76 protein-coding genes and 3 pseudogenes are annotated in these 108,133 nt (G+C 72.0%); 36 read left to right on the top strand and 43 right to left on the bottom strand.

The features are described 5' to 3' along the window. The 3 genes from A3IC_RS57255 to argJ form a co-directional block, all read right to left on the bottom strand. Positions 1-9,483, bottom strand: a 9,483-nt coding sequence (locus tag A3IC_RS57255) for a non-ribosomal peptide synthetase (RefSeq protein WP_020553682.1), incomplete at its 3' end; no start/stop codon positions are given. A gap of 740 nt (positions 9,484-10,223) precedes the next feature. After that, positions 10,224-11,132 (bottom strand): acetylglutamate kinase, encoded by a 909-nt coding sequence (gene argB / locus A3IC_RS0129510; protein WP_020553680.1) that lies wholly within the window; start codon positions 11,130-11,132, stop codon positions 10,224-10,226. Then, entirely contained in the window at positions 11,129-12,280 is a 1,152-nt protein-coding gene (gene argJ, locus A3IC_RS0129505; protein WP_026218889.1) for a bifunctional glutamate N-acetyltransferase/amino-acid acetyltransferase ArgJ, read from the bottom strand. The genes argB and argJ overlap by 4 nt, the downstream gene beginning before the upstream one ends. A 254-nt stretch (positions 12,281-12,534) precedes the next feature. Here argJ and A3IC_RS0129500 point away from each other — a divergent pair, with 254 nt between their 5' ends. Next, entirely contained in the window at positions 12,535-12,750 is a 216-nt protein-coding gene (locus A3IC_RS0129500) for an MbtH family protein (RefSeq protein ID WP_020553678.1), read from the top strand. Positions 12,751-12,970: 220 nt separating this feature from the next. Here A3IC_RS0129500 and A3IC_RS0129495 read toward each other — a convergent pair whose 3' ends face one another. After that, positions 12,971-14,323, bottom strand: coding sequence for a lysine N(6)-hydroxylase/L-ornithine N(5)-oxygenase family protein (locus A3IC_RS0129495; protein WP_026218888.1), 1,353 nt, complete (start codon positions 14,321-14,323; stop codon positions 12,971-12,973). Positions 14,324-14,699: 376 nt separating this feature from the next. Between A3IC_RS0129495 and A3IC_RS0129490 the strand changes: the two genes are divergently transcribed. After that, the gene (locus A3IC_RS0129490) at positions 14,700-15,344 is read left to right on the top strand and encodes an FMN-binding negative transcriptional regulator (RefSeq protein ID WP_026218887.1); all 645 of its coding nucleotides are present in this window, start codon (positions 14,700-14,702) and stop codon (positions 15,342-15,344) included. Between the two features lie 356 nt (positions 15,345-15,700). After that, entirely contained in the window at positions 15,701-16,213 is a 513-nt protein-coding gene (locus A3IC_RS0129485; RefSeq protein WP_020553675.1) for a hypothetical protein, read from the top strand. A 26-nt stretch (positions 16,214-16,239) separates the two neighbouring features. Here the strand turns inward: A3IC_RS0129485 and A3IC_RS0129480 are convergent, their stop codons facing one another. The 9 genes from A3IC_RS0129480 to A3IC_RS57230 form a co-directional block, all read right to left on the bottom strand. After that, the gene (locus tag A3IC_RS0129480; RefSeq protein WP_020553674.1) at positions 16,240-17,085 is read right to left on the bottom strand and encodes a DUF4097 family beta strand repeat-containing protein; all 846 of its coding nucleotides are present in this window, start codon (positions 17,083-17,085) and stop codon (positions 16,240-16,242) included. Between the two features lie 334 nt (positions 17,086-17,419). Then, complete coding sequence (locus tag A3IC_RS0129475; RefSeq protein WP_020553673.1) at positions 17,420-18,322, bottom strand: ABC transporter permease; 903 nt, start codon at positions 18,320-18,322, stop codon at positions 17,420-17,422. Beyond that, the gene (locus A3IC_RS57250) at positions 18,319-19,344 is read right to left on the bottom strand and encodes an ATP-binding cassette domain-containing protein (RefSeq protein ID WP_020553672.1); all 1,026 of its coding nucleotides are present in this window, start codon (positions 19,342-19,344) and stop codon (positions 18,319-18,321) included. Before A3IC_RS57250 ends, A3IC_RS0129475 begins: the two co-directional genes overlap by 4 nt. Positions 19,345-19,403: 59 nt before the next feature. Continuing rightward, a complete protein-coding gene (locus tag A3IC_RS57245; RefSeq protein WP_020553671.1) occupies positions 19,404-20,171 on the bottom strand; it encodes a thioesterase II family protein in 768 nt (255 codons plus the stop codon). Beyond that, positions 20,168-21,835, bottom strand: a complete 1,668-nt coding sequence (locus tag A3IC_RS57240) for a lyase family protein (RefSeq protein ID WP_020553670.1) — start codon at positions 21,833-21,835, stop codon at positions 20,168-20,170. Before A3IC_RS57240 ends, A3IC_RS57245 begins: the two co-directional genes overlap by 4 nt. Further along, positions 21,832-23,064 carry an ATP-grasp domain-containing protein gene (locus tag A3IC_RS57235; RefSeq protein WP_020553669.1) on the bottom strand — a complete coding sequence of 411 codons (1,233 nt, stop codon included), beginning with the start codon at positions 23,062-23,064 and terminating at the stop codon, positions 21,832-21,834. The genes A3IC_RS57240 and A3IC_RS57235 overlap by 4 nt, the downstream gene beginning before the upstream one ends. After that, complete coding sequence (locus A3IC_RS0129450) at positions 23,061-24,266, bottom strand: cysteine synthase family protein (protein WP_020553668.1); 1,206 nt, start codon at positions 24,264-24,266, stop codon at positions 23,061-23,063. The genes A3IC_RS57235 and A3IC_RS0129450 overlap by 4 nt, the downstream gene beginning before the upstream one ends. Beyond that, positions 24,263-25,513: a cytochrome P450 gene (locus tag A3IC_RS0129445; protein ID WP_020553667.1), complete on the bottom strand. Its 1,251-nt coding sequence runs from the start codon at positions 25,511-25,513 to the stop codon at positions 24,263-24,265. Before A3IC_RS0129445 ends, A3IC_RS0129450 begins: the two co-directional genes overlap by 4 nt. Further along, entirely contained in the window at positions 25,513-27,345 is a 1,833-nt protein-coding gene (locus A3IC_RS57230; RefSeq protein WP_158696147.1) for a non-ribosomal peptide synthetase, read from the bottom strand. Before A3IC_RS57230 ends, A3IC_RS0129445 begins: the two co-directional genes overlap by 1 nt. A 292-nt stretch (positions 27,346-27,637) precedes the next feature. Here A3IC_RS57230 and A3IC_RS0129435 point away from each other — a divergent pair, with 292 nt between their 5' ends. The 4 genes from A3IC_RS0129435 (at position 27,638) to A3IC_RS57225 (ending at position 31,576) form a co-directional block, all read left to right on the top strand. Then, positions 27,638-28,438, top strand: a complete 801-nt coding sequence (locus A3IC_RS0129435; protein ID WP_063744895.1) for an SDR family NAD(P)-dependent oxidoreductase — start codon at positions 27,638-27,640, stop codon at positions 28,436-28,438. A 115-nt stretch (positions 28,439-28,553) separates the two neighbouring features. Beyond that, on the top strand, positions 28,554-29,435 hold the full coding sequence (locus tag A3IC_RS0129430) for a class I SAM-dependent methyltransferase (RefSeq protein WP_020553664.1): 882 nt from the start codon (positions 28,554-28,556) through the stop codon (positions 29,433-29,435). A 108-nt stretch (positions 29,436-29,543) separates the two neighbouring features. Next, on the top strand, positions 29,544-30,797 hold the full coding sequence (locus A3IC_RS0129425) for a pyridoxal phosphate-dependent aminotransferase (RefSeq protein WP_020553663.1): 1,254 nt from the start codon (positions 29,544-29,546) through the stop codon (positions 30,795-30,797). Further along, complete coding sequence (locus tag A3IC_RS57225; RefSeq protein ID WP_020553662.1) at positions 30,794-31,576, top strand: tryptophan 2,3-dioxygenase family protein; 783 nt, start codon at positions 30,794-30,796, stop codon at positions 31,574-31,576. Before A3IC_RS0129425 ends, A3IC_RS57225 begins: the two co-directional genes overlap by 4 nt. Here A3IC_RS57225 and A3IC_RS0129415 read toward each other — a convergent pair. The 3 genes from A3IC_RS0129415 to A3IC_RS0129405 form a co-directional block, all read right to left on the bottom strand. Next, complete coding sequence (locus A3IC_RS0129415) at positions 31,544-32,761, bottom strand: cytochrome P450 family protein (RefSeq protein ID WP_020553661.1); 1,218 nt, start codon at positions 32,759-32,761, stop codon at positions 31,544-31,546. The two genes, A3IC_RS57225 and A3IC_RS0129415, sit on opposite strands and share 33 nt — an antisense overlap. Positions 32,762-32,920: 159 nt before the next feature. After that, positions 32,921-34,462, bottom strand: coding sequence for an alpha/beta hydrolase (locus A3IC_RS0129410; RefSeq protein WP_158696146.1), 1,542 nt, complete (start codon positions 34,460-34,462; stop codon positions 32,921-32,923). A gap of 198 nt (positions 34,463-34,660) precedes the next feature. Next, positions 34,661-35,830 (bottom strand): winged helix DNA-binding domain-containing protein, encoded by a 1,170-nt coding sequence (locus A3IC_RS0129405; protein WP_020553659.1) that lies wholly within the window; start codon positions 35,828-35,830, stop codon positions 34,661-34,663. 227 nt (positions 35,831-36,057) lie between these two features. Between A3IC_RS0129405 and A3IC_RS62820 the strand changes: the two genes are divergently transcribed. After that, the gene (locus A3IC_RS62820; protein ID WP_158696145.1) at positions 36,058-39,162 is read left to right on the top strand and encodes a non-ribosomal peptide synthetase; all 3,105 of its coding nucleotides are present in this window, start codon (positions 36,058-36,060) and stop codon (positions 39,160-39,162) included. Positions 39,163-39,233: 71 nt separating this feature from the next. Here the strand turns inward: A3IC_RS62820 and A3IC_RS0129395 are convergent, their stop codons facing one another. The 6 genes from A3IC_RS0129395 to A3IC_RS0129370 are packed head-to-tail and all read right to left on the bottom strand — an operon-like array spanning position 39,234 to position 47,108. Continuing rightward, on the bottom strand, positions 39,234-39,971 hold the full coding sequence (locus A3IC_RS0129395) for a class I SAM-dependent DNA methyltransferase (RefSeq protein ID WP_026218883.1): 738 nt from the start codon (positions 39,969-39,971) through the stop codon (positions 39,234-39,236). A 17-nt stretch (positions 39,972-39,988) separates the two neighbouring features. Beyond that, positions 39,989-41,191, bottom strand: coding sequence for an SDR family oxidoreductase (locus A3IC_RS0129390; RefSeq protein WP_158696144.1), 1,203 nt, complete (start codon positions 41,189-41,191; stop codon positions 39,989-39,991). Next, positions 41,188-41,391, bottom strand: a complete 204-nt coding sequence (locus A3IC_RS0129385; protein ID WP_158696143.1) for a hypothetical protein — start codon at positions 41,389-41,391, stop codon at positions 41,188-41,190. Before A3IC_RS0129385 ends, A3IC_RS0129390 begins: the two co-directional genes overlap by 4 nt. Further along, complete coding sequence (locus A3IC_RS57215; protein ID WP_020553654.1) at positions 41,388-42,401, bottom strand: GHMP family kinase ATP-binding protein; 1,014 nt, start codon at positions 42,399-42,401, stop codon at positions 41,388-41,390. The genes A3IC_RS0129385 and A3IC_RS57215 overlap by 4 nt, the downstream gene beginning before the upstream one ends. Position 42,402: 1 nt before the next feature. Further along, positions 42,403-45,765 (bottom strand): condensation domain-containing protein, encoded by a 3,363-nt coding sequence (locus A3IC_RS0129375; RefSeq protein ID WP_020553653.1) that lies wholly within the window; start codon positions 45,763-45,765, stop codon positions 42,403-42,405. Continuing rightward, positions 45,762-47,108 (bottom strand): cytochrome P450, encoded by a 1,347-nt coding sequence (locus A3IC_RS0129370; RefSeq protein WP_211232316.1) that lies wholly within the window; start codon positions 47,106-47,108, stop codon positions 45,762-45,764. The genes A3IC_RS0129375 and A3IC_RS0129370 overlap by 4 nt, the downstream gene beginning before the upstream one ends. A gap of 155 nt (positions 47,109-47,263) precedes the next feature. Between A3IC_RS0129370 and A3IC_RS0129365 the strand changes: the two genes are divergently transcribed. Then, positions 47,264-48,028 carry a thioesterase II family protein gene (locus A3IC_RS0129365; RefSeq protein WP_063744894.1) on the top strand — a complete coding sequence of 255 codons (765 nt, stop codon included), beginning with the start codon at positions 47,264-47,266 and terminating at the stop codon, positions 48,026-48,028. Between the two features lie 131 nt (positions 48,029-48,159). Here the strand turns inward: A3IC_RS0129365 and A3IC_RS62815 are convergent, their stop codons facing one another. Together A3IC_RS62815 and A3IC_RS0129355 are read right to left on the bottom strand one after the other, a co-directional pair. Continuing rightward, positions 48,160-50,886, bottom strand: a complete 2,727-nt coding sequence (locus A3IC_RS62815; protein ID WP_020553650.1) for a non-ribosomal peptide synthetase — start codon at positions 50,884-50,886, stop codon at positions 48,160-48,162. Then, positions 50,886-51,092 carry an MbtH family protein gene (locus tag A3IC_RS0129355; RefSeq protein WP_020553649.1) on the bottom strand — a complete coding sequence of 69 codons (207 nt, stop codon included), beginning with the start codon at positions 51,090-51,092 and terminating at the stop codon, positions 50,886-50,888. Before A3IC_RS0129355 ends, A3IC_RS62815 begins: the two co-directional genes overlap by 1 nt. 302 nt (positions 51,093-51,394) lie before the next feature. Here A3IC_RS0129355 and A3IC_RS57205 point away from each other — a divergent pair, with 302 nt between their 5' ends. From A3IC_RS57205 to A3IC_RS0129330, 5 genes are read left to right on the top strand one after another with little or no spacing between them, the layout of a single operon-like run. Then, a complete protein-coding gene (locus tag A3IC_RS57205; RefSeq protein WP_020553648.1) occupies positions 51,395-52,450 on the top strand; it encodes a threonine aldolase family protein in 1,056 nt (351 codons plus the stop codon). After that, positions 52,447-53,853, top strand: a complete 1,407-nt coding sequence (locus tag A3IC_RS0129345) for a condensation domain-containing protein (RefSeq protein ID WP_020553647.1) — start codon at positions 52,447-52,449, stop codon at positions 53,851-53,853. Before A3IC_RS57205 ends, A3IC_RS0129345 begins: the two co-directional genes overlap by 4 nt. Continuing rightward, a complete protein-coding gene (locus A3IC_RS72660; RefSeq protein ID WP_020553646.1) occupies positions 53,850-57,269 on the top strand; it encodes a phosphopantetheine-binding protein in 3,420 nt (1,139 codons plus the stop codon). Before A3IC_RS0129345 ends, A3IC_RS72660 begins: the two co-directional genes overlap by 4 nt. A gap of 52 nt (positions 57,270-57,321) precedes the next feature. Beyond that, positions 57,322-60,408, top strand: coding sequence for a non-ribosomal peptide synthetase (locus A3IC_RS62810; RefSeq protein ID WP_052173866.1), 3,087 nt, complete (start codon positions 57,322-57,324; stop codon positions 60,406-60,408). Continuing rightward, positions 60,405-61,775, top strand: a complete 1,371-nt coding sequence (locus A3IC_RS0129330) for a condensation domain-containing protein (RefSeq protein WP_020553644.1) — start codon at positions 60,405-60,407, stop codon at positions 61,773-61,775. Before A3IC_RS62810 ends, A3IC_RS0129330 begins: the two co-directional genes overlap by 4 nt. A gap of 51 nt (positions 61,776-61,826) precedes the next feature. On the opposite strand, the gene A3IC_RS57195 is transcribed toward A3IC_RS0129330, so the two are convergent. The 3 genes from A3IC_RS57195 to A3IC_RS57190 form a co-directional block, all read right to left on the bottom strand. After that, the gene (locus A3IC_RS57195) at positions 61,827-62,309 is read right to left on the bottom strand and encodes a winged helix-turn-helix domain-containing protein (RefSeq protein ID WP_079026755.1); all 483 of its coding nucleotides are present in this window, start codon (positions 62,307-62,309) and stop codon (positions 61,827-61,829) included. Positions 62,310-63,159: 850 nt separating this feature from the next. Continuing rightward, positions 63,160-64,086 (bottom strand): hypothetical protein, encoded by a 927-nt coding sequence (locus A3IC_RS0129320; RefSeq protein ID WP_020553642.1) that lies wholly within the window; start codon positions 64,084-64,086, stop codon positions 63,160-63,162. An 11-nt stretch (positions 64,087-64,097) separates the two neighbouring features. Further along, a complete protein-coding gene (locus A3IC_RS57190; protein ID WP_020553641.1) occupies positions 64,098-64,778 on the bottom strand; it encodes a SigE family RNA polymerase sigma factor in 681 nt (226 codons plus the stop codon). Positions 64,779-64,958: 180 nt separating this feature from the next. Here A3IC_RS57190 and A3IC_RS0129310 point away from each other — a divergent pair, with 180 nt between their 5' ends. After that, entirely contained in the window at positions 64,959-65,420 is a 462-nt protein-coding gene (locus A3IC_RS0129310) for a hypothetical protein (RefSeq protein WP_020553640.1), read from the top strand. Positions 65,421-65,530: 110 nt separating this feature from the next. Here A3IC_RS0129310 and A3IC_RS57185 read toward each other — a convergent pair. Both A3IC_RS57185 and A3IC_RS0129300 read right to left on the bottom strand, forming a co-directional pair. Further along, positions 65,531-65,878, bottom strand: a pseudogene (locus A3IC_RS57185) (HAD family hydrolase); the annotation flags it as partial. A 131-nt stretch (positions 65,879-66,009) separates the two neighbouring features. Continuing rightward, positions 66,010-67,410: a M1 family metallopeptidase gene (locus A3IC_RS0129300; RefSeq protein WP_020553638.1), complete on the bottom strand. Its 1,401-nt coding sequence runs from the start codon at positions 67,408-67,410 to the stop codon at positions 66,010-66,012. A 578-nt stretch (positions 67,411-67,988) separates the two neighbouring features. Between A3IC_RS0129300 and A3IC_RS0129295 the strand changes: the two genes are divergently transcribed. Both A3IC_RS0129295 and A3IC_RS0129290 read left to right on the top strand, forming a co-directional pair. After that, positions 67,989-69,089 (top strand): saccharopine dehydrogenase NADP-binding domain-containing protein, encoded by a 1,101-nt coding sequence (locus A3IC_RS0129295; RefSeq protein ID WP_020553637.1) that lies wholly within the window; start codon positions 67,989-67,991, stop codon positions 69,087-69,089. A gap of 334 nt (positions 69,090-69,423) precedes the next feature. After that, entirely contained in the window at positions 69,424-70,548 is a 1,125-nt protein-coding gene (locus A3IC_RS0129290) for a glycerophosphodiester phosphodiesterase (protein ID WP_040877342.1), read from the top strand. 160 nt (positions 70,549-70,708) lie between these two features. Here A3IC_RS0129290 and A3IC_RS57180 read toward each other — a convergent pair whose 3' ends face one another. Both A3IC_RS57180 and A3IC_RS0129280 read right to left on the bottom strand, forming a co-directional pair. Then, positions 70,709-72,742: a S9 family peptidase gene (locus tag A3IC_RS57180; protein WP_245599633.1), complete on the bottom strand. Its 2,034-nt coding sequence runs from the start codon at positions 72,740-72,742 to the stop codon at positions 70,709-70,711. Between the two features lie 191 nt (positions 72,743-72,933). Beyond that, positions 72,934-74,232, bottom strand: coding sequence for an NAD(P)/FAD-dependent oxidoreductase (locus A3IC_RS0129280; protein ID WP_020553634.1), 1,299 nt, complete (start codon positions 74,230-74,232; stop codon positions 72,934-72,936). A gap of 368 nt (positions 74,233-74,600) precedes the next feature. Between A3IC_RS0129280 and A3IC_RS0129275 the strand changes: the two genes are divergently transcribed. Beyond that, positions 74,601-76,820, top strand: coding sequence for an NADP-dependent isocitrate dehydrogenase (locus A3IC_RS0129275; protein WP_020553633.1), 2,220 nt, complete (start codon positions 74,601-74,603; stop codon positions 76,818-76,820). 97 nt (positions 76,821-76,917) lie between these two features. Here the strand turns inward: A3IC_RS0129275 and thpR are convergent, their stop codons facing one another. Further along, entirely contained in the window at positions 76,918-77,508 is a 591-nt protein-coding gene (gene thpR, locus A3IC_RS0129270; protein ID WP_020553632.1) for an RNA 2',3'-cyclic phosphodiesterase, read from the bottom strand. A 517-nt stretch (positions 77,509-78,025) separates the two neighbouring features. Here thpR and A3IC_RS0129265 point away from each other — a divergent pair. After that, positions 78,026-78,943, top strand: a complete 918-nt coding sequence (locus tag A3IC_RS0129265) for an XRE family transcriptional regulator (protein ID WP_020553631.1) — start codon at positions 78,026-78,028, stop codon at positions 78,941-78,943. A 53-nt stretch (positions 78,944-78,996) separates the two neighbouring features. Here A3IC_RS0129265 and A3IC_RS0129260 read toward each other — a convergent pair whose 3' ends face one another. From A3IC_RS0129260 to snpA, 3 genes are all read right to left on the bottom strand, one after another. Next, positions 78,997-79,452, bottom strand: a complete 456-nt coding sequence (locus tag A3IC_RS0129260) for a hypothetical protein (RefSeq protein WP_020553630.1) — start codon at positions 79,450-79,452, stop codon at positions 78,997-78,999. Positions 79,453-79,585: 133 nt separating this feature from the next. Continuing rightward, positions 79,586-80,008, bottom strand: a complete 423-nt coding sequence (locus tag A3IC_RS0129255) for a hypothetical protein (RefSeq protein WP_020553629.1) — start codon at positions 80,006-80,008, stop codon at positions 79,586-79,588. Between the two features lie 310 nt (positions 80,009-80,318). Beyond that, positions 80,319-80,990: a snapalysin gene (gene snpA / locus A3IC_RS0129250; protein WP_020553628.1), complete on the bottom strand. Its 672-nt coding sequence runs from the start codon at positions 80,988-80,990 to the stop codon at positions 80,319-80,321. A 230-nt stretch (positions 80,991-81,220) separates the two neighbouring features. Here snpA and A3IC_RS0129245 point away from each other — a divergent pair, with 230 nt between their 5' ends. Together A3IC_RS0129245 and mtnB are read left to right on the top strand one after the other, a co-directional pair. Then, positions 81,221-82,204, top strand: a complete 984-nt coding sequence (locus A3IC_RS0129245) for a LysR family transcriptional regulator (RefSeq protein ID WP_020553627.1) — start codon at positions 81,221-81,223, stop codon at positions 82,202-82,204. 167 nt (positions 82,205-82,371) lie between these two features. Continuing rightward, entirely contained in the window at positions 82,372-83,019 is a 648-nt protein-coding gene (gene mtnB, locus A3IC_RS0129240; RefSeq protein WP_020553626.1) for a methylthioribulose 1-phosphate dehydratase, read from the top strand. Positions 83,020-83,091: 72 nt separating this feature from the next. Here mtnB and mtnA read toward each other — a convergent pair whose 3' ends face one another. After that, complete coding sequence (gene mtnA, locus A3IC_RS0129235) at positions 83,092-84,087, bottom strand: S-methyl-5-thioribose-1-phosphate isomerase (RefSeq protein WP_020553625.1); 996 nt, start codon at positions 84,085-84,087, stop codon at positions 83,092-83,094. A gap of 681 nt (positions 84,088-84,768) precedes the next feature. Here mtnA and A3IC_RS0129230 point away from each other — a divergent pair. The 8 genes from A3IC_RS0129230 (at position 84,769) to A3IC_RS0129195 (ending at position 93,512) form a co-directional block, all read left to right on the top strand. After that, positions 84,769-85,842 (top strand): BMP family ABC transporter substrate-binding protein, encoded by a 1,074-nt coding sequence (locus tag A3IC_RS0129230; RefSeq protein ID WP_020553624.1) that lies wholly within the window; start codon positions 84,769-84,771, stop codon positions 85,840-85,842. Between the two features lie 95 nt (positions 85,843-85,937). Beyond that, positions 85,938-87,560 (top strand): ABC transporter ATP-binding protein, encoded by a 1,623-nt coding sequence (locus A3IC_RS0129225; protein ID WP_020553623.1) that lies wholly within the window; start codon positions 85,938-85,940, stop codon positions 87,558-87,560. A gap of 13 nt (positions 87,561-87,573) precedes the next feature. After that, positions 87,574-88,818, top strand: a complete 1,245-nt coding sequence (locus A3IC_RS57175; RefSeq protein WP_020553622.1) for an ABC transporter permease — start codon at positions 87,574-87,576, stop codon at positions 88,816-88,818. A 2-nt stretch (positions 88,819-88,820) separates the two neighbouring features. Further along, positions 88,821-89,792 carry an ABC transporter permease gene (locus tag A3IC_RS0129215; protein WP_040877340.1) on the top strand — a complete coding sequence of 324 codons (972 nt, stop codon included), beginning with the start codon at positions 88,821-88,823 and terminating at the stop codon, positions 89,790-89,792. Further along, the gene (locus A3IC_RS0129210; RefSeq protein ID WP_020553620.1) at positions 89,789-90,577 is read left to right on the top strand and encodes a nucleoside phosphorylase; all 789 of its coding nucleotides are present in this window, start codon (positions 89,789-89,791) and stop codon (positions 90,575-90,577) included. Before A3IC_RS0129215 ends, A3IC_RS0129210 begins: the two co-directional genes overlap by 4 nt. After that, entirely contained in the window at positions 90,574-92,004 is a 1,431-nt protein-coding gene (locus tag A3IC_RS0129205) for an amidohydrolase family protein (RefSeq protein ID WP_020553619.1), read from the top strand. The genes A3IC_RS0129210 and A3IC_RS0129205 overlap by 4 nt, the downstream gene beginning before the upstream one ends. A gap of 100 nt (positions 92,005-92,104) precedes the next feature. After that, positions 92,105-92,719: a sulfite oxidase-like oxidoreductase gene (locus tag A3IC_RS0129200; protein ID WP_020553618.1), complete on the top strand. Its 615-nt coding sequence runs from the start codon at positions 92,105-92,107 to the stop codon at positions 92,717-92,719. Between the two features lie 7 nt (positions 92,720-92,726). Beyond that, on the top strand, positions 92,727-93,512 hold the full coding sequence (locus A3IC_RS0129195; protein ID WP_020553617.1) for a ferredoxin reductase: 786 nt from the start codon (positions 92,727-92,729) through the stop codon (positions 93,510-93,512). Between the two features lie 169 nt (positions 93,513-93,681). Here the strand turns inward: A3IC_RS0129195 and mtnC are convergent, their stop codons facing one another. The 3 genes from mtnC to A3IC_RS0129180 all read right to left on the bottom strand — a co-directional run bounded on the left by mtnC (position 93,682) and on the right by A3IC_RS0129180 (position 96,176). After that, the gene (gene mtnC, locus A3IC_RS0129190; RefSeq protein ID WP_020553616.1) at positions 93,682-94,431 is read right to left on the bottom strand and encodes an acireductone synthase; all 750 of its coding nucleotides are present in this window, start codon (positions 94,429-94,431) and stop codon (positions 93,682-93,684) included. After that, positions 94,428-95,009, bottom strand: coding sequence for a 1,2-dihydroxy-3-keto-5-methylthiopentene dioxygenase (locus A3IC_RS0129185; RefSeq protein ID WP_020553615.1), 582 nt, complete (start codon positions 95,007-95,009; stop codon positions 94,428-94,430). Before A3IC_RS0129185 ends, mtnC begins: the two co-directional genes overlap by 4 nt. A gap of 285 nt (positions 95,010-95,294) precedes the next feature. Continuing rightward, on the bottom strand, positions 95,295-96,176 hold the full coding sequence (locus A3IC_RS0129180; protein WP_020553614.1) for a LuxR C-terminal-related transcriptional regulator: 882 nt from the start codon (positions 96,174-96,176) through the stop codon (positions 95,295-95,297). A gap of 298 nt (positions 96,177-96,474) precedes the next feature. On the opposite strand from A3IC_RS0129180, the gene A3IC_RS0129175 reads away from it, so the two are divergent. After that, positions 96,475-98,157 (top strand): AMP-binding protein, encoded by a 1,683-nt coding sequence (locus A3IC_RS0129175; protein WP_020553613.1) that lies wholly within the window; start codon positions 96,475-96,477, stop codon positions 98,155-98,157. Between the two features lie 87 nt (positions 98,158-98,244). Here A3IC_RS0129175 and A3IC_RS57170 read toward each other — a convergent pair whose 3' ends face one another. After that, on the bottom strand, positions 98,245-99,351 hold the full coding sequence (locus A3IC_RS57170; protein ID WP_245599631.1) for a nucleotidyl transferase AbiEii/AbiGii toxin family protein: 1,107 nt from the start codon (positions 99,349-99,351) through the stop codon (positions 98,245-98,247). Between the two features lie 405 nt (positions 99,352-99,756). Next, complete coding sequence (locus A3IC_RS0129165) at positions 99,757-100,557, bottom strand: DUF5984 family protein (RefSeq protein WP_020553611.1); 801 nt, start codon at positions 100,555-100,557, stop codon at positions 99,757-99,759. A gap of 185 nt (positions 100,558-100,742) precedes the next feature. Here A3IC_RS0129165 and A3IC_RS0129160 point away from each other — a divergent pair, with 185 nt between their 5' ends. The 3 genes and pseudogenes from A3IC_RS0129160 to A3IC_RS0129150 all read left to right on the top strand — a co-directional run bounded on the left by A3IC_RS0129160 (position 100,743) and on the right by A3IC_RS0129150 (position 102,606). Beyond that, complete coding sequence (locus A3IC_RS0129160; protein ID WP_020553610.1) at positions 100,743-101,564, top strand: serine hydrolase; 822 nt, start codon at positions 100,743-100,745, stop codon at positions 101,562-101,564. A gap of 80 nt (positions 101,565-101,644) precedes the next feature. Further along, positions 101,645-101,899 (top strand): annotated as a pseudogene (locus A3IC_RS66905) (response regulator transcription factor); the annotation flags it as partial. A 110-nt stretch (positions 101,900-102,009) separates the two neighbouring features. After that, a complete protein-coding gene (locus tag A3IC_RS0129150; RefSeq protein WP_020553608.1) occupies positions 102,010-102,606 on the top strand; it encodes an HhH-GPD-type base excision DNA repair protein in 597 nt (198 codons plus the stop codon). A 118-nt stretch (positions 102,607-102,724) separates the two neighbouring features. Here the strand turns inward: A3IC_RS0129150 and A3IC_RS57160 are convergent, their stop codons facing one another. Beyond that, a complete protein-coding gene (locus A3IC_RS57160) occupies positions 102,725-104,239 on the bottom strand; it encodes an MFS transporter (RefSeq protein WP_020553607.1) in 1,515 nt (504 codons plus the stop codon). 110 nt (positions 104,240-104,349) lie between these two features. On the opposite strand from A3IC_RS57160, the gene A3IC_RS0129140 reads away from it, so the two are divergent. Continuing rightward, positions 104,350-104,844: a winged helix-turn-helix transcriptional regulator gene (locus tag A3IC_RS0129140; protein WP_040877339.1), complete on the top strand. Its 495-nt coding sequence runs from the start codon at positions 104,350-104,352 to the stop codon at positions 104,842-104,844. Between the two features lie 168 nt (positions 104,845-105,012). Here A3IC_RS0129140 and A3IC_RS57155 read toward each other — a convergent pair whose 3' ends face one another. Then, complete coding sequence (locus tag A3IC_RS57155) at positions 105,013-105,270, bottom strand: SCO5918 family protein (protein ID WP_020553605.1); 258 nt, start codon at positions 105,268-105,270, stop codon at positions 105,013-105,015. Between the two features lie 284 nt (positions 105,271-105,554). Between A3IC_RS57155 and A3IC_RS57150 the strand changes: the two genes are divergently transcribed. Together A3IC_RS57150 and A3IC_RS0129125 are read left to right on the top strand one after the other, a co-directional pair. Further along, positions 105,555-106,982 (top strand): helix-turn-helix domain-containing protein, encoded by a 1,428-nt coding sequence (locus A3IC_RS57150; RefSeq protein ID WP_245599629.1) that lies wholly within the window; start codon positions 105,555-105,557, stop codon positions 106,980-106,982. Positions 106,983-107,294: 312 nt separating this feature from the next. Continuing rightward, a pseudogene (locus A3IC_RS0129125) lies at positions 107,295-108,133 on the top strand (peptidase M28); the annotation flags it as partial.

Genomic DNA, 108,133 nt, shown 5'->3' with positions numbered 1-108,133 from the left:
CCCGGGGGCCTCGCCTTGGGCGTGGGCGCTGTAGGCGGTGGCCAGGTCCCGGGCCAGCGGCGCGGCCGACCAGCCGTCGGCGGCGATGTGGTGGACCACCAGCGCCAGCGCGTACTCGGTGGGCGCGGTACTGAACAACCATGCCTTCAGCGGCACTTCGCGGCCCAGGTCGAAGGTGTGACGGGCCGTCGCGACAATGGCGTCCCGCAGCGCTTCCTCGCCTCGAATCGGCCGCACGGCCAAGCTGATGCGGGCCTGCTCCGGGTCGAGGACGTCCTGGTACGGCCTGCCACCGATCTCCGGGTAGACGGTGCGCAGCGACTCGTGGCGGGCGATGACGTCGTTGACCGATGCCTCCAGCGCCGGCACGTCCAGCTCGCCGCTCATCCGCAGGATGATCGGCATGTTGTAGGTCGCCGACGGACCCTCGAACCTGTGCAGGAACCACAATCGTTGCTGCGCGAACGACAGCGGAAGCCGCTTCGGCCGCTCGACGGCTCGCACCAGGGGTGTCTGGACGCCGGCACTCCCGTCCAGGTGCGGGGCGATCTCGGCCACGGTCGGGTGGGCGAACAGGGTGCGCAGTTCGACCTCGGCACCCAGCTCGGAACGGATGCGGCTGATGAGCTTGGTGGCCAGCAGCGAATGCCCGCCCAGTACGAAGAAGTCGTCGTCGACGCCGACCCGTTCCAGGTCCAGCACCTCGGCGAACAGCTCGCACAGCAGTTCCTCCCGCACGGTGCGCGCGGCCCGTCCGGTGGCGGCCGGGGCGAAGTCCGGGGCGGGCAGCGCCCTGCGGTCCAGCTTGCCGTTGGCGGCCAGCGGCACCGCGGCGATCGCCACGACGGCGGCGGGCACCAGGTGCACGGGCAGCCGCTCCTGCAGATACCCGCGCAGCGAGCCGACCAACGCGCCGATCCGTCCGGCCGAGGCCGGGGCGTTGGCGAGCGTCCGGTCGGCGCGACCGGAGGGCAGGAAGGTGCCGGCGAACTCGCGTACCGCCAACGGACCGTCGGTGAAGACGATCGCGTCGAAGCACTCCGCCGACTGCGCCGACCAGGTCGTCAACACACCCCAGCCGCGTCCGGCGGCCCACTCGTACACGTCCTGCGGGTCCACCGCCGCACCCGTGAAGGCGGGGCCGTCGAGCACCCGGGCCTCCACCGCGAGGTGCAGTTCGCCGGCCAGCCGGGCGTTGGGGATGCCGGTGACCCGCACCGGGACACCCTTTTCGGCGCACCGTTGCACCAGGCCGGCCAGGGCGTCGGCGTCGGTCTCACCACTCCAGGGCACCGCCGGCACCTCGGCCAGGTCCACCGTGTCGGCCGGCTGCTTGTGCAGGACGACCTCGTAGCGGTGGCGGGTCAGTTCGTTGTGCGCCCGCCCCGGCTTGAGGCGGATGTCCGCCCCCGCCGCGCCGTGTCGCTCGGCCCACCGGGTGAACCACTCGGGGTCCAGCACCAGTTCCGGCTCGGTGAGCACCGCGCGGGCGATCGCCGCCCGCGCCGCCGACGGAGCGGCGTCGGGGTGCCGGGCGTACTGCACTCCGGTGCCGAACAGGGGCAGGGTGGCGGCATTGCGTACGTCACCGACGACGATCCGGCCTCCCGGTGCCAGGAGTTCGAAGACCTGGCCGAGGACCTGGTCGAGGTAGTCGGCGTGCGGGAAGTACTGGATCACCGAATTGAGGACCACCACGTCGAAGTGGCCGGCCGGAAGCCCGGTCACGTCCTCGGCCCGCTGGTGCCGCAGGGTGACCTTGTCGGCGTAACCGGCCTGCTCGGCCTCGCGGGTCAGGCGCGCGACGGCGGCCGACGACAGGTCGCTGGCCCAGTACTGCTCCACATGCGGCAGCACATGGGCCATCAACAGGCCCGAGCCGACTCCGAGTTCGAGGACGCGGCGAGGCCGGCGGCGGATGATCTGCTCGACCGCCGCGTCGCGCCAGTGCCGCATCTCGGCCGGCTCGATGGGCAGGCCGTCGTAGCTGGAGTTCCAGCCGAAGAAGTTCTCGCCCCACTCGGTGCTCTCGCCCGAGTAGACCTGGTCGTAGATCTTTTCCCACTCGTCGACCTGCTGCTCGGCCTGTTCCGTGTCGTCGATGCCATCCGGGTCCGGCACCACGTAGGCGACCAGTTGCTTGTCCCCCGCGCCCACGATGCCACGGGCCACGACCACGGATTGGGCCACGCCCGGGTGCGCGGCCAGGGCCCGCTCGACCTCGGCGGGCTCGACCCGCACACCGCGGATCTTGACCTGGTCGTCCTCGCGGCCGGCGTATTCGAGCTGCCCGTCGGCGTTCCAGCGAGCCAGGTCGCCGGTGCGGTACATGCGCGCACCGGCCGGGCCGTACGGGTCGGCCACGAACCGCTCGGCGGTCGGCCCGCAACGGCCCAGGTAGCCGCGGGCGATGTTGCCCGCGACGTACAACTCGCCCACCACGCCCGGCGGTACCGGCGCCAGGCCCGGGCCGAGGATGTAGGTGCGCATGTTTCCGAGCGGCGTTCCTATGGGGGTGTTGTCCGCGGCCCGGCACTCTTGGCCCGCCTGGACGGCGAACGTGGTGGCGTAGAAGGACTCGGTCTGCCCGTACGCGTTGACGATCCGCACGTCGGGCAGCGCCTCGCGGACGCGGTGCACGAGCGTGGCGGGCAGCGCCTCACCGGCGAAGACGACCGTCTCCAGAGCGGTCATCGTGGCCATGCGGTCACCGAGTCCGGCGAAGACGGACGGCACCGTGCTGATCACACTCGCCGACACCACCTCGCGCTCGGCGAGCACCAGTGCGTCCCGGACCACCTCGACGGTGCCGCCGTTGGCCAGCGTCGTGACGATCTCGAAGACCGAGACGTCGAAGTTGATCGACGTACCGGCGAGCATCCGCGTATCCGCGCTCACTCCCACCCGTTCGGCGAGCCGCGTCACCCCGTTGACCACGTTCGCGTGGCTGATCACGACACCCTTGGGGGTGCCGGTGGAGCCCGAGGTGTACATCACGTACGCTGCGTGCCCCGGCTGCGGTTCGATCGCCGACGCCTCGCCCGTACCGGCGGTTTCGAGGTCCACATCGCCCAGGAACAGGGTCGGGACGTCCGTCTCGGGGAGCACCCCGACGGTGGCGGCGTCGGTGAGGACCAACTGCGGGCGGGCGCTTTCCATGATGTGGTCCAGGCGCGTGCTGGGGTACTTCGGGTCGATCGGCAGATACGCGCCGCCCGCCTTCAGGATGCCGAGCATGCCGGTGACCAGGTCGGCCGAGCGCGGCAGCGCCAGAGCGACCACGGTCTCCGGGCCCACCCCGCGTCCGGTCAGCGCACCGGCGAGCCGGCCCACGCGTGCGGTCAACTCGGCGTAGGTGTAGGAGACTTCGCCGTACGTCACGGCGATCCTGTCCGGCGTGGCGGCCGCCTGGCGCTCGACCAGGCCGGGGATGGTCAGTTCGGGGGTATCGGCCGCGGTGTCGTTGACCTCGACGAGGATGCGCTCGCGCTCGGCGGGCCGCAGCAGATCCACTCCACCGATTGGGGTCTGCGGGTCCTCGGCCAACAGGTTGAGGACGTGCCCGAAGCGCGCGGCGATGTCGGCCGCCTGCTCTCGGTCGAGGAGGTGGTGCTGGTGCTGGAGGCTGACTTTCAAGTGCGGCTCGGCGAAGGCCATCACCACGAGCGGGTAATGGGTGCTGCTGAGCGGGCTGATCCCGGTCACCGAGATCCCGGCGGCCGAGTACGCCTCGCTCAGGGCGGCACTGTCGATCGGGTACGACTCGAAGACCACCATCGTGTCGAACAGCACGCGCAATCCGGTGGATCGGTGCGTTTCGAGGAGGCCGTGGTGCTGGTGGTCCAAGAGCACGCTCTGCCGCTCCTGCAGCCCGCCGAGGACGACGCCGAGCGATTGGCTCGGTGGGCAGTTCACCCGCACCGGCAGGGTGTTGACGAACATGCCGACCATCTCGTCCACGCCCGTGACCTGCGGCGGCCGGCCGGAGACGGTGGCGCCGAACACCACGTCCCGACGCCCGGTCAGGCCGGCGAGGAGGATGCCCCAGGCGCCCTGGACCAGGGTATTGAGGGTCAGGCCCAACTCGCTCGCGCGACGGGAGAGGGCCCGGGACTGGTCGAACGTGAGCGGCACATCCACCTGGCCGACCCCGGTCGCCTCGCTCTGCGGGGCGGAGCCTGCGGGCACCAGGAGCGTGGGCTCGTCGATGCCGTGCAATTCCTGTGCCCAGGCGCGACCCGCAGCCTGTTCGTCCTGGCGCGAGAGCCAGGCCAGGAAGTCGCGGTAGTTGCGCGCCTTGCCCAGTGCGGTGGCATCCCCGGCCGAGCCGTACAGACGCAGCAGGTCCTGCATGAGCAGGGGGATCGACCAGCCGTCGAACAGGACGTGGTGGGCGGTGAAGACCAGTTCCCACTTGTCGGCCGCCATCCTGATCAGCGACAGGCGCAGCAGCGGAGCCTGGGCCGGGTCGAAGTGCGTGCTGTGCTCCTCGGCCAGGAACCGCTTGAGTCGTTCCTCCCGCTCGTCCTCGGCGAGTGTGGTCAAGTCGGCCTCACGCCACGGCAGTTCGATGCCGTTGCGGACGATCTGGACGCGGTCGCCGGAGCTGTCGTCGACGAACGCGACCCGAAGGTTGGGGTAGCGGTCGAGCAGTGCCTGCCCGGCCGCCCGCAGCCGCTGCGGCTCGATCTCCCCGGCGAGGTGGAAGACGAACTGCATCTGGTAGGAGTCGAGGTCGCCACCGGCCAACTCGGCGTGAAAGAGCAGACCCTTTTGCATCGCGGTCAGCGGCCAGACGTCTGCCAGGCCCGCGTGACGCCTCTCCCATCGGTCCAGCTCGCCCTGGCTCACCTTCACCAGCGGCACGTCCGAAGGGGTGAGACCGCCCGCCTCCGGCTGGGTGGCATGTCGCGCGAGGGCCTCCAGTGCGGTGCGCCACAGCGCGGCCAGCTCCGCCACCTCGGCCTGCGTGAAGAGGGCGGAGGGGAAGTCGAGACGGGCGGCAAGGTGCGGGCCCTGCTCGGTGTCGGTCACGTACGCGCTGACGCTCAGCGCGGCCAGCGCGGGCATGTTCGCGTCCGGGTCCGCGACGAGCTCGGTGGTGCCCTCGACCTGGGTGAAGCCCGGCCCCTGCGGGGCTTCCGGCCGGCCGGCCGAACCGGCGTACCGGCCCAGGTAGTTGAAGGACACCTGACCGGTCGCGTGCCGCTTGAGGATCTCACCGGTCTGCGGGTTCAGGTAGCGCAGCAGGCCGTATCCGATGCCCTTGTCCGGCACGGCGAACAGTTGCTCCTTGACCGCCTTGACCGCGGCGCCGGCGGCCCTGCCGCCGTTCAGGGCGTCGTCGAGGTCGACGCCCGCCACGTCCAGGCGGACGGGGAACATGCTGGTGAACCAGCCCACCGTACGCGAGAGATCCGCGCCCGGCACGGCGCCCTCCTCCCGGCCGTGGCCCTCCAGGCGCAGCAGCAGCGAGGACTCGTCCACACCGCGCTGCTTGCGCCACTTGGCCACCGCGAGGGCGAGGGCGGCCAGCAGGCCGTCGTTGACGCCACCGCGGTAGGCGGCGGGCAGGGTGGTCAGCAGCGCCTCGGTGGCCGCCGTCGGCAGGTTCATGCGCACGTGCTCGACCGTGGAAATGGTGTCCAGGGTCGGGTCGAGCGGGCGGCTGCCGAGCACCGGATCCGGACCGGCGACGATCGTGCGCCACAGCGCCAGCTCACCGGCACGCTCGGCGGAACGGGCTTCCTGCGTCAACGCGTACGACCAGCGTCGGACGGAGGTACCCACCGGCGCCGGTTCCGGTGTGCGTCCGTCGCGGATCCGCGTCCACGCCTCGGCGAGGTCGGGCAGCAGGATGCGCCAGGACACGCCGTCGACAGCGAAGTGATGCAGGGCGATGATCAGCCGCCCGGCACTGCGGGCACCGGCGTCGAACCACACGAACCCCGCCATGCGCCCGGCCTCGGCGTCCAGGCGGTCGGTGGCGGCGTCCAGTTCGGCGGCGGCCCGCTCGCGCCAGCCGTCGGCCCAGCGGCCGTCGGTGCGCACCCGGTGGATCAGGGGCGCGATGTCGACCGTGCCGGGAGCGGCCACCTCGAGACCGGTCTCCCGGCCGACGATCAGGCGCGAGCGCAGCATGTCGTGCCGGTCGAAGACCGCCGTCAGGGTCGCGATCAGAGCGGCTTCGTCGATCCCGACGGGCAGTTCCACCGTCATCGACATGGTGAACCGGTTCAGACCGGTGCCCAGTTCCAGCAGATAGTGGCTCACCGGCAGGAGCGGCATGAAGCCCACGCCGCCGCCCTCCAGTTCGTCGAGGACCGGCCCGGACCGGCCGCCGCTGCCCGCCGTCTCGGCCAGCTCGGCCACCGTGCGCGACTCGAAGACCTGTCGCGGCGTGACCTCCACGCCCAGCGCCCGGGCCCGCGAGACCACCTGGATCGAGCGGATGCTGTCCCCGCCGATGGCGAAGAAGTCGTCGTCGATACCGACCCGGTCCAGGCCCAGGACCTCGGCGTACACCCCGGCGAGAATCTCCTCCACGGGGGTGCGCGGCGCCCGGTGGGTGCTGCCGGCGAACTCGGGCTCCGGCAGGGCGTTGCGGTCCAGCTTGCCGTTGGGGGCCAGCGGGAGCCGGTCCAGCATCACGAACACCGACGGCACCATGAACTCCGGCAGCCTGCCGGATACGAACTTGCGCAACTCGCGCGAGGAGACGGTGGCCGTCAGGTCGACCTGCAGGTCGCCCAGGCTCTCCACGGTGCCGAGCCCCGACTCCCCCGCGCCCCGCGGTATCACGTAGCCGACCAGCCGGGTGCTGCCGTGTCCCTGGTGGGTGACCACCACGGCCTGTGCCACGCCGGGGTGGGCGGTCAGCGCCGCCTCCACCTCCCCCGGCTCGATCCGGAAGCCGCGCACCTTGACCTGCGCGTCGTCCCGGCCCACGTAGGTGAGCCTGCCGTCGACCGTCCAGCGGGCCAGGTCGCCGGTGCGGTACATCCGCGCACCGGCGGGCCCGTACGGATCGGCGACGAAGCGCTCGGCGGTCGCCCGGGCACGCCCGAGGTAGCCACGCGCCACGTTGCCCGCGACATACAGCTCCCCCACGACCCCCGGGGCCACCGGTTGCAGGCCGGGGCCCAGGACGTAGGTGCGCATGTTGCCCAGTGGGGCGCCGATCGGTGCGCCGACCGTGCCGGTCCAGGTCCGGTCGGCGGTGAAGGTGGTGGCGTAGAACGACTCGGTCTGGCCGTAGGCGTTGACGACCCGCACGCCCGGGATGGCGTCCCGCACCCGCTCCACCAGCGAGGCGGGCAGCGCCTCACCGGCGAACACGACGGCGTCGGCCCGGATCTTCCCGCCCACCTGGTCCAGGAGTTCGGCGAAGACGGACGGCACGGTGCTGATCACCCCGCCGGTCCAGCCGCCGCGCTCACCGATCACCAGCACGTCGCGGACCACTTCGAGGGTGCCGCCGACGGCCAGCGTGGTGATGGTTTCGAAGACCGAGACGTCGAAGTTGACCGACGTGCCCGCCAGTACCCGCGTGCCCGCGTCGATCCCGACCGCGTCGGCAAGGCGCAGCACGCCGTTGACCACGTCGCGGTGCGTGATCGTCACGCCCTTCGGCGTGCCGGTGGAGCCCGAGGTGTACATCACGTACGCGGCGTTCGCGGGCCGGACCACGGCATGCCGCACATCCGGGCCCACCGCGGCGAAGTCGACGTCCTCGATGAACAGGGTCGGCACATCCGACGCGGGGAGCACGTCGACCGTGTCGGCGTTGGTCAGGATCAGCCGCGGACGCGCGTCGGACAGGATGTAGTCCAGCCGTGTGCTGGGGTACTTGGGGTCGATCGGCAGGTAGGCGGCGCCCGTCTTGAGGATGCCCAGCATGCCCACGATCAGGTCTGTCGAACGCGGCAGGGCCAGGCCGACGACGGTCTCCGGGCCCGCCCCGTGACTCGTCAGCTCACGGGCGAGGCGCTCCGCTCGCGCGTCGAGTTGCGCGTACGACAGTTCCTCGTCGTCGTGAATCAGGGCGGTCGCGTCCGGCGCCGCCGCCACCCGGCGCTCGAGCAGGGCCGGGATGCCGAGTTCGGGTGTCGTGGCCGCGGTGTCGTTGAAGGTCCGCAGCACCAACTCGCGCTCGCCCGCCTCCAGCACGTCCGCCTGCGCGACCGGGCGGGACGGCTCGGCGACCAACTGTTCGATGAGGCGCACGAAGCGGGCCATGACGGCCTCCGCCGTGGACCGGTCGAACAGCTCGGTCGCGTACTCCAGGAAGATCAACAGCCCCGCTTCGTCGGGATCGTCGAAGAAGTTGAACTCCAGGTCGAACTTGGCCGTGGGCGTCGGCAGCGGGCCGAAGTGCGCCTTGACGCCGGGCAGGTCGAACTCGATCCAGCCGCGGGTCGCCCAGGTGAACATGACTTGGAACAGCGGGTGGTACGCGGTGGAGCGCTCCGGGTTGAGGATCTCCACCAGGCGCTCGAATGGCGCGTCCTGGTTGTCGTACGCGGCCAGGGCCTTGTGTTGCACCCGAGCAAGGAGCTGCTCGAAGGACGGGGTGCCGGACAGATCGGTGCGGAGCACCCAGGTGTTGACGAAAAATCCGACCAGATCCGCGAGTTCGTCGTCCGTGCGACCCGCGATGGTGGAGCCGATGGCGATGTCCTCGCCCGCGCCGAGCTGCTGGAGCAAAACCGCGAGCGCGGCCTGGAGCACCATCGGCGTGGTCACGTCGGCGCGCTTGGCCAACTTCTCCACCTTGGCGCACAGTTCCCGGTCGAGCGTGAGGCCGATGCCGTCACCGTGGTGGCCGGCCACCGGAGGGCGCGGGCGGTCGGTGGACAACCGGATCGGCTGCGGTACGCCGGACAGCTCGTCGCGCCAGTAGCCGAGCTGGGTGGACAGGACGCTGTCCGGATCGTCTTCGTCGCCGAGGAGTTCACGCTGCCACAGCGTGTAGTCGATGTACTGGACCGGCAGTTCGGGCCAGTCCGGCTCACCGCCGCGGACGTGGGCGGTGTAGGCGGCGGCCAGGTCGCGCGCGAGCGGAGCCAGGGACTCGCCGTCGGTGGCGATGTGGTGGATCAGCAGCAGGAGCCGGTGGTCGCGGGCACCGGCGCGGAAGAGGGTGGCGCGGACCGGGATCTCCTCGGACAGCGTGATCACCCGGTTGGCGGCTTCGCGCACCGCGTCGTCCAACGCCTCCGGTTCCGCCTCGACCAGCGGGATGTGCAAACGGACCTGCTCGGCGGGGAGCACCTGCTGTGCGGGCACGCCCTCGGCGTTCTCCACGATCAGGGTGCGCAGGCTCTCGTGACGAGTCACCACGTCACGAACCGCCGCCGTGAGTGCCTCCACATCCAGTTCACCTGTGAGCCGGATGAGGAAGGGCACGTTGTATGTCGCGGACGGCCCCTCGAACTTGTCGATGAACCACAGACGTCGCTGCGCGAAGGACAACGGGATCATTACTGGGCACTCCTGTTCATCTTGCGCAGAGGGGCCGGCTTGCCGCCGATGCGTTCTTCGGCGGGCGCCGGTTCATCGATGTCGTTGGCGAACTCCGGCTCTCCGTCGGGGTCGGGCCACCACATCGCCGGGCGTGGGGCATCCACTTGCCCGGCTCGCCCGGCGAGCGGACCGGGAAGCGCTTGGCGATCGGAGCAGGCACCCCTGGGGACGACCGGCATACCGCCCATCAGGGACGGAACCGATGGTGCCGCCGTCGGGCGCGTCGGCGCACCGGCCCGGTGGCGACGGAATCACCGTCGGCCGAATCCGCGGCCGGCCTCGACGAGATTGAAATGCTTTCATCCGAGGCGAGCCGACCGTGGAAAAGCATGGCATGTCGACACGGGAAACTCACCGGAATTCCCCTGCGGAATCCGACGCGCTTTCGGACACGCTCGGTCGATACGCCGGAATCCATCCAGCCAGGGTGCGGCCGTCCTGTCAACGGGACGACGGGGCGTCGGACCCTGCCCCTGACCAGCCCTCTTCGACCGTGTCCCCCGCGGTGGTTCGGACGTACCATCGCTCACGAGAACACCGGGCGGTGGCGAGCGAGAGAAAGTCGGGCGGCTTTTATCACCTCCCGCAGGACACACGGCGGGGGCCGAATACACGAAAGCGGCCGGGAAAGCGACCGCTTGTCCCGGTGGCGCGGAGGGCGGGCGGGCCGGCGAGCCCGCTGTTCCCGGTCTCGTCCGTCACCCACCCTCCTCGATGATGTCCGGCATCACCAGGGTGCCGATCTCCTCCCGGGTGAACATCTCCAGCAGGACGGAGTGCTTGACCCGACCGTCGATCACCCGCGCGCTGCCGACGCCGTTGCGCACCGCGTGCAGGCAACCGGCCATCTTGGGAACCATGCCGTCGGCCAACTCGGGCAGCAGCTTCTCCAGTTCGCTTGCGGCGAGCCGGCTGATCACCTCGTTGCTGTGCGGCCAGTCGGCGTACAGTCCCTCGACGTCCGTGAGTACGACCAGCGCGTGCGCGTCGAGTGCGGCGGCGACCGCGGCGGCGGCGGTGTCGGCGTTGACGTTGTAGACGTAGTCGTCCTCGGCGCTGCGGGCGATGGAGGTGATCACCGGGATCCGCCCGCCGGCCAGGAGTGCCTCGATCGCGACCGGGTTCACCCGGACGATCTCGCCGACCCGGCCGATGTCCACGGGCTCGCCGTCGACCAGCGGCCGGTGCCTGGTCGCGATGATCGTGTCGGAGTCCTCACCGGTCATACCGACCGCCAGCGGAGCGAACTGGTTGATCAGACCCACCAGTTCGCGCTGGACCTGACCGGCGAGCACCATTCGCACCACCTCCATCGCCTCCGGTGGTGTAACCCGGAGGCCGGCCTTGAACTCGGTGCCCAGACCGTGTCGTTCGAGTTCGGCGCTGATCTGGGGTCCGCCGCCGTGCACGACGACCGGACGCAGCCCGGCGTGCCGAAGGAAGACGACATCCTGGGCGAAGGCGGCCTTCAGCTCGTCGTCGATCATGGCGTGCCCGCCGAACTTGATGACGCAGGTCACCTGCTGATGGCGGATCAGCCACGGCAGCGCCTCGATGACGGACCGGGCGTGGGCCAGCGCGGGATGCTCGCGCGTGCTCGTTCTCATGACGAGTACGCGCTGTTCTCGTGGACGTACGCGCCGGTGAGGTCGTTGGTCCAGATCGTCGCGCACTCGCCGCCCGCCGCGAGATCGGCCGTGACGACCACCTCGCGTCCCGTCATGTCGACCGCGTTCCTGTCCATGCCGATCGCTCCGTCCTTGCAGATCCACACGCCGTTCATGGCGACGTTCAGCCGGTCCGGGTCGAACACGGCCGAGGTGGTGCCGATGGCGGCGAGCACGCGGCCCCAGTTGGGGTCCTCGCCGTGGATCGCGCACTTGAGCAGGTTGTTGCGCGCGATGGAGCGGGCGACCAGGACCGCGTCGTCCTCCGAGTGCGCCCCGACCACATCGATCCTGATCTCCTTGGAGGCGCCCTCGGCGTCGGCGATGAGCTGCCGCGCGAGGTCGCCGCAGACGGTCCGTACCGCCTCGGCGAACTCCTGGTATCCCGGAACGACTTCCGAGGCTCCGGAGGCAAGCAGCAGCACGGTGTCGTTGGTGGACATGCAGCCGTCCGAGTCGATCCGGTCGAAGGTGACACGGGTCGCCGCGCGCAGGGCCCGGTCCAGCGTCGCCGCGTCGAGGTCCGCGTCGGTGGTGAGCACCACCAGCATGGTGGCGAGACCGGGGGCGAGCATGCCCGCGCCCTTGGCCATGCCGCCGACGGTCCATCCGGCGCGCCGGGCGACCGCGGTCTTGGGCACCGAGTCGGTGGTCATGATGGCGACGGCGGCCCTCTCACCGCCGTCCGGGGAGAGTTCGGCCGCCGCCTTCTCGATCCCCGTGAGCAGCCGCTCCATCGGGAGCCGGATGCCGATCAGGCCGGTGGAGGCGACCGCTGTCGTCTCCGCGCGGTGCCCATCGAGCACCGCGGCCGCCTTCTCGGCGGTGGCCCGGGTGTCCTGGAAGCCGTCGGGCCCCGTACAGGCGTTGGCGCCCCCGGAGTTGAGCACGACGGCGCCCACCTCGCCGTGTGCGAGGACCTGTTCGCACCAGACGACGGGCGCCGCCCGCACCCGGTTCGAGGTGAGGACGCCCGCGGCGGCGCGGCGCGGGCCCTGGTTGACGACCATGGCCAGATCCGGGCGGTCGGTTTTGATTCCTGCCCATATTCCCGCAGCCGAGAATCCCTGTGCTGCCGTGACGCTCATGGCACAACTCCTCCGACGCACAATCCAAAGGTCAGTGAAACGGAACCGTCCTGCGCCCAGGACCCTCGAAATCATCGCACCCCTCGGTGGTCACTTCCACAGCAGAAGGCATTCTCGACGACGCAGCGCGGAGAAGGGCTTACCGGAGCCCGCAGACTTTCTGTTCGATGGGTCGCCGCTCCCCACCGGCCGGAGAAAGGCGATACGCTTTCCGAAATGAACCACGCGGCAAGCAACCGGAATTGGAGTGGCCCATGAGCAGCAATCCGTTCGACGACGCGGACGGCCGGTTCTACGTCCTGGTGAACGACGAGGAGCAGCATTCCCTCTGGCCCTCGTTCGCCGAGGTCCCCGCCGGCTGGCGGGTCGTATTCGGTGAGGACGGACGCCAACAGTGCCTGGACTTCGTCGAGCAGAACTGGACCGATCTGCGGCCGAAGAGCCTGCGCGAGGCGATGGCGGCGGGCTAGTCGCCCGCTTCGACGAGCGATCCGAACGACCCCGGGGTGGGCCCGGTGCCGAAAGCGGCACCGGGCCCACCTTTTCTTGGTCGGGCGTCGCGCGCCCTTCGACCTAGACAGGACGTCTTCGTCGCGGACATACCGACGGCCCGCCGGTGGTGCCGGCGAGCCGTCGGGTGGGGCCTGCGGTCAGCGGGCGGGGTTTGCGGCCCGCAAGTGGGGTTTGCGGTCAGCGGGTCTCCCGCGCGACCTCCAGGGCGGCGTTCCGTTCGAGTTCGAGTTCGTGCTCGACGCGACGCCGGATGACGGAGTCGGCGATCTCGCCGCTGCGGATCGCGATGTTGGACAGCAGTGAGGACGTCAGCCCGTGGGTGTGCTCGGTGCCGCCTTGGAGGTAGATGCCACAGGACAGTTCGGGGCTGGTGACCAGGCGGTAGTCGCGCCCCACCCGGTGCCGCCCGGCCTCGTCGCGCAGGCAGTACCGGTCGAGGTCGCCGAGCAGGCCGGAGGGCTCCGGGGAGTCGTAGCCGGTGGCGAAGACCAGGGCGTCGACGTCGAGCTCGCGAACGCGATCGTCGAGCAGCGAGCGCAGGGACACCCGGGTCTCGTCCCCGGAGCGTTTGACCTGGTCGACCCGGGTGAGGTTGAGGAAGTTCAACCGCCGAACGCCGCGCACCTCCTCTTCGTACGAGCGCCGGTACAGATCCCTGATCACTTCGTCGTCGACCACCGAGTAGTTCGTGTTCTTGTGGTAGCGCCAGAACGCCTCCCGGGTGCGGTCGGACCCGAAGTAGTACTCGTCGACCGCTCCGGGATCGAACACCTGGTTGGCGAAGGGGGTGTCGTCGGCGACGGAGTACCCGTAGGCGGGCAGGATCGCCGAGACCCGGGCGTGCGGGAGGGTGTCGTACAGGAACCGGGTGATCTCGGCCGCGCTCTGACCGGCGCCGACGACCGCCACACTGCCCAGCCCGGCGGCATCCATCCGGCCGAACTTCTCCAGGAACTCCGAGCTGTGCCAGACGCGTTCGTCGCGCTCGATGCCCTGGGGCAGGCGCGGTACCAGGCCGGTCGAGACGGTCACGTTGCGCGCCTTGACCAGCCGAGTCGCGCCCGAGACGAGGTCTTCGACCTCGATCTCCAAGTGCTTGGCGTCCCGCGCCGCGATGCCCTGCGGTGGCCGGATCGAGGTGACGTCCGAGCCGTAGGAGACGCGGTCGGTGACGCTCGACTCGGCCCACTCCAGGTACTGGTGGAACTCCTGCCGGGTGGGGAAGAAGTCCTGGGCGTTCACGAACTGCGGCAGCCGCCCCGAGGCGTGCAGATACGAAATGAAGCCGAACCGCGACACCGGGTTGCGGAACGTGGCCAGATCCTTGAGGAACGAGATCTGCATGGTGGTCGACGGGAGCAGCATGTTCCGGTGCCAGCCGAACGCGGGCTGCCGCTCGAAGAACGCGGCGGTCACCGGTCGAGCCGACTCGTTGGCCTGGTGCTCCTCCAGGGCAATGGCGAGCGACAGATTCGACGGACCGAATCCGATGCCGACCACGTCGTGGATCTCGTGCCCGAACATACCCATAGAAAATTCTCCCGCTAGCGTCGCTGCGACAGGGACTTCCGCATTTTCAATGGGTCGGTTGCGGCAACCCAGAGGCCCGAATCGGGAACACGGTCAACTCACTACAGGTGTGCGGCCGATGGTCTCGAACATCTCGACCGGTCACCCGGGAGCGGCGTACCGAGTATTACTCTCGGGAACGCAGTAATGCCAAGCTAGAGGGACCGGGAGCCACCTTTCAAGGATCCCGGTGCACCGCGTACCCATGGCTGCCGTCCTGTCGACGGGACAGCATTGCCTCCCGGCTCCGAATTGCCGCAAGCGCTCGACGCATTGGTAGCGTCGGCGAGTCGGAGCCATACCGCGAGCCAGATCACAAAAAGGGTGTGAATTCCGGATGTTCGTTCCCCGCCACTATCGTGAACCGGACAGTTCGTGGATGGTAGACCTGATCCGCGCCAATCCGTTGGCCCTTGCGGTCATGAACGGCGACCCCAGCGCGGGCCCGTTCGCGACCCACCTGCCCGTCATCCCCGATCCGCAGATGACGCCTTCGTGGTCCGACGATCTGTCGGGCGCCACCCTGCTCGGGCACATGAACCGGGCGAATCCGCACTGGAAGGCGCTGGAGACGGGAACCGTCCTGCTGCTGACCTTCACCGGTCCGCACGGCTATGTGTCGCCCACCGTGTACGAAGTGACGCCGGCCGCTCCGACGTGGAACTTCACCTCGGTGCACGTACGCGGTGTCGTGGAGAGGATCGACTCGCTGGAGGAGACGCTGGGCGTGGTGCGAGCCACCGCGCTGGCCTTCGAGTCGGAGTTCGGTGCCGGCTGGGACCAGACCGAGTCGGTCGACTACTTCCGAAAGATCGTCCCCGGCGTGGGCGCCTTCCGGGTCACCGTCACGGGGGCGGAGGGCATGTTCAAACTCAGCCAGGAGCAACCGGCCGAGGTCCGCGAGCGGGTGCGGCAGTCGTTCAGCACGCGCGCGTGCAGCCTCCAGCGGGAGACGGCCGAACTCATGACCCGGTTGCCGTGACCGGAATCCGCCGTGCCGGCGGCCGGACACCCCGCCGGGTTCGAAACCTGACGGCCCTGGGGTGTTCGAACGGGCTCGGGGCCGGTATCTCTCGCGAGATACCGGCCCCGAGCCGTTCCGGGTAACCCACGCGGTACGCGGCGGTGGCGATGGCTCCCATGGCGTGACGATGGCGCCATGTGGATCGCCGATGGCGACGGGTCGGTCGAATCCACCCGCCTGCGGCGGGCCGCCGAGGTACGGATGTCCACCGTCGGGGCAATGGGAAATCGTCATATCCCCTGGGCGGAGGTGGCCACACGGGTGCCGGGCCGGCCAGGCGCCATACGGCGCAATCAGTGTGCCATGATAATTCCATGGAACTACGGGAGTACGTCGAGGCGCTGCGCGACGAGTTGGTGACAGCCGCTGCGGCCGGAGACGCCGAGGCCCGCGCCGTTGCCGAGCGCCTCGTCGCCCCGCTGGAGTCGGCCGTTCGACTCACGTTGCTCAAGGTTCTGTCGGCCGCGGCCGACGAGATCAGCCAAGAGCTGGCACCCGGCTCGGTGGACCTGCGCCTGCGGGGGATGGACCCCAGTTTCGTGGTGACCGCACCCACGGGCGACGACAGCGCCGCCGGCGACGCCGCGGACGAGACCGGTGACGCGGCGAGCGACTGGTTGGCCGGACCGCCCGGCGGCACCCGCAGCGGCGCCACGGCCAGGATCAACTTCCGACCTCCGCAGGAGATGAAGGAAGAGATCGAGAAGGCGGCGTCCATGCAGGGCGTCTCGGTGAACACGTGGATGGTCCGAGCCTCCGCCGCGGCACTGGCCAACAGCAGGCGAGCCCATCGCGGCAAGCAGCAGTTCAACGGCTGGGTGCAGTAGCCGTTTCGGGTGCGCAGAACCGTTCGTCAGGCGCGGTGGATGGTGATGTCGCCGTAGGAGGACTGCGCCTGCACCTCGACCGATTCCTCGGACGACTTGTCGGCGGGCTCCAGCGTGTTGTGCACGCGCCCGTATCCGGTGGTCAGGTCCAGCTTCGCCGGGCGGTCCGCGCCGATGCCGACCTCCAGGTCACCACACGCCGTCTTGAGCACGACCGTGCCGCGGGTCACTTCCCCGACGCGGATGCTGCCGTTGGAGGTCTTGGCGTCGGTCTTGAGACCCGAGGCGTGCTCGACGGTGATGTCGCCGTTGGCGGAGCGGACGTGGATGTCGCCGGTGACCCTGCCGATTTCGGTGTGGCCGTTGGAGTTCTTGGCCTTGACCGCACCGTCGATCTCGCCGATCCGAATCCGCCCGGTGGAGGTCTTGACCTCGGTGTCGCCGTCGACCCGGCGCACGGTGATGTGGCCTGCCGTATCCAGGCGCAACGAACCGACGTGGTCGAGTCGAACGTGCGCGGTGGACGTCTTGAACGTGCACTCACCGAGGCGTCCGGAACCGCGCAGGTCTCCCAAGGCCGCTTCGCCACGCACGTGCGAGCCGGCAGGCAGCGTGATCGACACATCCACCGAACGGGTCTTCCGGGAGAAGTTCATCGCCGGCACCGTGGGCTTCGGCGCCTTGATCACCAGTACGCCGTCGGCGTATTCGACACTCGTCTGCTCCGCGGCCTTCACGTCCGAGGCATCGCTCTCGTCGGTCGGTCGCACCTCGACGACGGTGTCGGTCCGGTCTTCGGCGGTGATCTGCACGTCGCCGACATAGATGTCGAGCGTGACGGAGATCGGCTCGGGAGTATCGAAAACAGGCACGGCTGTCCCTTCTCATCATTTTGGCGGGCGTCCCCCAAGGCGGGACGAGTGAGATATCGGTCCGGTCGGTTCGGCGCACCCGGGCGGTGGAGCGCCGCCCGCCCCGTCCGCCGCGCCGATCGACGGTACGGGAAGCGCGATCGTGCCGCTCCACGGCGGAGATTACCTGCTCCGGCCACGCGTCCACCGAATGCCCTTCGCAACCGTCGACTTCCTTGGTGACTGCCCCGATGACGCCATTATGGCGCAATCAATGCGCCATCTCAAGCCCAGGCGACTCGGCATGGCGCCATCACTCGGGTGCATCGCGACCGAAGAGCTCCGCCGGCCGTCCTCACTTGTTGCGGTAGCGGGCCACCGCGAGGGGGGCGCAGACGGTCGCGATGCCCACCGTCCAGGCCAGGGATTGCCAGGCGGCCGAGCCCGCGTCGGTGCCGCCCAGCCAGGCACGCAGGGTGTCCACCACCACCGTCACCGGACTGTGCTCGGCGTACGGCCGGAGCCAACCCGGCATCGAGGAGACGGGGACGAAGACCGAGCTGATGAAGGTGAACGGGAAGAGCCACGCGGTGCCACCGGCCTGGGCGGCCTCGGGGCCGCTGACGGCCATGCCGATCAGGGCGGCGAGCCAGGAGAAGGCATAGCCGAAGGCGAACAGGAGCAGGAACGCGCCCGCCATCGGCAGGGGGTCGCCGTCGAAGCGGAATCCGACCAGGAGCCCGACCACGATCATCACCACGACGGCCACGAGGGTGCGGGCCAGTTCGGAGAACGTCCGGCCGGCCAGTACGGCCGATCGACTCACCGGCATCGATCGGAACCGGTCCATGATGCCCTTGCTCATGTCGTCGGCAACCCCGACGGCGGTGCCCGCGACCGAGCCGAACAGGACCATCTGCACGAAGATGCCGGGCAGCAGGAACTGGCCGTAATCATCGCCCGGAACGTCGATCGCGCCGCCGAGCACGTAGCGGAACAGCAGGATGAACATCACCGGCTGGATGAGCGCGTACATCATCAGGTCCGGCGTGCGTCGCAGGTGCTTGAGGTTGCGCAGCGCCATTTCCCCGGCGTCGGAGAACCACCAGGCGATGCCGCCGCCGGGGTCCCGTTCGCGTGCGGCGGGCCCCGCCGGGGACACCGGCGTCGCCTTCGTGGTGCTCGTGGACTTCGTATCCGTGGTCGTCTTCACCGACTTGGTGGTCCTCGCCGTCTTCGCGGTCGGCGTGCGGCTCATCGCTGATCCGTCCTTCCGGCCGTCACCGCGGTGACGTGTTCGGCTTCCGGGGGTGCCGGCGCCGGGTCGGCGCCGGAAATCGAACCTTCGCCCGGCTCGGTCAGCGCGAAGAAGGCGTCGTCGAGGGTGGGTCGGCGTACCGCCAGATCCGCGACGACCACCTGCGCGGCGTGCAACTCCCGTGCCAACTCGGGCATCAGCATCGCCCCGCCGGCCACCGCCACGCTGATCCGCCCCTCGTCGTCATGACTGCACGGGCCGTCCCCGACGACCCCGCGGATCACCCGTTCGGCGCGCTCGTACTGGCCGGCGTCCTGCAACCGGACCTCCAGCCGCTCGCCGCCCACCCGGTCCTTGAGCTCCTGCGGGGTGCCCCGGCCGATCACCGTGCCGTGGTCCACGACCACGACCGTGTGGGCGAGCCGATCCGCCTCCTCCAGGTACTGCGTGGTCAGCAGCACGGTGGTACCGGCGGCGGAGAGGTCGGCGACCACCTTCCAGATCGCCGTCCTGCTTCGGGGGTCCAGGCCCGTGGTCGGCTCGTCCAGGAAGATCACCTCGGGGCGGGCGATCAGACCGGCCGCGAGATCGAGCCTGCGGCGCATGCCGCCCGAGTACGTGCGGACCAGCCGTCCGGCGGCGTCGGCGAGGCCGAATTCCGCCAGCAGTTCGTCGGCTCGGTCGCGGGATTCGGTCCGACCGCGCCGAGCGAGTCGGGCGAGCATGCGCAGGTTCTCGAAACCGGTCAGCTTTTCGTCGACCGCCGCGTACTGGCCGGTGAGTCCGATCAGGGGCCGCACTCGTTCGGGCTCGCGCAACGCGTCGACGCCGCACACGCGCACCGATCCGGAGTCGGGCCGCAGCAGCGTCGCGAGGATTCGCACGACGGTCGTCTTGCCGGCTCCGTTGGGACCCAACAGGCCCATCACCGCGCCCTGTTCGACGGTGAGATCGAGCCCGTCCAGGGCCTGCACGTCGCCGTATCTCTTGTGCAGCGCCTCGACGGCGATTGCGTCCGGCATGGCTCCACGGTCCTTTCCGAGCGCCGACGGCGTCGGCGGCCTCGATGGGTGCGGGCGGGTCAGGGGGAACCGGCAGCGGTCGCGGCGGCCAGGTCGGTGACCAACGTGGCCAGCAGGGTGCGGCGGGCGCTGTGCAGGAAGAAGTGGTCGCCGGGCAGTACGTGCAGCGCGAAGTCGGCGGCGGTCTGCGTCCGCCAGCCGGCCGCGGTCCGCGAATCGGCCTCCGGGTCGGCGTCGCCCACGAAGGCGCTGATCGGGTGGGCCAGCGGCGCCTGCGGCGTGTAGTCGTAGTCGTCGACCATGGTGAAGTCCGACCGCAGCACCGGGACGACCAGCTCGCGCAGTTCGGGATCGGCCAGCACCTCGGCGGGCAGTCCGCCCATGCCGTCCACGCGGGCGATGAACTCGTCGTCGGGCAGGTCCGAGTCGCGGATCGCCGCGGCTGGATGCTGCGGCGCCGGGCACCCGGAAGCGAACAGCCGCAGTGGGGTGGGGCAGCCCAGGGCGCGCAACCTGCGGCACAGCTCGAAGGCGAGCCGGCCGCCGATGCTGTGGCCGAAGACCGCGTAGGGCCGATCGATGCTCGCGGCGACCTCGGCGGCCATCGCGTCGATGTCGATGAACGGGTGTTCGTGCAGCCGGTTCTCCCGTCCCGGGTACTGGATCGGCGCGACCTCGAAGGACCCGAGCGCGGCGAGCGCTTCGGGCCAGTCGCGGAAGGCGGATGCGCCCGCGCCCGCGTACGGCAGGCAGTACAGCCGGGTCCCGGCGTCCGGGCACGGCTGGGGCGAAGTCACCCACAGACCGCGGCGTTCCTTGGTCCTCACGTGGTCCTCCCATCGGCCGAGGCCCGGGGGGTCGAGCCGTCGGCGCGCTCCGCGTCGTCGACGCGGTCGGATCGTCCGGCCCGGTCGGATCGTCCGGCCCGGTCGCTACGGCCGCCGCCGGCTGCCCGTTCGCCGCCGCTCCCGGTCGAGCCCGCGTCGCCGCCCGCGCGCCGCACCGCGGCCACCGCCGCGTCGAGGGCGGGTTCGTAGCCGTTCCAGCGCTGCCGCAGCGCGCGCAGCAGGACCAGTTGCTCGCCCAGCCGGCGTCGGGTCGTGCGCAGGCAGTCGTCGAGCGCTCGCGGCCCCGGCCCCCCGCCGTATTCGGCGGTCTCGGCAATGGTGCGTGCCGAGACCGTCAGGTCGGTCCGGCCGCCCGCCTCGGGCAGTCGGGCCAGCACGTCGGCCAGCGGCTCCCCGCCGTTCGCCAGCGATTCGCGCACCGCCCCCGCGACCGCGGCGTGCGCGGCCCGAAAGCCGAGGCCGGTGTCGAGCGCGAGCCGATTGGCGGCCTCGGTCGCCGCCGTGCAGCCCGCCTCCGCGCAGGCCGTCATGCGCTCGACAGCCGGCTGCGCGGCCCCCACCACGAGACGCAACAGCGTGGCGGCCTGGGCGAGTTGCCGCGCCGCGTCCTCGACCGGACGGATGCCCTCGGTGTGTACCGCGATGGCGTTGCTGAACGGAGTCTTGTGCATCGCGGTCGCGGCCGTCACGAACGCGCCCAGGGGCGCGGCCGCCTTGCCCGCGACATGTTCCAGGACGAAGACGTTGCGCTTTTGCGGCATCATCGAGCTGCCGCTGGTCAGGTTGTCGGGCACGGTCAACAGCCCGCTGTCCGAGCTGGTCCACACCGACAGGTCGGTGGCCACCCGGCCGAGCAGCACCCCCAGCACGGCGCCGGCGGCCGACAACCGCAACGCGGCGTCCCGGGCGGCGACCGCCTCGACCGAATTGGCGCGCGCCCCGGCGAAGCCGAGCAGCGCCGCGGTGCGACCCGCGTCGATGGGCACCGTGGTGCCGCCCACGCCGCCCGCGCCCAGCGGACTGCGGTCGAGGTCCTCCGCGACCCGGGCCAACGCCTCGATGTCGGCCGCCAGCGCCACCGCGACGCCGCTCAGGTAGTGGCCGTAGGTGATCGGTACGGCGGGCTGGTGGTGGGTGAACGCGGGCATCACGGTGCGGGCGTGCCGCCGGGCCGCGCGAGTGAGCGTGCCGAGCAGCCGCAGGGACTCCCACAGCAGGTCCAGGTACGGTCCGCGCAGCTTGAGTTGCTGGAGCGTCGCGGTGAGGTCGTTGCGCGAGCGTCCCAGTTGCAGTTGGCCGCCGACATCGGGGCCCAGCCGCTCGGTCAGGAACAGTTCGTACATCAGGTACCAGCCGCGCGGGGCCGGGCGTTCGCGCAGCGACGCGAAGTTCTCCGCGCGCAACGCGTCCACGGCGCCGAGCAGCCGGGCGGCGGCGGCCGTCGACAGGATGCCGCGCTCGGCGAGCATCACCACGTGCGCCCGGTCGATCTGCGTGGTAAGCGCGAGATCGCCGGCGAACGCCGCGTCCACGCCCGGCTGTTGGGTCAGCGCCCGGACCCGCGGATGCAGCGGGACCCGTCCGCCCGTATGCACCCGGTCGTCGCTCGTCGCCGCGGTGGCCGGCGTGCCTTCCCCGGTCACCCCGTCCTCCCCGGTGCGGTCGTGCGCACGGTGAGCGTGCGCAGCGCCCGGTCGGCCGCGGCCGCGGCCGTCGCCGTGTCCCGGGCAGTGGTCAGTACCGAGCCGATCCGGTCCCGGAAGTCGCCGTGCCGCCTCATCGGGGTGCCCGCCGCCACGCCGATCTCGACTCGTCGCACGCCGGGCAGCCGAGCCGCGTCCGCGGTCCCGTCGACGCCGGTGAGGACACCGCTCGCGGGCGCGAGGAGGAAGCGTACGGCCGCCGCGCCCGCGACCGACGCCGGACGCGGCGGCACCGGGCGGCCCAGGGCCGCGGCCAACAGGCCGTCGATCAGGTCCACGCCCCGGGCCGCGAGCACGAGTTCGGGAATGTGACCGCCCGCGAGGCGCGGGTTGACCTCGATCACCACCGGTCCGCTCGGTCCCACCCGCAGTTCGACATGCGCCGGCCGACCGGCCAGCCCCAGGGCCGCCACGGCCGCCACGGCCGCGGCCCGCAGCGCGTCGAGCAGGTCGGGGTCGGCGACGGCCGGGAAGTCGTGTCCGGTCTCCACGAAACGCGGCAGGTCGCCCAGGTGCTTGGCGGTGACGCCCACCACCCGGCCGCCGATCGACTCGACGGAGAACTCCGGGCCGGGCACGTACTCCTGAAACAACACGCCGGTCGGCACCACGAGTCCGCGTTCGTTGACCGCCTCGGCCAGGAGCGGGCCCGCGTGTCGGCGCGCCTCGTCCGCGTCGGCGCACAGTCGTACCCCCACGCTCCCGCTTCCGGTGACCGGTTTGACCAGGAACGCTCCCGGACCCAGCTGGCGCCGAGCGGCGCCGACGTGCGCGAGGTCGGTGACGGTGACGCTCCTGGGCACGGCCACCCCGGCCGCCGTCAGGGCGCGGCGCTGGCGGCCCTTGTCCCGGCACATCGCGACCGCCCGCGGGTCGGGTCCGGGCAGGCCGAGCCGGCCGGCGAGCGTGGCGGCCGCCTCGATGTAGTGGTCGGAGGTGCTCGCCACGCCCACCACCGGGTCGCGGAGCCGGCGCACGGCCCGCAACAGCGCGTCCGGTGAGCCGGTGTCGGTGACCACGACGGGGACGTCGTCCGCGCGGACGTAGTCGTAGTGGTCCGGGCGGGCGCACAGCAGCACCGGCCGCAGGCCCGCGCGGCGGGCGGCCCGTACCAGCGCTCGTCCGTTGCCGGTGGTGTTGCTCTCCACCAGGAGCAGGGTCGCGGTCATCGGGCACGCGTCCGCTCGTCGGCAAATCGGGCGAACTCGGGTGTGGGGCGCCGGTCCCACACCATGTGGTCCCAGTGGCCGCGCACTTGGCCGGGGTCGCTGACGGTGTGCGGTTCGGTGGGCAGCGCGGGCAGGTGCAGCCCGTGTGCGCGCCGCCAGTTCGGATCGCCCGAGGTGGACTGGTAGCGGTGTCCCTCGTCGGCGAACAGGGCCAGCACGGTGCGGTCGGGGTGGCGTCGGGCCTCCCACCGGGCCACCAGGAAGGCCGCGCCGCTGGTCGGGCCCATGAACAGGGCGTGTTCGCGGTGCAGCCGGTCGGTGGCGCCGAACGCCTCGGCGGCGCCGAGCCAGTGCACGTCGTCGAAGGTGTCGTGTTCGACGTTGGCCGGCATCAGGCTGTTGCCCAGCCCGCGCAGTGTCCTGGGGCCGTCCGGCAGTCCGAACAGCACGCTGTGGTGGGTGTCCACGGCCACCGCGCGGGTCCGCGGACGGTGCCGGCGCAGACCTTGCGCGGTGCCGCACATCGAGCCGCCGGAACCGACGCAACCCACCAGGGTGTCCACCGGACCGATCCGCCGGCGGACCAGCTCGGCGACACTCGCGTAGGCGGCGGGGTTGAGCGGGTTGTCGTATTGGGAGGGCACGAAGGCGGGTTCGCATTCCTTGCGGATCGTGTCGAGCCGGTCGAGGCGGGCGCGTTGGTGTCCGCCGACGGCCGCGGGTTCGGTGACGATCTCCACGCGTGCGCCCAGGTTCTCCAGCCTGGCCTTCAGCGGTGCGTCCAGGACCGGGTCGCTGACCAGGACCAGGGGGTATCCGCGCAGCGCGGTCACCATCGCCAGGCCCAGTCCGAACGTGCCCGAACTGGTCTCCACCACGGTCATTCCCGGGCGCAGTTCGCCGCGTCGGATGGCGGTGTCGAGGATGTAGCGGGCCGGAAGCAGCTTCATCACGGTGAAGCAGGCCGCGTAGAGGTTGTGGTCGAGCCTGACCAGGCGGGGCATCTCGGTGGCGGCCACCGCGTCACCGACGGCCTGCGTCCGGCAGCTCGCGGCCTGCCCGTTCACGGCCCGCCCGTTCGCCGCCTGCCCGGTCGTGGTCCGCTCGTTCATCGCCTTCCCGTCCGTCGCCTTCCCGTCCGTCGCGCGCCCGTTCGTCGCACGCCCGTTCGTCGCCGGCTCGTTCACCGCCCGCTCGTTCACCGGCTGCTCCGGCGGCGGTGGAATCGCATCGGCATGGACGTGATCCCGTTGATCCAGTTGGAGCGCAGGTGGGTGATCGGGCCGGCCGGTTCGACGCCTTCCAGGGCACTGCCGAGTTCGTCGAAGAGCATCCCGAGTGCCATCCGGCTCGACGGTGCGCCGATGCAGTAGTGCGGTCCGCCGCCGAAGGCCAGGTGCGGGTTGGGGGATCGGGTCGGATCGAAGGTGTAGGGATCGGGGAACACGCTCTCGTCCCGGTTCGCCGAGGCCACCCACGCACACACCCAGTCGCCCTTGCGCAGCGTGGTGCCGGCGATCTCGGTGTCCTCCCTGACCCGCCGCACCAGGTGGTTCGTCGGCGTCGTCCAGCGCGCGCCCTCCTCAACCAGAAGTGTGGTGCTGCTCGGGTCGGCCAGCGCGGCGTCCCACAGGTGTGGCCGTTCGGCGAGCGCGAGCAGGGTGTGCGAGGCGACGTGCGGCGTGGTGGAGTTGGCGCCGAGCAGGAAGCTGTAGCAGTTCAGCGCCACCCGCAGATCGTCCAGCGGGGCGCCCTCGGTCTCCAGCGTGATCAGCGCGCTGACCAGGTCCTCGCCCGGGTGGGCCCGCTTCGCGTCGATGATCCGGGCGAAGCAGGCGAAGAGTTCGTGGTGGGCTCGGCGCAGTGTCTGGTGGGTGCTTTCGCCGCTGACGTATTCGGGATCGTCGGGGGCGATGCTCGCGGTGGTGTAGTGGGCGATGGTCTCCCAGTATTCGTCGGGGATGCCCATGAGTTCGCCGATCACGACCATCGGGAGCAGTCGCATCAGCTTCGCGAAATCGTGTTCGCCGCCGGCCAGGCAGGGTTGCGCCAGGGTACGCACCCGCTCGCGGATGCCCGCGGCGCGTTTGCGCACGACCGAGTGGCCGAGCGTGCGCATGGTGGGTCGGCGGATGTCGCCGTGCAGTGGTGGGTCCATCAGTGTGATGGTCCGGCCGCCGGCACTGTCACCGACGCCGACGGAGGCCAGGATCGTGCCGTCCTCGGAGCCGAAGACCCGGTGGTCCTTGACGATGCGGTCGCATTCGGCGTACCGGGGGAAGCCCCAGAAGACCTCTCCCGTGGCGGGCTCGGTGTGCCTGGTGATCGCCGTGTCCGCGCGCATCGCCCGCCACCTGGCGTGTTGGCATTCCTCGTAGACGCCGGGGTCGGTGACGTCGACGTCGTCGTAGCGCACGGGCGGGCCGGCCGGCGGTGCGGTGATCTCCATCAGCTCGCGCCGTTTCGCTCGCCGCCGGTCGCCTCGGCCAGTTCGGCGATCGTCTGGTGTCGGAAGAACGCCCCGGCCGAGCAGTGGATCCCCAGCAGGCGCAGCCGCTCGATGGTGTCCACGCTGAGGATGGAGTCGCCGCCGAGTTCGTAGAAGTTGTCGTCGACGCCGACCCGGTCCAGGCCGAGCACCTCGGCCCAGACGTCGGCCATCAGTGACTGGGCCTCGCTCTGCGGTGCCCGGTATTCGGGCAGGTCGCCGAGTCGGCCCCGGCTGGACCACGGAGCGGTCAACGCGCCGCGATCCGGCTTGCCGTTGGGGTCGTGCGGCATCTCCTCCAGGACCAGGCACGTGCCCGGCACCATGTGCGCGGGCAGCCGCTCGCGCAGCCACGTGCGCATCGTCGAGGGGGTCACCCGGGCGTCGCCGGCCGCCACCGCGTAGCCGACCAGCCGCCTGTCGTCCGCCTCGGTGCCGAACACCGCGACCACGGCCTCGGCCACCTCGGGGCGGGCGTTGAGCACGGCCTCGATCTCGCCCGGTTCGATCCGGAAGCCGCGGATCTTGACCTGGCGATCGGTGCGACCGTGGAACTCGAAGGCGCCGTCCGGGCGGCGCCGTGCCAGGTCGCCGGTGCGATACATCCGACCGGCTCGGCCGGCTGCGAAGGGGTCGGGCAGGAAACGCTCCGCGGTGAGCGCGGAACGCCGCAGATAGCCTCGCGCGACCCCGGCACCGCCGAGGTACAACTCGCCGCTCTCGCCGGGCGCGACCTCGCGCAGGTCCTCGTCGAGGACGTACATCGTGCGGCCGCGCAGCGGGGTACCGATCGGCACCCGGTCGCACGGCTCGTCCGGATCGACGGCGTGCAACGACGCGAACGTGGTGGCCTCCGTGGGGCCGTAGGCCGCCAGTACCCGAAGTCCGGCTACCGCGGCGGCCGTTCGCACATGCTGCGGGGAGAGCACGTCGCCCCCGGTGATCAGCGTGCCGACCGGTTCCAGCGCGTGCGGCGCGTGGTCGGCCAGGACGTGGAACAGTCCCGTGGTCAGGAAGAGCCAGTCCGGGCGCCGTTTGGCGAGCTCGGCGGACAGGTCCTCGACCGCGACGGGACCGCCGCGCAGGATCTCCACCCGGCCGCCTCGGCACAGCGCCGCCCAGATTTCGAACGTCGAGGCGTCGAAGGCCATCGGGGCGTATTGGGCCACCGACTGGCCGGGCCGCACCGCGATGCGCTCGTCGTCCAGCACGAGCGCCACCACTGCGGCGTGTTCGACCACGACGCCCTTGGGCACGCCGGTGGAGCCGGAGGTGTAGATCACGTAGGCGGCCTGGTCGGACGCCACGCGGCCGGCCGCGAGTTCCGCGAGCGGATCGCTTCCGGCGGGGTCGGCGTCGGCCTCGGCGTCGGCGAACAACACCGGGACACCGCCGTCCACGAAGTCGGGTATGCCACCGCGCTCGGCGACCACGGCGGCCACCCGGCAGTCGCGCACCATGAAGCGTTGTCGCTCCAGGGGGAAGTCCGGGTCGATCGGTACGTACGCGGCACCCGCGCCCAGGACGCCCAGGAAGGCCACGATCGCCGTCGGAGAGCGCGGCACGGTCACCGCGACGCGATCCTCGTGTCCTACCCCGGCCGCGCGCAGACGCGTCGTCAGGTCGCGTGCGCGAGTCAGGAGTTCGCCGTAGGTGAGGGTGTCCCCCTCGATCGAGACGACCGCGGTCGCGTGCGGGTCGCGCAGTGCCTGATCCTCGACCAGCTCGTGCAGTACGACCGATTCGCGCTCGATCGCGCTCGCCCGGGACACCGTCGTATTCGTCGTTGTCATCGCCTTCCGCTCCGCTCCGCCTCGCCGAACAGCCAAAGGAATGGCTTTTCGACAATCGACCGGATGCGGTGTCCGGTCAATGCCGGCGAAGGAATTCGGAAGGTAGTCGGGACGGTCGGAAGAAGGTTTCGCCCGGCGGGAAACATCCGGGAAAGAATCATGGCACCGCGGCATTTCACCGGCAAACATGACGGCACTGTGGACAGGTGGAGTGGATGCGACTCCTACGACTCCTACGACTCCAATGACTGCGACGACACCCGTGACACCCATGACACCTACGACACCGTGGATGGGCACTGTGGATTCGGCCGCGTGGGAAATCTCGAAGGCGCTGGCGGGCAGGGCGATCCTCGTCACGGGTGCCGGCTCCGGCATCGGCGCCGCAGTCGCGGTGCGGGCCGCGTGTGCCGGGGCGTCGGTCGCTCTCGTGGGCCGGCGTGTGGAGGCGTTGGAGGAGACCGCGGCACTGGTTCGGCGGGCCGTCGGCGAGCAGGCCGGCGTCGCCGTGCTGCCCTGGGACGTGCGTATCGACGCCGGTGCGGATGCCCTCGTCGGCGCCGCGATCGATCGGCTGGGCCGGATCGACGGTCTGGTCAACAACGCGGGCGTGGCCCGCTTCGCGCCGCTGGAGAGTGCCACGAGTGAGGATCTCGACGCCATGCTCGACACCCACGTGCGCGGTCCGGTCGCCCTGATCCGGGCCTGCCTGCCCGCGCTGCGCGCGCACCGCGGCAGCGTGGTCAACGTCTCCTCCGTGGGTGGTGCCCTGGCCATGCCGGGGCGCTCCCTGTACGGCGCGAGCAAGGCCGCGCTCAACAGCCTGACCCGTTCCCTGGCCCGGGAGTTGGCACCCGACGTGCGAGTGAACGCGGTGTTGCCCGGACCGGTGGAGACTCCGATGTACGACGATCTCGGCCTGGACGGGCCCGCGACGGCGGCGTTGCGCGCGGGCCTGCTCGCCGGCACACCCATGGGGCGCTTCGGTACGCCGGACGAGGTCGCGCACTGGGTGTGCGCGCTCCTGGACGCCGAGAGATCCGGATGGGTAACCGGCGTCCTGCTGCCGATCGACGGCGGCCGCACCGCATAGCGCGGGCCGAAACCGCGCGCCTGGGCCGGTGCTCGGCCCGCGGCGCCGAGCCCGGCGCACCCGACACCCACCGCACCACGGACCGCACCTCACCGACAGCGCAGGAGGACCGACCGTGACCACCACCGAAGACACCACGACCGTTTACGGGCGACCCGAGTTCGCCGACATCGACATCGGCGACACGATGCGCCACGGCCACCCCGACATCACCGACGGCGATCACCTGATCGTGGACCTGGTCGCCCGCCGGGCCCGGACCCTGGGCCGCCCGCTGACGGTGATGGACGTCGGCTCCGGCTCCGGCGTGGTCTCCGCGATGCTGGCCCACCACCTGCCGGAACACCGCGTGATCGCCAACGAGATCGAGCCCCGGTTGGTCGCCCAGGCCCGCTCCCGGCTCGCCGACTTCCCCAACGGCGAGGTCTTCGACCGGCCGTTCCAGGAATGGAAGGAGCCGCTGGACGTGGTCATCTCCTGGGGCTCGCACCACCACCTGCCGAACGCCTATCTCGATCATGTACGCACCCTGCTCGTCGACGACGGCGTGTTGATCATCGGCGACGAGTTCTGCCCGGAGTACTGCGACGACCGCGACGCGGCCCGGGTGACCACCGCCGAGGTGATCCACCTGGCCGACGGCCTGGTACTGACCACGAGGCGCGAGGTGGACGCCTATCGCGCGCAGGGCATCGTCCCGCAGTGGTCGCGCGACCTGGAGGCCAAGCGCCGCCGGGCGCTGTGGCACTGGTACAAGTTCGTCATCGACCACGCGATGGCCAAGGACAACTGGACCGTGGTGCTGGCCGAGTTGCAGATCACCCGCGACGACCTGACCACCTCGTTCGACGAGGAGCACAAGCTCTCGCCGCTGATCGTGCGCCGCGACCTCGAACTCAACGGGTTCCGACCGCTGTCGACGAACGTGATCGGCAACCGGTCGGCGGACCTACAGAGCTTCCACCTCTACGAGTTCGCACCCCGGCCGAGGTCCTGACCCGCTCCCGAGCCCGCCCCGATCGCACCCGCGCGATCCGGGCGGCACGTCCGACGAACTCGCCCGCATCGCCGTAGCCACAGCCGTATCGGCGGAAAGAGAGCCATCATGTCGACCTTCGAGATGAGCGCCGCGCCTGTGGCGCTCTCCCGCGCGGCGTCCATCCCGCCGTCGTGTCTGCACGACGTGTTTCGCTCCGCCCAGGCGTGGGAGCTGGTCCACCGTCGCGCCCCGATCCGACTGCACGTGGGCGAACCGGCGTTCGGGCCACCGGTCGAGGCGATCGAGGCGTTGGCCGCGGCGGCTCGCGAGGGGCGCTCCGCGTACACCTCGGCCGAGGGCATGGCCGAGCTGCGCGAGGCGTTGGCCGCGAAGCTGGCGAGCGAGAACGGCCACGACACCGGGCCCGACCGGGTGTTCGTCGCACCGGGCTCGTGTCAGGGCCTCGCGGCGTTGATGCAGTCGATGGCCGAACCCGGCGACGAGATCCTGCTGCCGGAGATCCACTGGCCCATCCACCTCCAGCAGGCCCTGCTGGCCGGGCTGCGGCCCAGGTTCTATCCCCTGGACCGCGACTTTCGACCGGATCCGGACTCGCTGGCCGACGCCGGCGGCGAGCGGACCCGGCTGATCCTGGTGAACTCGCCCGCCAATCCCGCCGGGGTGGTGCTCGACGAGCCCTTCCTGCGCGCGGTGCTGCACATCGCCCGACGGCGGGGCTGGCGGATCATCAGTGACGAGGCGTACGAGCACTTCGTGTTCGAGGGCGAGCACGTGTCCATGGCCTCGCTGGAGCGCGATGTGCCGGAGCGGGAACGGCTGGTGCATTCGGCGTTCAGCTTCTCCAAGAGTTACGCGATGACCGGCTACCGACTCGGCTATATCGCCGTCCCGGACGCACGGGCGGCGAGCGCGCTGCGCGTGGTCCAGGAGGCGAGCATCGTGGCGCCGCCGACACCCGTGCAGTACGCGGCACTTGCCGCACTGGGCGTGCCACAGGCGGCGCTGCGCAACCGGGAGAGCGTGCGCGCGAACCGGGATCGGTCGCTGCCGAGCCTGGTGGCGGCGGGGCTGTTGGGACGGGTGCCGCCGGGCGGCTGGTACGCGCTGCTCGACCTGGCCTCGGTGGGTCTGGACGCCGACGTGTTCGCGGCCGGGTTGCTCGCCGAGCACGGTACCGCGGTGGCGCCGGGCCGGGGCTTCGCGCTGCGGCCGACCGTCGACGCGCGGTGTCGGGTGACCGGCATCGAAGCGTCGCCCCGGTCGCACGGGCTGCTGCGGATCGCCTTCTGCGGCGATGGCGACCTGCTGGCGACCGGTGTCGAACGACTGCTGGCCGCGGCGTCCGGCGGCCGGGCGTGAACGGCTCCGCGGCCCGCACGTCGGCCCCGCACGAGAGCGCGGCCGACGGCGCCGCCGAGCCGACCTACGACGGATATCTGCGCCTGCCGACGATCCTGACCGCGCAGGCGCCGACCACGGCGCGGAGCGACCGGTGCACGCACGCCGCCGAGCACTTCTTCATCGTGGCGCACCAAAGCTGCGAGTTGTGGCTCAAACAGGCGCTCCTGGACCTGGGCCTGGCCACCGACGCGGTCCGCTCCCGGCCTCGCGACCTGGAACTGTGCCTGGAGCAGGTCCGGCGGGTGACGCACGTACTGGCCGTGATCGCCGAGCACTTCACCGTGCTGGAGCGGTTGACCGTCGCTTCTTTCGCCCGTTTTCGCGGCGCGCTCGGTCGGGCCAGTGGGGCCCAGTCCAAGCAGTTCCGCGCGCTCTACCGCGCGTTGGGCCTGTACGGCGCGGACAGCGAGCTGTTCCGGGGGTTCCTGAGCGCCCTGGCCGAGCGCGATCTGACCGTGACCGAGGTGTACCGGCGGGCCCCGCATTCCGGGCTGCCGTATCTGCTGGCCGAGGGCCTGGTCGATCTGTCACAGGCGGTTCGCCGCTGCCAGTTGGCGCACGTCGAGGTGGTGGTCCGGCAGATCGGCGCCCGACCGGGCACGGGTCGCACCACGGGCGCCGACTTCCTGGCCAAGCGCCTCGCGGTGCCCTTTCCCGAACTGTGGGAGGCGCGGGCGGCGTTGCACACCGCCGGCGCGGTCGACTCAGTCGGCGTCGGCGTCCAGTACGACCGGTAGGTCCACCAGGCCGCGGAAGAACGGCGCGGGCCGCCGGCGCAGCTCGTCCGCCGACACGGCCAACCGCATCCGGGGGAACCGGCCGAGGATCCCGCCCAGCGCCAGGCGCGCCTCCATGACGGCCAGTGGCGCGCCGATGCAGCGGTGGATGCCGTGGCCGAAGCCCAGATGCGAACGCTCGGTCCGGTCGATGCGGAACGTGTCGGGATCCGGGAACCGCTCCGGGTCCCGATTCGCCGCGTGCCACAGCGCTGCGGTGACCGCCCCGGCCGGCACCACGCCGCCGGGCAGTTCGACATCGCGCCGAGCCACCATGAACGCGATGCCGGCCGGCCCGTCGTAGCGCAGGATCTCGTCGATCGCCGCCGGCAACAGGGCGGGGTCGGCGGCCAGTCGGGCGCGCTCACCCGGGTGGGTCAGCAGGAGCTTGATGCCGGTCGCGATGAGGTTCACCGTCGTCTCGTGGCCGGCCACCAGCAACATGAAGGCCATGCCGACCAGTTCGGCCTCGGAGAGCCCCTCCCCGCCGTCCCGGGCCTCGACCAGGGCGCTGAGCAGGTCGGTGCCGGGCCGGGCGCGCTTGCGCCGGATCAGGTCGAGGAAGTACGCCAGCAGGTCCTCCTGGGCCTGCCGCAGCAGCCGCTGCGAGTCCGGACGCGCGCTGGAGACCATGCCGTCCGTCCACGCCCGAAAGTCGTCGCGATCGGTGACGGGCACCCCGAGCAGCTCGCAGATGATGGTGATCGGCAGCGGATGGGCCACGGCCGTGATCAGGTCGAACGGCTGCGTACGCGGGGCCGCGTCGAGCAGCCCGCCGAGGATGCCTTCGACTCGTTCGGCTAGCAGGTTGACCCGGCGGGTGCTGAACGCGCTCTGCACGAGCTTGCGCACCCTGGTGTGGTCGGGCGGGTCGAGGGTGAGCAGGTTGCGGTTCATCGCGCTGTCCGGGTCACCGGTGAGCGCGGTCGCCTCCGGCGGGGCCAGGTGCAGGTCACGGCTGAAGCCGGGATCGGTCAGGCCGGCGCGGACGTCCTCGTACCGGGTCAGCAGCCACATGTCGAAGCCCTGCGGCGTGGCGATGCGGTGCACCGGCGTGGTGCGCCGCAGGTGCGCGTAGGTGGGGTACGGGTCGGCCAGGAAGGCCGGGCTGAACAGCGGTGGTACCGGGGGTGATTCCTGTTTCATCGTTTACCCGTTCCGGTGTCTGCTCGGGGCATCGGGGCATCGGGCCGGCGGACCCGTGCGGGTCCGTGCGGGTAGGTGTGCCGTCGGATCCGTGGGCCTGCGGGTTTGTGGGCCTGCGGGTTTGTGGGCTCACGGGCCCACGAACCCGCGGGCCCGGGCTCAGGAGGCCGCGGTGGCCGGCGGCGCGGGTGGTGCGGCCGGCGCGGGCAGCGTGCAGCTCGCGCCCCGATCGGGCAGGCGGCCGGATCCGAGGTAGGCCGCGATCGCACCGTCGACACACGCACTGCCCCGGCCGAACGCGGTGTGCCCGTCGCCCCTGACGCTCAACAGCCGTGCCCGACCCATGGTTTCGGTCACGTCGCGGGCCCAGGCGAGGGGCGCGAGCGGGTCGCCCTCGACACCGATCACCAGCGCCCGATCCCGGCCGGTGTAGCGCCACGGGCCCTCGAACCGGTGGTCGGCCCGGACCGGCCACAGCGCGCACTTGAGCTCGCCGTAGCCGTACAGTCGGCCGAAGTGCGCCGACGCCGCGGCCGCCGCCGTGAAGTGCCGGTCGTGTGCCCGCGGATCGGTGGGAACGTCCCGGTCCAGGCAGGAGTTCGCGAGCTGTTGGGCGGTCACGTCGTCCGGGCCGGTGGGCGGTTCCGTCGTGGGCACGTCCTGGGCGGCCGTCGCGGACAGGTACGCGGCGAAGCGCGGCCAGTCGGCGGAGTTGATCAGTCCCCCGATGACCTGGGTGAGCAGCAGGCCACCGGTGAGGATGTCGTGCCGCCCCGGGTGGGCGAGCCGGTTGCGCTCCAGCTTGTCCACCAGGGCGTCGAACGCGGTCGCCGGGTCGCCGGCGCCGAACGAGCACAGCGCCGGCGTGGCCCGGCACCAGTCGAGGAAGCGGCCCAGGGCGAACTCGCTCGCGGCGAGCTGCTCCCGGTCGAAGCGCAGCGGATCCGAGACGTATCCGCGGCCGTCGATCGCCCCGTCCAGGACCATCGAGCCGACCCGGTGCGGATAGCGCGCGGCGTAGATCTGTCCGAGCACCGTCCCGTACGACTGGCCCAGGTAGTTGAGCCGATCATCGCCCACCGCCCGGCGCAACAGGTCCAGGTCGGCGGCCGAATCGGCGGTGCTCATGGTGCGCAGCAGGGTCTGGTCGGTGTTGCGCCCGCACGCGGTGGTCAGTGCCTTGGCCTCGGCGAGTTTCGCCGGTCGGTCGGCGGGCGTGGGGTAGGCGGGCAGCGGCTCCTCGATCTCCCGCTCCTGCTCGTAGGTCATGCAGTGCGCGCTCGGCGCACTGTTCGACTGGCCGCGCTGGTCGAAGCCGACCACGTCGAACCGGTCCGCGAGCGCGGCGAAGGGGGCCGTCCGGGTGCGCAGCAGGGCCACGCCGTTGCCGCCCTGGAGCCCTCCGTTGACGAAGAGCGTGCCGATCCGGTGCGCCCGGTCCCGGGCCGGGACGCGGATCAGGGCCAGGTCGGTGGTCCGGCGGTCGGCCGTCGCGCCCGGTCGCATGGGCACGGTGGCGGTCGCGCACTCGAAGCCGCCGCCGCAACCGGCCCAGGTCAGCTTCGGCACCTCGGGCGCCGGGGCGGCGACGGCCGAGGACGGTACGGCGAGCGTGGTCGCCACGGCGGCCAGGACGGTGACCGTGGACACGAGCCACGAGCGGCGGCGGGACGTGGTCGGTGGTCGCGACTGCGACGGCACGGTGGTCTCCTCGCGATCGGGCGCGCCTCGCCCGACTGGTGGGCGCGCGGTACGACGGACGCCACCACATGCTCGAACATCACCCGCCCGGCCGCGCGAGATCTTTGTCGGATCTGTCGCGATCGACGCACGGTGCCGGCGGGCCGGGCGGACGAGTCGGCCGCGGTGGGCGATCGACCCGGCCCTTCGGCTCCCGGCTCAGTCCGCGAACTCCGTCTCGGCCTTCGCGCAGCCCCGGAACGGCGCGATGTCGGCCGCGAGCTTCTCGATGCCCTCGCGGTCCGCCTTGCGCAGTGCGCGCACCGGCTCCACGGTCAGCCGCAGCGTCCGGCCCTTCTTCCGCGCGCGCCACAGCGCCGCGAGTTCGCCGTCGCGCAGGACCACGCCGGGGTTCCCGGTGTGCTTCCACACCTGCTTGTGCAGCTTGCGGTCGGGGACGGCGGTGGCGCGATCGCGCAGATGCAGCCATGGGTCGTACGCCGGGAGCACGCGCAGCCCGCGTGCCTCGGGCGGCGCGGCGAGCGCCCGGTGGTCGTCGCGGTGGATCCACGTCGTGCGCCCGTCGTAGCGCACCTCGCGCAGCTCGTCGGCCGCCGCCTGCCATGCCTTGGCCGCGACGGTTTGCGAGGTGCCCGCCCACTCCGCGAGGTGTTCGGGCGTGGAGGGGCCGTACGCGCGCAGGTATCGGCGGACGAACTCCTTGCGGGCGGCCGGCGCCGACCGGTGCGGCGGCTTCTTGCCCAGCCATTGGTCGGTGCGCGCGAACGACGCCTCCCGGCCCGCGCGCGGCGCGATCACGAACAGGCCGGTGAGCGCGACGGCCCGGGCCAGGATGGCGGTGAAGCTGCTGAAGGTGTCCGGCTCGAACCATCCGGAGAACTCCTCGGGCATCCGCTTCCCCAGTGCGACGCCGAGCTCGCGCTTGGTCAACACCTGTCCGTCCAGCGCGTCTTCGATCGCCGCCCGGGTCAACTCCACGACCTCGACCGCCGAACGCCCGGTCCCGTCGAGCATCGGGACGAAACCCTGCACGGCCACCCGCCAGGACTCCTCGTCCTCGGGCAACATCGGCCGGGTGAACACGGGCAGGTCGCAGGTGGGGAACAGGTACGGCGACTGGCGCACCGTCCACGCCTGCACCAGCGACTTGTCCTCGGCCAGTGCCCGGTCCACCTCGGCCGCGGTCAGTCCGGGGCATCGAGCCAGCAGCGCGAGCGGGCCGTTGCCGGGCGGGGTGTTCTGTGCCCCGGCGGCAGCCGCCGCGGCCCACAGGTCGGGGGCCGGATCCGCGTCGGTCAGATGGTGGCCGGCCGCGCGGAACGCGAGCACCTGTTCCCGGTCCACCTGTTCGTTGTCGACTTCGCTCACGAGCGCACCTCTTCGGTCGATCGCCTTCTCGGACGGTCACCTTCTCGGTCGGTCGGGAATGCACCACGATGCTACGCGGATATCCGCCGGCGCCCGGAATTTCGACGGATTCCGTACAGAGACGCGACAGAATCTTTGCGGCCTTCCCCGATCCGAGGTAATCGTGCAGGTAATGCGATTGCCCCGGGAAATGAGGCGCGTGCCGAGTCGCCTCGGAACGGATGACGATGCCTGTTCCTGATCGCGAGAGCGAAACGAGTATCACCTGCGCCGAGCCGGCGATCGTGTCCCTTCCGGATTCGGTGGCCATGGTCGCGCGCCGTTCGCCGGACCTGACGGCCGTGTTCGACGCGGATGGCGAGACCTCGTTCGCCGCACTGGACGCGGCCGCGGACCGCTGGGCGGCGGCGGTGGCCGATCGGGTCTCCCCCGGGGGTTGGGTGGCGGTGTGTGGGCGGCGCGGGTCGGCCCTGGTGGCCGCGGCGTTGGGCTGTCTGCGGGCCGGGCGGGTGTACGTTCCGCTGGATCCCGCCCATCCCGGCGAGCGGATCGCGCTGACCATGTCGGATGCGCGCCCCGAGCTCGTACTGGTCGACCGGCATGCGCCGGCGGCGGTCGTCGACGCGGCCCCGGCGCTGCGCCTGGACGCGGATCCGCCGGGCGGGACGGCGTGTGCGGTGCGCCTGTTCCGTGCCGATCCGGCGTATGTGATCTACACGTCGGGATCGACCGGCACCCCCAAGGGCGTGGTGGCCACGCACGGCGGACTTGCCACCCTGGTAAGGGCGTTGTCTGCCCGCGGTCCGGCCCTGACCGAGGGCGACGTCGTGTTGTCGGTGGCCTCGATCGCGTTCGACATGTCCGTCACGGACGTCTTCGTTCCGTTGGCGGCGGGCGCCTCCGTGGTGCTGCCGGCCGACGATCGCACCCGCGACCCCGACGTGCTGCTCGACCTGATCGACCGGCACCGGGTGTCCACCGTCCTGGCCACTCCGTCGTTGTGGCGGATGCTGGTGCTCGCGGGCCTGGGGACGGACGGCCGGCATCGGGTCCGGGCGTTCGGCGGCGGCGAGAAGCTGACCGAGCGGCTCGCCCGCGAACTCCTGGAACGCACCGTGTCGTTGCACAACGGCTACGGGCCGACGGAGACCACGGTCTACGCCACGTTCGCGCCGATCTCGGATCCGACCCGGCTGCCGCTGGGCGATGCCATTCCGGGCACCCGGCTCTACGTCCTGGATGGGGACGGCGAGTTGCTTCCGCCGGGGCCGCGCGGCGAGTTGTACGTGGGTGGCCTCCAGGTGTCCGGCGGCTACCACCGGCGACCGGCGCTGACCGCCGAGAAGTTCGTGCCGGACCCGTTCTCCGGCGTGCTCGGGGCGCGCATGTATCGCACCGGTGACGTGGTCCGGCTGTCCGCGGACGGTGATCTGCATTTCCTCGGGCGCACCGACGACCAGGTCAAGATCCGCGGCCATCGGGTCGAACCCGGCGAGGTGGTGGCCGTGTTGGAGAAGCTGCCCTCGGTCCGCCAGGCGGCGGTGCTGGTGCACGGGGACGCGCTCGCCGCCTGCCTGGTGGCCGAGCCGGGGCACGCGCCGAGCGTGGCCGACGTCCGCGCCCATGCCCGCCTGTTCCTGCCGGAGCCGATGGTGCCCGATCGGCTGTCGTTCCTGCCCGCGCTGCCGATGACGGGCAACGGCAAGGTCGATCACGCGGCGCTGCTCGCCTGGCAGGAATCCGGCACCCCGGGCGAGGGTGGGGAGGGAGCGCGCAACGGGGGTGGCGCCGACGACGGCGGGGCGCCGGAGGGTTCGACCGAGACGGCGGTGGCCAAGGTCTGGGGCGAGGTACTGGGCCTGGGCGAGGTCGACGTCCGGACCAGCTTCTTCGACCTGGGCGGACACTCCCTGCTCGCCATGGAGGTGGTCTCCCGGCTGCGCACCGAGTACGAACTCGAATTGCCGGTGTGGGAGTTGTTCGCCGAACCGACGGTGCGCGCCTGGGCCGCGGTGGTCGATCGCGCGGCGGCTTCGCCGGTGACGGCCGGCGAGGCCGCCGACCGCAGGGTCGCGCTGTCGCCCGAGCAACGTGCGCTGTGCCACGCGGAACGACTGGTGCCCGGGATCACCTCTCCGGGTCTGACGGTTCGGGCGAGGCTGACCGGCGCGGTGGACACGGGTGGGGTGGCCGAGGCGCTGACGGCGGTGCTGCGAGGCCAGGAGTGTCTGCGTACCCGCTTCGAACCGGTCGCCGAGTACGGCAGCCAACTGATCTCGCCCTACGTGGAGTTCGATTTGTTCGAGGCGGATCTGCGAGGCACCGCGGCGGCCGGCGCCGCCGGGCTCGACGAGGCGATGGATGCCCCGTTCGACCTGGCGCAGGGGCCGCTGTTGCGGGCGGCGCTGCGCCAGTTCGAGGACGAGCGGTTCGAGCTGGAGATCCGCGTGCACGACGCGGTGGCCGACGCGGCCTCGCTCGCGGTGATCGTGTCGCAGTTCGCGGACGCCTATGCGGGCGACGTCGCGGCCGAGCCCGTCGAGGGGCGCTTCACCGTGCTTGCCCAGGCTCGGCGCGAGGCATCGTCCGGGGTGGCCCTGGCGGACGCGGTCACCGCGTTCCGGGCCTCGCTGGCCGGCACCGTGCCGGTCCCCGAGGGCGGGTACGACACGGGTTTGGTGCCCGTTCGACTCGATGCGACCGCGGTGCGGGCCCTGTCCGACCTGGCGCCGGCGCGCGGCGTCTCGATGGAGTACGCGCTGACCCGGGCGCTGCTGCGGGTGCTGCCCCGGGAGTGGGGATCGTCCGTCGTGGTCGGCCGGATCGAACCGGGTCGCTCGGCGGACACGCGTGATCTGGTCGCCCCGCTGTCGACCCTGACGTTGTCCACGTTGCATCGAACCGACGACCGCGAGGACGCCGACGGCATCGCACCGGCCGATTCGGTCTCGGCGGTGGGCCCGACCGGGCGGACGACGGACGGCTCGCCGATACCCGCGCAGGCCCTGTTGGACGCGGGCGTGCGCAGCGGGGCGCCGGAGCTGCGCCGGGCCCTGCCCTGGCTGGTCCTGACCCTGCGCAAGTCGTTGCCGGCGCCCCGTGAAATCGCCTCGGGAGTGTGGCTGGAGCCGGTGTCGCCGGACCCGGGGAGCGTGGCTGCCCAGGGTGCCCAGCGCACCGCGCTGCCGGTGTCGGTGGACTTGTGGGCGGACGGCGACGACGTGGTGGGTCTGCTTCAGCACCGCGTGGATCTGCTCGACGCGGACGCGGCGGGTGAACTCGTGCGGCGCTTCGCCGAAACGGTCGGGCACGAGCAGTCGACCGTGACCTGAGCGCATCCCGGCGACACGATGCCGCGGCCCCGCCCGACCAGGGCGGGGCCGCGGCATCGTGCGTGGGGCGGTCAGGCCGCCTTGCGAAAGACCGACACGTGCCGAGTGCTCTTGGCGGTGAACGGCTCGCCCGCCCAGCCGCCGTGTCGGTGGACCAGTTCGAGCCCGGCCAGTTGTGCCATCAGGTCCAACTCGCTGGGCCACACGTACCGGATCTGGCTGGGGTAGAGGCGAATGCCGCTCTCGCTCACGATCACCACCTGGGTGCGGATCCGCTGGCGCAGCGTGTCGTGCATCGTGGCCTCCAGGAAGACCCGGTCGCGCTCGACGCTGCCGGTGGCCAGCCGCCGGCCGTCGGCGTCGGTGCGCCGGGGGTCGGGAACGTACATCTCGGTCACCAGTGTGCCGTCCGGCTCCAGGTGCTCGGCCGCGTTGCGCAGGCAGCGGACCTGGTCGCGCTGGTCGAGCAGGCACAGGAAGGTGTTGAAGACGAGGTAGATCAGCGAGAACGTGCGGTCCACGGCGACGTCGGCCATGTCCCCGAGGATGACCGGGAACGCGTCCCCGCCGGGGCGCAGTTTGAGCTTGTCGATCATCTTGTCGGCACCCTCGATGCCGATCACCTCCAGGCCCTTGGCGGCCAGCGGGAGGGCCACCCGTCCGGTGCCGACGCCCAGTTCCAGGACCGGGCCGCCGGCCGCGTACCGGGCCAGGAACTCCACGGTGGCCGGGGTGTCGGGCAGCGGGCCCGTCCATTCGTCGTACACCTCGGCGACGGCGTTGTACGCACTGGCGCTCGATGGGGCCATGGTCCTCTCCTCGACGCTCATCGTGGTCCGGCGATCCGTTCCGGCGCGGGCAACTCCGCACGGGACAACCCGACTTCGAAGTATCTGCGGGCAAGCTGCTCGTCCAGGACCGGGCAGCGCACGTCGAGTTCGGCCAACTCGGCGTCGGTGCGATCGCAGGCCACGTCGGGAATCACGGCGGCGGTGCCGGCCGAGGCGTCGGGCAGGGTCGCGGCGATCTGCCGCAGTTCGTCCCGGGCGGAGGTCACCGACGCGTCCAGGACCCGCTGCCGCCAGAGCGTGAAGTCGACGGGTCGCAGCCGGTAGCCGAAGCGGCGCAGCCAGGAGAACAGCGTGGTGTAGCGGGTGTGTTCGGGGGCGATCAGGTGGTAGGCGGGCGGCGCCGATCCCTCGCTCGCGCGGGTCAGCCGCACCACGGCGCGCGCCGCGTAGTCGACGGGTGCCCACCGGAGTGGGGAGCCCGCCGACGGGGCCGCCTCCATCGCTGCGCACGTGCGCAGGAACAGCCACGCGTAGTCGTTGGGGTTGGACACTCCGGTGCGGGTGTGTCCGGCCAGGGTGCCGGAGCGGAACACCAGCGCGTCCACGCCGCGTTCGCGGGCCTGGGCGACCAGGCGTTCGGCCACCCACTTGCTCATTCCGTAGCCGCCGAGCACTCCGGCCGGCCCCAGTTCGGTGAAGTCGGCGACCGCTCCGGGGCCGTCCTCGCCCCGGACACGGTTTCCGTAGAGCACCGAGACGGTGGACACGTGCGCGAGCCGCTTGGGTCGGCCCTCGCACACCAGGCGCAGCACCTCGACGGTGCCCGCGACGTTGGGACCGCGCAGCGCCTCGTAGGGGTAGCTGACGTTCACGCCCGCGCCGCAGTGGTAGATCGTGTCGACCTCCTCGTGCACGAGCCGTCGGTCGGCGTCCCCCAGGCCGCATCCCGGCCGGGCCAGGTCGCCCGCGAGGGCGACCACCCGGCCCGACCACGCATCGCTCCACAGGTCGAACCAGCGCAGCGCGGCCTCGATGCGCTCCTGTGCGGTGCCGTCCCTGGGGCGCACCAGGCAGTACACCCGTTGGTCGGTGTGCTCCAGCAGTTCGGCGACCACGGCGGCGCCGAGGAACCCGGACGCGCCGGTCACCAGGGCGGCGCCGGGTTCGGCGGATGGCACCGGCGTGTTGCGCGGCACCACGTCGGCGGGCAGCAGCGCGTCCTGCTCGGCGGTGCTCATCGCCAGCTCCACAGCGGCGAGGGCCCGTCGTCGTCCCAGCCGTCGCCCTCGGCGGCCCGGACGGGCGCGTCGCCCGCCGGGTCCGCCGCGTGCGGGTCGTCGGGCCCGGGCCCGGCGGGGCGCGCCGGTGGGGCCGGCTGCTCCGGGGCCAGGATCCGTAGGTCGTCCTGCGTCAGCAGGATCGGGATCGATGTCCTCACCACCGCTCCTCACGGTTGTCCGCGTCGCGCGGCCCGACCGGCCCCCCGGCGGCCACGGAATCGGTACGAAACGACCACACGCGCTGTATTCCGACGGCCCTCAGTCGCCGCCGGGCGTCGACCATCCGCGCGGCGAGCCCGGCGCCCGCCGGGTCGAACAGGACGCCCATCACCCGGCCGCTGTGCGCGACCTGTACGCCGATGCCGTCGCCGGCGCGGCAGATCCGCTCGGCCAGCGGCAGCGCGGCCTGGGGCAGGAAACGCTGATTGAGCCGGGCGCTGGCGGTGGCCGTGCGCGCCAGCAGCGCGCAGTCCGCCTCGGCCACCGCTCGGCGCACCATCGCCCGCAGGTGCCGCAGTTCCTCGATCTCGCTCGGGCGGTACTCGCGCGGGGGCTGGGCGATCGTGTCCACGTCCGGGCCGCCGACGTCGAAGCCGAGCACTTCCAGCGCCGGAAGCGGGCCGCCGAGATCCTCCAGGACGTAGCCCTCCCGGTTGGCGTACAACACCGCGCGGGGTCCGAACATCACACCGTCCGAGGCGCCTTCGGCGCGCACCGCCAGGGCGGCCACCTCCGCCTCGGTCGGCATCCTGCCGTGCGCGCGAGCCACCGCCCGGATCGCGCCGACCACATCGGCGGTGGACGAGCCCATGCCGCGTTCGACGGGAATCGAGCTGGATACGCTCAGCCGCCCACCCTCGCGCACACCCAGCCAGCGCAGCGTCTCTCGGGCCGCGCCCGCGGCCTTGGTCTTCCACGTCGGGCTGACCGTGACGCCGAGGGTACGGGCGGGCACGAAGGTGGCGTGGGCGTGCAGCGAGGGCAGCGGCAACGAGACGACGGCATGGGCCGGCGCCCCGTCGTCGCGTTCGAAGACGCCCTGGAGGATCTCGCCGTGATGGGCCATGGCGCTGCCTCGGGCCGGACCGGGCCGGGCGGGCGCCCCGACCACGGTGAGTCGGCCGGCACGGCATCGGTCGAAGGCGTCGGGATCGACGGCGGCCGCCATGTCAGGCGCGTCCCATGGGGCGCGCCGGCAGGGCGCCGTCCGGATGCTCGATCAGCGCGACCAGGGCCGCTTCGCAGGCCGCGACGAAGCGCTCCACCGAGGCGCGCTCCCACAACGCGGTGCGGTACTTGACGTCGAGGAGCAGCCCGTCCTCGACGATCAGCGTGGACACCTCCAGGTCGGTACCGGCCCGCCCATTCGCCACGATGCGCCCCTGGTGGGTCCGGCAGCCGGGCAACGCGAAGCCGGATTCGGCCTGGAACACGTTGAGCGTCACGTACGATCCACGCCCGCTGAGCACCAGCGGATCCGCGCCGGCCGCGCGCAGCGCGTCACCGGCCGGGCAGGACTGGTTGGCGTAGGCACCGGCCACCGTCTCGCGGGTCCCGGCCAGGTGTTCGCGCCAGGTCGTGCGGGTGTCGAAGTCGTCGAAGCGCAACACGAGCAGGTTGACGAACGCCCCCATCACGTCCGCCGCGTCCAGGTCGAGGCGGTTCTCGCACGGCGTGAGCAGTTGCACGTCGTCCTGCCCGGACCACTGCCGCAGCACCGCGGACAGCGCGGCGGCCACCACGACGAACGGGGTCACCCGCTCCCGCGTGGCGAAGGTGTACACCGCGTCCCGCACGGCCGCCGGCACCAGGCGGTACACGACGTCCCCGTCGAAGGACGGCGCGTCGGGGCGGGGGAAGTCGGTGGGCAGGGTCAGCTCGCGCAGGCCCGCCAGGCGACGCCGCCAGTAGCGCCGGTGCTCCTGTGCGGCGGTGGTCGTCGCCCGCCGGCGCTCGGCGGCGACGACGTCGCGGAAGGTCGTGGTGCGCGGCGCGGGCAGTTCGCCCTCGCCGGTGGTGCGCCATCGGTAGCAGGCCGCGATCTGCGGGAACAGCACCTTGGTCACCGCCCAGTAGTCCATCACCAGGTGGTGGCAGGTCAGGAGCAGGTCGCGGGTGCCCGTGTCCAGGCGGACCACGGTCAGCCGGATCAGCGGCAGTTCGGACACGTCGAAGCCTCGGTGCGCCCGCTCCGCGGCCACCTTGGCCGCGGCCTGCTCGCGTTCCTCGGCGGGCGTGCGGCGCAGGTCCACCACCTCGATCGTGAACGGGTGTTCGTCGTGCACGCGTCGGCTCGGGGCGGCGTCGCCCTCGGTCAGGTGGTAGGTGGTGCGCAGGATCTCCTCGCGGGCCACGGCGTGTCCGAAGGCCCATTCCAACGCCCCTTCGTCCAGCGGGCCCCGGACCCGCAGCGACAGCGTGAGCGTGTTGACGGAGCTGCCGGGGGCGAACTGCTCCATCAGCCAGAACGGCTCCTCGGCCGCGCCCAGCGCGGTGGTGCGCTCGCTCGGCACGGGCGGGTCGTCCGGCGCGGGTTCGTCGGGCTGTTCGGACCCGGCGAGTGCCCCGATCTCGTCGTCGGTGAGCGTCTCCAGCTCGGCGAGCGCGTCGGCCACCGCCGGGTGGCGGGCGGCGATCGCGGCGGCGAACTCGTGCAGTTCGGGGTTCTCGAAGACGAAGAGCAGCGGGATGTGCGCCCCGAACTCGTCGGAGAGGGTCTGCGCCAGTCGCGAGGCGATCATCGAGTGGCCGCCCACCGCGAAGAAGTCGTCCGCGCCGGTGATCGAGTCGTCCTCCAGGAGTTCACGGCACAGTTCGACGACCCGCCGCTCCACGGCCGGGGCGCGCCGCCGGCTCGCCCCGGCGGGGTGGGGTCGCCGGCCCTCCGTCGGTTCCTCGTCCCGGGACGGGCCCACGATCCGCCACAACAGGCGGCCGTCCTCGACCCGGCGTACCCGCAGCGCGCCGCCGGCCGGCGGGTCGGGCACCGGGGTCCCGTCGATGTGCAGCACACCTTCCAGGCCGCAGGGCGCGAGCGCCCCGGTGGGCTCCCTGACCTCGGCGAGGCCGGGTACGGCCGACACCTCACCTCGGTCGTCGCTCGGCCGGGCCGGATCCGAACCCAGGAGGACCGGTCCACCGGGCGTCTGGAGGGTGTGGCGGATGTCGTCGTCGTCCGCCGCGCGTCTCGGGGCCGCGAAGTCGACTGCCGGAGGCCCGAGTTCGAGGGCGTCCAGGGTTGCGTAGGGGTCGGCAATCGCGGACTCCACGGCTGCCGCGAAGTGGTCGACGAGCCGCTTGACGGTGGCCGCCGCGAAGATCGCGGTGTCGTACTCGACGGTGGCGACGATGTCGTCGCCGTGCCATTCGAGGTTGAACAGCAGATCGAAACGGCAACGCCCGCGCGGCACATGTACGACGCTCATGGTCAGGTCCGGGAAGGTGTCCGGGCGAAAGTGCAGCGGTGGCGCGTTGAAGACCACCTGGACCAGCGGCGAGTGGCCGGGGTCCCGGCTGACCAGGCTCTCCCGCACGACCTGTCGGAAGGGGATGAACTGCCGGTCGTACGCGGTGAGCGTGGCGTCACGAGCGGCGGCCAGCAGTTCGGCGAACGGCAGATCGCCCGGTGCCCGCATGCGCACCGGGATCATGCAGGACAGCGGGCCGACCACGTCGGGGTACTGCTCCGGTCGGCCGTCCCCGCAGATCCCGAGCACCATGTCCTCGGCACGCGTGTGTCGGTGCAGCACGGTCGTGAACGCCGCGAGCAGCGCGTGGAACGGGGTGACCCGATGGCCGGCGGCGAACCGGCGCAGCCGGGGCACCGTGCCGGCCGGGAAGGGATGGATCGCCAGGGCACCGCGGTTGCGCTTGGTCGCCGGCCTCGGCGCGTCCTCCGGCATCCGCAACACGTGCGGGGCGTCGGCCAACTCGGCCACCCATGCGCTCCGTTCGGCGTCCAGTGCGCCGGTTTCCAGGAGTTCGCAGTGCCACCGGGTGAAGTCGCGGTAGTCGGCGGTCACCGGCGCCGGCTCCGCCCGGCGACCGGCTCGGTGGGCGGTGTAGGCCACGGCGAGTTCGTCGAGCAGGTGCGCGGCGGCGCCGGCGTCCATGACCTCGTGGTGGAAGCCGAGCACGAGCAGGTGCTCACGTGGGCCGAGCCGGGCCAGGCCGAATCGCACCGGCGGGGTCACCGTCGTGCTGTACGGCTCCTCCACCAGTGTGCGGGCCCAGTGCAACGCGTCCTCGCGGCGACCGGTGAAGTCGAGCGGCGGGTCCAGTCGCACCGACCACGGGGCCACCACGGATTGGCGCAGCCGACCCTTGTCCACGGGCAGGATCGTGCGCAGCGCCGTGTGCCGCTCGACCAGCAGGTCGAATCCGGCTTCGAGGGCGGGCACGGACAGCGGCCCGACCAGTTCGAAGACCAGATGTTCGTTGTACACGGCCGCGTCGCGGTCCATCTCGTCGACCAGCCACATCTGTTCCTGTACCGGTGTCGCCGGGAGCGCTTCGGTCGGGGTGGCCGTCACGACCGGGTCACCTCCTTGGCCCTCGCCGCCCTCGCCGCCCTCGCCGCCTTGGCCGCACCGGTGCGCGGGTGGGCCGTGATCGGCAGCCGGGTGAGACCGTTGATGAAGTTCGAGCGCAGATGGGTCGGCTCCCCGGCGAGTTCGAACCGGTCGAATCGGGTGACCAGTTCCTCCAGCAGCACGGTGAGCGCCACCCTGGCGGCCGGCCCGCCGACGCAGTAGTGCGGGCCGATGCCGAAGGCGATGTGCGGGTTGGGCGTGCGGTCGATCAGGAACGAGAACGGGTCGGTGAACACCCGATCGTCGCGGTTCGCGGAGGCCACCCAGGCCACCACCAGTTCCCCCGCGCCGATCCTGGTGCCGGCGATCTCCACCTCGGTGCGGGTCCGGCGCATCAGGTGGTTGGTCGGGGTGGACCAGCGCAGCGACTCCTGTACGGCCGCCGCCGCCAGCTCGGGATTCTCCTGGACGCGGCGCCAGACCTCGGGGCGCTCCAGCAGCGCCAGCAGCATGTGCGTGGCGGTGTGCGGTGTCGTGGTGGTGGCGCCCATGACGAAGCTGTAGCAGTTGAGCAGGACCAGGCTGTCTTCCATCGGCGCGCCGTCGAGCTCCACCCGCGTGAGCCGCGAGACCAGGTCGTCTCGGGGTTCGCGGCGGCGGTCGGCGATCAGCTCGCTGAACATGGCGAACAGGTCGTGGTGCGCCTCGCGCAGCGTCTGGGCGGTCTGTCCCTTGGCGAACTCCGGGTCGTCGGGGGCGACTCCCGCCATGGTCCAGCGCGGGATGTCGGCCCAGTACCGGCGGGGGATGCCCAGGATCTCGCCGACGGCGGCCATCGGCAGATCGAACATCGACCGGGCGAAGTCGTGCTCGCCACCCGCCGTCAGCGGCTCGATGATCCGTAACACGTGCGCGCGGATGTTCTCCGTGCGCTGGGCGAGGATGTTCGTGGTCATGGTGTGGAACGCGGGTGTGCGCACCGCCGTGTGCCGCGGACGGTCCATCAGGTTGATGGTCTTGCCCCCGGCGCTGTCCCCGCCGGTGACGTCGAGGATCGTGCCGTGTTCGGAGCTGTACCGGCGCGCGTCCTTGAGGACGCGCACGACGTCGTCGTAGCGCGTGACGGACCAGAAGCGGGCACCGTCGGGGGTGTGCTGGGCCCATACGGGCGCCACCTCGCGCAGCGTCGCCAGGGCGACGTGTTGCGGATGGGTCTGGAATCGGCGTGGATCGTAGAGATCGATCGAGTCGAGCGGCACTCGCTCGTCGATCCCGGGGCCGGTCATGAGCATCGCGGAGTTCTCCCGTCCTGCGTCCAGGCGCACTCGGTGCGGCGCACGCACAGTCCGGAACGTATATCGGCTCCCGGCCCTCGGCAATGATTCTTTCTCGACCGCGAAAGGAATCACCGGGACGCGTTCACGAACTTCTTTCCGAAGTCTTTCGATAAACCGCCGACGCCTTTTCGACCGGTGCTTCCGCGACTACCGTGTCCGGGGTGAATACACCTGTACAGACCGGGAAATGGTTGCTTCGAAAGCCGCCGGACGACAGCGGATCACTGTTGTTCTGCTTCCCGTACGCGGGAGTGGGCGCCTCCTCGTACCGGCAGTGGCCGCAGACGCTGCCCGACGGCATCGCCGTGTGCGCGCTCCAGCCGCCCGGCCGGGAGAATCGCTTTCGCGAGAGCGCGCCGGCCGATCACGCGGGCTTCGCCGCGGACCTCGTCGCGCAGCTCGCGCCGCTGCTCGACCGGCCGTTCGCCTTCATCGGGCATTGCGGCGCGGTGCCGTTCGCGCTGGAGACGATCCTGACCCTGGAGGACCGGGGACTGCCGCTGCCCGAGCGGCTGTTCGCGTCGAGTTGGGGTGCGCCGCATCTGGGACTGTACGGCGCGCTGAACTTCGTCGACCTGGACACCGCCGACCTCGCGGCGGAGGTACGGCAGCGGTATCGCCAGACCGGCCAGGGCGAACCACCGGACGAGATGGCCGAACTGGGCGCCCGGGTCCTGCGCGAGGACCTGGTGCTGCAACGGCCCTACCGCTACGACGTCACCCGCCGGCTGCCCAGCCCGGTGACGGTGATCTCGTGGTCCCAGGACGATGTGGTGCCGCCGGAGACGGTGGCGCCGGGCTGGGCGGAGTGCGCGGACGTGCGCGTGGTGGCGCTGGCGGGCAGGCACCTGGATTTCCTGCGCTGCCCCAAGGCTCTCGTGGAGGTCGTGGCGCGCGATCTCGCCCGCGCCGGGGCGACCGACTGACCGGCCGAATCCGACTCGGACGAGGGGCGGCGCACGACCGGAGACGCCGGTCGGGCAGCGCCCCTCGTCTCGCGTCCCGCTGTCGCGGGTCCCGTCGCCGGCCGCCCCGAGCCGAGGCGCCCGGGGACCGGTCAGGCCGGGTGGGCGAGTTCGCGGGCCAGTTCGGCCGGTGTCGGATTGAGCATCAGCGCGCGGACCTTGAGCACCACGCCGAGCCGCTCGGTGATCAGCCGTACCGCGCGCCCGGCGCTCAACGACTCGCCGCCGAGCAGGAAGAAGTCGTCGTGCACGCCCAGGTGTTCGCGGTACAGGATCTCCTCCCACACCCGCACCAGAGCCTCCTCCACCGCCGTGCGCTCCTCGCCCGCGTCCGGGCGCGCATCGGTCGCGGGCCCCCAGTCGGGCGTCGGCAGGGCGTTGCGGTCGATCTTGTCGCCGGAGTTGAGCGGCAACGCGGCCAGCCGCAGGAAGAGTTGCGGCACCATGTGGTCCGGCAACGCCCGGGCGAGTTCGCCGCGCAGGGCGTGGGTGTCCAGGCCGTCCGATGCCACCACGTAGGCGACGAGGCGCCGGACGCCCCGGGGGTCCTCCGGCGCCGCGACCGCCGCCGCGCGCACACCCTCGGCGGCCAGGAGGGCCTGTTCGACCTCGCCCACCTCGACCCGCATGCCCGCGATCTTGAGCTGGTGGTCCGCCCGTCCCCGGTGTTCGAGGACTCCGTTCGCGCGGAAGCGGACCAAGTCGCCGGTGAGGTAGAGCCGACCGCCGGGCGCGTCGGCGAACGGGTCCGGCACGAAGCGCTCGGCCGTCTGTCGGGCGGTCAGGTATCCGCGCGCCTGCTCGGGCCCGGAGACCGCCAGTTCGCCGACCACGCCGGGCGGGACGAGCCGCAGGTCGCGATCCAGGACGTACAGTCGGGCGCCGGGCCACGGGCGCCCGATCGGCGGTGGCAGGGTGCGGTCGCGCGCGGTCGCGGTGTGCGAGGTGATCGGCCGCTCCCGGGGGATCAGCGGCGAGGTGACGATGTTCACCTCGTTGGCGCCGTACCAGTTGCCCACCTCGAACGGCAGTTCCGCCGGGGCCCAGCGGCGCACCCGGTCACTCCCGGTGAGCAGGGTGCGCAGTGGGGTGCGAGCGGGCCAGGCGATCCCGAGCAGCGCCTCCGCGAGTGGGGCCACCACGAACACCTGGGTGATTCCCCGGGACAGCAGCCAGTCGCGCAGGTGTTCCGGTGTGGACAGGTCCTCGTCGGCCGCGATGTGCAAGGGCGCGCCGGCGATCAGGTGGGCCCACACCACGACGCTCACCGACACGTTGGTCTGCGGCGGAAACGTCCAGCCGCCGCGCTCCCCCGCGCTCACCCCGTGGGCCCGGATCTGCGCCATGGCCGCGTGCGCCACGCCGCGATGGGTGACCACGACCAGCTTGGGTGTGCCGGTGGACCCGGAGGTCTGCACCAGGAAGGCCGGATCGTCCGTTCCCGGCTCCGGGAGCGGCCGTTCGGGGGCGGCCGGGCCGGGGACGCGGCCGGCCGGCGCGAGCACCGGCACGTCCTGCGCCTCCGGGGGCAGCGTGCGCTCGAACCGGTTCGTGGTGACCACGAGCCGCGCCCCGGCCTGCTCGACGAAGCGGCCCAGGTATGCGTCGGGCGCCTTGGGATCGAGCATCAGCGCGGCGGCGCCGGCGCGGTGCACGGCGAGCATCGCCACGACCAGTTCGGGGCAGCGGGGCATGCACAGGCCGACCACCGCGCCCATCGTGGTCCCGCTCGCCAGGAGGCGGTGGGCCAACGCGTCCGCGCGCGCGTCGAGTTCGCCGTACGTCAGCTCCTCGTCCCGGTAGGCGAGGGCGACCGCGTCGGGCGTGGCCGCCGCCCGGTCGGCGAGCAGCCGCCCGAGCGGGCGCGGCGCGTCGGGGATGTCCGGCGTGGCCCCCCAGGCCCGCAGCAGCGCGTGATCGTCCGGGCCGAGCAGATCCAGGTCGGCGACGGGGGTGTGGGGGCGGCGGGAGATGCCGTCGAGCATGCGCAGTACGTGCCGGCCGAATCGTTCGGCGGTGTCGGCGTCGATCAGGTCGGCGTCGTGGGTGATCTCCAGGTGTGCGGCGTCGCGATCCGGGTTCCGGACGAGGGTGAGCGTCAGTTCGGCGGCGCCTCGCGCGGGGCCGGGTCGGGCGGGGTCCGTGTCGCTCGTCCGCGCGGGCCCGGGTCGGCCGGGATCCGCGTCGCTCGTTCCGGTGGCCCCGGGTCCGCCGGCGTCGGCGTCGCTCGTCCGCACGGGCCCGGGTCGGCCGGAGCGTGCGGCGCCCGTCCCAGTGGGCCCGAACGCGCCGGAGTCCGCGTCGGCTCCCCGGGACGGCCCGGCGCGACCGGCCTGCGCCCGTCGTACCCGAAAGCCCGCGGAGTGCCGCGCGGGCCGCTCGGATCCGGGGATCCCGCCGGCCTCCCGCAGCCGCCGGTCCGCCTCGGCGACCAGTCGGGCGCCGGTGTCACGCGGAGCACAGGTCACCCGGATCCGGCGGGCGGCGGGATGGACGACCCCGCCGGTGCCGGTGCGGTCCGACTCGTCCGCGGCGTCCGGCGTCCCGACATCGTCCCGCCGCGCCGCCGGGTCCACGGCGAGCACGAGGGCGCGCGCGCCGGTGTACCGCTGCAGGACGGCGACATAGGCGGCGAGCACGGCGGCCGGCGTCGGTCGCCGGCTCCGCCCGTCGTCGGGGATGGCGACCACGTGCGTCCGGGTGCGCAGCACGGGCCCGTTGCCCCGGGCCGCCTCCATGGGCAGGTCGAGCAGGGCCGTCGCAGCGTCGTCCGCGGTCCGGTCCCCGTGCGGCGGCGGGTCGGCGGGGCTCTCGCCCATCAGTCCACGGCCAGGCGCTCGCGGACGCTGCGCGGTCGCATGTCGGTCCACACCCGTTCGATGTGGTCGAGGCATTCCTGCCTGCTGCCGCCGGTACCCTCCGCGCGCCACCCGTCCGGCAACGCACGATCGGCGAACCAGATGGAATATTGGTCCTCGTCGTTCACCACGACGTTGTAGACGCGGTCGTCCGCCTGCTCCTCCATCGAAGTCTCCTTTGTTGTCCGGAAGCTGCCGCCGGGTGGTCGTCGGGCCCGGCGTATCGACTCCGGAGCGAATTCCACCGCGCCCAGAGTTACCCATCGGGTCCGGATCCCGGAAGGGCACGGGAAATACTCCGGAAAGGACCGACGGGTTCTTGAAAGATAATCGGCAACGGGTCGGATTTCGGCGCACGATACCGGTTCGGGGCGACGCGTGCCCTCGTTCGGCGACGCGTGCCCTCGTGTCCGTCGTGCGGTGACGCGCGACGGTGTCGACCGCCCCGGGCAACCCGAGGAGGCTTCCGGTGAGCAATTCCGCGCCCGTGGATCTGCGCTCGGACACGGTGACCCTACCGACCGCGCGAATGCGCGAGGCCATGGCCACGGCCCGGGTCGGCGACGACTTCTACGGCGAGGATCCCACCGTACGTGCCCTGGAGGAGCGGGCCGCGCGGCTGATCGGCACCGAGGACGCGCTGTTCGTGGTGGGCGGCACGATGGCCAATCTGGCGGCGGTGATGGCGCTGGTCCCGCCCGGCCACGAGGTGCTCGCGGAGGCGGACTCCGACCTGGTCCGCTGGGAGTCGCACTCCACCTCCGGCCTCGCCGGCGTCCAGCTCGGCCCGATCCGGGGGCACCGGGGGATGTTCGGGGTCGAGCACATCGCCGAATTGCTCGATCGCCACGATTGGCGGGCCCCGCGCACCGGCATGGTCGCGGTGGAGAACACGCACAGCGCGAGCGGTGGTTCGGTATGGGACCTGGATCGCCTGCGCGAGGTCTCGACGGCCTGCCGCGCGGCCGGGGTCCCGGTGCACTGCGACGGCGCCCGGCTGTTCAACGCGTGCCTGGCGGGCGGGTATGCGCCCGCCGCCGTCGGAGCACTGTGCGACACCCTGACGTTCTCCCTGTACAAGGGCCTGGGCGCGCCGATGGGTTCGCTGTTGTGCTGCACGGGCGAGGTGCGGGTGCGCGCGGCCGACGTCCGGCGTCGCCTCGGCGCGACATTGCGGCAGGTCGGCATCATGGCCGCGGCCGGCTCGATCGCGCTGGACGGGATCGACGAACTCGCCGCCGATCACCGGCGCGCGGCCGAACTCGCGGGCGGATTACGGGAGGTGCTGCCCGAGTGGGCGGCGCCGGATCCGCCGCGCACCAACATCGTGACGCTGCCGATCGGCGACACGGCTGCCCCCTTCGTGGCAGCGCTGGGCGAACACGGTGTCCTGGTCACGGAGGTGATCCCGGGCGTGGTCAGGTTCGTCACCCACCGGGACGTGTCGGACGCGGGCGTGCAACGGGCCGTGGCCGCCGCCGCCCGGGCAGCGGGCACGCTGCTCGGATCGGCGGTGCCCGGATGAGCGCCCCCGACTCGGCCCCGCCCCGGACCCCGGTCGTCCCCGTCGCCAAGCGTCCCGCGCCGCTGTCGACCGCGCAGGCCCGGCTGTGGTTCGTGCACACCAGCAGGCGGCCGACGGCCGAGTACAACCTCCAGGTCGCGCTGCTGCTTCGCGGCAGACCCGACGTCGACGCGCTCGTCGGCGCGATCCACCGCCTCGTGCGCCGACACGAGCCGCTGCGCACCGTCGTCGAGCCGCGTGCCGACGGGCCGCCGGTGCAGCGTGTGCCGGCCGACGGTCCGCCCACCGTGGACCATCGGCCCGCCGCGCCCGGCACCGACCCGATGGAGCGCGCCGTCGCGACGGCGACCGAGGAACTGCGGCACGTCTTCGATCTGGAACACGAACCCCCGCTGCGGGTCCGGCTGGCCGCCCTCGGCGACGCGGACGGTGCGGTCGTGCTGGTCCTGACCCTGCATCACCTCGCCTTCGACGGCTGGTCCACCGCGATCCTGCTGCGCGAACTCGCCGAGGACCTGGGTCGAGGCGGCGTGCCGGAACTGCCCGCACCGAAGGTCTCCTACAGCGACTACGCCTGGTGGGAGCGGGAAACGCTGGAACGCGAACGCGAGTCGCTGCTGCGACACTGGCGCACCGCGCTGGCGGGCGTACAGGAGTTGGAACTGCCCACCGACCGGCCCGGACACGGGGTCGGCGGGGCCGTGGGCACCGTGCAGCACGAGGTGTCCCCCGCGACCGTGCAGCGCCTGCGTGCGGTGGCCGCGCGGGCCGGGACGAGTTCGTTCGCCGTCGCGTTGGCCGCGTGGTTCGCGGTGCTCGGCCGCTACAGCGGTCAGCGGGACTTCGTGGTGGGCACCCCCGTCAGCGGGCGCACGGATCTGGCCCTGGAGCCGCTGATCGGCTGCTTCGTCAACACGCTGTGTCTGCGTTCGGCGCTGCGTCCGGACGAGCCGTTCGTCGAGCTGGTGCGCCGTACCCATCGGACACTGGCCGACGCGCTGGCCCATCAGGCGTTGCCCTTCGAGGAGTTGGTCCGCGCCCTGGGCCCGGATCGGCGCAACGACCGCAATCCGCTCTTCCGCGCCTTCTGCTCCGGAGTGGACGCCCCACCGTCGCTGGAACTCGACGGTCTGGAGTGCGAGTTCGTGGCGCCCGAGTACGAGCTGAGTCGGTTCGACCTGAACGCCACGTTCCTGCTCGGCGGGCCCCGGCCGATGCTGCGCCTCGACTACAGCAGGACCCTGTTCGACGACGCCACCGGCGCGGATCTGGCCGCCCGACTGGGCGTGTTCCTCGACTGGGCGGTGAGTCGGCCCGATCGTGCCGTGCGCGATGTGGCCTGGATGACCCCGGCCGAGCGGCGGCGGATCCTCGACACCCTGAAGGGGGAAGACCTCGGATGACCGGGCCGGGAAGGTTGACGCCACAGGACCGCCGCCGGGCCCTGCGGTCCGTGCTGCGCCGGATCGACCACCGGGCGCGCGGCCGGGAGTTCACCGAGCCCCGCCCCGAGGGCGCCGAGGTGCCGCTCACGCTGGATCAGGAGTGGCTGTACACGGCCGCGTCGGCGGTGCCGGACCTGGCCCGGATGGCGGTCGCGGCCCGCCTGGAGACCGCGCATCGGCTCGACCACGAACGACTGCGCGCCGCAGTCGAGTCCGTCGCGGCGGCAACGCCGGCACTGGACCTGCTGGTCGGCGAACGCGGGGGCAGCCTCGTGCAGACGCCGGGTCGAGGTGCCCGGGTGGGTTGGCACGATTCGCCGGACGAACCCGCGTGGAGTCGGCCGTTCGATCCTCGGCACGGTCCGCTGTGCCGGGCGGCGGTCACCACGTGCGACGCGGGCAGCGCGCTGTCGCTCGCCGTGGCCCGGCATTGCGTCGACCGCACCTCCGTGGGGCTGCTCCTGGCCGCCGTCGCGCGCGCCTACGAGGACGGTGCGGTGCCGGTGACGGGCGGGTTCGACGTCGCGGACCACGCGTACTGGCATCGTCGTCGATTCACCCCGGAGCGCCTGGCCGACCTGCTCCCCACGGCCGCCGCCCGGCTGGGACCGGCGCAGCCCTCGCTGCTGCCCTACGACCGGTCGCCCGTCGCCGGGCCGCCGTCCGCGGCCGGTGCCGCGCTGCGCCGGCCGGCACCCGCGCCCGCCGACCCGCCGGTCGCGCTGGTGGCCGCGGTGGGGGCGGCCCTGCGCAGGTTCGGCGCGGCGTCGCCGCTGCGGCTGGGCCTGGACGATCCCGGCCGGCACACGCCGCAGACCGCGAACCTGGTGGGGCGGCTCGGCACGGCCGGCGTACTGGCGTTGCCGATCGTCGGTGGCGTGGACGCGGCCTCGCTGACCACTCGCGCCCGGGAGGCGGTTGCCGCGTCCGTACGCGAGCCGTTGCCGATCGCCGCGCTCGCCGACGCGCCACCGCCCACATGGGGGGCGGAACCGCTGCTCCCGGTGGGCCTGGACGCCGTGTCCCTGCCGGCACCGCGGCTGGGCGGCGGTCAGGCCCGGATCCGGCTGATGCCCTCGCCCGTGCCGATGTACGACCTCGAACTGGTGCTGGCCGGCGATGCGAGCGGGGCGGCCGAACTGCTCGCCGAATACGATCCCGATCTCTTCGACCGGTCCACGGTCGACGCCCTCACGGCACTGGTCGCGCACTTCCTGGACCCGGCGGCGAGCACCACGTGGGAGCCGGCTCCGGGAGGCGAGGCGGATCGGGCCGCGGGGGCTGTGGCGCCGCCGGCAGCGGCCGGCACGGCGGAACCGACGGCGGGAGCCGTGGCGGAACCGGCACCTGGCGACACGGCGGATCCGACGGCGGGAGCCGTGGCGGAACCGGCATCGCACGCCGTAGCGGATCCGGACGCGGGAGTCGTCACGCGACCCGCCCCGGGCGCTGTGGCGGATCCGGCAACGGGCGCCGAGCCCCCACCGCGCGCTGACGTCACACCCGCGACCGCGACCGCCCGGGAAGGCGCCTTCGGCCGTGTCGACGTCTTCGCCGGCTGGGCCGGCCGAGCCCCGGACGACGTGGTGATCCGTGCGCCGGGCGGCCCTCTGACGGGCGCGCGGGTCGCGGCGGCCGTGCGCGGGTTCCGGGAGGCGCTGGCCGGGGCCGGCGTACGTGTCGGTGACGCGGTCGTGCTGCACGCCGACGACTCCGCCGCCTGCGCCGTCGCACTGCCCGCCGCGCTCGGCTTCGGAGCGGACGTGCTGGTGCGCTGCGCCGAGGACCCGCCGACGTGGTCGGATCGGGTGGCGGGCGCGGCCCATGCCCGGTTCGAGCTGTTCCCGGACGGCACGATCACCGAGATCGCGACCGCCGACCGAAAGCCACCCACGGCCTCCGCCCGCCGGCCCGAGGACACCCCGGGCGCACTCCTGGTCGGCCTGCGGGCGTATCCGTCGCCACGCGTGCTGCGGATCCCCTCATCGGCACTGCTGCGCGCCGCGGTTCGGCACGCCGAGGCTTCAGGGCTGTCCGCCTCGGACGTGTTCGCACCCGACTTCGACTGGGGCGGCGAGGACGCGGCCGTGTGCGTGCTCGCCGCCGCCTGCTCCGGCGCCACGCTGCTGCCGCCCACCCACGGGACGGTCGACGCGCGCTTCGACGTACTGGCCGAGGCCGGGGCCACGGTGGCGGAACTGGCCGGCGCGTTCGCCGAGTCCGTCCCGGTGCACCTGTTGGACCTGCGCGCCTCGTATCGCCGGCTCACCGAGCCCGCGTCGCCGGGCGAGCGGGACGATGCCGCACCGCGGCGCCGCTGGTGGGCCGCGGCGGCCCCGGACGCCGTGCTGACCGGCCCGGACCCGCACGGCCCGACCTGCCCGGCGCCGTACCACGTGCTCAACGACGACCTGATGGCCGTGCCCGTCGGCGGCACCGGGACACTCTGGGCCCGAGTGGATCCCGGCGCGGCCTACCTCGACGAACCGGCCGCCTGCGCCGACGACTTCCGTCCCGATCCGGCCGGCACCGGCGGCCGGGTGGTGAACACGCGCGCGCTGGTCCGGGTCGGCGCCGGCGGCACGCTGCGCCTGGTCCGTCTGCCCGAGGACCGGGTGTGTGCGCGTGGGCGCTCGATCCTGGTCGAGGATCTCGCGGCAGCGCTCGCGCGACGCGGTGGCCGGCCGGCCGCGGCCGGTGTCCAGCCGCTCGACTGGGGCCGGGCCGAGCGTCCGTACGCGGCGATCCACACGTCCGCCGCGCGGGACCCGTCACCGGAGGACCTGGTCGACCTGTTGCGTCACGACCTGCCGGCCGTCGCCGTACCCGAATGTGTACTCGTGGTCGAGGGCGACGGCGTCCACGACGGTGCACCGGGGATACCCGCCGGCGCCGAACTCGACCACGCCGCCCGGGCCGCCGCCGAACGCGGCGCCCGGTTCGACTCCCGCCCGTACACGCCGCCCGCGACCGACACGGAGCGGGCCCTGGCGGCGGACGTCCTGGTCCCGGTCCTGGGTGTACCCCGGGTGGGCCGCGACGACAACTTCTTCGGACTCGGCGGCACCTCCCTCCAGTTGATTCAGGTCCTGGCCCGGGTGCGCGCGACCCACGGGGTCGATGTCGCGCCGGCCGACGTGTTCGCGGCCCCCACGCTGCGCCGGCTCGCCGAGTCGATCGAGCGTGTGCGTGCCGTCGAGTCCCGGGACCTGGACACCATCGACGCACTGCTCACCACCGTCGAGGAGGCCCCCGACGACGCACCGGGGCCCGTACCGCCGCACCCGTCCGGCCCCGCAGCGCGACATCCGTCGGAGCAGGCACCGCACGGCACGGCGAAGACGGATCCGATCGACCCGAATCGACTCTCGTGAGGTCACCGTGGCAGTGGTAACACCCGCAGACGGCCGCTCCGTTCCCGACCGCGTGCCCCTCTCCCCCGCCCGGCAGGACGTGCTCGTCGCGGCGGCCCTGGACGACTCCGCGCGCGGGCCCGACCGCCGGGCCCACCTCACCCTGGCCGACGCGGCGGCCGCCGACGTGCACCGGGCCTGGCTCGAACTCATGGCCTTGCGGCCGGAGTTGGCGATCGCTGTCGACTGGTCGCAGGCACAGCCCGCGCTCGTCCGGACGGGCATCGCGCCGCCGTTCGTGCGGGCCGACGACCCGGCGGCAAACGACCGGGCCGGCGACCCGGCGGGGCACGACCGTGCCGCCGACGAGCAGCCCCGGCGCGGGTTGCCACCGGGGCCGGCCGGTGCGCTCGGCCGACTCTCGTGGTCGGACGCGACCCGTGAGGCGGTACTGACCTACCATCCGCTGCTGGTCGACGAGTTGGGCGCACACCTGCTCCTGAGCGACCTGGCGGCCCTGGTGCGCGGCGAGCAACCGGTGGATCGGCCGAACGACCTCCTGCTCCGTCCGGACCCGGCGGAGCAGGCCGAGGCGACCGAGTTCTGGCGGTGCTCGCTCGCCGACGTCGACGGCATCACGCCGCTGTTTCCCGAACCCGCCGCCCGCCGCGGGCGCGAGCCCGGCACGGTGCGGGTCGCGCTGTCCGCTCCCGCGACCGTCGCGGTCCGGGCACTGGCCGCGACCGCGCACTCGTGCAAGCTGCGGGTGGTCGCCGCCGCGTGGGCCTCGGTGGTGGCCAGGTTCCGCGGCGAACCACTCGCCGTGATCGGCTTGTCGGTCGACACCCGGCCCCCCGCCCTGCGCGCGTGCCTGAGCCCCTTCGAACGCACCCTGCCCACTCCCGTACGGCTGGACGACACGCCCGCCGCGGCGTGGATCGCCCGGTTGTCGGAGTGGATGGAACGGGCCCGCGCCCACGGGCAGCTCCCGGGCGCGGTGTTGCACGAACTCTCCGGCGCGGAACGCGGCCCGGCGCTGTACGACTCGGTGGTCGACGCGCGCGACGACGCGTCCGTGCCGGCACCGGAGCCGGCCGGGCCGGCGCTCGTCGTCGGCGTCGAGGACGACGGTGCGACGCTGACCCTGGTGGCCCGGCACGCCCCGGAGGTCGCCGACGCCGAGCGGGTGGAGCGGCTGCTGCGCTGTACCGCGGCCGTGCTCACCGGAGCCGCCGCCGCGCCCGACACCCCGATGAGCCGGCTCCCCCTGGTCGACGCGACCGAGTGGGCGGCACTGAACGCACACAACGACACGGCGGTGGACCATCCGCGCGACAGGTGCCTGCACCGGCACGTCGAGGACCAGGTGGACCGCACTCCGGACCGCCCCGCCCTGGTGCACGAGGGCGAGTCGATGAGCTACGCCGAGGCGGATCGCGCGGCGAACCGCCTGGCGCACCACCTGATCGACCTCGGCGTCCGGCCCGACACCATCGTGGGCCTGTGCGCCGAGCCCGGGTTCGAGCTCAACGTGGCCATCCTGGCGATCCTCAAGGCGGGTGGCGCCTACGCCCCGCTGGACCCCTCGTTCCCGCCGGACCGGCTGACCTACCTGGCCGAGGACCTGGACTGTCCGGTGCTGCTCGTGCAGCGGCACCTGCTCGGGTTGTTGCCTCGGGCGCGCAACCCGGTCGTCCTGGACGAGCCGCAGGCGTGGGGCCATCACCCGTGCGATCGACCGCACACGGGGGTGGCTCCGGACAACCTCGCCTACGTGATGTACACCTCGGGCTCCACCGGTCGTCCCAAGGGCGTACTCGTCCAGCACGGCGGCGCGGTCAACTTCGTCCGGTGGATCAGTCGACTGTACGAACTCGAGCCGGACGAGGCCGCGTTGCAGTGGACCGCGTACAGCTTCGACGCCGCCGTATGGGAACTGTTCTGGCCGCTGTTCGTCGGTGCGCGGGCCGTGCTCGCACCACCGAGGCTGCATTTGGACCTCAACCGCTTCACCGAGTTGGTCCGCACCGAACGCGTCGCCACCCTGCACTTCGTCCCGGCGATGCTCCAGACGTTCCTCACCGCCGAGGACGCCGCCGCGTGCACGTCGCTGCGTTTCGTCTTCGCCAGCGGTGAGCCGATCCCGCCCACGCTCGCCGAGCGATTCCACGCGACGCTGGACGCGGACCTGATCAACCTGTACGGCGTCACCGAGGTCTCCATCGACTCCACCTTCCACGTGGTGCCCCGAAAGAGCGGGCTGCCGTTCGTGCGGTCGGGGCGGCCGATGAACAACGAGACGACGTACGTGTTGGACCGGCATCTGGAGCCGGTGCCGTTCGGCGCGCGCGGGGAGGTGTACATCGGTGGCGAGAGCGTCACGCGCGGCTACCACGGCCGTCCGGGCCTGACCGCCGACCGGTTCCTGCCCGACCCGTTCGCGGGCGGCGGGGCAAGGCTGTATCGCACGGGAGACGTGGCGACCCTGTTGCCGGACGGCAACCTGCACTTCCTGGGCCGCAGCGACCATCAGGTGAAGGTGCGCGGCATCCGGATCGAACCGCACGAGGTGGAGGCGGAGATCGCCGAACACCCCGGGGTCCGCGAGTGCCTGGTCGTCCCGTGGGGCGACGGCAGCGAACGCAGTCTCGCCGGCTACGTCGTGCCACGTTCGGACGACCTGGACGTGGCCGAACTGCGCGCCTTCCTCGCCGCACGGATGCCCGGCTACATGGTGCCGACCTCGATCTCGCTGCTCTCCGCGTTCCCACTCGGGCACACCGGCAAGATCGACCGTAAGGCGTTGCCCGCCCCGCAGCGCAGCATCGACGAGCGGTTGACCGCCGGTGTGGCGCCGCGCACCGACACCGAGCGGGAGGTCGCGCGGATCTGGCAGGAGGTATTGCGCGTGCCGAGCGTCGGCGTGCTCGACGACTTCTTCGCCGTGGGCGGCAATTCGCTGCTCGCGACTCGGGTGATCGCCGCCGTCCGCAGCCGGTTCGGGGTTCGCCTGCCGCTGCGCACGTGGCTGGAGTCCAGCGCCGTCGCGGACCTGGCCGCCGCCATCGACCGATACCGCGAGGGTGAGCGGAGCGTGGCCGCGCTGGTCGCCGAGATCGCGGGTCCGGCGGAGGACGAGGTGCGGGAGACGGGCCCGTGAGCGCGGACACCGGCGCGGACCTGCGCGCGCGGATGGCGGCGCTGTCGCCGGCCAAGCGTGAACTGTTGACCGCGCGCCTGGCCGAACAGGGGCTCCTGCACCACCTGGACGGCGGCCCCGAGCGGGTCGAGGCGGAGCCGGCCGAGGTCACGGTGAAGCAGGAGTCGTTGTGGCGGGCCCATCGCGACGGCGACGACGGCGACTTCCATCACGTCGGCCTGGTGTGCGGCTTTCCGCCGGACCGCGCGCCCGAGCAGGTGATGCGGGCCGTGCGTCGGGCGATCGAGTCCTACGAGACCCTGCGCGGCTCCTACGTCGCGGCCGGGTCGGCCGGCGTGCGGGTGCGCGTCCACGAGGCCGACGACATACCGGTGGAGCGGGTCGTCGCGGCCTCGCCGGATCCGGCGCACGCCTTCCGGGCGGCCGGGCAACTGGCCCTGCGGGACGGGCGATCGCCGTTCCGGCTGGATCGGCCGCCGGTGCGGGTGCGGGTGCTGGACGCGCGCCCGGCGGCGGTGTTGCTGACGGTGGTGGCGCACGACATCGCGTGTGATCGGTACGGGCTGCGTACGGTGCTGCTGCCGGCGTTGTACGGGGTGCCGGTGTCCGGCCGGTTGCGGCCGCGCGACGTGGCCCACTGGCAGCGGCACAGCCTGGTCTCGGGGGTGATCCGGCAGCAACTCGACCGCAGCACCGCTCGCTTGGCGGGATCCGTACCGCTCGATCTGCCCGACTCGGGGGACCGGGCGGGGGCGCGGATACCGGTGCGGATCGACGGTGCGACCGGCCGCGGACTCGACCGCCTGGCGCGGTCGACCGGATCGAGCCTGTTCGCCGTGTTGTTGGCGGCCTGGGGCTCGGTGGTGGCCGAGTTTCACGACCGCCCGGAGACCCTGGTGGGGTGTTGCACCTCGGGTCGCCACCGACCGGAACTGGGCGGCGTGTTGGCGGACTTGGCCAACACGCTGGTCGTCCGGGTCCCGGCGCGATCGGTGGCGGGGGGCGTCGAGTCGATCCGGCGGGCCCGGGACGGGCTGACGGCGGCGTTGGGCGACGGTGACGCGCCCTTCGAGCGCGTCCTGGCCGCCCTCACCGGTGCCGACGCGACCCTGGACCAGGACATCCGGGTGCGGCTGACCCTGGACGAGGAGGACGGGACGGCGTCCCTGCCGGGTTGTCTCGGCGTCGAGGACGTGGATTTCGGCTACGCGAAGACGTCCTTGAGCCTGGAGTTGGGCATCCGGCCGGGTCGCGGGCCGGCGGGTGCCCTGGCCTATCGACCGGCGGACGTGTCCCGCGAGGCCGCTACGGAGTTGACCGGGATGCTGCACGCCCGACTGGCGGCGCTGTCCCGGGCCACCGGCTGAGCGGCCGAGCGGGTACACGTCCTACCGATGCGCGCGATGCGTGGTGGGTCGTCAGTGCCCGTCGGCGCCCGCCCAGACGAGGTCGCCTTCCCGCGGGTCGTGGATGTCGAGGAGATACCCGCGTCCCCAGGCCGTGCGGATGGACAAGTGCAGGGAGCCGATGCGTCGGCGCAGTCGCAGTATGCGCAGATCCAAGGCGTTGCGCCGCTGCGCACAGTCGCCCGGCCATACCCGGCGGACCAGGCTTTCCCGAGACACGACCTCCTGGAACGACTCCACCAGAACGCGCATCAGATCCGCCTCCGCCGGCGACAACGACAGTCTGCGTCCGCCGAAGCGCAGCACGCCCTCACGGTCGATGCAGGGTAGTGCGCCCGCCTGGGCCCTGGCCGCGAGTGCGGCACGGCGCGCCCCGAAGTCCTCCCGGCTGATCGGTGGCCTCACCCAGTCCTCCAGGACGTTCAGTCCCGTGGGCACCGACACCCCATGACCCTCCAGGACCAGCAGGCAGGGCAATCCCCTCGACCTGCACATCGCGCGCTTTTCCGCCTCGGATGGCCACCGTAAAACCTTGACTTCCACATGATCACCATTTCGGAATGCTCATGGAAATTACGGGCTCACGAGCGGTGAAGTCGGCTCCGCACATCATTCACCCACGGCTGTCGGCGAACCTTCGGGTATCGACGCATCCGAACTCGGGCACCTTCGCATATGGGACCGGTATTCGTAATCCACGAATACGTCCGCCTGCCGTGCGCCGCACCTCACCACGCAAACCTGATATTTGTATATGTATTCGATGCCGTGTCGTTCCGCGCCCATGCCCGCTACCGCGCCGCATCCACCGGTCGGCGGCCCCGTCCCCGTGACAGCGCGGGCAGGACTCGCCCACAGCAGGGTTCCGCACGGCCGACTCGCCTACTGCCCGACCCGATTCGAAGCCGAGACCAACCGTTTTTCCTCGGCTCCGAGACTCGTACGGGAACCGGGTCCACCGTCGCGCCGATCATGCCGTACCGCCGACGCCGCGTCACCCGTCGACTGTGACACAATCTGTCCCGCTGCCATGATGCTAAACACAATTCGCTCGACGCAACCCGCACCGAGCACTCGCGGCGGTATTTCCCGAGCGGAATTGCACCGCCGGTCACACCGTGTCCGCCGGCCACCCACGCAGCGAAATCCCCGGACCGACGAACGAGTTGCGGAACGCCGGATCCGCCCGTCCCGAAGCCGACGGGCCTCGATTGGCCACTCGGCGCCTGAGCCGCCCCCGGAATTCCCCACCTCCTCTCCCGTCGCATTCCACCCGGCGACCCGGATCGACCCGACCCGGCGCGAACTCCCTTTTCGCACCGGGTCGATGCGGAGGTCGGCAGGGCTACCCCCGGGCGGCGGGCGCGTGTTCCGGCCGCGTCGGGGCCACCGGGCCGATCGGGTCGCATACGGGGGTCCGGAACAGGACTCGGCACTCCTCGGGGTCACCGTAGGTCCATGGCAGCGGCCCGTCCTTGCGAACACCGGACGGAAACACGGTGACCATCCTCGTCTGCGCCGCCGGGTCGACCGGCCGGTCCGGGAAGATCGCCGCGTAGCCCTTGTCGTTCGCCGTCCCGGAGGCGATCAGGCGGTTCGTCGTCCGGTCGTACAACTCGACGGTGGAACCGGGAGGAGCCCAGGTCTCCCATACCGTCCGGCTCACCTCCAGGACCAACCAGGACGGCTCGTTCGCCCGCTCGACCGGAACGGCGGGATGACTGCGTTTGCCGTAGCTCGTGTTGACGAAGTCGACGGTGTCGGTCCCTCGGGTGACGCGCAGGACCACGCCGGTCGCGCCGGACGCGAAGGTGCCTCGCCACATCACCCGAAAGCCCAGCCCGTCGCTGCCGTGCGCCCAGTAGTCCACCTGGCACACGATGACTTCCAGCAGTTTCCGCTGGGCCGAGTCGCGGCCCTCGGCCGGTCCGTAGTCCTTGATCGCCCGCGCCAACAGGGCTTTCGTGGCGCCGGTGGGCATGACCCGCCCGGTCTCATCCGTCCTGCACGCGCTCCACGGAGCCTGCCGGTGACTCGCGGCCGAGCCCTCGCCGAGGCTCGCACCGCTCGACGTGAAGGCGATGCCGCCGGCGACGGCGATGGTCGCGACGCCCGCCGCGCACGCCGCCAGCCGGCGCCGCCGGGCCCGCCCGATGTCCCTCCGCAGGCTCTCGTACACCGAGTGGGCGGGCTCGACCGTGTCCGCGTGCGCCCGAAGAGTGGCCGTCAAACGCGTGACGACCGGGTCCGGCGCAGTGCTGTTGTCATCCATCTCGTTCCTCCTCAGGTGTGTGCGATGGTCCGTGCGGACACGGCGCCGGCTTCGGACCCGGACCCGGATCCGGTCCGGCCGTCCGTCGGGCGGGGCGACTCGGCCCGGATCGGCTCCGAGGCCGAGGCCGTCGGCTCGGCCGACTCCGGCCGCTCCGTCGCGAGCACGGCGCGCAACCGGGCCAGGCCACGGGCGTGTTGGCTCTTCACGGTGCCGATCGGGCTGCCGAGGATGTGGGCGACCTCCGCCTCGGGCAGGTCCTCGTAGTAGCGAAGGACCAACACCGCCCGCGTACGCGGTGACAGCGTCGCCAGCGCGGCCCACATGTCGGTGTGCAACTCGACCAGGGCATGCGCGTTGCGTGCCACCCCCTCGGGCAGTTCGGCCCGGCTCTGCTCGCGCGAGGACTTGCGCCGCCACCACGAGTTGTGCAGATTGACCACGATCCGCCGCGTATACGCCTCGGCACCCATGGTGCGATCGATGCGACGCCAGCGCTTGTAGACCCGGATCAGAGCGGTCTGCACCAGATCCTCGGCGCGGTGGTGATCACCTGTGAGCAGGTAGGCGGTCCGCAACAACCGGGTGCGTGCGCCGAGCACGAACTCCTTGAACTCGGCCTCGTCTTCGTCGACACCCGGTTTGCCCGCCGCGCCCTGCGCGCGCCCGCGGTGCCTCTCGGCCCTGTCCATCCGCTCCCCGTTCCGCCGCGTACCACCGAAGACTTGTCGCCTGTAGTAGCCCGCGAGCGGCCCCAAAGGTTGCAGTCCCACCCGGCTTCTTCGACGGGCGCACCCGAAACAGGGGAATCCATCACGCTGTACGCGCTGTACGGTCGGGCGAGTACCGCAGCCGTCGACACAGGAGCCGAGATGGGACCGGATCATGTTTCCGATTGGTTCTGGGAGGTCCTGGAAGCGACACGACCGCGTCTGTCCGCCCTGGAGTTGTGGTTGGAGTCCCAGTCGCGGGAGGTGCTTGAAGCCTTCGCGCTCGCATACGAGTCCGCGGCGGAATCGCTGGCCGACTTCTCGGAAGGTGTGAGCGTGGACGGGGACGTCTGGTCCGAAGACGGCACCGAAGATCTGTGCATGTGGGTGGTCGGGCAGGGCTACGGGCTGTGGAACTCGGTGGTTGTGGGAGAACTACGGCTGGAAGAAGTCGCTCGGATGTATCTGGGCCGGGCTCCGCTGCTTCCGGAAGGCGTGGCGCCGTGGGACGGGGATGTCTCGGACCCTGAGCACAGGGGCTACCAGTCTCCCGAAGCCATCGTCCACGGCGTCTACCGGACACGATTCGCCGAGGAACTCCATGAACGGCTTGAGGGCATGTGAGGAGATTGCCCGCCCCGTCGACGACCCGCACGATCGGCTCCGGGATCGGCTTCGCCGACGGGAGGGCCGCAATGCCGAGCCGAGCGCGGCGATCGTCGATTCGTTCTCAGTCAGGGCACTTGGACCGTAGAGTCCCGGTGCGAGTCCCTCGTGAAGGCGAGGATGTCAGGCACTGCCTCGTACAGGCTCGCGAAGTGGCGGTGCACGCCGTCCACCGGGACCGAGGCGTTGACTCCCCATACCGTCATGCCGGCCCGCAGTCCGGACTCGACTCCGGATGGGGCGTCCTCAACGACCAGGCAGTCCTCCGGCCTGGCGCCAAGTCGTTCGGCTGCAAGCAGGTAAGGAACCGGTGACGGCTTGCCTTCCGCGACTGCGGCGGCATCCACGAGCACGCCCGGAACCGGTAGCCCGGTCCGGGCAAACCGCCCGCGCACCCGGTGCTCGTAGTTCGAGGTCGACCGGGGCTCGGGACGTGCGTGCACTGGAACGTGGCGAGTTCGGTGCCGATCCGGGGGCTCCGACGGTGTGGGGTGAGTCGCTTCGCCGACCTCACCGAATGTGGTGAGGTCGGCGGGAGCGGGTCGGGTTACGGGGTTGCCGGTTTGCCCTGGCCGTAGAGCCATGTGGCGAAGAGGGCGTCGAGGTTTTTGCCGGAGATTCGCTTGCTGAGGGCGATGAACTGCGCGGAGTCGCCGTGGTCGTAGCGGTGGTCGCCGGCCCAGGTTTTGAGGATGGTGAAGAAGGCTCGGTCGCCGACGGTCTGGCGGAGCTTCTCCAGCACCATGGCGCCGCGCTCGTAGGGCGGCTTGGCGAAGATGTGGCCACCGTCGCCGGGGTCGCCGGCCGGGAAGGCCCACAGCGAGTCGGTGGCCGGCAGCGCGTAGTCGGCGGCGAACTGGTCAGCGGTGCTGAGCCCGCCGTGCTCGGCGGCCCAGAGCCACTCGGCGTACGTGGCGAAGCCCTCGTTCAGCCAGATGTCCTGCCACTTGGTCGGCGTGACCGAGTCGCCGAACCACTGGTGCGCCGTCTCGTGGACGAGCGTTCCGATGTCCGGGGCCCGGTCGTAGATCGGTCGGGTCTGCGTCTCCAACGCGTAGCCGACGTCGGGCGCGTCCTCGACGATGGAGCCGGCCGCCTCGAACGGGTAGCGGCCGAACAACCCGCTCTCCCATTCGATCACGGCGGGCAGTTGGTCCAGGACCGGCTTGGCCGCCGCCGCCTGGCTCGGCGCCACGGCGTTGTAGATCGGCAGGCCGCTCCTGGTCACGTACTGCTCGACCTGGAACTTGCCGATGCTCGCGGTCGCCAGGTAGGCGGCCATCGGCTTGGACTCGGACCACGAGAAGGTGGTCTTGCCGGCCCGGCTGCGCTGGTCGCGGAGTCGGCCGTTGGACACCGCGGTCCAGCCGTCGGGAACGGTCACCTTGACGTCGTACGTGGACTTGTCACTCGGGTGGCTGTTGCTCGGGAACCAGGTCATCGCACCCTGCGGTTCATTGGCCACGAAGACCGAGCCGTCCGGCTGGATGATCCACCCGTCGGGCGAGCCGTCGGGGTCGGTCACGTACTCCGGTACACCCGAGTAGGTGACCACGACATGGAACCTGCGGCCCTTGTCCAGCGCATGCGCCGGGGTGACCGTGAGTTCGGCGCCGTCGCGACTGAACGCCGCCCGCCTGCCGTCGATCCGCACGCTGTCCACGGTCAGCCCGGACAGGTCGAGGTTGAACGAGCTGAGCTTGCGCGTCGTCGTGACGGCGAGGTCGGCGGTGCCTTCGAGCCGTCTGGTCGTGGGCGTGTAGTCGAGGTCGAGACCGTAGTGGACGACGTGGTACCCGCCGTTGCCGGACAGCGGGAAGTACGGGTCGCCCGCGCCCGGGGCGCCGGGCGTCGCAGCGCCTCCCGAGGTGGCGGCGCCGACCAGCAGGGCGGCGAGTGCGGGGGTCGCTACGAGAGCGAGAACGGGGCGGGCGAACTTCGAAGCCAAGGCGTGGGCCTCCTGTGTCGTGGCTGAATTCCGAAGTGACGGCGGATCCGGCGGCGCACGATCAACGCGTCGCCGGGTCCGCGCATCGAGCCCGCGCACCTCGGCCAAAGACCCGGCAGCGACGCGACACGACAGGACGCACGAATCCGACCCGGCGAGGGGTCGGACAGGGGAAGAACGGACGAACGACAGCTCAGGCAACGCAAAGACGAGGAGGCGAAGGGACGAGCGGACGAGGGGACGAGGGGTGAAAGGCGAACGACGCGGTGGCAAGTCGGGGACAGGGCACGGTCAAAGCGGCACAAGGCACGCGAACACGAGCCCGCGCCGGCAATCACTCTACGGTCGAACTCCCAGGCGATGAACCAGCTCCGGGTAATCATCCGGGTGACGATCGGCCCACCCCGCGACTGTGGGTGAAGCGTCGGCGCATGGTGGCGCCGGTGCGTGTCCGAAACTGTACGGGCCTTGTCGTTTCAGACGCTGGTGGGGGTCGGGGCGCCAACGGATCATGGACACGTACTCCTTTCCGCCCGGCCGCACCGTCGGCCGGGCGCCCGGTTCCAGAGAGAGAAACGATGACCGAGAACAGCGCCTCGAACCCGTTTGCCGCCACCGAGACTTCACCCACCTCCTCGGCTCGCCCGGTCGCCGTCTACGGGGCCTACGGGCACACGGCGCGCTTCGTGGTCGCGGAGTTGCACCGCAGAGGCCGGGCCGTGGTGCTCGTCGGCCGGGATGGGGCGAAGCTCGACGAGATCGGCGCCGAGTACCCGGACGCGCCGCGGTGGGTCGCCGCCGCCGATGACGCCGAGGCGCTGGATCGTGCGTTCGCCGGCGTCGCGGCGGTCGTGAACTGCGCGGGCCCGTTCTCGGAGACCACGCTCCCGGTGGCCGATGCGGCCATCCGCGCGGGTGCGCACTACCTGGACGTGGCCGCGGAACAGGCCGCCACGGCAGCCTTGTTCGACACCCGGTCCGAGCAGGCGGCGCAGAAGGGGCTCGTGCTTGCGCCGTCGATGGCCTTCTACGGCGGGCTGGGTGACCTGCTGGCCACCGTGGCCATGGGCGATTGGCCGAACGCGGACGAGATCACCATCGCCTTCGGGCTGGACAGTTGGCTGCCGACCGCGGGCACCCGGCTCACCGGTGAGACCAACGCGGGACGTCATCTCGTGTTCACCAAGGGTCGGTTGAGCCCGTTCTCCTACTCGACCGAGGTCTCCGACTGGGAGTTCCCGGCGCCGTTCGGGAAGCAGCAGATCAACGAGTTCGCCACCGCCGACCAGGTGACCATCCCGCGTCACCTGGACACTCCGGAGGTCCGCGCGGTGATGAACCTCGCGCCGCTGACGGACATCCGCGACCCGGCCACCCCGGCGCCCTCGGCCGCCGACGAGCAGGGCCGATCGGCGCAGACCTATCTCGTCGAGGCGGTCGTCCGCCGCGGCGGCCGGGAGCGGCGCGCGGTGGTCGCCGGGCGCGACATCTACGCGGTGACCGCGCCGATCGTGGTGGAGGCCGTCGAGCGCGTCCTCGCCGGAGCGCACACCGCGACCGGCGCGGTCGCGGCCGGCCAGGCGTTCGCCGCGGAGAGCTTCCTGCGCGCGCTCGCCCCGGAACACCTGACCCGATTCGAGACCTTCACCGAACTCCCGGCGGAGACCCCGGCCCACTGACCGGGTCGCGAACGGCGGCGCGGATCGGGCACGAAGCACGTCGCGAACCGGGACACGGGCCGTCCCGAAGGCTGGACCGGGACCGTACGGGGGTCGGCCCCGGTCCGGCCGGGCAACAACGCAGCGCCCCGACGCGGCACTCCCGCCGCGGCCCCGCCGCACCCCGAGGCCCCGCCCAGCCCCACCAACAAGACGCGGCCTCCCCGCGTTTCCCGGAGGTTCATCAATGGGCCACGGGTTCGTCCTGGCGGGGCATCGTGCGATCCGGGTTGACTCGGCGTGCTTGCACGATTCGTGCTCCCGCGCGGTTTCGCCGCGTCCGGACGAACAGGAGATGGCGTTGCGACGTATCCTTCCCGCGCTCGGTGTGGCCGGCGTGCTGCTGGCGACCCTGGTCGCGGTACCCGCCGCCGCGGCCCAGGACGACACGTCCCGCGCCTCGTCGCGTCCCTCGGCCCACCCGATCGTGATCGGCCACCGCGGTGCCAGTGGATACCGGCCCGAGCACACCCTGGAGAGCTACCGCCTGGCGATCCGGCTGGGCGCCGACTACATCGAACCCGACCTGGTCTCGACCAAGGACGGGGTGCTGGTCGCCCGGCACGAGAACGAGATCTCCGGCACCACGGACATCGCCACGCATCCGGAGTTCGCCGCGCGCAGGACCACCAAGACCATCGACGGGACCCCGGTCACCGGTTGGTTCACCGAGGACTTGACCCTCGCCGAACTCAAGACGCTGCGGGCCAAGGAGCGGCTGCCGCAGGTGCGGCCCACGAACACCGCCTTCGACGGCAGGTTCGAGGTGCCCACCCTCCAGGAGGTGCTGGACCTGGCCCGGACCGAGGGCCGGCGGGTGAACCGCACGATCGGCGTGTACCCGGAGACCAAGCACCCGACCTACTTCCAGTCGATCGGGCTGCCGCTGGAGGAGCCCCTGGTGCAGACGCTCAAGCACAACCGGCTCTCCGGCCGCAAGGACAAGGTGTACATCCAGTCCTTCGAGACCACGAACCTGCGCAAGCTGAACCGGATGATCGACGTCAAGCTCGTGCAACTGCTCGACGCGACCGGCCGCCCTTACGACCTCGCGGTGGCGAACGACCCGCGCACCTACCAGGACCTGGTCAAGCCGGAGAACCTGAAGTGGATCGGCACCTACGCGGACGGCATCGGCACCAACAAGAATTTGATCGTCCCGCGTGACGCCGCGGGCAAGTTGCTCGCCCCGACCTCGGTGATCCGGGACGCGCACCGTGCCGGACTGATCGTGCACGCCTGGACGTTCCGCGCGGAGAACCAGTTCCTCCCACTGGACTTCCGGCTCGGCGCCGACCCGAACGCGCGCGGCGACATCACATCCGAGTACGAACTCTTCTACGGCCTCGGCCTGGACGGCGTCTTCGCCGACCAGCCCGACACCGCCGTCGCCGCCCGCGCCGGCCTGCCGGCGGCCTGACACACGCCCCGGGTCCGAACAGGGACCCTCATACCGCTGACCCCGAAGGGCCCGCCTCGCCCACGCGTGGCGGGCCCTTCTTGGGCCGTGCCGAGCCGCACGGGCGTTTCCGGGGCCCTTCCCGCGTCTTCGGCCCAACAGCGGTACCCCGCAACGCATTTCAGCCCGCCGCGCCCCCCGCCCCGGAGCCCTGGGCCGGCACCGCGCCATCGCCCGCCGAAGCAGGCGCCATGTGTCGTTCGAACCAACCCAGAACGCGGGCACAGTGGTCGATCAGGGCCGGGAAGGCCCGTACCCCGTGGCCCTCCTGCGGATACACCACGAGGGTCGACTCCACGCCGGACTCGACCAGCGCGCGGTGGAACTCCATGGCCTGCCCGGCGGGGGTGCATCGATCCAGTGCGCCCGCCGTCAGCAGAGTGGGCGTGCGCACCTGCGCCGCGAAGCGCAGCGGGCTGCGCTCGACGTAGCGGCCGGTGTAGGAGAGCGGCTCGTCGGCCAGGAAGATCCGGTCGAAGTGCGGGATGTTCGAGGTGTGGTGCTGCGAGATCCAGTCGGTGACCGGCGCGGTCGGCGCCGCCGCCGCGAACCGCTCGTCCTGGGTGATCAACCATGCCGACATGAACCCGCCGTACGAGCCGCCCATCAAGCCGAGCCGATCCGGATCGGCGATGCCCCGGGCGATCATCGCGTCGATCCCGGACAGTACATCCTGCGTGTCCGAGCCGCCCATGTCGCCGAACACCGCCTCGACGAAGCGTTGTCCGCGCCCGGCGCTGCCGCGCGGGTTGGGATGCAGCACCGCGTACCCGCGACCGACCAGCAGCGGCGTGCCCTGGAAGGCCATCGACCAGCTGCTCCGAAAGCCCCAGACCGGGCCGCCGTGCAGATGGGTCACCAGCGGAAACGGCCCGGGACCCGCCGGCCGGCACAGGATGCCCTGGATCTCCAGGCCGTCGGGCGCGGTCCAGGTCACCGCCTCGGCGGTGCCCGCGATCGCGCTCAGGTAGTCCGCGCCCGGGTGGGCCAGTGACGCGATCGTGTGGACGGAGTCGCCCCGCACGATCACCAGTTCCGGGTAGCGGTCGTAGCCGTGCCGGACGCCGGCGTGCCCGTGCGTGGAGAAGGAGAGTTCGGGATAGCGACCACCGAAGGTATCGACGCCTTGCCAGAGCTCGGTGACCTTGCCCGAGGTCCGCTCGTACTCCCCGACCACCGTGTCGAGCCCGCGTATCCCGGTCCACCCGAGCCGGTCCTCGTCGAGCCAGCCGGTCGAGGTGACGTCGACGCCGTTCGTGTCGATCCGCACCGAATCCGCGGCGGACCCCGTCGCATCCACCGTGATCAGCACCAGATCGCCGGCGACCACCTGGCGATCCGAGCACAGCGCCTCCACCACGGCCACCGTCCGGCCCGACGGCGACGCGGACGGCACACCGAACTGCCGCTCACCGGTGCACAGTACCGTCTGCGTCCCGTCGGCCCGCGCGATCCGCCGCAGGTCCGCGGTGTACCAGGACTCCTCACCCGCCCCCGGGCTCGTCACGCAGACCAGCGCGTCGGAGCCCGCCCAACACGCCTCCCACACGTTCGTCCCGGGACCGCTCACCTGCCGCAGCACCCAGCTCCGCGGACCCGCGGCCGGCTCCGCGATCCAGATCGAACGGGCGCCGCGTTCGGGCGAGTTCGTATCGACCACCGGCGCCCAGTCGGGCACCTCCCCGGGCCCGGACGCGGTCGTCCCGGAGCCCTGCCCGCCCGCGAGGTCCGCGCCGTACCCGGCCACGCCGAGCAACAGCGCCGAACCGTCCGGCGACCAGCTCAGGTATTCCACCGTGCCGGGCACCCGAGGCCGCCACACGCTCGTCCCGGTGGCCACGTCGAGCACGTCGAGTTGGAAGTCGCCCGGGCGCTCGGCGTCCGAAAGGTGGGCGAGCAGTGTCCCGTCCGGCGAGAACCGGGGCATGCGTTGGCTGCCCGCGCCTTCGGTCAGGATACGAACTCCGCCCGCCTCGGCCAGACATACCCGAGTAACGGCTTGGCCAACCAGTTCGGTGAACACGGAACCGGTGAAGGCGACCGCCGTTCCGTCCGGTCGGATGCTCGGGTCGGCCGCCGCGTGCGCCGCGCCGAAAGCGGGCTCGTGCAGCCGCCGGAAGTGTTGTTCGACGGTTTCGAAGTGTTCGGGAGTCAACGCGATCTCCATTCGATGACGGACGCGCACGACGAGGCGTCCCGCCGAAACGCGATACGAGGAATCTCACCGGGAACCGGCAACGGACGGCACGCGGCGAGCAACGCGGCAACGGGCGGCGCGACACACGAACGACACCGACGCACCAACGCACCAACGCACCAACGCACCAACGCACCAACGCACCAACGTCAGCCCATCACCGTCCCCGAGCTGGCCGTGTTCACCGGGCGCCGGCGGGAGAACGCGCCCAGGTCGATCGTCTCGCCGGTGTGCCGGCCGACGAACCGCACCGGATCCGCGTCGTGATCGGCCCCGCTCTCCACCCGGTCGATCAGCGTGGCCATCAACTGGCCCACCAACGGGGCGTTCTTGAACTGGTTGCCGCTCGTTCCCATCGCCACGTAGAAGCCGTCGAGTGCGGTCCGGTCGTAGATCGGCGTCCAATCGTCGGCGGCGTCGTACACCCCGACGATGCCGCGCGGACGGTTGGGTACCGCCAGCCCGGTCAGCCGCCGGGCCGCCCGGGTCACCTGCGCCTCGAAGACGTCCGGTGTCGGGTTCGGGTTCGCGGCGTCCGGGTCGTCGAGCCACTGGAGCGGGTCGCACTCCGGCTCGGTCCCGCCGACCAGCACTCCGCCGCCCACCTCGCCGCGGATGTAGACCCCCAGATCCAGGTCCGCCACGGCAATCCCGGCCGCACCGTCCCGGTTGTAGCCCGGCGGCGCCGTCAGGTGCCCGACCTCCTGCCGCAGTGGCCGCACCTTGATGGTGAAGTCGCTGCCCACTCCCGCGAGTTCGTTCACCCGACCGGACCAGGGCCCGGCCGCGTTGACCACGATCGCGCAGTCCACCCTGGTGCCGTCGTCCAGGATCACCGCGCGTACCCGGTCGCCGGCCGACTCGACCGCCGCCACGGTTCGGCGGAACCGGAACTCGGCCCCGTGCCGCTCCGCCGCGACGGCCAGGTTCTGTGCCGCCAACTGCGGATCGCTGATATAGCCCGCGTCCGGGGTGAACACCGCGCCGAGCGTGCCGGTCGGCTCCGCCCAGAAGCGCTCGTCGTCCAGCCGCCGGGGCGGCCAGTGTCGACCGGCGTCCAGACCGGGAATCCTGGCCGCCAACGTGTCCGCGTCCCACTCCTCGTAGGGCACCCCGACCGCGTCGAACAGCGGCAGGTAGGCCCCGCGCGGCGCGGCGTCCACGTCGAGCAGCGCCAGGCCGCTGCGCTCGAAGCGGACCCGGTCGCCGACGTCGCAGCCCAGGTGGTCACGCCAGGCCCGCCAGCAGAACTGCGCCTCCCACGACGCGGCCACCCCGGCGTGCGTGGAGAAGTTGAATCGGATGATCGCGCTGGAGGCACCGGTGGAGCCCAGGCCGACTCCGCCGGCCTTGTCCAGCACCAGCACCCGCCGCCCCGAACGGGCCAGCTCCAGCGCGATCGACGCGCCGATCACTCCGGCTCCGACCACCACGACATCCGTGTTCATCCGGGTTTCCTCCCTGGCGATGCGGCACCACACGGAGGGAGTGCCCGGTGGGGTGCCCCGGTCCGCGTCACCCGTCCAGTCTGACCGCCGACCCGCTCCGGAGCACCCGACCGTGGTCGCGGATCACGGCCCGTCGATCCGACAATCGTCGCGTCACGCGCCGATCCGCGCGGCCGTCGAGGAGGGCCCGCGCGCGCTGCCCGACCACGCCGACGACGTACGGCCCGGCGCACCGCCGCGCCGCTGTGCGTGCACCGCCCGGGCGGGCCGGCTCGCCGAATCCCCGGGCCCGGGGCCGCGACGCGCAGGGATCCGCCGCAAGATATCTTGATGTCGAGCAATGTTGCGGACATGGAGCGGAGCATCCTGTGACTGACCCGACCATCATCTATACGCACACCGACGAGGCCCCGGCCCTGGCGACGTATTCGTTCCTGCCCGTGGTCCAGGCGTACGCGGCGACGGCCGGGGTCAAGGTGGAGACCCGTGACATCTCCCTGGCCGGGCGGATCATCGCGCACTTCCCGGAGCACCTGAAGGCGGACCAGCGCATCGAGGACGCGCTCGCCGAGCTCGGTGAGCTGGCCAAGACGCCCGAGGCCAACATCATCAAGCTGCCGAACATCTCGGCCTCGATCCCGCAGCTCAAGGCCGCCATCGCCGAGCTCCAGGAGCAGGGCTACGCGCTGCCGGACTACCCGGACGACCCGAAGACCGACGAGGACAAGGACGTCCGGGCACGCTACGGCAAGACCCTGGGCAGCGCGGTCAACCCGGTCCTTCGCGAGGGCAACTCCGACCGCCGCGCCCCCGCGTCGGTCAAGAACTACGTGCGGGCGCACCCGCACCGCATGGGCGCCTGGAACGCCGACTCGCAGACCAACGTCGCGCACATGACCGCCGACGACTTCCGCTCCACCGAGAAGTCCGCGGTGGTCACCGAGGCCGGCTCGCTGCGCATCGAGCTGGTGGGCGACGACGGCGGCACCACCGTGCTGCGCGAGTCGGTACCCGTGCTCGCGGGCGAGGTCGTGGACGCCTCGGTGATGCGCGTGGCGTCGCTGCGCGAGTTCCTCGCCGCCCAGGTTGCCCGGGCCAAGGCCGAGGGCGTGCTGCTGTCGGTGCACCTGAAGGCCACCATGATGAAGGTCTCCGACCCGATCATCTTCGGCCACGCGGTCCGCGCCTTCTTCCCGCAGACCTTCGCCGAGCACGGCGCGGCACTCGCGGCGGCCGGTCTGAGCCCCAACGACGGTCTCGGTGCGATCCTCAAGGGCCTGGAGTCGCTGCCCGAGGGCGCCAGGATCAAGGAGTCCTTCGACGCCGAGCTGGCCGCCGGGCCGGCGCTGGCGATGGTCGACTCCGACCGGGGCATCACCAACCTGCACGTGCCCAGCGACGTCATCGTGGACGCCTCGATGCCGGCCATGATCCGTACCTCCGGCCACATGTGGGGTCCGGACGGCAAGGAGGCCGACACCCTGGCCGTGCTGCCGGACAGCAGCTACGCGGGCGTGTACCAGGTCGTCATCGACGACTGCCGGGCCAACGGCGCGTACGACCCGGCCACGATGGGCTCGGTGCCCAACGTCGGTCTGATGGCGCAGAAGGCCGAGGAGTACGGCAGCCACGACAAGACCTTCGAGATCGCGGCCCCGGGCACGGTGCGTGTCGTCGACGGCGCGGGCACCGTGGTCCTGGAGCAGGTCGTCGGCGCGGGTGACATCTTCCGGATGTGCCAGACCAAGGACCTGCCGATCAAGGACTGGGTCAAGCTGGCCGTCAGCCGCGCCCGCGCGACCGGCAGCCCGGCGGTGTTCTGGCTGGACGAGGGCCGCGCGCACGACGCGAACCTGATCGCGAAGGTCAAGGAGTACCTGCCCGAGCACGACACCGAGGGTCTGCGGATCGAGATCATGTCGCCGGTCGAGGCGACCGCGTTCTCGCTCGAGCGCATCCGTCGCGGCGAGGACACCATCTCGGTCACCGGCAACGTGCTGCGCGACTACCTCACCGACCTGTTCCCGATCCTGGAGCTGGGCACGAGCGCGAAGATGCTCTCGGTCGTCCCGCTGATGGACGGCGGCGGCCTGTTCGAGACCGGCGCCGGCGGCTCGGCGCCCAAGCACGTGCAGCAGTTGGTCAAGGAGAACTACCTGCGCTGGGACAGCCTGGGCGAGTTCCTCGCGCTCGCGGTCAGCTTCGAGCACCTCGCGCAGTCCGTGGGCAATGCCCGCGCCCAGGTGCTGGCCGACACGCTCGACCGCGCCACCGGCACCTTCCTGGACAACGACAAGTCGCCCAGCCGTCGGCTCGGTGGCATCGACAACCGGGGCAGCCACTTCTACCTGGCGCTGTACTGGGCCCGGGAGCTGGCCACGCAGACCCGGGACGCGGCGCTGGCCGAGGCGTTCGCGGGTCTGGCCCGGACGCTGTCCGAGCAGGAGGAGACGATCGTCGCCGAACTGATCGCGGTTCAGGGCTCGCCCGCCGACATCGGCGGCTACTACCGTCCCGACCCGGCCAAGGCGTCGGCCGTGATGCGCCCGTCGGCCACCTTCAACGAGGCCCTGGCCTCGCTGGGCTGACCCCTTCGAACCGCCCCGGCCGGCCACCCGCCCGGCCGGGGCGGTTCGGCGTTTTCGGCCGCATCCGGTGCCGCCCGAGATGTACGGCGGTACCGCCTCAGTGGCCGGTCAGCGGCCAGGAGTCGACATCGCGGTAGTGAATCGGGCCGGGGCCGCGGCCCAGGTTGCTGCCGACCAGGTGCAGGCGCCGGGCCGACCAGCGGCGGCCGGCGAAACCGGCCAGTTCGCGGGCGGCCGCCGCGATGCCGTCGAGGTTGTCCCGGCGGGCCCGGGCCAGGGTCAGGTGCGCCCGCAGCGGTCGGTCCTCCAACGCGACGCCGCCCGCCCGAACCACGCCGCGCACCACGTCGGCCAGCGTGTGCAGCGCGTCCGACTCGCCCTGCACGCCGCTCCACAACACGCGCTCGTCGAACTGCCCGGCGCCGCGCAGTTCGAGGCCGACCGGCCGGGTCGAGGCGGCGACCTCGGCCAGTGGTGCGCGCAGCGCCTCGACCACGTCGACCGGCACCTCGCCGAGGAAGGCCAGCGTGATGTGCCAGTCCTCGATCCGGTTCCAGCGCAGCCGGGGATGTGCGGCGTGGATCGGCCGCAGTGCCCGGGCCAGTTCGTCCTTGGCGTCGTCCGGCGGGGCCAGCGCCACGAACAGTCGTACGGTCCGGGGTCGGGTCGGGGCGGCATCGTCGTTCACAGGTGATTTCGTACCGCATCGCCGCCACCCGGCGCGCGCCGGCCCACCGGGGCCGGAAGTCGGCCGGATCGGGCCGCCGCACCGATTCGCCCGACGGGTCGACCCGCCACCCCCGATCACCGCTTTCGCGCCGCGGCCCGACCCGTCGGGCAACCCCCGACAGTGCGGGTTCGACGCGGCCGTCGGCAAGCCGATTCGGCGGTCCCGGACGGCGCTCGCCTGTCCCGGCAGGTCACGGCGAGGGGCGGCACGTGTCCCGAACGGCTCGGGACAGGGGGTTCAGACCAATCACCAGCCGCCGGCACACTCCGGCCGAGTACGAACGCGCCGGGCCGACGGCGGGATTCCGGTCCGGTTCGTTACTTTTCTGGGACTCCCCGACCCGCCGAACTGCCGGCACGATGGGTGCCGCATTCGCTACCGCGTGTACGCTTCCACGTGAACGAACGGGACCCTTGTGACACGGTGTGACGACACGACTCCCCGGCCGGACAGCGCAACCACTGCCGCAGAGTACGTGGCCGCGTTACGCGAGTTACGCGAGTGGTCGGCACTGACATACCGTCAACTGGCGGCCAAGGCCGAGGCGTCCGGGCACGTGCTGCCCGCCAGCACGGTCGCCGCCGCGCTCGGTCGCGGCACCCTCCCCCGGGCCGATCTGGTCGAGGCGTTGGTGTTCGCCTGCGGCCTGGACGCGGAGGCCGCCGCCCGCTGGCTGACGGTCCGCGAGGACCTCGCGGCGGGGCGAGTGAGCGAACAGCGCGCGACGCCCGCACCCGCCGAGGTACCCGACCCCGCGCCACCCCTGCCGACCGGGCGCCGCCCGCGGCGGCTGATTGCGATCGCCGTCGGCGTGGCCGGCCTCCTGATCGCGATCGGCGTGATCGGCGCCGTCCGATACGGCACCGACGACGGGGACGGCGACGAAAATGCCGCCTTTCCCAACCGGGTCCGCGACGGCTTCTACCTGATCAAGCCCACCCACATCGGCGACGGGTCGTTGTGCCTGGGCGAAGGCCGGGAACGCAACGGCCGTACCGACCGCCCGATCGCCGTCCAGCGCCCGTGCGGCGACGTGGTCCCGGACACCTACCTGGTCGCCGTGGCGCCGGACGTCTACCTGATCAAGTGGCGCAACCCGGTGGACGGCGTCGGCTGCCTTCGGGTGGACGACGCCATCCTGGTTCCCGGCGCGCTGCTCAGCCCCGGCGATTGCACCGGCGCCGCCCACGAGCGTTTCCTGATCGAACCGGTGGACCCCGGCGTCTTCCGGCTTCGCCCGGTCCACAGCGGTCTGTGCGTCGGCATCCTCGGCGGCCCCCACGAGACCACGGTCAAGGCCGAGGCGGCCCAGGCCCTCTGCTCGGGCAGCGCCGACCAGCGCTTTCGACTGGAACCCGTGAAGGGCAGGAAGCCCCTGCCCGCGGGACAGTGAAACGGGGATTCGAGCCGACCACCGGCCCGCCGGTCCTTGGTGAAGGCGCGGGATCAGGCCGGGAGGTTCGGGTGGTCGATGCCCTCGAACGGCTTGATCCGGACGACCGGTTCCTGGCCGCCGCGTCGCGGGACGGTCTGCACGGTGCCCCAGGGGCGGTCCGGGAGGGTCACCGTGAAGGAGTAGCTGTTCGCGCAGCCGGTGCAGTCGTACCGGTCCTGCCAGACCTCGACGTCGCCGGCGCTGCCGGGAGTCCGGGCGGCGTGCCGGTAGGTGGCGTGGCAACGGGTGCAGCGCTCGCCCGGAGCGCAGGTGCCCCCACACGGGCAGGGCAGGTCCAGGCTCTCGGCGGGCTCCCAGTAGCGGGTGGCCAGCGCTGCGGCGGTCCGCGCGTCGGGGGCCTTGGACCCGCGCGGGACGGTCATCCGGCGGGCGGCGACGACGTACGACTCGCCGGAGGCGGCCATCCGGCCTCGGATCACGCCCTTGCGGACTCGGTTGGTGGTCATGCTTCCTCCGGCGATTGCCCACGGGGCGGGGTGTCGGGTACGGCCGGCGGCGCGGACGGGACCTCGGTACGTCGGCCCCGCGTGGGCGGGCCGCCGTACCTCACGATATCCGCCATCGGCGGGTGAGCCCGAATCAGCCCGGGCGCACCGCCCGAGGACCCGTCACCTCGGCGCCGAGCGCGCGCACCCGATCCCGCAGGCCGCGGTCGGCCGTCACCACGAGGCAGCGACGCGCGGGCACGCTCGCGCGCTCGGCCGCGACGAACTCGACCATCCGGTCGTCGCCGCTCCCCGGAGCCCGCACGACCCGCACTCCGGGCACCTCGGAAACCCCGCCGGCCGCACCCTCGACCACGAGAACGATGTGCAACGGCCCCCGCCGCGCCCACTCCGGCGCACCCGCCCCACCGGGCAGCCCCGCCGCCGCCATCCCCACCAGGGCGTCCCGCAACCGCTCGGTGGCCCCGAACCGATCCTTCCACCACCCGTCCGGCACCGACCCGACCACGTTCGCCGCGTCCACCACCACAACCGGCACACCGTCTTCCCCGACCATCCCCCCATCCTCCCGCCCAATCCCCCACCCCAAAACCGAAACCGAACGCCGGGGCGAGGCGGCGGAGGCAGAAGCGGACACGGCAGCGACGGCGGGGCCACCGGCTCCACACGACCAATGCGGCCCATCCGGCGCCCGAGGACGAAGCCGACGCCAGGCCCAATGCGCCCGACGGCCCGCCGAATCCCCCGCGGGCCGGCCATGGAACGGCACCCGGCCACCGCGAGGGGCGATGGCCGGGTGCCGGGTCGGTGGACGACGCGCAGGGGAGCCCGGGCCGGTCGGCCCGGCTGCGCGTCGCCGGATCGGATCAGGAGGCCGCGGAAGCCGCGACCGCCGCGAGGCCGTTGCGCCAGAGCTGGTTCACCCGTGCGCGTTCCGTCGCGTTCGGGTTCGGGTTGGTGCAGGACGTGCCGGGGCCGCCGCCGGACATCAGTTCGCTGCACGGACCCGAGTAGTGGTCCGGCAGACCGAGCACGTGTCCGGTCTCGTGGGCGGTGACCCGGGTCGAGTCGTACTGCTGGTTCTGTCGGTAGTCGAGGAAGATGTAGCCACTGCCGTGGCCGTTCGTGCTCGCGTACGAACCACGCGAGTCGTTGCCCTCGTAGTACCGGAAGTCCGGGTTGCTGCCTTCCTGAAGGCGGACGTTGGTGACCGAGCTGTTCCAGATCTGCGCGGAACGAGCAATCTGGGTACGGAAGGTGGGTGCGCTGGCGGCGCTGTACGTGACGGTGACCACCGCCGCCGAGTTCCCCGCCGCGGCGCGCTTGCCCGCCACGGACTTCAACACGGCATCGAAGAACGCCTGGTTCTGCGCCTGGCTTTCCTGACCGGAGTACTGCGCGGAGGCGCGGAGGGGAGCCGCTACTCCATCGTTGCCGGCCGCCGCCGAGGGCGCGGCGATCAGTCCGCCGGCGAGGCCGAGGCCGAGTATCGCGGTGATCACGGTCTTACGGGGGTTCCGGGGACGCAGTGGGGACATGGGGGGCTCCTTGGGGTGCCGAAGACCTGTTCGGTGCGCAACGAGTCTCACGGGAGCCCGGTCCGGCCCGGATGATGACAATCGGCGATAGCACCGTCGTATCACCGCCCGTTCCCGTACCGTCACCGCACATTCACTCATCGTGTTTCACAAGATTCACGCCCCACCCCCGGATCCCGCGCCCGCCGGTGTCTGGTACGACCGCGATAGTGCGTCCTATCCTCCGCATCATGGAGCTAGAGGTGAGGCACCTCCGCGCACTGTGTGCCATCGGCGACACCGGCAGCCTGCACGCTGCGGCCCGGTTGCTCGGCATGACCCAGCCGTCCTTGACCGCGCAGCTCAGAAGAATCGAAAACGCCCTGGGCGCACCGCTGTTCGTCCGCGACCGGACCGGCAGCCGACCCACTCCACTCGGCCTCACGATGCTGCATCGGGCCCGCCCCATCATGGCCGAGATGAGCGCGCTGGTCATCGACACCCAGGCCGAGGCGGTCCGAACCGCCGGGCCCCACCTGCGCATCGGCGGCACCGCGAACCGGGTGATCGCCGACTGGTTGCGCCGGCTTCGGCTGCGACTGCCCACCACCGACACCTACTTGCGGGTGGACGTGTCGGCGAGCACGCTGCTCGGGATGGTCGCCGCCGGTCAGCTCGACGTCGCGTTCGTGCACGAGGTCGAGGGTTTCCCACTGCGCGTGCCGGACGGGGTTCGGCGTCGCGTACTGGTCGAGCGGGAGCCGCAGTTCATCGCGATGTCGCCGGATCACCAGGCCGCGGCCGAGTCCGAGGTCAAACTCGCCGATCTGGCCGACGATCAGTGGATGGTCGACCCGAGCGTGGACGGCGAATGGGAGGGACTGCGCGAGGTGTTGTCCGATGCCGGCATCAACCCCCGCATCCTGCACGGTGATTACCTCACCGCCGCGTCCCTGGTCGCGATCGGCGAGGTGGTCACGCCGTGCCAACCCACCTCGCGCCCGCGACCGGACATGGCGGTCCGACCTTTGGCCGGCGATCCGCTCACGGTCCGGTTGTTCCTGGCCTTTCGGACCGAGAACGGTCCCGCACCCGCCCTGATCGACACCGTCTACCACGAGTTGGAGGCCGCCTACCGCGAGGCCGCCTGGCTCGCGGTGGCCTACCGGCAGCGGCTGCTGCGCGAGGACAGCCCGATCCTGCGCTACGACGGCCAGAACCGCGGCCGGCCCTGAGCCGTCGGGCCGCGTGGCCGCCGACCCGCCCTGGCACGGCTCGACGCGGGTGGCCGGCCCGGTACCGATCCGGGCTCGCCGGGGCGTGGGTGAAATGATGGTTCGATCTGCCGGTTCGACCACACTGTGAGCCGGTTCGACCGGACCGTGAACAGTGAGGACCCTCCATGACGACCCCCGACGCCGGTAACCCCGCCTCGGTTCCGGCCTCCGCGCGCGCCGCCGCCGGGGCCACCCTGGCCCGCGAGGCCGCCCGCTTCGCCGGACTCGGTTGGATGCGCGGCACCTCCGGGAACCTGTCCGTGGTGCTCTCGCGTGAGCCCCTGCGGCTCGCGGTCACCGCCTCGGGCCTGGACAAGGGCGAGTTGGCGGCGGACGACCTGGTCGTGGTGGACGCGGCCGGCGTGCCGGTCCCCGAGGAGGCGAGCACGCCGCCGCGCCGGCCGTCCGCCGAGGCCGGACTGCACGCGCGAGTGGTGGCGCTGACCGGCGCGGGCGCGGTCTTCCACGTGCACACCGTCTCGGCGGTGCGCGCGGGTCGGCGCTGGCCGGCCGGGATCGAGTTGCGCGACCTGGAGATGCTCAAGGGCATCGGCCGCTCCGCGCACGACGAGACGGTCACCATCCCGGTGATCGCCAACAGCCAGGACATGACCGAACTCGGCGACCGGCTGGAGGCCGCGCTGGTCCCCGGCGTGCCCGCCGTGGTGGTCGCCTCGCACGGGATGTACGTGTGGGGCGCGGACCCGATCCGGGCCCGCCACCACGTCGAGGTCGTCGAGTGGCTCCTCGAATACCGCGTCGCCGAGGGCTGAGCCCGACCGACACCCGAGCCGGGTCGCGTACCCGGTTCGGGTGTGTCGGGTCAGCCTTCTCCCGGCATCGGATCAGTACTCGCGTACGCCCGTCTCGTTGACGATCGCGCTGATCAACCGAGCCGGCGTGACGTCGAAGGCCGGGTTGAAGGCGCGCGAGTCGGCCGGGGCGACCCGGACGCCGGCCACCTCCAGCACCTCGGACTCCGGCCGCTCCTCGATGGTGATCTCGTCGCCGTGCGCGGTCGCGTCGTCGAACGTGGTCAGCGGCGCCGCGACCACGAACGGGATGCCCGCGTCGGCGCAGGCCAGCGCGACGCCGACCGAGCCGATCTTGTTCGCGGTGTCGCCGTTGGCGGCGATCCGGTCCGCGCCGATCACCGCGACGTCCACCAGGCCGCGCAGGATCGTGCTCGCCGCCGCGCCGTCCGGCTGGACCAGGTGCGCGATGCCCTCCTGGTCCAACTCCCACGCGGTCAGCCGCGAGCCCTGGAGCAGCGGCCGCGTCTCGTCGACGTAGACGACCTCCAGCACGCCGCGCGCGTGCAGTTCGCGGACGATGCCGAGCGCGGTCCCCCAACCGGCGGTGGCCAGCGAGCCGGTGTTGCAGTGGGTCAGTACGCGCAGCGGGCGGCGCTCGACCCGGGACAGGATCCAGTCCGCGCCGTGCCGGCCGATCGCGTGGTTGGCCTCGATGTCCTCGCGGACCACCGCCTCGGCCTCGGCGAGCACCGCGTCCACACCCTTGGCGGCGAACGGCAGCACCCGCTGCACGCCGCCGGCCAGGTTGACCGCGGTGGGCCGGGCGTCCCGGATCCGGGCGATCTCACCGGCGAGTCGGTCCGCGTCCCAGCCCTCGCGCGCGCCCTGGAGCATGGCCACCGCGACGCCGAACGCGCCGGCCGCGCCCAGCGCCGGTGCACCGCGCACCGCGAGTCGGCGGATCGCGTCGATCAGCGCGTCCACGTCGGTGATGTCGAGGTACACGATCCGCTGCGGCAGCGCGGTCTGGTCGAGCAGGCGCAAGCCGGTGCCGTGCCAGGCGAGCGAGCGTATCTCGGAGGCCATCGGGGGTCCTTTCCGGGCGGATGATCGAGTGCCGGGCGGGCGCGGCGGCCGCGAACATGTGCGAAGTCACCGACCCGGCGGCGAACCACGGGCGGGAGCGAGCGCACGCGGTGACACTACGGATGCTACGTCGCCCGCGAACACGTGCCCGACCCCCGCCCGGCATCCGGAACGCGTGCGTGTCGTGGCGGTGACCCATTGTTCACATGGTGGACAATCGGTCCACATGGTGAACAAGTACGAGAAGTGCCTGGTGGGGGTGCTAACCTCCCCCGAAACCAGTCGGATGTGATCATCACATCGAGACCGGACTGGTGCGACCGGAAAGGAGCCGGCTGTGGCCGAAACGTGGCGTTGCGACGTACGTATCGAGTGCCGCGGCCGCTCCATGGCGTGTGACCGTCCGCCCCTTCCGCTCGACAAGCGCGGCCTCCACGGCGTACCCGCCGTACGTATGCGCCGCACCGGCCGCTGTTGTCGGCGCCCCTGCTGATCGATCGAGCCTGATCGATCGCGCCCCTTCGATCGCGCCGACCGCCGATCGAGACACGCGAACGCATCGCAGCCCGCGGAACCGAGGCGCCACCGGGCGCCGAGACCGACGGAACCGCGTGGTTCCCGTCCCCGAACCGCCGACTCCGGGCCGCCCCGCCGGGATCGACACTCCTCCCAAGGACGCTCATGTACCGCATCACCTCCCGCCACCGCCTGGCCGTGGCCGCCGTCGTCGTCGGCACCGCGCTGGCCGCCACGGCGTGCAACGCCTCCGCCGACAAGGACAAGACGCCGGCCGCCGGCGGCACGGGTGGCGGGGACGCCGCCAAGAACGTCGTGCTGGTGACGCCCGAACCGATCGGCGTCAACGACTTCCTCAAGCTCGCCGCCACCGGCGCGCAGAACGCGGCCAAGAAGGCCGGCGGCAGCGCGACCGTCCTGGAGAGCAAGGACACCAGCGCGATCCAGCAGAACGTCGAGGCCGCGGTCCGCCAGAAGCCCGCCGTCGTGGTCGCCGTCGGCTTCGAGTTCGCCGACGTGCTGGCCCAGCAGGCCGAGGCCAACCCCAAGCAGCAGTTCCTGTTCGTCGACTCGTGCACGAGCAAGCCGTACCCGAACATCACCTGCGCGACCTTCCGCGAGCACGAGGGCACCTTCCTCGCCGGCGCCGAGGCGGGCCTGCTGACCAAGAGCGGCAAGGTCGGCGCGGTGGTCGCGCTGGACAGCCCGCAGATCCGCCGCTTCTCCGACCCGTTCGGCGCGGGCGCCAAGCAGACCAACCCGGCGAGTGCCTTCACCCAGCTGTTCGTCGGCGGCCAGAAGCCGTTCAACGACCCCGCCCGGGCCGGCGAGCAGACCGCGTCGCTCAAGGCCAAGGACGTCGACCAGATCATGGGCGCCGCCTCCGCCGCGGGCAACCTGGGCGTGTTCAACGCCGCCAAGGCCGCGGGCGTGCAGGCGTTCGGCGTCGACGTCAACCAGTGCTCGGCGGCGCCGGGCACGGTCGTGGACAACGTGATCAAGCGCACCGACATCGCGGTCGAGAAGGGCGTCGAGCAGATCTCCGGCGGCAAGGCCGGCGGCGTCACCTCGTACGGCCTCAAGGAGGGCGGCATCACGCTCACCGGCATGGAGCCCGGCCTGGAGACCTCGCAGTGCCTGATCGCCCAGCACCCGGACGTGCTCAAGACCGTCCTGGGTCTGCGTGACCAGATCGTCGCGGGCAGCGTCACCGTGGCCGACCCGGCCGCCGCCAAGTAGTTCCGCCGGCTCCGCGCCGCGCCGGTGTCGGGTCCGCGGACCCGGCACCGGCGAACGCCCGCCCGCCGCAGCCCTTCGCACCGGAGAGACACCCGATGAACGATCAGCACGCCGCCGCCCCCGGTGACATCGCCGAGGTCGAAATGCGCGGCATCGTCCGGCGTTTCCCGGGCGTGCTGGCCAACGACCGGGTCGACCTGCGGGTCGCCTCCGGCGAGATCCACGCGGTGATGGGCGAGAACGGCGCGGGCAAGTCGACACTGATGTCGATCCTGTACGGCCTGCAACGGCCGGACGCCGGCCGCATCCTGCTGCGCGGCACCGAGCACTCCTTCGGCTCGCCCGTGCAGGCGATCGCGGCCGGACTGGGCATGGTCCACCAGGGCTTCAAGCTCTTCCCGTCGTTGACCGTCACGGAGAACGTGGTCTACGGCAGCGAGCCCACCCGGCGCGGCCTGGTGGATCGGGCCACCGCCCGGGCCCGGGTCGCCGAACTCGTCGACACGCACGGCCTGCACGTACCGCCCGACGCCCGGGTCGCGGACCTGCCGATCGGGGTGCAGCAGCGGGTGGAGATCCTCAAGCTGCTCTACCGCGACGCGCGCGTGTTGATCCTGGACGAGCCCACCGCCGTGCTGACCCCCGCGGAGGCGGACCGCCTGCTCGCCGTCATCCGCGGGCTGGCCCGCTCCGGCCGCACGATCCTGCTGGTCACCCACAAGCTGGGCGAGGTGATGGCGGTCAGCGACCGGGTCACCGTGCTGCGCGACGGCCGGGTCACCGCCCGGCTCGCGACGGCCGAGACCACCCCGGCCGAGATCGCCCTCGCCATGACCGGTCGCCGGATCGACCTGGACCGCACCCACCCGGCGGGCACCCCCGCCGCCGACGTGCTGGAGGTGCGCGGCCTGACCGTGTCCGCCGGACGCGGCGCCAAACCCCTGGTCGAGAACGTGTCGCTGACCGTGCGCGCGGGCGAGATCGTCGGCGTGGCGGGCGTGGCCGGCAACGGGCAGAGCGAACTGGTCGAGGCGCTGGCCGGGTTGCGCCCGATCGACGCGGGCCGGGTGCTCGTGGCCGGCCGGGACGTCGGCGATGCCTCGGTACAACAGCGCCGCCGCGCGGGCCTTGCCTACGTGCCCGAGGACCGGGCCACGGTCGGCGCCGCCCGGGACGCCTCGTTGGCCGACAACCTCGCGATGGGCTTCCACCGCACTCCGCCGCTGGCCGGTCGGGGCGGCTTCCTGCGTCGGGCGGCGATCCGCGAACACGCCGCGCGCGTGATCGAACGATTCGGGGTCAAGGCCGCCTCGTCCGCCGTCACGATCGGCACGCTGTCCGGCGGCAACCAGCAAAAGGCGATCCTGGGCCGGGAGATCACCCACGACGCGCCGCTGCTCCTGGTCGAACAGCCCACCCGCGGCGTGGACATCGGCTCGATCGAGAACATCCACGCGCGCCTGGTCGAGTATCGCGACGCCGGCCACGGCGTGCTGCTGGTCTCCGCCGAGTTGAGCGAGATCCTCGCGCTGTCGGATCGCGTCCTGGTCATGTACGAGGGCCGGATCGTCGCCGAGTTGCCGCGTGCCGAGGCGGACGTGCACGCCATCGGCCTGGCCATGGCGGGTGGCGACCCGACCCGTTCGGCCGCCGCGGCCGACCCCGATGCCGGCGACGACGCCTCCTCCACCGCACCGACCACCGCCCACCAGGTCTGACGGGTTATCAGATATGACTGCCAGCAAGGCCGGTACGGCCACCGAGCACCCATCGAGTCCGGCCGCCCGGGTGGCACTGCGCGTGCGCGGCGCGGTCTTCTCCCCGGTCACCGTGTCCGTCGTGGCCGCGCTGATCCTGGGCGCGATCATCCTGGCCGGCACCGGCGCCGACCCGCTTACCGCGTACGGCTCGGTGCTCACCGGGGCGTTCGGCTCCGAAGGCATCGGCGACACGCTCGGCGAGTGCATCCCCATCGTCGGCCTCGCCCTGGCCCTGGCCATCCCGCTGCGCGCGGGCCTGGTCAACCTCGGCGGCGACGGCCAACTCGTGCTGGGCGGCCTGGCCGCCGTCTCGGTCGGCCTGTACTCGCCCTTCCCCAGTGCCGTCACCGTGGTCCTGGCGTTGCTCGCGGGCATGCTCGCGGGCGGCCTGTGGGCCGCGCTCGCCGCCGTCCTGGAGACCCGCTGCGGTGTCCCGCTGCTGGTCAGCAGCCTGCTGCTGAGCTACCCGGCGATGTCGTTCGTGTCCTACATGGTGCGCTTCCCGCTGCTCCAGAAGGGTTCCGGCATCCCGCAGACCGAACGGCTGCCCGAGGGCGTCAAGCTGCCCGAGTTCGCCGCCGGGTCCGGCGCGGGCACCGGGGTCAGCGTGGGCATCGTGCTGATCGTGCTGGCCGCGGTGATCTACTTCGTGGTCGACCACCGCACCGCCGCCGGCTACGAGGTGCGGATGACCGGCCTGGGCGCGCGCTTCGCCGGCTACGCGGGGGTGGACCGGTCCCGGCTCACCCTGCGGCTGATGTTCGCGTCCGGGTCGCTGGCCGGCCTGGTCGGCGCGATCACCGTGCTCGGCTTCCCGTACCGCATGGTCGACGGCGCGCTGACCACGCCCGGCTACACCTGGACCGGCCTGCTCGCCGCGCTGCTCGCCGCCGCGTCCCCGGTGGGCACGGTCGCCGCCGGGTTCTTCTTCAGCGCGCTGACCATCGGCGGCTTCGGCATGGAACAGGAGACCGCGGTGCCGCAGCAGCTCACCGCCGTTCTCCAGGCCGTGGTCATCCTCTTCCTCGCGGTACGCGGCGGCGTGTTCCGCAAGGGCGGATGGTTGCGCCGATTCGGCCGAGGACCCGACACCGCGGGCCACCCACCGCCGGATCCCGAAGCCGGCGTCCTCGACACCGGCATGCTCACGACCGGCGTACTCGACACCGGCGTCGCCGGGCCGCCCGCCCCCGCGCGCGGCGACGGAGGTAAGTGACCATGTCCTTCGACGCCGAACTGATCTTCTCCGCGCTGCGCGCGCTCACCCCGATCCTGTTCGCCGCCCTCGGCGGCGCGCTGTGCGAACGCGCCGGCGTGTTCAACGTGTCGCTGGAAGGCACCATGCTGATCGGCTGCTTCGCGGCCGTCACCGGCAGTTGGTTCGGCGGCAGCGTGTGGGTCGGCGTGATCTCCGCGGTGCTCGCCGCGATGGTCTTCTCACTGCTGCTCGCGATCGGCGCGGTCACCCTGGGCGCGGACGCGGTGGTGCTGTGCATCGCGCTGAACCTGCTCGCCGTCGGACTGACCGGCTTCCTGCTGCGCACGATCTTCGGCAAGCAGGGCACCTTCGGCGACCCCGACCTCAAGGGCCTGCAACCGGTCGACATCCCCGGCCTGGAGTCGGTGCCCTTCCTGGGCCGCGCGCTGTCCGGCCACTCACCGCTGGTGTACCTGTCCTGGGTCGCCGTCGTGGTGATCGCCGTACTGCTGTCCCGGCACCCCTGGGGCGTGCGGCTGCGCGGCGTGGGCGAGGCGCCGGAGGCCGCCCAGTCGCTCGGCGTCAGCGTCGCCCGCTACCGCTACGCCGCGATCCTGACCTCGGGCGCCCTGTGCGGGCTGGCCGGCGCGCAGCTCGCGCTGGGCAACGTGACCCTGTTCTCCGAGAACATGACCGCCGGGCGCGGCTGGATCGCCGTGGTCGCGGTGATGCTCGGGCGCGCGCTGCCGATCGGCGTGCTGCTCGCGGGCATCCTGTTCGGCCTGGTCGAAGCGGTCGGATTCCGGCTCCAGGGCGAGGGGATGCCGCAGCAGGCCGCCGATGCCGCGCCGTACGTGATGACCCTGGTCGCGCTGTTCCTGGCCACCCGCTCACGCGCCCGCCGCGGCGCGGCCGCGCCCCCGGGCCGGCTCACCGGTCGCATCCCCCGTCCTCGCCGATTCGCCCGCACCACCTCGGAGTCGCAGTCATGAGCAGCACCACCCGTCCGGCCGTACTGCCGATCACCAAGATCCCCAGCAGCGGCCTGCCCGCGCACGCGCTGGTCGTCGGCGACCCGGCGCGCGCCGCGCTGGTCGCCGAACGGCTGGACGACGCGCGGCAGATCGGCGCCAACCGCGAGTACGTCAGCTACGCGGGCAGCTGGCGCGGCGTGCCGATCGTGGTGTCCTCGCACGGCGTGGGCGGTCCGGGCGCGGTGTGCCTGTTCGGCGAACTGGCCGAGGCGGGCGTGCGTACCTTCATCCGACTCGGCACCGCGGGCGCGATGGCGCGCGGCGTGGGCGACGGCGATCTGGTGGTGGCCACCGGCGCGGTCCGCGACGACGGAGTGACGCAGCAGCTGGTCCCGGCCGAGTTCCCGGCCTTCGCCACCCCCGAGGTGGTCCTCGCGCTCGACGGCGCGGCCCGCGCGCACGCCGCGCCGTACCACCGGGGCATCGTGTGGACCCGGGCCGCGTTCATGCCGGGCGTGCTGGAGCTGCCGATGAAGCCGTATCAGGCGGCCGGCGTGCTCGCGATCGAGATGGAGTTGTCCGCGCTGCTGGTGTTCGCCGCCCTGGGCGGACACCGGGCGGGCGGCGTGCTGGTCGTGGACGGGATCGCGGCCGACGACCTGGTCGACGAGTCCGGCGGCTCGACGTACGACCCGCACCGACGGGTGGTCGCCGAGGGCGTCGAGCGCGGCGTCGTGGTGGCGCTGGACGCGCTGTACCGGCTGGCCCTGGACGAGGCCGGCGAGGCGGCGGACCGGGCGTGATCGACCTGCTCGTCACCGGCGGCGCGGTGCTCACGGCGGACGCCGCCGACACGTACATCCCCGACGGAGCGGTGGCGATCGAGGCCGGCCGGATCGTCGCGGTCGGCTCGGCGACCGAGTTGGGCACCCGGTATCCGGCGGCGCCGACCCTGGACGCGCGCGGGTGCCTGGTGTTGCCCGGCCTGGTCAACGCGCACGCGCATTCGGCGATGACGCTGTTCCGGGGCCGGGCCGACGACGTCGACCTCCAGGTGTTCCTGGAGCGGCTGGTGGCCGCCGAGAGCGCGGTGCTGAGCGCCGAGGTCGTGCGCGTCGCGGTCCGCCTCGCCCTGGCCGAGTCGATCCGGGCGGGGGTGACCACCGCGATGGACATGTACTGGTTCCCCGAGGCGGGGCTCGCGGCCGCCGCCGAGGCGGGCTTTCGGCTGGTCACCGGGCCGACGTTCATGGACGTGCCCGGGCCTCCGGACGGCCTCGACTTCGCCGCGCGGCTGCGTCGGGCAGCCGAGTCGCTCGCCCGCTCGGCGGGTGACCGAGCGTCCGCCCACGCCGTGCCGACCCGCTGCGTGACTCCGCACAGCACCTACACGCTGAACCCGGACCAGTTGCTCGCCGTCGGCGAACTGGCCCGCGAACACGACGCGTTGCTGCACATCCACGCGGCGGAGAACGCGGTCGAGGTGGCCGGCGTGCGCGAGCGGTACGGCCGCCGTCCGGTGGAACTCCTGCACGACCTGGGCCTGTTGCGCCCGGGCACGCTGCTGGCGCACGCGGTCCACCTCACCGACGAGGAGATCGCGCTGGTCGCGGCGTCCGGAGCGGGTGTGGCGCACTGTCCGGTCTCCAACCTCAAGCTCGCCTCCGGAGTGGCCCGGCTGCCCGAATTGCTCGCCGCCGGCGTGCCGGTGGGCCTGGGCACCGACGGCGCGGTCAGCGCCAACACGCTCGACCTGTTCGGCCCGATCCGCGCCGCCGCGACCCTGCACCGGGTCACCCCGGGCGGCGCGCCCGATCCGACCTTGATCGGGGCCCGCACCGCGCTCCGGATGGCCACCGCGGACGGCGCCCGGGCAATCGGCATCGGCGCGCTGACCGGGTCGATCGAGGTCGGCAAGGCGGCCGACCTGGTCGTGCTGGACCTGAACCGGCCCCACCTGACGCCCAGGCACGACCCGTGGTCGATGCTCGCCTACGCGGCCGGTCCCGCCGACGTGCGGGACACGGTGATCGACGGCCGAATCGTCATGCGCGACCGTCGACTGCTTACGATCGACGAAGGCGCGGCGATCGAGGACCTGAATGCCCTCGCCGCCACGCTGCCGAACCCGTCCGGACGACCGGGTCGCGCTCCCGACCCGAACGACACCGGATCGGCGCCCTCGCGGGAGGGCGCGTCCGGGGTGTCCGCATCGGGGATCTCGACATGAGCCAGGGGGCACTCGACATGAGCCGTGGAGGTCTCGACGTGAGCCGTGGAACGCTCGACGTGAGCCATGGAGGTCTCGACACCAGTCGGGAGGTCTGGACATGAGTTCCACCACGCGTGGCTTCGTCGGTCGGCACACGGCCGCCGAGCGCGACCCGCGCCTGCCTCCGGGTCAGTACGACGCACGCCACGACTTCCCCGTGCTCTCCGCCGAGGTCACCCCCGAACTCGCGGCGGCCGACTGGTCGTTCCGGGTCGACGGACTGGTCGACCGGCCGCGCGCGTGGGACTGGGAGCAGGCCCACGCGCTGCCCCGCGAGACCTACGACGGGCCGATCCACTGCGTCACGTCCTGGTCCAGGCTGAGCACCGACTTCGGCGGCGTCCCGCTGGACGCGTTCCTGGCCGAGGCGGGCCCGCGGTCGACGGCCACCCATGCGGTGGCCTACTCGCACACCGGCTACACCACCAACCTCGCGCTCGCCGACCTGACCGGCGGCCGGGCCTGGATCGCGTTCGACTTCGAGGGCGCGCCACTGACCCCGGCGCACGGCGGGCCCGCCCGGCTGCTGGTGCCGCACCTGTACTTCTGGAAGAGCGTCAAGTGGATCGCGGGCCTGCGCCTGCTCGACCACGACGAACCGGGCTTCTGGGAGGTCAACGGCTATCACCACCGCGGTGATCCGTGGGCGGAGGAGAGGTACTCCGGTGACTGAGACGACCATGTCGGCCGGCGGGCCGGGCACGCCGCCGATTCCCGCCTTCGCCGCACCCGGCCGCGCCGCGCCGAGTCTGCGCGGGAAGGTGGACTGGCAGGCGGCGACCGTGGTCGAGGTGCGCCGGGAGACGCCCAACGCGGTCACCGTACGGCTCGCCCTGCCCGTGTGGCACGCGCACGTCGCGGGTCAGCACTACATGCTGCGATTGACCGCCGCCGACGGGTACACCGCGCAGCGCCACTACTCGGTCGGCTCGGCGCCGGACGACGAGGGGCACATCGAGCTCACCGTCGATCGTATGCCGGGCGGCGAGGTGTCCGGCTTCGTGCACGACGTGGCCCGGGTCGGCGACGTCCTGGAGGTGCGCGGCCCGCTCGGCGGGTTCTTCGCGTGGCCCGGCGACCGGCCGGCACTGCTGGTGGCCGGCGGTTCCGGGCTGGTCCCGCTGATGGCCATGGTCCGGCACCGGCGCCGGCGCGGGTCGACCGTGCCGCTGCGCCTGGTGGCCTGCGCGCGTACTCCGGAGGATCTGTTGTACGCGCGGGAGTTGGCTCCGCTGCCGGGCGAGGAGCACACCGTGCTGTACAGCCGTGCGGCGCCGAGCGGGTATCCGCATCCGGTGGGCCGGCTCGGCGCGAAGACGATCGCGCCGCATGCGGCGGCGGTGCTCGCGGACGAGCGCTACGAGGTGTTCGTCTGCGGCTCGACCGGCTTCGCCGAGCACGCGGGGCGGCTGCTGGTCGCGGCGGGGGTGCCGAGCTCGCGCATCCGGGTGGAACGGTTCGGCTGAGGGCGGGACTCGGGGGCGGAGCGGCTCGGCCGGGGTGGCCCGTGAAGGCGGCTTCCGCCCGGACGGCCGGGGGGCGGCTTCCGCCCGGACTGCCGGACGGCTTTCGACCGGGCGGCCGGTGGTACGAACTTCCGTTCCACCGGCCGCTTTTCGCTGCTCGCGCTCGGGTTCAGCTCGGGCGCAGGATCGGGCGGTCGCCGGTCAGGTCCAGGCGCGCGAAGGTCGCCGTCTCCGGGTGGTCGCCCACACCTCGGTCGTAGTACGGCTCGTTCGCGTCGGGCCGGCGCACGCCGACCGTCCACCAGCCGGCCTCGCGCGCCGCGTCCAACTCCTCGACCAGGTCGGAGAGGAAGACCAGGCGCTCGGGTCGCGGCTCGCCGATCATCGCCGCGATGGTGCGGTACGAGTCGGCCACCCGCTTGGGCCCCGCGTTCTCGGTGTCGAAGTGGCCGGAGAACAGCGGCAACAACGAACCCTCCGGCGAACTGCCGAACCACGCGCGCTGCGCGGCGACCGAGCCGGACGAGAAGATGTACAGCCGGTGCCCCGCCGCGTGCCACGCGCGCAGCGCCGGGATCGCGTCCGGGTAGAAGTGCGAGGTCAGTTCGCCGGACGCGAAGCCCTCGGCCCAGATCAGGCCCTGGAGAGCCTTGAGCGGGGTGACCTTCTCGTCCCGGTCGAGCCAGCCGTTGAGCGCCTCGACGATCCGCTTGGTGTCCGCGTCCGGCTCGCCGATCAGTGCCCGTACGCCGTCGGCCGCGCGCACGACGTCCGGGTGGTCGCCGTGTTCGTCCAGCCAACGGGCGAAGTGCTCGCGGGAGTACGGGTAGAGCTGCTCCGTGATGAAGCCGGTGGCGCTGGTGGTGCCCTCGATGTCGACGACGACCGTCAGCGGTGCGGGGGAGGTACCGTCGCTCACGCCGCGTACCCGGCCCGGATCTCGTCGAAGTCCGGGAAGCGGGAGGAGATCGGGTCGCCGGTGAAGTCGCCGATCCAACCGTCCTCGTCGTGGAAGAACCGAATCGCGGCGACCGAGGGCTCGACACCCATGTCGAACCAGTGGGTGATGCCCTTGGGTACCGAGAGCAGGTCGCCCGCCTCGCACAGCACGGCGTGTACGCGGCCGGCGATGTGCAGGTAGAAGATGCCCGCGCCCTCGACGAAGAAGCGCACCTCGTCGTCGTCGTGGGTGTGCTCGGTGAGGAACTTGGCCCGCGCCCCGGCGGCCTTGGCCGGCCACTCCGGGTCGTCCGAGGGCTGGAGACGAATCACGTCGACCTGGATGTAGCCCTCGGCGGCGGTGATCCGGTCCACCTCGGTCCGGTACGCCGCGATCACCTCGTCCTGCGTCGCGCCGTCGGGCAGCTCGACATCGGCCGTCCAGCGCTCGAACCGCACACCGATCGGCTCCAACGCGGCGGCGATCTCGACCGGGTCCGAGGTACGCAGAATCAACTCGGCGGCGTCGGTCTCGGGCCAAACGGTCAGCAAGGACATGACGTCCCTCCTCGGCAACTGAATCGGGGCGGACCCCCCAAGCAACGGATCACCCCCAAAACTACCGTCTCCCCCCAACCCACCCACCCCCAAGCCCACCCCCCGAGACACCCACAGCCATCCGGCGCCCGAGGACAAGGCAACCCGGCCCGCCCGACACCCTCCAGCCCGTCCGGCACCATCCAGCCCGTCCGGCGTTTGAGGACAAGCCAGGCCGCAGGCCGGCGTCCACAACCCGTCCGGCGTTCGAGGACCGCTCAGCCACGCCCCAAGGCCGACCCGCGACTACGGCAAATACCCACCCGCGCGCGCCGCGACAACCGCCTCGACCCGATTGTGCGCCCCCAATTTCCGCATCGCCGCCCGCAGGTAACTCTTCACCGTCTCCGCCCCCAGCCCGAGCGCCTGCCCCACCTCCGCATTGGTCCGCCCCACCGCGACCAACGCCAACACATCCGTCTCCCGAGGCGTCAACCGCACCATCCGCACCGTCCGCCCCCTCCCCACCCCACGGGCCTCATCCGCAAGCCCACCGGAGGTGTCCGCGCCCGCCCCCGCCGTCCGCGCCAGCCGCCCGCACACCTCCCGCAACCGCTCCCCCAGCCCGGGATCCGTCGCGGCCCCGGCCAGCGCCAACAAATCGGCATACGCCAGCCGGATCTCCAACGCGGCCCACCCCGGCAACTCCGCCGCCTGCGCCATACGTTGCTCGACCTCACGGGCAACCGCGATCTCCCGCCCGGCATCCCGCGCGGCGTCACAGGCCGACGTCAGGATCCCGTCACCGAAGTCCGACGGCCGCCGCAGCGCCCCGTACAGCACCGCCGCCACCCCGCGCCCCGCAAGCACCGGCACCGCGAACACCGCCCGTACCCCCTCCGTGGTGACCGCGCGGTCGTACTCGTGGCTGATCGCCGACGCCGCGACATAGTCGACCACCCGAACCGGCCGCCGGGTGGCGATCGCCTTGCCGCCGACCCCGGTCCCCGCCACCACCGTGAGCCCCGCGAGCACGCGCGTCGAGGTCCCGCTCAGATACGAGATCACCAGCCGATCCCCCGCATCGGGACACGGACCGGCGAACGCGACGTCCACCCCGGTCCGCGCCCGGAACCGCTCGACCGCCCGACCCACCGAATCGCCGACCGAGCCCGCGTACCCGCTCATGCTTCCTCCGTACGTCCGGCCTGTGCCCGGCCCGGGACCGACCCGGGATCAGCCCGGGACCGACCCGGGGGTTCGGCTCGCCTCCACCCGCCACGAGCCGCACGCCTCCGGCGCAAGGGCAACGTACTGCCGGGCTCCGCGTCGCATCACCCCCATTCGGGGGTACACCGCTCGCCGCCTCCGTCCATCCCCACCTACCGTCGCGACAGCAACGCGGCAGCGCCGCGACGCAACACCGCAGCACCACCCCCTCGCGCCCACGGCACCCCCCGCATCCCGACCAGGCAGGTGACCCGCGATGACCGCTTCCCCGCCCCCGTTCCCGCAGCCCGAGGACGTCCCGGCCCCGAATCGCCTCGCCACCCGCCAGGGCGAGCGCACGCCGCCGCTCCCGCACGAGACCATCGGCGCCAACCTGGCCCGGATCGCCGCCACCTACCCCGACCACGACGCCCTCGTCGAGTGCGCGAGCGGCCGGCGCTGGACGTACGCCGAATTCGACGCCGCCGTCGACGACCTCGCCCGCGCTCTCATCGGCATCGGCGTCGAGGCGGGCGACCGGGTCGGCATCTGGTCGCCCAACTGCGCCGAGTGGACCCTCGTCCAGTACGCCTCCGCCCGGGTCGGCGCGATCCTGGTCAACCTCAACCCGGCCTACCGGGTGCACGAAATCGAGTACGCGCTGACCCAATCCGGCACCAAACTGCTGTTCGCCGCGTCGCGCGTGAAGACCAGCGACTACCCGGCGATGGTCACCGAGGTCCGCCCCGCCTGCCCCGACCTGGACCGCGTCGTACACATCGACACCCCGGACTGGCCGGCGCTGGTCGCCGAAGGCGGCACGGTCTCGGTCGAGCGGTTGCGCGCCCGCGAGGCCACGCTGCGTCCCGAGGATCCGATCAACATCCAGTACACCTCCGGCACCACCGGCTTCCCCAAGGGCGCGACCCTCTCGCACCGCAACATCCTGGGCAACGGCTTCCAGGTGGCGGAGACCCAGGGCTGGACGGCCGCCGACCGGGTGTGCCTGCCGGTGCCCTTCTACCACTGCTTCGGCATGGTGATGGGCAACCTCGGCGCGACCAGCCACGGCGCGTGCATGGTCGTCCCGGCCGCGCTGTTCGACCCGGCCGCCACGCTGCGCGCCGTACACGAGGAACGCTGCACGGTCCTGTACGGCGTCCCGACCATGTTCATCGCCGAACTCGCGCTGCCCGACTTCGAGGCGGGCAAGTACGACCTCTCCACGCTGCGCACCGGCGTGATGGCGGGCTCACCGTGCCCGGTCGAGGTGATGAAGCGGGTCATCGACCGGATGGGCATGACCGAGGTGACCATCTGTTACGGCATGACCGAGACCTCGCCGGTGTCCACCCAGACCCGCCGCGACGACTCGCTGGAGCGCCGCGTCGGCACGGTCGGCCGAGTGCACCCGCACCTGGAGATCAAGGTGATCGACCCGACCACCGGCACGACCGTGCCCGAGGGCACCCCCGGCGAATTCTGCACCCGGGGCTACTCGGTGATGCTCGGTTACTGGCGAGACCCCGAGCGCACCGCCGAGGTGATCGACGCGGACGGCTGGATGCACACGGGCGACCTGGCCACGATGGACGCGGACGGCTACGTCTCGATCGTCGGCCGGATCAAGGACATGGTGATCCGAGGCGGCGAGAACGTCTATCCACGCGAGATCGAGGAGTTCCTGTACGGCCACCCCGACATCGAGGACGTCCAGATCGTCGGCGTACCCGACGAGCGCTACGGCGAGGAACTGATGGCCTGGATCAAACTCCGCCCCGACGCCGCAGAACTCACCGCGACCGATCTCCGCGACTTCTGCACGGGCCGCCTCGCCCACTACAAGATCCCCCGCTACGTCCACCTCGTCGACACCTTCCCCATGACGGTGACCGGCAAGATCCGCAAAATCGAAATGCGCGAGCGCTCCGTCGAACTGCTGAACCAGCAACCGACCTGACCCCCTCCCCCGGAAGGGCAGGTGCGGCGCAAAGCAACTACCCGAAACGGGTCGGCGAGGCGGCCCCGACCTCGGCCGGACCCATCCTCACCGCAGCCGCTCGATCGCCTCGCCGATCAGATGCGGATTCCGGGCGTAGTAACCGTCATACGCACCACTCACATCGCGGTACTCGGCCACGATCCGCGCCGCCTCGGCGATGTCGCACGTCCCACGGCCGACCACCTCGCGGTACACCACCACGGCCGCGTCCAGGTGCCACGAGTCCGCGCCGAGCCTGGCCAACAGCACCTGCGGCCGATCCCGAAACGGGCCGTACCGGGCGATCCACGGAGCGAGCCGCAGTACGGCCCGCTGATACCCGTTCGCGCCGACCCCCGCCGCTGCCGCAAAGGTCGGCGCGAGCGCACGCAGCAGCCGTGCCTCGAGATCCGCACCGGGCAACTCCGGGTACTCCTTGTGGAACTCGCGAAGATCCACGCGAGCCGCAAGCGAGTCCGCGGTGAACGGCCGGCTTCCATGGGAGGGATCGCTTGCCATGAAGGTCGCCCGCAACAAAGGCACGCCCAGCGAAGTGTTCTCCGCGAGCAGGACCGCGTCGTAGAGGTCCTTGCCTTGCGGATGGATGTCGTCGACCAACCACAGCAGTTTCCACGCCAGGGACTGTCCCGGTGTGACGCCGAGCAGCAGGTGCGACCCGCTCCCGTCCGAGCGGGGAATCTCGGTCGGCTCGGGTTCGGAAGGCAGCTGTTCACCGAACACGAAGTCCAGTTGCACCGTGCCTGCCGGCACCCCGTCGGCCCGCCACGGCAGCACCAGCCGCCGTCCCGGAACCCGGTCGTAGGTCCAGATCTCGTCGCTCAACGCGAGCGTCGACACGACCCGCACGTCGTAGGGCCCGCCGTCGGCGGCGGAAGAGTGCTCGGCGCGCCGCGCGATGTCGACGAACATCCGCTCGGTCCTGCCGTCGCCGACGTCCCATCCACTCGGTGTCACCACGAAGTCCAGGTCACCGGGCTCGCGGGCGACGGACCCGTACCACGCCTTCAGCAACACGCTTCCGCGCAAGACGAGATCGTCCACCCACCGGGACCCGGCAACCGCCTCCAGCACGTGGTCCACGACCGCTCGGCGCGCCCGATGCCACCGTGCCTCCGCCGCCGCGTCCTCGAATCGAGGCTCACCGGCGCGCACCGCTCGCGCATAGTGCGTGAGCGCCGGGTCGAACACAGGACTCTGAGCGACACCTGCGCCGGGTACGACGGCGAGCGAGCGCGGTAGTTCCAGGTGCGCGCGACGGGCCTCGCTCGGCGTGGCCTGTGGCAGGCGATCACCGGCGGGCCAGGGTCCCCGCGGGAAGGCCGCCCAGGCAACGTCGGCGGCAGCCGAAGCGTCAGTGGTCGATCGGCGAGGTGGTACAGCGGGACGGGGCATGGTCCGATCATGCCGGGCACGCGGTGTGATTTTCCGGAAGGCAGACATTACTCTCGAGTAGATTGCGGGTCGAAGAGGGCCGTATGCCCGGCACATCGTCGTCGTCCGCTCGCGCGTCCTGCGAGTGGGCCGGAGCGCGCGTCGGCCCTGAGCCCGGCGTCGACATCACCCGGGCGAGTGCGCCGACTCGCCCGCCGGCCCGAGCAGCACGGCGGCGCCCGCTCGTACGGCGGGCCAATCGGTCTCGGCGCCGCGGGCCATCGCTCGGTCCAACCACGTCGCGCGGTCGTGCTGTTCGTGGCGTAGCAGCCGCAGGTCGAGGTCGATCCCGGCGGGCGGGCCGACCGCCTCGAAACCGGCGACCCGCTCCTCCATCGCGGCCAACAGCTCACGGTCGAATGCGGTCACGGCGGCGACGAACGCCTCGGTCGAGAGGGTGACCCGGCCGGTCGGCGGGGCGGTGAACACGATCGGGTCGTCGTCGTCCGGGTCGGCGGGATGCGCCCAGGTGACGGTCATGGTGTCGGCGCCGCCCGAGAGCGTGCGCCGGAACCGGATGTCCGGCGACGCGCTCAGGTGGCCCATGTGCAACGCGTGACCCGCGTGCCAGGACCTCGCGGCCTCGACCTCCGGCGCAGCGGGCCGGGTCGCGTCCGGTTGCCCGCCCGCCACGAAGTCGAGCAGATCCGGCGGCACCGGCTCCAGGACGCGCGGCATCAGGTCGACCACGTCCTCCCACAACCGGACCACGTGGTAGTCGACCCAGGGCGGCGCCCCCGCCTCGGCACACCCGGCCGCCGACGCCTGCGGGCCCGGTGTGCCGTCCGCGTAGCGCAGCAGCTCGTGGCCACCCAGTTCGATCGAGTACCAGCCGTCCGTCAGGATGAACCAGCCCAACCGAGGCGCATCCTCACCCCAGACCCGGACCGCCGTCACCGGGCGCAGCACGAACCGAAAGCGCAACATCCGGCGAGTCTCCCAGGCCCCCCGCCACCACCCACCGGCAGCAGCCCCGGCCGCGTCCGGACTCCCCTGGACTCCACTGTGCGACGCTGCTGTGGCCGGCCGTCTCCATCAACCGCGCCGAGCCGGCCTCGTTCCGCGCCGCGCCGACCGCGACGGCCGCACCGCCCGAGAGCCCGGAGCCCGCCTTGCCACCGTCGGACACCCCCACCTCGACCGACGCCCGCACCGACGTCGCCCGTGGCGCCGACCCGCGGCCCGCCGTCCACCCGGCCATCGCCGATGCCTCGGCCGCATCCGCCCTCGCCGCCGCACTGCCCGGGATCACCGGCAACCTGTCGGTGGCCATCCTCCGGCCGAGCGACGGCCGTCTCGTCGGCTACAACGCGGACCGCTTCCACGTCACCGCCAGCATCGTGAAGGTGGACATCCTGGCCGCGCTCCTCCTCCAGGCCCAACAGGAACACCGCACCCTGACCACCACCGAACGATCCACCGCGGCCGCCATGATCGAACACAGCGACAACGACGCCGCCGACACCCTGTGGTCCGCCATCGGCGGCGCCGCCGGCCTCCGCACCGCCAACAGCGCCCTGGGCCTGACCGACACCGAACCGACCGGCCGCTCCTGGGGCTTGACCCGAACCACCGCCGCCGACCAGGTCCGCCTGCTCGACGCGATCACCGTCGGCGGCTCCCCACTCGACGCCGCCTCCCGCGCCTACCTGGCCGACCTGATGACTGCCGTCGAAGCCGGCCAGACCTGGGGCGTATCCGCCGCCGCCGACTCCGGCACCACCCCGGCCCTCAAAAACGGCTGGCTCCCCCGGGACGCCACCGGCCTGTGGGTGATCAACAGCATCGCCCACATCACCCACGCCGGCCGCCCCCTCCTGATCGCCGTCCTCTCCGACAACCAACAATCCATGCCCACCGGCATCACCCAACTCGAAACGGTGGCCCGGGCAGCCACCGCCACCGTGACCGGCACGCCGAACACCCCGAACTGAGCCCGACCGGCCGCCACTTCCCACCCTCACGCGTCCCGCCGTGCGAACCGCGACATGCCCAGAGCCAGTGCCGCCGCGGCGAGTTCACCCGCCTGCGACCGCGACCGGCCCCGCCGGGTCTGGCCGACCTCACTCCCCGGGAGGTCGACGTGCTGCGCCTGGTCGCCGAGGGCCTGTCGAACGCGGAGATCGCCGCGCGCCTGGTGGTCGGCGAGGAGACGGTCAAGTCGCACGTGAGCCGGGTGTTGCGCCGACTGGGCCTGCGCGACCGGGTCCAGGCGGTGGTCATCGCGTACGAGTCGGGCCTGGTCGTACCGCGCGCCGGCAGCCACTGAACCCACCGGCGGCACGGCGCCCGCGGGCCCGCCGCGCGCGCGAACCCCGCTCGGGGCGGCATCGGCGAGTCCGAGTGCGCGTCCGGCGCCCGGCGGGAGATCATCGAGGGATGAATACGAAGGTGCACCTCGCCCAGCAGGCCGAGGCGGACGAATTGCTCGGACGCAGTGCGTTGGCGGCGCTGGTCGGCATGCTCCTGGATCAGCAGATCCCGATGGAATGGGCCTTCGCCGGCCCGTACACGATCGCTCAACGCCTGGGCCGCACCGACCTGGACGCACACGAGATCGCCGAGTACGACCCGGACGGGTTCGCCGAACTCCTGTCCACCAAGCCCGCCGTACACCGTTACCCCGGGTCGATGGCGAACCGTGTGCAGCAGTTGTGCCGGTACCTGGTCGAGCACTACGACGGCGAGGCGAGCGCCGTGTGGGCCGACGCGGCGACCGGCACGGAGTTGCTCAGGCGTCTCCAGGAGTTGCCCGGCTTCGGGAAGCAGAAGGCGCAGATCTTCCTGGCCCTGCTCGGCAAGCAGTACGGCGTGGCTCCGAAGGGTTGGCGCGAGGCCGCCGGCGGCTACGGCGAGGTCGGCTCGCATCGGTCGGTGGCCGACATCACCGGCCCCGAGTCGTTGGCCAAGGTCCGGGCCCACAAGCAGGAGGCCAAGCGCGCGGCAAAGGCCGCCAAGGCGGCGAAGGACTCCTGACCGACCCGATGCCGCGGCCGGGCCCTCCACCGCTTCCCGGCCACGACATCACCAAGCCGGCCCCGGGCCCCGGGCTCCCGAGCCGTGCGCCCCGGCGGGGCCTTCCCGCCACCACCGCTCACGAGCCCGGCATCGCCCTCGCCACCCCGGACGCCCCGGCCACCGTCGAACCCGCCGCCGATGGCACCGAGGCTCCCGAAGCCGGCGAACCTTCCGAATCCCCGGCAGCCTCCGAAGCCCCGGCCATTACCGCCCCCGCCCCCGCATCCCGCCCCGGCCGCGGCAAGAACAGCGCAGCCGCCGCGGTGAGCAAGGTCGCGGCGCCGAGGATGTACCAGGCCCGGTCGTACCCGTCGAGCGTGGCCGGCGCGCCCACCGCCGCGACGAACACCGCGACGCCGAGCGCCGCGCCGACCTGACGCAGCATGGTGATCACTCCCGAGCCGGTGGCGAACCGATCCGGGGTCAGTGCGCCGGTCGCGGTGGCGATCAACGTGGGCAGGATCAGACCGACGCCGATGCCGGTGAGGATCGAGCCGGGCAGCAGGTCGCTCGCGTAGTGCGCGTGCGGTTCGAGCCGCGCGATCCACCACCCCAGGCCCGCGCTGAACGAGAGCCCGCCGACCACCACCAGCGGCCCGGGTCCGAAGCGGGCCACGCAGCGGCCGGCCGCGATGGTCACGAACGGCACACACAGCGGCCCGGGCACGGTGCCCAGCCCGGTGCGCAGCGCGCTCCAGCCCCACACGGTCTGCATCCACATCGTGCCGGAGATCAGCATCCCGGCGAACGCGATCCCGAACAGGATGTTGGCGATGCCGGACACCGCGTAGGTGCGGTTGCGCACCAGTGCGCCCTCGACCACCGGACGCGGATGGCGCCCGTTACGCAGCAGGAAGCCGGCCACGAACAGCAGGGTGAGCACCCAGACGCCGAGCGTACGACCGGACGACCAGCCCCAGTCCGGCGCGCGCACCACGCCCAGCGACAGTGCGCCGATCGCCACGGTCAACAACGCGGCGCCGAGCAGGTCGGGCAGCGGCCCCCGGTCGGTGGGCGCCGGGTCGGGCAGCCGACGCGCGCCGAGTACCAGCGTGAGCACGCCGATCGGCAGGTTGACCAGGAAGACCCAGCGCCAACCGGGTTCGAGCAGCAGCCCGCCCAGGATCGGCCCGAGCGCGGCGGCGAGTCCGCCGATCGCGGCCCACGCACGGATCACCGCGCCGCGCCGTTCGGGCGGATAGGAGGTGAGCAGCAGGCCGAGCGACGCGGGCATCAGCAACGCGGCGCCGACCGCCTGGGCGAGGCGGGCGATCACCAGGACGGCGAGCGTCGGCGACGCGGCGCACAGCGCGGACGCCACGGTGAACACCGCGATTCCGGCCAGAAACGCCCGTCGATGACCGATCCGGTCGGACAGTCGGCCGGCCGGGACCAGGAGCGCGGCGAATACCACGGTGTAGGCGTTGAGCACCCAGGACAGGTCGGCGAGCGAGGCGTGCGACCAGGTCTCGGCCAGCGACGGCATCGCCACGTTGACGATGAACAGGTCGAGGTTGACGAGCACGACGCCCGCGCAGACCAGGACTGCGGCGAGGGCGCGTGGCGGGTGATCCGGATCGGTACTGGCCATGACGGCGTCCCCTCAGTTGAGTTCTATGACGAAACTCAAGGTAGAGCCGCTAAGTTCTATAATGCAACTCACTGAGTTCCATAAAAGGACTCGCCGGTTAGGATGGCGCCATGCGTCGGAAGAGTTTCCAGGAGATGCCCTGCTCGGTCGCCCAGTTCCTGGAGGTGGCCGGAGAGTGGTGGACGATGCTGATCGTGCGGGACGCCTTCCTGGGCGTGACCCGCTTCGACGACTTCCACGAGCGGCTGGGCATCTCCCGCAACGTGCTCACCCAGCGGCTGGAACACCTGATCGAGCACGGCGTCCTGATCCGCGAGGCGTACCAGGACAAGCCGGCGCGCTACGACTACCGACTGACCGACAAGGGCCGCACATTGTGGCCGGTACTCAACGCGATGCGTCAGTGGGGCGACCAATGGGCCGCACCGGACGGCCCGCCGCTGATCGTCACGCACACCCACTGCGGCCAACCCACCACGGCCGTACACGTCTGCTCACACTGCGGCGAACCGCTGACCTCGCACGACCTGCGCGCCTCGGCCGGCCCGGGCGCCCGAGGCGGCCTCCTCGACGGCCTGCCCCGCCGGGCCACGCCCAGCGCCTGACGCGACGCCGCCCGGCACCCGAGAGGTCGGCGAACCCTTGGAGTCGCCGCGCACCCGACAAGCCGGCGAGCGCCGGCCGGGCAATCACCGCCCGGCCGACATTCGAGCCGAAAGACCCGGAAAGACCCCGAAGGACCGGAGCCGGATCAGAACCGAATCAGAGCCGGATCAGAGCTCCGGCGGAGCCGGCGGAGCCGCCGGCAAAACGGTGAACCCGAGCTTCGTCAGCGCCCGCGAGACCTCCGCCGCGCTGAAATCACGCGGAAGTTGTCCCGTGACCACCGATCCCACCTGCTTGACCGGATAGGTACGGCGCCCGATACGGACCGATTCGCCGGTGATCGGGTCGGGCTTGACCCCGCTCATCGCGCGCTCCACCTCGTTCATCTGCAGGTGGAAGGACTGGCCAGCGATCGTGCAGCGCATATTGCCTCAGCAAAGGAAGGGGTGAGTGCTACCGGTATGGCAAGTCTCGCGCAGTCCCGGCCGCAAGCACAGTCCACGACCGCCGTCCGAGGTCGAGCCGGGTAATGCGGGGTGATATGTCACATCGTGTCAGGTCGGGTTCCAGCCGCGTACCCCCATCCGGCACCCGTCCGGCAAAAGCGGAATGACTCGTTCCACCGCAGACAACCCCCACCGTCGTCTGTCACCCTGCTCCGGGCAGTGACCAACCGTCGACCATCCGGAGTTACTCGGGGAGGACGAACGTGAACAGGCTCCCGAACGCGCCCGTCACCACAAAGGTCGCGTCCCCACCGCTAAAGGTCGCGTCGACACCGTTGTGGGCGGAGTTCGGCCGCACCCTGCGGACCCGGCGCCGCCTCGCGGGAATGACGCAGCAGCAGCTCGGGCTACGGGTCGGCTACCACCACAGCCTGATCAGCAAGCTGGAGGCCGGCCTGCGCGAGCCGCCCGCCGGTCTACCGCGCCGACTCGACGATCTCCTGGACACCGGCGGGGACCTGTCCGCGCTGTTGACGAGCCGATCGATTCCGCCGCCCGCTCTGCACCGCACCCACTTCTCGGTGATTCCCGGCGGCGAGGCGCCCGCCGGCCTCGCGCCGCTGGCCGACCGGTTCTGGCCCGACCGGTTGCCGTACCACGGGCTGCCCTGCCCGCTGCACGGCAAGGACGGCTGCCACGAGTGCGAGGTGCCGCCGTACGCCGACGCGCTCACCATCCTGGGCGCTATCGACGGGAACAACCCCGCGGGCGTCGATCCGGACGTCGTACACGTGCTCACCGCCCTGCTCGGCGGCTACACCCAGGCCGGTCTGCACGGCGGCGCCACCACCGGGCTGGTCGGCTCGGTCGAGTACGTGCTGCGCCGGATCGTCAGTTGGGCCGAATCGCTCAACGCGCACGGCCGCTCGCCGCACGCGCAGTTGCGCCTGGCCGCCGACTACGCCCAGTTGGCCGGTCGGTTCCGGATGCAGCAGGGGCAGAGCGTGATCGGCATGGCCTGGTACGACCGCGGGCTCAACTGGGCCGACGTGTGCGAGAGCCCGGGCGCCCGCGCGTCGTTGCTCGGCGACGTGTGCTCGCTGGCCCGTCTGGACGGCGACGCGGCGGCGGCGCTGGCCTATGCCCGCGCCCTGGAAGCGGTGGACCCCGGCCGGGCCTGGATCACCACGCTGGCCCAGCTGTACCAGGCGCGCGGCCACGCGCTCGACGGCGACATCGCCGAGTGTCGCCGGCGCATCACCACCGCGCATCGACAGGTGAACCGCTTCGACGAACGCGACCGGGCCGAGGCGCCGTGGTTGACCGGGCTGGCCGGCCGGCTGCGGATGGAGGCCACCATCGGCGGCGCGCTGCGCGACCTGGCCGCGCGCACCGGCGACCTCCCCTCGGCGCGCTCGGCGGTCCGGTCGGTACAGGCGGCGCTCGACCTGTTGCCGGTGTCGATGCGACCGGCGCGGGTGTTGCTCACGGTGCGCCTCGCGGACGCGCTCGCGTGCGCCGGCCAACCGGACGCGGCGGTGCTCGCCGCCGCGCCGGTGGTGCACGAGGCGGCGGGCCTGGGCACGGCCACCACGAATCGGGAACTGATGAGTCTGCGCCGGCGTCTGAGCCGGCATTGGAGCGATCTGCCCGAGGTCCGCGACCTGTTGGAGCAGATGCCCGGTCACTGAGAGGCGGGTCGGCGCGACTCCCGCCCCTCTCTGTCGAAATGCGGTCGGACAAACCCCGGAACAGGCACCGGAATTCAGCGAAGGGCCGCCCGATCGGTTGACCCGGCACTCCCGCGACTCCCGGGGTCTGCTTGGCGTTTGCCAGAATTTGCCGGCCGTTGCCGATCACTTCACCAAGTCCCCAACCCCGTGTGAGTGTTTCGCTCGCTCGGGCACGAACCCGGCCTGCACGGTCGCCCGCGTCGCTCACGAGGCGTACGCGGCGCATGCCGGCGTCGTGGTCGAGGTCTGCCTTCCACCCAAGGAGCCTCGATGAATCGCAGAACGACCACGGCCGGGACCGTCCTGGCCATGCTCGCCGGTTTGGCAATCGGCGCGGCCGGACCCTCGGCCGCCGCCGACCCCTCCCCTCCCCCCGCCAACTCCCAGGCACTCGCGGTATCCGCCGCCGACCGGGCGGCCGCAAGCGGCCTGGACAGTCTCGCCAAGGGGCCCGACGAGCAGTACGAACGCCAGGTCGTGACCCCGTGGGTCGCCGACCTGTTCTCGGTCGCGTACCAGCGCACCTACCGCGGCCTCCCGGTCGTCGGCGGGGACGCCGTGGTACTGGCCGACGGGAAGGGCCGGGTGCGGGCGACCCAGTCCTCCACCGAAGCGCGCATATCGGTCACCACCCAGCCGACCGTCACGGCCGGCGCCGCCGAGGCCACGTCCAAGGCCAAGCTCCCGGTCGTGGACAAGGTCGACTCGCATCGNCTGGTCGTCCGGGTCAAGGACGACAAGAGCGCGCTGGCCTGGGAGACCGTGCTGATCGGTCGTACCGACACCGCGCCCAGCAGGTTGCACGTGTTCGTCGACGCGAGCACCGGAGCGGTGCTCGACAGCTACGACGACGTCCGGGCCGGCAGCGGCAACAGCCAGTGGAACGGCCCCAACCCGCTCACCATCGACACCACCGGCTCGGGCAGTTCCTTCTCGTTGCGCGACCCGAATCGTCCCGGTCTGACCTGCGCGGACTACAGCACCGGCCAGGTCTTCACGAAGTCCAGCGACTCGTGGGGCAACGGCCAGGCGTCCAGCAAGGAGACCGGCTGCGCCGACGTCATGTGGGCGGCGCAGAAGGAATGGAACATGCTCCGCGACTGGCTCGG

This window comes from Embleya scabrispora DSM 41855, from assembly GCF_000372745.1.
Classification (GTDB): Bacteria; Actinomycetota; Actinomycetes; order Streptomycetales; family Streptomycetaceae; genus Embleya; species Embleya scabrispora.
Note: the sequence above shows the minus strand (reverse complement) of the source record. Positions and strands in the feature narration are given on the sequence as shown.

Bases quoted from the DNA above. Each gene is read 5' to 3' on its own strand.
- argB (WP_020553680.1), bottom strand. From the start codon at position 11,132: ATGAGAACGAGCACGCGCGAGCATCCCGCGCTGGCCCACGCCCGGTCC.
- argJ (WP_026218889.1), bottom strand. From the start codon at position 12,280: ATGAGCGTCACGGCAGCACAGGGATTCTCGGCTGCGGGAATATGGGCA.
- A3IC_RS0129500 (WP_020553678.1), top strand. From the start codon at position 12,535: ATGAGCAGCAATCCGTTCGACGACGCGGACGGCCGGTTCTACGTCCTG.
- A3IC_RS0129495 (WP_026218888.1), bottom strand. From the start codon at position 14,323: ATGGGTATGTTCGGGCACGAGATCCACGACGTGGTCGGCATCGGATTC.
- A3IC_RS0129490 (WP_026218887.1), top strand. From the start codon at position 14,700: ATGTTCGTTCCCCGCCACTATCGTGAACCGGACAGTTCGTGGATGGTA.
- A3IC_RS0129485 (WP_020553675.1), top strand. From the start codon at position 15,701: ATGGAACTACGGGAGTACGTCGAGGCGCTGCGCGACGAGTTGGTGACA.
- A3IC_RS0129475 (WP_020553673.1), bottom strand. From the start codon at position 18,322: ATGAGCCGCACGCCGACCGCGAAGACGGCGAGGACCACCAAGTCGGTG.
- A3IC_RS57250 (WP_020553672.1), bottom strand. From the start codon at position 19,344: ATGCCGGACGCAATCGCCGTCGAGGCGCTGCACAAGAGATACGGCGAC.
- A3IC_RS57235 (WP_020553669.1), bottom strand. From the start codon at position 23,064: ATGACCGCGACCCTGCTCCTGGTGGAGAGCAACACCACCGGCAACGGA.
- A3IC_RS0129445 (WP_020553667.1), bottom strand. From the start codon at position 25,513: ATGGAGATCACCGCACCGCCGGCCGGCCCGCCCGTGCGCTACGACGAC.
- A3IC_RS57230 (WP_158696147.1), bottom strand. From the start codon at position 27,345: ATGACAACGACGAATACGACGGTGTCCCGGGCGAGCGCGATCGAGCGC.
- A3IC_RS0129435 (WP_063744895.1), top strand. From the start codon at position 27,638: ATGGGCACTGTGGATTCGGCCGCGTGGGAAATCTCGAAGGCGCTGGCG.
- A3IC_RS0129425 (WP_020553663.1), top strand. From the start codon at position 29,544: ATGTCGACCTTCGAGATGAGCGCCGCGCCTGTGGCGCTCTCCCGCGCG.
- A3IC_RS0129415 (WP_020553661.1), bottom strand. From the start codon at position 32,761: ATGAAACAGGAATCACCCCCGGTACCACCGCTGTTCAGCCCGGCCTTC.
- A3IC_RS62820 (WP_158696145.1), top strand. From the start codon at position 36,058: ATGCCTGTTCCTGATCGCGAGAGCGAAACGAGTATCACCTGCGCCGAG.
- A3IC_RS0129395 (WP_026218883.1), bottom strand. From the start codon at position 39,971: ATGGCCCCATCGAGCGCCAGTGCGTACAACGCCGTCGCCGAGGTGTAC.
- A3IC_RS0129390 (WP_158696144.1), bottom strand. From the start codon at position 41,191: ATGAGCACCGCCGAGCAGGACGCGCTGCTGCCCGCCGACGTGGTGCCG.
- A3IC_RS57215 (WP_020553654.1), bottom strand. From the start codon at position 42,401: ATGGCGGCCGCCGTCGATCCCGACGCCTTCGACCGATGCCGTGCCGGC.
- A3IC_RS62815 (WP_020553650.1), bottom strand. From the start codon at position 50,886: ATGGGCGAGAGCCCCGCCGACCCGCCGCCGCACGGGGACCGGACCGCG.
- A3IC_RS0129355 (WP_020553649.1), bottom strand. From the start codon at position 51,092: ATGGAGGAGCAGGCGGACGACCGCGTCTACAACGTCGTGGTGAACGAC.
- A3IC_RS0129345 (WP_020553647.1), top strand. From the start codon at position 52,447: ATGAGCGCCCCCGACTCGGCCCCGCCCCGGACCCCGGTCGTCCCCGTC.
- A3IC_RS72660 (WP_020553646.1), top strand. From the start codon at position 53,850: ATGACCGGGCCGGGAAGGTTGACGCCACAGGACCGCCGCCGGGCCCTG.
- A3IC_RS57195 (WP_079026755.1), bottom strand. From the start codon at position 62,309: ATGTGCAGGTCGAGGGGATTGCCCTGCCTGCTGGTCCTGGAGGGTCAT.
- A3IC_RS0129320 (WP_020553642.1), bottom strand. From the start codon at position 64,086: ATGGATGACAACAGCACTGCGCCGGACCCGGTCGTCACGCGTTTGACG.
- A3IC_RS57190 (WP_020553641.1), bottom strand. From the start codon at position 64,778: ATGGACAGGGCCGAGAGGCACCGCGGGCGCGCGCAGGGCGCGGCGGGC.
- A3IC_RS0129310 (WP_020553640.1), top strand. From the start codon at position 64,959: ATGGGACCGGATCATGTTTCCGATTGGTTCTGGGAGGTCCTGGAAGCG.
- A3IC_RS0129295 (WP_020553637.1), top strand. From the start codon at position 67,989: ATGACCGAGAACAGCGCCTCGAACCCGTTTGCCGCCACCGAGACTTCA.
- A3IC_RS0129290 (WP_040877342.1), top strand. From the start codon at position 69,424: ATGGCGTTGCGACGTATCCTTCCCGCGCTCGGTGTGGCCGGCGTGCTG.
- A3IC_RS0129280 (WP_020553634.1), bottom strand. From the start codon at position 74,232: ATGAACACGGATGTCGTGGTGGTCGGAGCCGGAGTGATCGGCGCGTCG.
- A3IC_RS0129260 (WP_020553630.1), bottom strand. From the start codon at position 79,452: ATGACCACCAACCGAGTCCGCAAGGGCGTGATCCGAGGCCGGATGGCC.
- A3IC_RS0129255 (WP_020553629.1), bottom strand. From the start codon at position 80,008: ATGGTCGGGGAAGACGGTGTGCCGGTTGTGGTGGTGGACGCGGCGAAC.
- snpA (WP_020553628.1), bottom strand. From the start codon at position 80,990: ATGTCCCCACTGCGTCCCCGGAACCCCCGTAAGACCGTGATCACCGCG.
- A3IC_RS0129245 (WP_020553627.1), top strand. From the start codon at position 81,221: ATGGAGCTAGAGGTGAGGCACCTCCGCGCACTGTGTGCCATCGGCGAC.
- mtnB (WP_020553626.1), top strand. From the start codon at position 82,372: ATGACGACCCCCGACGCCGGTAACCCCGCCTCGGTTCCGGCCTCCGCG.
- mtnA (WP_020553625.1), bottom strand. From the start codon at position 84,087: ATGGCCTCCGAGATACGCTCGCTCGCCTGGCACGGCACCGGCTTGCGC.
- A3IC_RS0129230 (WP_020553624.1), top strand. From the start codon at position 84,769: ATGTACCGCATCACCTCCCGCCACCGCCTGGCCGTGGCCGCCGTCGTC.
- A3IC_RS0129225 (WP_020553623.1), top strand. From the start codon at position 85,938: ATGAACGATCAGCACGCCGCCGCCCCCGGTGACATCGCCGAGGTCGAA.
- A3IC_RS57175 (WP_020553622.1), top strand. From the start codon at position 87,574: ATGACTGCCAGCAAGGCCGGTACGGCCACCGAGCACCCATCGAGTCCG.
- A3IC_RS0129215 (WP_040877340.1), top strand. From the start codon at position 88,821: ATGTCCTTCGACGCCGAACTGATCTTCTCCGCGCTGCGCGCGCTCACC.
- A3IC_RS0129210 (WP_020553620.1), top strand. From the start codon at position 89,789: ATGAGCAGCACCACCCGTCCGGCCGTACTGCCGATCACCAAGATCCCC.
- A3IC_RS0129200 (WP_020553618.1), top strand. From the start codon at position 92,105: ATGAGTTCCACCACGCGTGGCTTCGTCGGTCGGCACACGGCCGCCGAG.
- A3IC_RS0129195 (WP_020553617.1), top strand. From the start codon at position 92,727: ATGTCGGCCGGCGGGCCGGGCACGCCGCCGATTCCCGCCTTCGCCGCA.
- A3IC_RS0129185 (WP_020553615.1), bottom strand. From the start codon at position 95,009: ATGTCCTTGCTGACCGTTTGGCCCGAGACCGACGCCGCCGAGTTGATT.
- A3IC_RS0129180 (WP_020553614.1), bottom strand. From the start codon at position 96,176: ATGAGCGGGTACGCGGGCTCGGTCGGCGATTCGGTGGGTCGGGCGGTC.
- A3IC_RS0129175 (WP_020553613.1), top strand. From the start codon at position 96,475: ATGACCGCTTCCCCGCCCCCGTTCCCGCAGCCCGAGGACGTCCCGGCC.
- A3IC_RS0129165 (WP_020553611.1), bottom strand. From the start codon at position 100,557: ATGTTGCGCTTTCGGTTCGTGCTGCGCCCGGTGACGGCGGTCCGGGTC.
- A3IC_RS0129150 (WP_020553608.1), top strand. From the start codon at position 102,010: ATGAATACGAAGGTGCACCTCGCCCAGCAGGCCGAGGCGGACGAATTG.
- A3IC_RS57160 (WP_020553607.1), bottom strand. From the start codon at position 104,239: ATGGCCAGTACCGATCCGGATCACCCGCCACGCGCCCTCGCCGCAGTC.
- A3IC_RS0129140 (WP_040877339.1), top strand. From the start codon at position 104,350: ATGCGTCGGAAGAGTTTCCAGGAGATGCCCTGCTCGGTCGCCCAGTTC.
- A3IC_RS57155 (WP_020553605.1), bottom strand. From the start codon at position 105,270: ATGCGCTGCACGATCGCTGGCCAGTCCTTCCACCTGCAGATGAACGAG.